The sequence below is a fragment of the Ruegeria sp. CK2 genome, from assembly GCF_056536585.1.
On the sequence record NZ_JBQFPW010000012.1, the window covers coordinates 54,953 to 161,342 of the forward strand.

113 protein-coding genes and 1 tRNA gene (1 of these 114 only partly in view) are annotated in these 106,390 nt (G+C 56.5%); 50 read left to right on the plus strand and 64 right to left on the minus strand.

From position 1 onward, the window contains the following. The 3 genes from rimP to pip all read right to left on the minus strand — a co-directional run. A protein-coding gene (gene rimP, locus ACR0BU_RS17230) for a ribosome maturation factor RimP (protein WP_298936412.1) crosses the window boundary here: on the minus strand, window positions 1-177 show its 5' end (the start). The gene continues 414 nt to the left of window position 1, outside the view; only the first 177 of its 591 coding nucleotides appear in the window; the start codon lies at window positions 175-177; its stop codon lies beyond the left edge, outside the window. Between the two features lie 168 nt (window positions 178-345). Further along, window positions 346-1,167 carry an ABC transporter substrate-binding protein gene (locus tag ACR0BU_RS17235; RefSeq protein ID WP_480738209.1) on the minus strand — a complete coding sequence of 274 codons (822 nt, stop codon included), beginning with the start codon at window positions 1,165-1,167 and terminating at the stop codon, window positions 346-348. After that, window positions 1,164-2,141 (minus strand): prolyl aminopeptidase, encoded by a 978-nt coding sequence (pip, locus tag ACR0BU_RS17240; RefSeq protein WP_480738210.1) that lies wholly within the window; start codon window positions 2,139-2,141, stop codon window positions 1,164-1,166. Before pip ends, ACR0BU_RS17235 begins: the two co-directional genes overlap by 4 nt. A gap of 48 nt (window positions 2,142-2,189) precedes the next feature. On the opposite strand from pip, the gene ubiG reads away from it, so the two are divergent. Together ubiG and ACR0BU_RS17250 are read left to right on the plus strand one after the other, a co-directional pair. Then, window positions 2,190-2,936, plus strand: a complete 747-nt coding sequence (gene ubiG / locus ACR0BU_RS17245) for a bifunctional 2-polyprenyl-6-hydroxyphenol methylase/3-demethylubiquinol 3-O-methyltransferase UbiG (RefSeq protein WP_300071597.1) — start codon at window positions 2,190-2,192, stop codon at window positions 2,934-2,936. Between the two features lie 10 nt (window positions 2,937-2,946). Beyond that, entirely contained in the window at window positions 2,947-3,534 is a 588-nt protein-coding gene (locus ACR0BU_RS17250; protein ID WP_300071595.1) for a hypothetical protein, read from the plus strand. A 192-nt stretch (window positions 3,535-3,726) separates the two neighbouring features. Here the strand turns inward: ACR0BU_RS17250 and ACR0BU_RS17255 are convergent, their stop codons facing one another. The 4 genes from ACR0BU_RS17255 to ACR0BU_RS17270 are packed head-to-tail and all read right to left on the minus strand — an operon-like array spanning window position 3,727 to window position 6,071. Next, entirely contained in the window at window positions 3,727-4,167 is a 441-nt protein-coding gene (locus tag ACR0BU_RS17255; RefSeq protein WP_300071593.1) for a MarR family winged helix-turn-helix transcriptional regulator, read from the minus strand. 14 nt (window positions 4,168-4,181) lie between these two features. Continuing rightward, window positions 4,182-5,012: a carbon-nitrogen hydrolase family protein gene (locus ACR0BU_RS17260; RefSeq protein WP_480738211.1), complete on the minus strand. Its 831-nt coding sequence runs from the start codon at window positions 5,010-5,012 to the stop codon at window positions 4,182-4,184. Next, on the minus strand, window positions 5,012-5,269 hold the full coding sequence (gene grxC, locus ACR0BU_RS17265; RefSeq protein ID WP_300071590.1) for a glutaredoxin 3: 258 nt from the start codon (window positions 5,267-5,269) through the stop codon (window positions 5,012-5,014). Before grxC ends, ACR0BU_RS17260 begins: the two co-directional genes overlap by 1 nt. Window positions 5,270-5,306: 37 nt before the next feature. Continuing rightward, a complete protein-coding gene (locus tag ACR0BU_RS17270) occupies window positions 5,307-6,071 on the minus strand; it encodes a double zinc ribbon domain-containing protein (RefSeq protein WP_480738212.1) in 765 nt (254 codons plus the stop codon). Between ACR0BU_RS17270 and ACR0BU_RS17275 the strand changes: the two genes are divergently transcribed. Both ACR0BU_RS17275 and hemH read left to right on the plus strand, forming a co-directional pair. Next, window positions 6,052-6,882, plus strand: a complete 831-nt coding sequence (locus ACR0BU_RS17275; protein ID WP_298936421.1) for a class I SAM-dependent methyltransferase — start codon at window positions 6,052-6,054, stop codon at window positions 6,880-6,882. The two genes, ACR0BU_RS17270 and ACR0BU_RS17275, sit on opposite strands and share 20 nt — an antisense overlap. A 56-nt stretch (window positions 6,883-6,938) precedes the next feature. Continuing rightward, the gene (gene hemH / locus ACR0BU_RS17280) at window positions 6,939-7,988 is read left to right on the plus strand and encodes a ferrochelatase (protein WP_480738213.1); all 1,050 of its coding nucleotides are present in this window, start codon (window positions 6,939-6,941) and stop codon (window positions 7,986-7,988) included. A gap of 74 nt (window positions 7,989-8,062) precedes the next feature. Here hemH and ACR0BU_RS17285 read toward each other — a convergent pair whose 3' ends face one another. Both ACR0BU_RS17285 and ACR0BU_RS17290 read right to left on the minus strand, forming a co-directional pair. Continuing rightward, complete coding sequence (locus ACR0BU_RS17285) at window positions 8,063-8,245, minus strand: hypothetical protein (protein WP_120631809.1); 183 nt, start codon at window positions 8,243-8,245, stop codon at window positions 8,063-8,065. A 140-nt stretch (window positions 8,246-8,385) separates the two neighbouring features. After that, a complete protein-coding gene (locus ACR0BU_RS17290; RefSeq protein ID WP_298936424.1) occupies window positions 8,386-8,985 on the minus strand; it encodes a L,D-transpeptidase in 600 nt (199 codons plus the stop codon). Between the two features lie 169 nt (window positions 8,986-9,154). On the opposite strand from ACR0BU_RS17290, the gene dalA reads away from it, so the two are divergent. Beyond that, a complete protein-coding gene (gene dalA / locus ACR0BU_RS17295; RefSeq protein ID WP_300071582.1) occupies window positions 9,155-9,670 on the plus strand; it encodes a divisome-associated lipoprotein DalA in 516 nt (171 codons plus the stop codon). Between the two features lie 51 nt (window positions 9,671-9,721). Here dalA and ACR0BU_RS17300 read toward each other — a convergent pair whose 3' ends face one another. The 7 genes from ACR0BU_RS17300 to ACR0BU_RS17330 form a co-directional block, all read right to left on the minus strand. Beyond that, on the minus strand, window positions 9,722-10,186 hold the full coding sequence (locus tag ACR0BU_RS17300) for a PTS sugar transporter subunit IIA (protein ID WP_298936426.1): 465 nt from the start codon (window positions 10,184-10,186) through the stop codon (window positions 9,722-9,724). A 60-nt stretch (window positions 10,187-10,246) separates the two neighbouring features. Beyond that, the gene (hpf, locus tag ACR0BU_RS17305; protein WP_298936427.1) at window positions 10,247-10,810 is read right to left on the minus strand and encodes a ribosome hibernation-promoting factor, HPF/YfiA family; all 564 of its coding nucleotides are present in this window, start codon (window positions 10,808-10,810) and stop codon (window positions 10,247-10,249) included. 252 nt (window positions 10,811-11,062) lie between these two features. Continuing rightward, the gene (gene lptB, locus ACR0BU_RS17310; protein WP_298936428.1) at window positions 11,063-11,821 is read right to left on the minus strand and encodes an LPS export ABC transporter ATP-binding protein; all 759 of its coding nucleotides are present in this window, start codon (window positions 11,819-11,821) and stop codon (window positions 11,063-11,065) included. Continuing rightward, complete coding sequence (locus ACR0BU_RS17315; RefSeq protein ID WP_298936429.1) at window positions 11,821-12,312, minus strand: LptA/OstA family protein; 492 nt, start codon at window positions 12,310-12,312, stop codon at window positions 11,821-11,823. Before ACR0BU_RS17315 ends, lptB begins: the two co-directional genes overlap by 1 nt. Window positions 12,313-12,315: 3 nt before the next feature. Continuing rightward, on the minus strand, window positions 12,316-12,915 hold the full coding sequence (locus tag ACR0BU_RS17320) for an LPS export ABC transporter periplasmic protein LptC (RefSeq protein ID WP_298936430.1): 600 nt from the start codon (window positions 12,913-12,915) through the stop codon (window positions 12,316-12,318). Window positions 12,916-12,926: 11 nt separating this feature from the next. Further along, window positions 12,927-13,895, minus strand: coding sequence for a KpsF/GutQ family sugar-phosphate isomerase (locus tag ACR0BU_RS17325; RefSeq protein WP_298936431.1), 969 nt, complete (start codon window positions 13,893-13,895; stop codon window positions 12,927-12,929). After that, a complete protein-coding gene (locus ACR0BU_RS17330; protein ID WP_298936432.1) occupies window positions 13,892-14,506 on the minus strand; it encodes a ribonuclease D in 615 nt (204 codons plus the stop codon). The genes ACR0BU_RS17325 and ACR0BU_RS17330 overlap by 4 nt, the downstream gene beginning before the upstream one ends. A gap of 131 nt (window positions 14,507-14,637) precedes the next feature. Here ACR0BU_RS17330 and ACR0BU_RS17335 point away from each other — a divergent pair, with 131 nt between their 5' ends. The 8 genes from ACR0BU_RS17335 (at window position 14,638) to ACR0BU_RS17370 (ending at window position 21,709) form a co-directional block, all read left to right on the plus strand. Beyond that, entirely contained in the window at window positions 14,638-14,901 is a 264-nt protein-coding gene (locus tag ACR0BU_RS17335) for a metal-sensing transcriptional repressor (RefSeq protein ID WP_480738214.1), read from the plus strand. A 3-nt stretch (window positions 14,902-14,904) separates the two neighbouring features. Continuing rightward, window positions 14,905-16,125: an MFS transporter gene (locus ACR0BU_RS17340; RefSeq protein ID WP_480738215.1), complete on the plus strand. Its 1,221-nt coding sequence runs from the start codon at window positions 14,905-14,907 to the stop codon at window positions 16,123-16,125. Window positions 16,126-16,176: 51 nt separating this feature from the next. Next, the gene (locus tag ACR0BU_RS17345; RefSeq protein WP_298936435.1) at window positions 16,177-16,605 is read left to right on the plus strand and encodes an Lrp/AsnC family transcriptional regulator; all 429 of its coding nucleotides are present in this window, start codon (window positions 16,177-16,179) and stop codon (window positions 16,603-16,605) included. A gap of 73 nt (window positions 16,606-16,678) precedes the next feature. After that, the gene (locus ACR0BU_RS17350) at window positions 16,679-17,374 is read left to right on the plus strand and encodes a transglycosylase SLT domain-containing protein (protein ID WP_480738216.1); all 696 of its coding nucleotides are present in this window, start codon (window positions 16,679-16,681) and stop codon (window positions 17,372-17,374) included. Between the two features lie 69 nt (window positions 17,375-17,443). Then, window positions 17,444-19,471, plus strand: coding sequence for a flagellar biosynthesis protein FlhA (flhA, locus tag ACR0BU_RS17355; protein ID WP_480738276.1), 2,028 nt, complete (start codon window positions 17,444-17,446; stop codon window positions 19,469-19,471). Further along, window positions 19,468-20,241 carry a flagellar biosynthetic protein FliR gene (locus tag ACR0BU_RS17360; RefSeq protein ID WP_480738217.1) on the plus strand — a complete coding sequence of 258 codons (774 nt, stop codon included), beginning with the start codon at window positions 19,468-19,470 and terminating at the stop codon, window positions 20,239-20,241. Before flhA ends, ACR0BU_RS17360 begins: the two co-directional genes overlap by 4 nt. Next, on the plus strand, window positions 20,238-21,326 hold the full coding sequence (gene flhB, locus ACR0BU_RS17365; protein WP_480738218.1) for a flagellar type III secretion system protein FlhB: 1,089 nt from the start codon (window positions 20,238-20,240) through the stop codon (window positions 21,324-21,326). The genes ACR0BU_RS17360 and flhB overlap by 4 nt, the downstream gene beginning before the upstream one ends. Beyond that, the gene (locus ACR0BU_RS17370) at window positions 21,323-21,709 is read left to right on the plus strand and encodes a hypothetical protein (protein WP_480738219.1); all 387 of its coding nucleotides are present in this window, start codon (window positions 21,323-21,325) and stop codon (window positions 21,707-21,709) included. Before flhB ends, ACR0BU_RS17370 begins: the two co-directional genes overlap by 4 nt. 34 nt (window positions 21,710-21,743) lie before the next feature. Here the strand turns inward: ACR0BU_RS17370 and ACR0BU_RS17375 are convergent, their stop codons facing one another. Genes ACR0BU_RS17375 through ACR0BU_RS17415 form a run of 9 tightly spaced genes read right to left on the minus strand, consistent with a single transcriptional unit; the run spans window position 21,744 to window position 26,299 of the window. Next, window positions 21,744-22,259 carry a flagellar basal body-associated protein FliL gene (locus ACR0BU_RS17375; RefSeq protein ID WP_480738220.1) on the minus strand — a complete coding sequence of 172 codons (516 nt, stop codon included), beginning with the start codon at window positions 22,257-22,259 and terminating at the stop codon, window positions 21,744-21,746. A 9-nt stretch (window positions 22,260-22,268) separates the two neighbouring features. After that, window positions 22,269-23,000, minus strand: a complete 732-nt coding sequence (flgH, locus tag ACR0BU_RS17380) for a flagellar basal body L-ring protein FlgH (protein WP_298936441.1) — start codon at window positions 22,998-23,000, stop codon at window positions 22,269-22,271. Beyond that, window positions 23,000-23,416: a flagellar basal body P-ring formation chaperone FlgA gene (gene flgA, locus ACR0BU_RS17385; RefSeq protein ID WP_480738221.1), complete on the minus strand. Its 417-nt coding sequence runs from the start codon at window positions 23,414-23,416 to the stop codon at window positions 23,000-23,002. The genes flgH and flgA overlap by 1 nt, the downstream gene beginning before the upstream one ends. Further along, window positions 23,416-24,201 carry a flagellar basal-body rod protein FlgG gene (gene flgG / locus ACR0BU_RS17390; RefSeq protein WP_480738222.1) on the minus strand — a complete coding sequence of 262 codons (786 nt, stop codon included), beginning with the start codon at window positions 24,199-24,201 and terminating at the stop codon, window positions 23,416-23,418. Before flgG ends, flgA begins: the two co-directional genes overlap by 1 nt. 20 nt (window positions 24,202-24,221) lie before the next feature. Continuing rightward, window positions 24,222-24,932 carry a flagellar hook-basal body complex protein gene (locus tag ACR0BU_RS17395; RefSeq protein WP_480738223.1) on the minus strand — a complete coding sequence of 237 codons (711 nt, stop codon included), beginning with the start codon at window positions 24,930-24,932 and terminating at the stop codon, window positions 24,222-24,224. After that, entirely contained in the window at window positions 24,932-25,204 is a 273-nt protein-coding gene (locus tag ACR0BU_RS17400; RefSeq protein ID WP_299082292.1) for a flagellar biosynthetic protein FliQ, read from the minus strand. Before ACR0BU_RS17400 ends, ACR0BU_RS17395 begins: the two co-directional genes overlap by 1 nt. A 3-nt stretch (window positions 25,205-25,207) precedes the next feature. Continuing rightward, window positions 25,208-25,498 (minus strand): flagellar hook-basal body complex protein FliE, encoded by a 291-nt coding sequence (fliE, locus tag ACR0BU_RS17405; RefSeq protein ID WP_480738224.1) that lies wholly within the window; start codon window positions 25,496-25,498, stop codon window positions 25,208-25,210. 12 nt (window positions 25,499-25,510) lie between these two features. Beyond that, a complete protein-coding gene (gene flgC, locus ACR0BU_RS17410) occupies window positions 25,511-25,897 on the minus strand; it encodes a flagellar basal body rod protein FlgC (RefSeq protein ID WP_480738225.1) in 387 nt (128 codons plus the stop codon). A 12-nt stretch (window positions 25,898-25,909) separates the two neighbouring features. Then, on the minus strand, window positions 25,910-26,299 hold the full coding sequence (locus ACR0BU_RS17415) for a FlgB family protein (RefSeq protein ID WP_480738277.1): 390 nt from the start codon (window positions 26,297-26,299) through the stop codon (window positions 25,910-25,912). A gap of 105 nt (window positions 26,300-26,404) precedes the next feature. On the opposite strand from ACR0BU_RS17415, the gene ACR0BU_RS17420 reads away from it, so the two are divergent. The 6 genes from ACR0BU_RS17420 (at window position 26,405) to ACR0BU_RS17445 (ending at window position 33,624) form a co-directional block, all read left to right on the plus strand. Beyond that, entirely contained in the window at window positions 26,405-27,724 is a 1,320-nt protein-coding gene (locus ACR0BU_RS17420) for a FliI/YscN family ATPase (protein ID WP_480738278.1), read from the plus strand. A gap of 87 nt (window positions 27,725-27,811) precedes the next feature. After that, window positions 27,812-28,651, plus strand: a complete 840-nt coding sequence (locus tag ACR0BU_RS17425) for a flagellar motor protein MotB (protein WP_480738226.1) — start codon at window positions 27,812-27,814, stop codon at window positions 28,649-28,651. A gap of 91 nt (window positions 28,652-28,742) precedes the next feature. Next, a complete protein-coding gene (locus tag ACR0BU_RS17430; protein ID WP_480738227.1) occupies window positions 28,743-30,038 on the plus strand; it encodes a flagellar hook protein FlgE in 1,296 nt (431 codons plus the stop codon). Between the two features lie 33 nt (window positions 30,039-30,071). Further along, complete coding sequence (gene flgK / locus ACR0BU_RS17435) at window positions 30,072-31,523, plus strand: flagellar hook-associated protein FlgK (protein ID WP_480738228.1); 1,452 nt, start codon at window positions 30,072-30,074, stop codon at window positions 31,521-31,523. A 2-nt stretch (window positions 31,524-31,525) separates the two neighbouring features. Next, window positions 31,526-32,533, plus strand: coding sequence for a flagellin (locus ACR0BU_RS17440; protein ID WP_480738229.1), 1,008 nt, complete (start codon window positions 31,526-31,528; stop codon window positions 32,531-32,533). Then, window positions 32,530-33,624: a flagellar basal body P-ring protein FlgI gene (locus tag ACR0BU_RS17445; RefSeq protein WP_480738230.1), complete on the plus strand. Its 1,095-nt coding sequence runs from the start codon at window positions 32,530-32,532 to the stop codon at window positions 33,622-33,624. Before ACR0BU_RS17440 ends, ACR0BU_RS17445 begins: the two co-directional genes overlap by 4 nt. 55 nt (window positions 33,625-33,679) lie before the next feature. Here the strand turns inward: ACR0BU_RS17445 and ACR0BU_RS17450 are convergent, their stop codons facing one another. The 9 genes from ACR0BU_RS17450 to ACR0BU_RS17490 all read right to left on the minus strand — a co-directional run bounded on the left by ACR0BU_RS17450 (window position 33,680) and on the right by ACR0BU_RS17490 (window position 41,793). After that, a complete protein-coding gene (locus ACR0BU_RS17450) occupies window positions 33,680-34,324 on the minus strand; it encodes a DUF1523 family protein (protein ID WP_480738231.1) in 645 nt (214 codons plus the stop codon). Window positions 34,325-34,334: 10 nt separating this feature from the next. After that, window positions 34,335-34,601: a hypothetical protein gene (locus ACR0BU_RS17455; protein ID WP_300071522.1), complete on the minus strand. Its 267-nt coding sequence runs from the start codon at window positions 34,599-34,601 to the stop codon at window positions 34,335-34,337. Window position 34,602: 1 nt separating this feature from the next. Further along, window positions 34,603-35,940, minus strand: coding sequence for a DUF6638 family protein (locus tag ACR0BU_RS17460; RefSeq protein ID WP_480738232.1), 1,338 nt, complete (start codon window positions 35,938-35,940; stop codon window positions 34,603-34,605). Between the two features lie 16 nt (window positions 35,941-35,956). Beyond that, entirely contained in the window at window positions 35,957-36,241 is a 285-nt protein-coding gene (locus ACR0BU_RS17465; RefSeq protein ID WP_480738233.1) for a hypothetical protein, read from the minus strand. An 84-nt stretch (window positions 36,242-36,325) separates the two neighbouring features. After that, the gene (locus ACR0BU_RS17470; protein ID WP_480738234.1) at window positions 36,326-36,622 is read right to left on the minus strand and encodes a hypothetical protein; all 297 of its coding nucleotides are present in this window, start codon (window positions 36,620-36,622) and stop codon (window positions 36,326-36,328) included. Window positions 36,623-36,934: 312 nt separating this feature from the next. Then, window positions 36,935-38,866 carry an AAA family ATPase gene (locus tag ACR0BU_RS17475; RefSeq protein WP_480738235.1) on the minus strand — a complete coding sequence of 644 codons (1,932 nt, stop codon included), beginning with the start codon at window positions 38,864-38,866 and terminating at the stop codon, window positions 36,935-36,937. Then, window positions 38,863-39,321, minus strand: coding sequence for a hypothetical protein (locus tag ACR0BU_RS17480; RefSeq protein WP_298936462.1), 459 nt, complete (start codon window positions 39,319-39,321; stop codon window positions 38,863-38,865). The genes ACR0BU_RS17475 and ACR0BU_RS17480 overlap by 4 nt, the downstream gene beginning before the upstream one ends. Beyond that, window positions 39,318-40,436 (minus strand): hypothetical protein, encoded by a 1,119-nt coding sequence (locus ACR0BU_RS17485; RefSeq protein WP_298936463.1) that lies wholly within the window; start codon window positions 40,434-40,436, stop codon window positions 39,318-39,320. Before ACR0BU_RS17485 ends, ACR0BU_RS17480 begins: the two co-directional genes overlap by 4 nt. A 277-nt stretch (window positions 40,437-40,713) precedes the next feature. Beyond that, on the minus strand, window positions 40,714-41,793 hold the full coding sequence (locus ACR0BU_RS17490; RefSeq protein ID WP_299082320.1) for a coiled-coil domain-containing protein: 1,080 nt from the start codon (window positions 41,791-41,793) through the stop codon (window positions 40,714-40,716). A 270-nt stretch (window positions 41,794-42,063) separates the two neighbouring features. On the opposite strand from ACR0BU_RS17490, the gene ACR0BU_RS17495 reads away from it, so the two are divergent. From ACR0BU_RS17495 to ACR0BU_RS17505, 3 genes are all read left to right on the plus strand, one after another. Beyond that, window positions 42,064-43,539 carry an NAD-dependent succinate-semialdehyde dehydrogenase gene (locus ACR0BU_RS17495; RefSeq protein ID WP_299888352.1) on the plus strand — a complete coding sequence of 492 codons (1,476 nt, stop codon included), beginning with the start codon at window positions 42,064-42,066 and terminating at the stop codon, window positions 43,537-43,539. Between the two features lie 155 nt (window positions 43,540-43,694). Beyond that, complete coding sequence (locus ACR0BU_RS17500) at window positions 43,695-45,878, plus strand: esterase-like activity of phytase family protein (RefSeq protein ID WP_480738236.1); 2,184 nt, start codon at window positions 43,695-43,697, stop codon at window positions 45,876-45,878. A 196-nt stretch (window positions 45,879-46,074) separates the two neighbouring features. Continuing rightward, entirely contained in the window at window positions 46,075-46,842 is a 768-nt protein-coding gene (locus ACR0BU_RS17505; RefSeq protein ID WP_480738237.1) for a DUF695 domain-containing protein, read from the plus strand. A 155-nt stretch (window positions 46,843-46,997) separates the two neighbouring features. On the opposite strand, the gene ACR0BU_RS17510 is transcribed toward ACR0BU_RS17505, so the two are convergent. The 6 genes from ACR0BU_RS17510 to ACR0BU_RS17535 form a co-directional block, all read right to left on the minus strand. Then, complete coding sequence (locus ACR0BU_RS17510) at window positions 46,998-47,465, minus strand: Hsp20 family protein (RefSeq protein WP_480738238.1); 468 nt, start codon at window positions 47,463-47,465, stop codon at window positions 46,998-47,000. A 124-nt stretch (window positions 47,466-47,589) separates the two neighbouring features. Beyond that, entirely contained in the window at window positions 47,590-48,405 is an 816-nt protein-coding gene (locus ACR0BU_RS17515; protein ID WP_480738239.1) for a trypsin-like serine peptidase, read from the minus strand. Beyond that, window positions 48,402-49,286 carry a trypsin-like serine peptidase gene (locus ACR0BU_RS17520; protein WP_480738240.1) on the minus strand — a complete coding sequence of 295 codons (885 nt, stop codon included), beginning with the start codon at window positions 49,284-49,286 and terminating at the stop codon, window positions 48,402-48,404. Before ACR0BU_RS17520 ends, ACR0BU_RS17515 begins: the two co-directional genes overlap by 4 nt. A 27-nt stretch (window positions 49,287-49,313) precedes the next feature. Next, window positions 49,314-50,636, minus strand: a complete 1,323-nt coding sequence (glcF, locus tag ACR0BU_RS17525; RefSeq protein ID WP_480738241.1) for a glycolate oxidase subunit GlcF — start codon at window positions 50,634-50,636, stop codon at window positions 49,314-49,316. A gap of 4 nt (window positions 50,637-50,640) precedes the next feature. Continuing rightward, a complete protein-coding gene (locus ACR0BU_RS17530; protein WP_480738242.1) occupies window positions 50,641-51,741 on the minus strand; it encodes an FAD-binding protein in 1,101 nt (366 codons plus the stop codon). A 66-nt stretch (window positions 51,742-51,807) separates the two neighbouring features. Next, window positions 51,808-53,256 carry an FAD-linked oxidase C-terminal domain-containing protein gene (locus tag ACR0BU_RS17535; protein ID WP_480738243.1) on the minus strand — a complete coding sequence of 483 codons (1,449 nt, stop codon included), beginning with the start codon at window positions 53,254-53,256 and terminating at the stop codon, window positions 51,808-51,810. 81 nt (window positions 53,257-53,337) lie between these two features. Between ACR0BU_RS17535 and ACR0BU_RS17540 the strand changes: the two genes are divergently transcribed. Both ACR0BU_RS17540 and ACR0BU_RS17545 read left to right on the plus strand, forming a co-directional pair. Beyond that, window positions 53,338-54,048 (plus strand): DUF599 domain-containing protein, encoded by a 711-nt coding sequence (locus tag ACR0BU_RS17540; RefSeq protein WP_480738244.1) that lies wholly within the window; start codon window positions 53,338-53,340, stop codon window positions 54,046-54,048. A 35-nt stretch (window positions 54,049-54,083) separates the two neighbouring features. Further along, window positions 54,084-54,431 (plus strand): hypothetical protein, encoded by a 348-nt coding sequence (locus ACR0BU_RS17545; protein WP_298936530.1) that lies wholly within the window; start codon window positions 54,084-54,086, stop codon window positions 54,429-54,431. Window positions 54,432-54,434: 3 nt separating this feature from the next. On the opposite strand, the gene ACR0BU_RS17550 is transcribed toward ACR0BU_RS17545, so the two are convergent. The 4 genes from ACR0BU_RS17550 to ACR0BU_RS17565 form a co-directional block, all read right to left on the minus strand. Next, on the minus strand, window positions 54,435-54,920 hold the full coding sequence (locus ACR0BU_RS17550) for a flavodoxin family protein (protein WP_299082336.1): 486 nt from the start codon (window positions 54,918-54,920) through the stop codon (window positions 54,435-54,437). A gap of 1 nt (window position 54,921) precedes the next feature. Then, window positions 54,922-55,392 (minus strand): 23S rRNA (pseudouridine(1915)-N(3))-methyltransferase RlmH, encoded by a 471-nt coding sequence (rlmH, locus tag ACR0BU_RS17555; protein WP_298936476.1) that lies wholly within the window; start codon window positions 55,390-55,392, stop codon window positions 54,922-54,924. Window positions 55,393-55,436: 44 nt separating this feature from the next. Then, window positions 55,437-55,799 (minus strand): ribosome silencing factor, encoded by a 363-nt coding sequence (rsfS, locus tag ACR0BU_RS17560; protein WP_480738245.1) that lies wholly within the window; start codon window positions 55,797-55,799, stop codon window positions 55,437-55,439. A gap of 162 nt (window positions 55,800-55,961) precedes the next feature. Beyond that, window positions 55,962-57,323 (minus strand): mechanosensitive ion channel family protein, encoded by a 1,362-nt coding sequence (locus ACR0BU_RS17565; RefSeq protein ID WP_480738246.1) that lies wholly within the window; start codon window positions 57,321-57,323, stop codon window positions 55,962-55,964. A 271-nt stretch (window positions 57,324-57,594) separates the two neighbouring features. On the opposite strand from ACR0BU_RS17565, the gene leuC reads away from it, so the two are divergent. From leuC to ACR0BU_RS17590, 5 genes are all read left to right on the plus strand, one after another. Beyond that, complete coding sequence (gene leuC / locus ACR0BU_RS17570; protein ID WP_480738247.1) at window positions 57,595-58,998, plus strand: 3-isopropylmalate dehydratase large subunit; 1,404 nt, start codon at window positions 57,595-57,597, stop codon at window positions 58,996-58,998. Window positions 58,999-59,035: 37 nt separating this feature from the next. Next, window positions 59,036-59,590 carry an HdeD family acid-resistance protein gene (locus tag ACR0BU_RS17575; RefSeq protein WP_298936480.1) on the plus strand — a complete coding sequence of 185 codons (555 nt, stop codon included), beginning with the start codon at window positions 59,036-59,038 and terminating at the stop codon, window positions 59,588-59,590. A 42-nt stretch (window positions 59,591-59,632) separates the two neighbouring features. Then, window positions 59,633-60,238 (plus strand): 3-isopropylmalate dehydratase small subunit, encoded by a 606-nt coding sequence (gene leuD, locus ACR0BU_RS17580; RefSeq protein WP_299082345.1) that lies wholly within the window; start codon window positions 59,633-59,635, stop codon window positions 60,236-60,238. A gap of 383 nt (window positions 60,239-60,621) precedes the next feature. Further along, window positions 60,622-61,401: a hypothetical protein gene (locus ACR0BU_RS17585; RefSeq protein ID WP_300071468.1), complete on the plus strand. Its 780-nt coding sequence runs from the start codon at window positions 60,622-60,624 to the stop codon at window positions 61,399-61,401. Further along, window positions 61,398-62,426 carry an endonuclease/exonuclease/phosphatase family protein gene (locus ACR0BU_RS17590; protein WP_480738248.1) on the plus strand — a complete coding sequence of 343 codons (1,029 nt, stop codon included), beginning with the start codon at window positions 61,398-61,400 and terminating at the stop codon, window positions 62,424-62,426. The genes ACR0BU_RS17585 and ACR0BU_RS17590 overlap by 4 nt, the downstream gene beginning before the upstream one ends. Window positions 62,427-62,431: 5 nt before the next feature. Here the strand turns inward: ACR0BU_RS17590 and ACR0BU_RS17595 are convergent, their stop codons facing one another. Next, complete coding sequence (locus ACR0BU_RS17595) at window positions 62,432-63,331, minus strand: Rossmann-fold NAD(P)-binding domain-containing protein (protein WP_480738249.1); 900 nt, start codon at window positions 63,329-63,331, stop codon at window positions 62,432-62,434. Between the two features lie 84 nt (window positions 63,332-63,415). Here ACR0BU_RS17595 and ACR0BU_RS17600 point away from each other — a divergent pair, with 84 nt between their 5' ends. Then, window positions 63,416-64,309 (plus strand): LysR family transcriptional regulator, encoded by an 894-nt coding sequence (locus ACR0BU_RS17600; protein WP_299082351.1) that lies wholly within the window; start codon window positions 63,416-63,418, stop codon window positions 64,307-64,309. A 140-nt stretch (window positions 64,310-64,449) separates the two neighbouring features. Continuing rightward, window positions 64,450-65,553, plus strand: coding sequence for a 3-isopropylmalate dehydrogenase (gene leuB, locus ACR0BU_RS17605; RefSeq protein ID WP_480738250.1), 1,104 nt, complete (start codon window positions 64,450-64,452; stop codon window positions 65,551-65,553). A gap of 44 nt (window positions 65,554-65,597) precedes the next feature. Here the strand turns inward: leuB and ACR0BU_RS17610 are convergent, their stop codons facing one another. After that, window positions 65,598-67,787 (minus strand): transglycosylase domain-containing protein, encoded by a 2,190-nt coding sequence (locus ACR0BU_RS17610; RefSeq protein WP_298936487.1) that lies wholly within the window; start codon window positions 67,785-67,787, stop codon window positions 65,598-65,600. A 260-nt stretch (window positions 67,788-68,047) separates the two neighbouring features. Here ACR0BU_RS17610 and ACR0BU_RS17615 point away from each other — a divergent pair, with 260 nt between their 5' ends. Then, window positions 68,048-68,386, plus strand: coding sequence for a P-II family nitrogen regulator (locus ACR0BU_RS17615; RefSeq protein ID WP_298936488.1), 339 nt, complete (start codon window positions 68,048-68,050; stop codon window positions 68,384-68,386). Between the two features lie 33 nt (window positions 68,387-68,419). After that, window positions 68,420-69,745 carry an ammonium transporter gene (locus ACR0BU_RS17620; RefSeq protein ID WP_298936489.1) on the plus strand — a complete coding sequence of 442 codons (1,326 nt, stop codon included), beginning with the start codon at window positions 68,420-68,422 and terminating at the stop codon, window positions 69,743-69,745. A gap of 68 nt (window positions 69,746-69,813) precedes the next feature. Here ACR0BU_RS17620 and ACR0BU_RS17625 read toward each other — a convergent pair whose 3' ends face one another. The 4 genes from ACR0BU_RS17625 to ACR0BU_RS17640 form a co-directional block, all read right to left on the minus strand. Continuing rightward, entirely contained in the window at window positions 69,814-70,998 is a 1,185-nt protein-coding gene (locus tag ACR0BU_RS17625) for an amino acid aminotransferase (protein WP_480738251.1), read from the minus strand. Continuing rightward, window positions 70,998-71,852 (minus strand): 3-mercaptopyruvate sulfurtransferase, encoded by an 855-nt coding sequence (sseA, locus tag ACR0BU_RS17630; RefSeq protein WP_480738252.1) that lies wholly within the window; start codon window positions 71,850-71,852, stop codon window positions 70,998-71,000. The genes ACR0BU_RS17625 and sseA overlap by 1 nt, the downstream gene beginning before the upstream one ends. Before the next feature lie 92 nt (window positions 71,853-71,944). Continuing rightward, a complete protein-coding gene (locus tag ACR0BU_RS17635) occupies window positions 71,945-72,214 on the minus strand; it encodes a CBU_0592 family membrane protein (RefSeq protein WP_480738253.1) in 270 nt (89 codons plus the stop codon). A 40-nt stretch (window positions 72,215-72,254) separates the two neighbouring features. Then, complete coding sequence (locus ACR0BU_RS17640) at window positions 72,255-72,830, minus strand: helix-turn-helix domain-containing protein (protein WP_299082361.1); 576 nt, start codon at window positions 72,828-72,830, stop codon at window positions 72,255-72,257. Between the two features lie 105 nt (window positions 72,831-72,935). Between ACR0BU_RS17640 and ilvD the strand changes: the two genes are divergently transcribed. Together ilvD and ACR0BU_RS17650 are read left to right on the plus strand one after the other, a co-directional pair. After that, window positions 72,936-74,768, plus strand: coding sequence for a dihydroxy-acid dehydratase (gene ilvD / locus ACR0BU_RS17645; protein WP_480738254.1), 1,833 nt, complete (start codon window positions 72,936-72,938; stop codon window positions 74,766-74,768). Window positions 74,769-74,875: 107 nt separating this feature from the next. Then, on the plus strand, window positions 74,876-75,304 hold the full coding sequence (locus tag ACR0BU_RS17650) for a hypothetical protein (protein WP_480738255.1): 429 nt from the start codon (window positions 74,876-74,878) through the stop codon (window positions 75,302-75,304). A 75-nt stretch (window positions 75,305-75,379) separates the two neighbouring features. Here the strand turns inward: ACR0BU_RS17650 and ACR0BU_RS17655 are convergent, their stop codons facing one another. After that, complete coding sequence (locus tag ACR0BU_RS17655; protein WP_480738256.1) at window positions 75,380-76,198, minus strand: sulfotransferase family protein; 819 nt, start codon at window positions 76,196-76,198, stop codon at window positions 75,380-75,382. A 143-nt stretch (window positions 76,199-76,341) separates the two neighbouring features. Here ACR0BU_RS17655 and ACR0BU_RS17660 point away from each other — a divergent pair, with 143 nt between their 5' ends. Beyond that, the gene (locus tag ACR0BU_RS17660; protein ID WP_480738257.1) at window positions 76,342-77,919 is read left to right on the plus strand and encodes a DUF5928 domain-containing protein; all 1,578 of its coding nucleotides are present in this window, start codon (window positions 76,342-76,344) and stop codon (window positions 77,917-77,919) included. Between the two features lie 45 nt (window positions 77,920-77,964). Here ACR0BU_RS17660 and amaB read toward each other — a convergent pair whose 3' ends face one another. The 8 genes from amaB to ACR0BU_RS17700 form a co-directional block, all read right to left on the minus strand. Next, window positions 77,965-79,476 (minus strand): L-piperidine-6-carboxylate dehydrogenase, encoded by a 1,512-nt coding sequence (amaB, locus tag ACR0BU_RS17665; protein ID WP_480738258.1) that lies wholly within the window; start codon window positions 79,474-79,476, stop codon window positions 77,965-77,967. 3 nt (window positions 79,477-79,479) lie between these two features. After that, entirely contained in the window at window positions 79,480-80,586 is a 1,107-nt protein-coding gene (locus tag ACR0BU_RS17670; protein ID WP_480738259.1) for a saccharopine dehydrogenase family protein, read from the minus strand. Between the two features lie 241 nt (window positions 80,587-80,827). Further along, a complete protein-coding gene (locus ACR0BU_RS17675) occupies window positions 80,828-81,823 on the minus strand; it encodes an ABC transporter ATP-binding protein (protein WP_299888419.1) in 996 nt (331 codons plus the stop codon). Window position 81,824: 1 nt separating this feature from the next. Continuing rightward, complete coding sequence (locus tag ACR0BU_RS17680; RefSeq protein ID WP_480738260.1) at window positions 81,825-82,853, minus strand: Gfo/Idh/MocA family protein; 1,029 nt, start codon at window positions 82,851-82,853, stop codon at window positions 81,825-81,827. After that, window positions 82,850-83,689 carry a carbohydrate ABC transporter permease gene (locus ACR0BU_RS17685; RefSeq protein ID WP_120631798.1) on the minus strand — a complete coding sequence of 280 codons (840 nt, stop codon included), beginning with the start codon at window positions 83,687-83,689 and terminating at the stop codon, window positions 82,850-82,852. The genes ACR0BU_RS17680 and ACR0BU_RS17685 overlap by 4 nt, the downstream gene beginning before the upstream one ends. A gap of 10 nt (window positions 83,690-83,699) precedes the next feature. Then, a complete protein-coding gene (locus ACR0BU_RS17690; protein WP_480738261.1) occupies window positions 83,700-84,614 on the minus strand; it encodes a carbohydrate ABC transporter permease in 915 nt (304 codons plus the stop codon). Window positions 84,615-84,681: 67 nt separating this feature from the next. Further along, window positions 84,682-85,932 (minus strand): ABC transporter substrate-binding protein, encoded by a 1,251-nt coding sequence (locus tag ACR0BU_RS17695; protein WP_298936503.1) that lies wholly within the window; start codon window positions 85,930-85,932, stop codon window positions 84,682-84,684. 29 nt (window positions 85,933-85,961) lie between these two features. After that, entirely contained in the window at window positions 85,962-86,843 is an 882-nt protein-coding gene (locus ACR0BU_RS17700) for an N-acetylmuramic acid 6-phosphate etherase (RefSeq protein ID WP_480738262.1), read from the minus strand. Between the two features lie 157 nt (window positions 86,844-87,000). Between ACR0BU_RS17700 and ACR0BU_RS17705 the strand changes: the two genes are divergently transcribed. Genes ACR0BU_RS17705 through nagA form a run of 4 tightly spaced genes read left to right on the plus strand, consistent with a single transcriptional unit; the run spans window position 87,001 to window position 90,843 of the window. Beyond that, a complete protein-coding gene (locus ACR0BU_RS17705; RefSeq protein ID WP_480738263.1) occupies window positions 87,001-87,888 on the plus strand; it encodes a glucosamine kinase nucleotide-binding domain-containing protein in 888 nt (295 codons plus the stop codon). Then, window positions 87,885-88,652: a GntR family transcriptional regulator gene (locus ACR0BU_RS17710; protein WP_298936506.1), complete on the plus strand. Its 768-nt coding sequence runs from the start codon at window positions 87,885-87,887 to the stop codon at window positions 88,650-88,652. Before ACR0BU_RS17705 ends, ACR0BU_RS17710 begins: the two co-directional genes overlap by 4 nt. 8 nt (window positions 88,653-88,660) lie before the next feature. Further along, complete coding sequence (locus ACR0BU_RS17715) at window positions 88,661-89,692, plus strand: SIS domain-containing protein (protein WP_300071415.1); 1,032 nt, start codon at window positions 88,661-88,663, stop codon at window positions 89,690-89,692. Further along, window positions 89,689-90,843 (plus strand): N-acetylglucosamine-6-phosphate deacetylase, encoded by a 1,155-nt coding sequence (nagA, locus tag ACR0BU_RS17720; protein ID WP_480738264.1) that lies wholly within the window; start codon window positions 89,689-89,691, stop codon window positions 90,841-90,843. The genes ACR0BU_RS17715 and nagA overlap by 4 nt, the downstream gene beginning before the upstream one ends. A 32-nt stretch (window positions 90,844-90,875) precedes the next feature. Here the strand turns inward: nagA and ACR0BU_RS17725 are convergent, their stop codons facing one another. Continuing rightward, on the minus strand, window positions 90,876-91,748 hold the full coding sequence (locus tag ACR0BU_RS17725; RefSeq protein ID WP_299082380.1) for a LysR family transcriptional regulator: 873 nt from the start codon (window positions 91,746-91,748) through the stop codon (window positions 90,876-90,878). 102 nt (window positions 91,749-91,850) lie between these two features. On the opposite strand from ACR0BU_RS17725, the gene ACR0BU_RS17730 reads away from it, so the two are divergent. The 7 genes from ACR0BU_RS17730 to ACR0BU_RS17760 all read left to right on the plus strand — a co-directional run bounded on the left by ACR0BU_RS17730 (window position 91,851) and on the right by ACR0BU_RS17760 (window position 98,736). Beyond that, window positions 91,851-93,296: an aldehyde dehydrogenase family protein gene (locus tag ACR0BU_RS17730; protein ID WP_480738265.1), complete on the plus strand. Its 1,446-nt coding sequence runs from the start codon at window positions 91,851-91,853 to the stop codon at window positions 93,294-93,296. Next, window positions 93,296-94,273, plus strand: coding sequence for a membrane dipeptidase (locus ACR0BU_RS17735; RefSeq protein WP_480738266.1), 978 nt, complete (start codon window positions 93,296-93,298; stop codon window positions 94,271-94,273). The genes ACR0BU_RS17730 and ACR0BU_RS17735 overlap by 1 nt, the downstream gene beginning before the upstream one ends. Continuing rightward, window positions 94,270-95,955 carry a hypothetical protein gene (locus ACR0BU_RS17740; RefSeq protein ID WP_480738267.1) on the plus strand — a complete coding sequence of 562 codons (1,686 nt, stop codon included), beginning with the start codon at window positions 94,270-94,272 and terminating at the stop codon, window positions 95,953-95,955. The genes ACR0BU_RS17735 and ACR0BU_RS17740 overlap by 4 nt, the downstream gene beginning before the upstream one ends. Further along, window positions 95,952-96,581 carry a DUF3726 domain-containing protein gene (locus ACR0BU_RS17745; protein WP_480738268.1) on the plus strand — a complete coding sequence of 210 codons (630 nt, stop codon included), beginning with the start codon at window positions 95,952-95,954 and terminating at the stop codon, window positions 96,579-96,581. Before ACR0BU_RS17740 ends, ACR0BU_RS17745 begins: the two co-directional genes overlap by 4 nt. 11 nt (window positions 96,582-96,592) lie before the next feature. Continuing rightward, complete coding sequence (locus ACR0BU_RS17750; protein WP_480738269.1) at window positions 96,593-97,618, plus strand: Ldh family oxidoreductase; 1,026 nt, start codon at window positions 96,593-96,595, stop codon at window positions 97,616-97,618. 106 nt (window positions 97,619-97,724) lie between these two features. Then, window positions 97,725-98,156, plus strand: coding sequence for a hypothetical protein (locus ACR0BU_RS17755; RefSeq protein ID WP_480738270.1), 432 nt, complete (start codon window positions 97,725-97,727; stop codon window positions 98,154-98,156). Between the two features lie 109 nt (window positions 98,157-98,265). After that, window positions 98,266-98,736 (plus strand): Dps family protein, encoded by a 471-nt coding sequence (locus ACR0BU_RS17760; protein WP_299082393.1) that lies wholly within the window; start codon window positions 98,266-98,268, stop codon window positions 98,734-98,736. Window position 98,737: 1 nt separating this feature from the next. On the opposite strand, the gene ACR0BU_RS17765 is transcribed toward ACR0BU_RS17760, so the two are convergent. The 3 genes from ACR0BU_RS17765 to ACR0BU_RS17775 all read right to left on the minus strand — a co-directional run bounded on the left by ACR0BU_RS17765 (window position 98,738) and on the right by ACR0BU_RS17775 (window position 101,321). Beyond that, window positions 98,738-98,992: a DUF1289 domain-containing protein gene (locus tag ACR0BU_RS17765; RefSeq protein WP_298936517.1), complete on the minus strand. Its 255-nt coding sequence runs from the start codon at window positions 98,990-98,992 to the stop codon at window positions 98,738-98,740. A gap of 160 nt (window positions 98,993-99,152) precedes the next feature. After that, the gene (locus ACR0BU_RS17770; protein ID WP_480738271.1) at window positions 99,153-100,730 is read right to left on the minus strand and encodes a GMC oxidoreductase; all 1,578 of its coding nucleotides are present in this window, start codon (window positions 100,728-100,730) and stop codon (window positions 99,153-99,155) included. Window positions 100,731-100,772: 42 nt separating this feature from the next. Beyond that, a complete protein-coding gene (locus tag ACR0BU_RS17775) occupies window positions 100,773-101,321 on the minus strand; it encodes a gluconate 2-dehydrogenase subunit 3 family protein (RefSeq protein WP_299888467.1) in 549 nt (182 codons plus the stop codon). A gap of 239 nt (window positions 101,322-101,560) precedes the next feature. Between ACR0BU_RS17775 and ACR0BU_RS17780 the strand changes: the two genes are divergently transcribed. From ACR0BU_RS17780 to ACR0BU_RS17790, 3 genes are all read left to right on the plus strand, one after another. Further along, complete coding sequence (locus tag ACR0BU_RS17780; RefSeq protein WP_480738272.1) at window positions 101,561-104,572, plus strand: di-heme-cytochrome C peroxidase; 3,012 nt, start codon at window positions 101,561-101,563, stop codon at window positions 104,570-104,572. 142 nt (window positions 104,573-104,714) lie between these two features. Next, window positions 104,715-105,104, plus strand: a complete 390-nt coding sequence (locus ACR0BU_RS17785; protein WP_480738273.1) for a hypothetical protein — start codon at window positions 104,715-104,717, stop codon at window positions 105,102-105,104. Further along, window positions 105,104-106,063 carry a tyrosinase family protein gene (locus ACR0BU_RS17790; protein ID WP_480738274.1) on the plus strand — a complete coding sequence of 320 codons (960 nt, stop codon included), beginning with the start codon at window positions 105,104-105,106 and terminating at the stop codon, window positions 106,061-106,063. Before ACR0BU_RS17785 ends, ACR0BU_RS17790 begins: the two co-directional genes overlap by 1 nt. A 237-nt stretch (window positions 106,064-106,300) precedes the next feature. Here ACR0BU_RS17790 and ACR0BU_RS17795 read toward each other — a convergent pair. Continuing rightward, window positions 106,301-106,377: transfer RNA gene (locus ACR0BU_RS17795), tRNA-Met, on the minus strand. Window positions 106,378-106,390 lie beyond the last annotated feature (13 nt).

A 106,390-nucleotide genomic window follows, 5' to 3' on the forward strand; every position in this document is an offset into this window, starting at 1 on the left:
GCAATCATCCACTTCGATCCCGCCATCAGGCTTATCGGCCATGATCTGCAGGGTGGTCAGCTTACCGCTCATTAAACGGACGCGAACCAACTCATACCCCAGATCCTCGATCACCGGTGTGATGATCTCGGCCAGTCGCCTGTCAATGGCAGCTTTGGCTATCAGGTCGTTTGTCATCTGGTACTCTACCCTTGTTCGGGCACAAAAAAACGGGCGCGCGGCCCGTCGAAATTTCCGGTGGAGCCTCGGACCAGAAGTCCGACACGCCGCTGTTGAAACGCATATACGCAGGACATTCCCAAACTGCAACCCCCCGAGAAAATCGTGATCGCAATTAGGCCGGTTTCAGGCCAACCACCACCGTTCCGCAATACGGCCGTCGTCCAAAGCACCGCGCTGACCGACCTGCCGCGGCAGTCCAACCGATCCGGCAATCGCCAGCGCCATGTCTGATTCGCCGGGATCGAACCGCAGGCCACGCTGACCCAGCAGGCCTTCGTGTGCGGGCAGGGCTGCGACATCCACATAGCCGTCCCGCAATGCTTCGGCGCGGACATGGGCGTCGGGAATGACGATCACCTCGAGCGCATCAAGCCACCCCGCCTGATTGTCTTTGTAATGCTCTGTCACCCTGCGACCAAGAAAGTGCCGCCCGTCCTCGGCCCGTTCTACCAGGTAACACCCCGTACCGTTGGCGGTCTTCAAAGGCGTCACACCCTGACCATCACGGGTGATGACATATCTATTGTCCGCCAACAGGAACGGCAAACCGGGATTGGGGTCGGCCAGTTCCAGTCGCACAACATTGGCGCCCAGAGCTTCGGCTTGCCCGATCTCCTCCAGAACAGCGAGAACGTCCCGAACCTTCAGTTCGGCGCCATCGTGATATTGGACATTTTCGCGCAGATCAAATTGCCAGACACGGGCGTCAGCGTCGGTTTTCCAGCCCGTTGCCAATTCGCCGCGCAAGGTGCCATCCGGGGCAATCTCGGTCAGAGTATCAAACACGGCGCCGCGAACCACCTGATCAAGGCTGTCGTCGCGTGGGACCGCAAGCCGCAATGTTCCGCCTGATTTCGGAGTGTCAGCCAATGACGCCCCGGTCGCGGCCAGAAGCGCAGCAGCAGCACCCGAGGCAAACAAGGCACGGCGGTCAATCCGGGTCATGCCACGCCCTCCGCCACACGGTCCATGATGCGAACCAGTTCGGCGCTAATCCCCGGTTCAGACAGGGCGTGCCCTGCGTTGCGCACCATCTTCAAATCAACATTGGGCCAGCGCTTAGACAGATTCCAAGCCGCCTGGGGCGGGCAGATCATATCATAGCGGCCTTGGACAATGTGGCCCGGAATATGTGCGATCTTGTCCATCTGGTCCAGAATTTGCCCATCCGCCTCAAGAAATCCACTGTTTATGAAATAGTGGTTTTCAAGTCGCGCGAAGGCCCGTGCGTATTCGCCAGGGCTTTCCCCTGTCGTCCCATTGGAATGGATCGAAGCCAGGGCGTTTTCCCAGCTGGACCAGGCGCGTGCGAACAGGATTTCCGTGGCCCGGTCACCTGAAAAGAGACGCTTGTTATAGGCGCCAATTGGGTTCGACAGTTCATCCTCGGACAGGAGAGACGTGAATTTCGACCATTGCTCGGGCCAGAATCTTCCGACGCCGCCGCCGTAGAACCAATCCAGCTCCACCTGGGTCATCAGGAAAACTCCACGCAATACCAACCGGCTCACGCGGTCCGGATGCGCTTGCGCATAGATCAGCGCCAATGTCGCGCCCCAACTTCCGCCAAAGACGATCCATTCTTCAATATCAAGCAAGCTCCGCAGGCGTTCGATATCGGCGACCAGATGCCAGGTCGTGTTGTTCTCCACCGACGCATGGGGACGGGACTTACCGCAACCTCGCTGATCAAACAGAATCACCCGAAAAACGCTGGGGTCGAAATAGCGCCGCATAGCCGGGCTGCATCCACCGCCCGGACCGCCATGCAACACCACGACCGGCACCCCATCTGGATTGCCGCTTTGCTCCATATAAACCTGATGACCGTCGCCCACACTGACCAAACGCTGATCGAACGGGTCGATCGGCGGGTACAGATACTGAACTGCGCGCTTTTGGTCCGGGTACTTGTCCATTATGGGCCTATATAGTCCTTAAGCGTAAAAGAGCATACGGAGACAGGAATGCAAGCGCATCCGAACACGGTGGACCCATCCGAGATCGCAAAATTCGAGGCGATGGCCGCAGAATGGTGGGACCCGCATGGGAAATTCAAACCGCTGCACATGCTGAACCCGTGCCGTTTGGACTATATCACACAGCAAATCGCAGGCGAATTTGACCGTGACCTGAAAGCCCCGAAACCGTTCGAAGGCCTGCACCTGCTGGATATCGGCTGCGGAGGAGGCTTGCTGAGCGAACCCATGGCGCGTCTGGGGGCTGAGGTTGTAGGCGCTGACGCGGCCGAAGGAAACCTGCCTGTCGCTCGCATTCATGCTGAACAGTCGGGGCTGGACATCGACTATCGCCACACCACCGCCGAGGACATGGCCGCCGCAGGCGAACATTTCGATGTGGTGCTGAACATGGAAGTTGTCGAACATGTGACTGACCCGCAAAGCTACCTGACTGCGACGCAGCAGCTATTGAAGCCTGGTGGGTTGCAGGTGTGTTCCACCATCAACCGCAACCCGAAATCCTACGCCATGGCCATTTTCGGGGCCGAAGTCGTCATGCGCTGGCTGCCCCGCGGCACGCACGAATGGAACAAGTTCATCACACCTGATGAGCTGTTCGACCTGCTGCGCCAAGCCGGATTGGATCCCGTGGATCGTAAGGGGTTTGTCTTCAATCCGATCTTATGGAGTTGGTCGATATCGGACCGGGATTTGAGTGTGAATTATGTGACGGCGAGTTTGAAGCCGGAGTGAGGTAGATTTTTTGAGTCGATCTTTAAGTTATGCGCTGTGGCGCGCGGTATTTTCTGGTGCGGCAATTTCCGCTGCTACAATGTTCAATAGCACGCTAGCCACAGCACATGAGAATTCGGGCGTGTTCGTGTACGAACATGAAGGCGTTCCGCTTTCTGGCTATATAAGCGATCCTAAAGTTTCTGAGGCAACTCAGGAAATTGCAGATCGGTACTTGAGCGCTAATTCGAACAAGTATGATCTGGTAAGGGCAATCTATTTTTTTGTCTTCATTGACCCCGAGATAGTTTCGGAAGGCAAATTTGTGAAACCAGTTGGTTTAGACCTGCCGGAGAAAGCGACAACACTATTTGCTTCACACGAACTCTCTAACGATGGATGCAACGTAGGAAAAGTAAGTGCTACTAATGAAGATGTAAAAGGTGAGTATTTGGTATGGCTTATCCATGGCGGTGAGTTCGAGGGCGTGGATGGAATAGAATCCTGTCTTCTATTCGCAGCGGCGGCGGCGGCTGGAGTTGGCTTGCAAGGCAACCCAAAAATGGAGGCCAATGGTTTGCGGCGGCTTCTAGATGCGTTGATCTTAGGTGTAAAATGAATATCCAAAGAGGAGCGTTGAAGCAGGTCATTCTACGAACGTCGGCATTCTTTTGAATACTCAAGAATTTAGGGAGCGGAGCGACCCGTATATTATGGCAGCCTGAGTTTACTTGGCTTTATAGGCGCCACAGGTGTACGAATACGGTCGCAACGGTTTTTGACCTGGCCAAGGGCAACGGTTCGTTGCCCCCTACTCCCCCTCCAACTGCAACCGCAAATCCCGCAGCACGGGCAGAGTGCTGCGGACACGCTCCAACCCCAGCTCTCCGACCACACGGTTGATCAACGGGGCGATCGACGCAATCGCCTGATCGCGCGCGCGGCGGCCGGCGGGGCTTATGGCCACCATTTTGCGGCGGGCATCGTCCCAGTCAGGGCGGATGTGGATGTATCCGGCCCATTCCAGCTTGGCCAAAGTGTTGGTCATGGCACCTCGGGTCACGTGAAATGTATTTGCCAGTTGTGCCGGGCTGCGTTCGTCGCCGACAAAGACCAGATGGTTCAGCACCGAGAAATGCGAGATTTCCATGCCCTTGGGCAAAACGCGGCTCAGCCGGTTCCGCAACAGTTGATCGGCGGTCAGGATCTCGCTGAACAGCGTGACCGCCAGGGCATTGTGTTCGTCAGTCATGGCCCGATTCTGGATCAAGGCCCGTCGAAGGGACGGGTATGTGTCAGAGAGGGCACGCGTCGGCGTGCCTCTGTCACAGAACTATCATCCAAATCGAAAAAGTGAATGCCCGGATCGGTGCCTGCGTCGATCAGCACCTCTCCCCACGGGGCCACAACCATGCTGTGACCGTAAGTCTGACGTGTTTTCCCGCGCGTTTTGGGATGGTCACCCGTCTGGGCGGGCGCAAGGACCCAGCAGCCGTTTTCTATGGCCCGTGCGCGCAGCAACGATTCCCAATGCGCCGCCCCGGTGACCGGCGAAAAGGCGGCCGGAACCGTGATGATCCGCGCACCAGCCTGCGCCAAAGTGGCATGCAGATGCGGGAAACGTATATCGTAACAAATGGTCAGCCCAACTTTGCCAAAATCCGTCTCGGCCACCACCGCCGTTGTACCGGGCCGGTAGTTAGCTGATTCGCAAAAGGTCTCGGTTTCGGTAACCTGCACATCAAACATGTGGATTTTGTCATAGCGTGCCGCGATCTGCCCGTTTGGGTCGATCATAAAGGACCGGTTGGCGAACCGGCCATCCGCATCGTGGGTCTTGATCCCTAGCGACCCGATCAACAACCAGACGCCTAGAGCAGCGGCCTGCTCACGCAGGCCCGCAAGGGAGATGTCATCTTCTTCTTCCTGCAAAACCTCGCGCTGCCGTGTGGTGCTGTTGGAAACACAGTTTGTCACCTCTGGCGTCAGGATGAACTGTGCACCTTGCGCGGCGGCGTCGGCCATCATCGAGCGCACCATCTCAAGATTCTGAACCGGATCGTCAGATGAGGTGAGTTGAAACAGCGCGGTTTTCATCAGGCCGCCAACAGGTTGTCCAGTTTACCCTGCCGCTCCAGATCATACAGATCGTCGCAGCCGCCAACGTGGTCTGCGCCGATGAAAATTTGTGGCACGGTGCGTTTGCCACCCGCGCGTTGTATCATTTCAGGCTTGCGCTTTGGGTGCATCAAGACATCGATTTCCTTGAACTCGACCCCTTTCTGTTTCAGCAGCCGCTTGGCCGCATGACAAAACCCGCATAGCGGCGAGGTATAGATTTCAACCGATTTCATATTCCGTTCCTTCGCGTTTCGCGTAACTTGCCGCGAATTAGGCATCCTTGGCAACGCGCGCCAGTACCAACACGAAAATATGATTCGCCCCCAATGATATGCAAGCCTGTGTACATGCGGCCAGAGTCGCGCCCGAGGTCATCACATCATCGACCAGAAGAACATCCCGCCCGTGCATTCTGTGACGCCGCTTCGGATGTGCAGAAATCGCATTTTTCAATAATCTGGCCCGCTCCGCCGCAGTTTTACCGTCCAGCGCAGGTGTCTTAGCCCGGCGCGTCAGCAGATCCGGGCAGGTTTCCAACCCAACCTCTCGCCCAAGATGTTGGGCCAACAGCGCCGATTGGTTGTACCGTCGTTTGATCAGGCGTGACCAATGCAAGGGAACAGGTGCAATCACCATGCCAGGTCTGAACAGCCCGCGACCGGCCTGTGCCATCCAGCGCGCAGCGGGCCTAGCCAGCTCTGGCCGGTCACCATGTTTCAGCGCAAGGATCAAAGACCGGGCACGTCCCTGATACAACAATGCCGCGCGCCCCTCCCGCCAGGGGCGAGGCGCCTTTAGGCAATCATCACACTCGATTCGGTGGCCGTCTGTACCGCCGGGCAAGGGCATCCCACACCTGTCGCAAACCGTTCCGCCGATAAAGGGCGTATCGCGCCAACACAAAGCGCATAAGCCGAAATCTGATTCGGTCAACTCTCCGCAACTTAAACATCTGGGCGGATAGATTAGTTCGACAGCGGTTTGAACTCGCTGCCAGATGCGATACTTGCGAGCTATGAAACTGCCTGCGTCCACCGCACCCTCTCTGTTTGACCGGTCGGCCCTGACCCTGCGCCGCGCACGTGCGCAGGATGAAGCCCTGTTCCTGCACCGCGCCGCCGTAGACGAAGTGCAGGATCGGCTATCGATGGTTAACAGAACCTTTACGGCACCAGCCATAGTGACGCCTTTCCATCAAATCTGGCAGAGCGTTTTGCCAGACGCGAATATCATTCCGGATGATGAGACATTGGCATTGACCCCCGGCACACATGATTTGGTGATCCATGCCATGGGCTTGCATTGGGCCAACGACCCGGTTGGACAGCTCATCCAATGCAACCGGGCTTTACGTCCTGATGGCTTATTGCTGGTCGTATGTCTGGGCGGAGAAACCCTGCACCAACTGCGCGCCGCACTGGGGCAGGCCGAAATTGCTGTCACGGGTGGGCTTAGCCCTCGCATCGCTCCAATGGCTGAGCTGCGGGATCTGGGATCCCTGCTGCAACGGGCCGGGTTGGCGTTGCCAGTGGCCGATGCAGCCGCGCTGACGGCCGAATACAAGGATCTGTACCATCTGATGCGCGATCTGCGCGCGATGGGCGAAACCAATGTTCTGTCAGATCGCCTAAGAAGGCCCACGAAACGGCAAATCTTTGACCAGGCACAGAAAGCCTATAGCGAACACTTCGCGACGCCAGAAGACCGGCTGCCTGCAACGTTCGAGTTGATCTGCCTGACCGGCTGGTCCCCCGATGAAAGCCAGCCCAAACCCTTGCGCCCTGGGTCTGCCCAGATGCGCCTTGCCGAGGCCCTGAACACAGATGAGGGCAATCTGCCGGATTGACGGCCGGGTTTTTCCCTTTATCTCAGATCAGACCACATAAATTCAGGAAGCCCAATATGTTTGACGCAACCCGCCCCGCACATGCACCCGCCGACCATCCGAAGGTCAAAATGGGGCGCGTTGGGATTCTGCTGGCCAATCTGGGCACTCCGGAGGACTACACCTATTGGCCGATGAGACGTTATCTGAACGAGTTTCTTTCAGACCGCCGTGTGATCGACTACCCGGCGTGGAAATGGCAGCCAATCCTGCAGGGCATCATTCTGACCAAGCGCCCTTTCAGCTCGGGCGAGGCCTACAAATCCATTTGGAATCACGACAAGGGCGAAAGCCCGCTGATGACGATCACCAAGGATCAGACCGCAAAACTCCGCGATGCAATGCAAGAGCGTTACGGCGATCAGGTCATGGTGGATTTCTGCATGCGCTACGGTAACCCAGCCACCAAGTCCAAGGTTCGGCAAATGGTGGCCGAAGGCTGCGACCGCATTCTGTTCTTCCCGCTTTATCCGCATTACGCGGGCGCAACGACGGCAACAGCGAACGACCAGTTCTTTCGCTCGTTGATGGAGGAGGCCTGGCAACCCGCCAGCCGCACCGTTCCAGCATACTATGCGGAACCGAGCTATATTGACGCCCTGGCACAGTCGGTCGAACGCGCCTATGCCACAATGAACACCAAGCCGGATACTTTGGTCTGCTCTTACCACGGCATGCCCGAGCGCTATTTGCAACAGGGCGATCCCTACCACTGCCAATGCGTGAAAACGTCAAGATTGCTGAAGGAGCGGCTGGGATGGTCGGACGACCAGATAATCTCGACCTTCCAATCGCGCTTTGGTCCCGAAGAGTGGTTGAAGCCCTATACGGTGGATCACGTGGCTGAACTGGCGCGTCAGGGAAAAAAGAACATAGCCGTCATCGCACCGGCCTTTTCAGCCGATTGCATTGAAACGCTGGAAGAGATCAACGAAGAGATCAAGGAAAGCTTTGAAGAGGCGGGCGGTGAGACATTTACCTATGTTCCCTGCCTGAACGACGATGCGCCGCATATCAAAGCGCTCAGCACTATCATTGAAAACAACCTAAGTGGTTGGTTGGACTGACGCGCGCTACAGTTATGCGTGAAAAAAGGCGGTGGATTGCTCCACCGCCTTTTTTCCGAATTTCGCTCGTAGAATTAACCGGCTGCAACAGCTGCGGCAACAACGACCAGCAGAATCAGTGGCAGCAGGATGCCCTGCGAAGAACCCTGTGTTTCTTCTACAACAACAGGTGCCTCAACAACCGGCTCTTCCAGGTTGCCAGCAAAAGCGGTCGAAGCAGCAGCCGTCAGAGCAGCGGCGAGAACGAGTTTTTTCATATTAACCTCCAGAATTTGCGCAATTCCAATATCCGGAACCACACACCTAAGACTTACCTCGTGGCTTTTTTCTAATCAGCATTAAAGCTGGAATGCAATTGCAACTTGAGCGGCAAGCGGCTTCGAGCGCGAAAATGTCGTCAAATTAGCAACACTTGCGTGCCGACCTTCGTCATTGAAAACAACTCGGCGATGTCGTCGTTGAACAAGCCGATGCAGCCGTTGGACGACCGACGCCCAATTTTTCGCGTGTCATGGGTTCCGTGGATACGATAATACTTCCAACCTAAGTACAAAGCGTGCGTTCCCAACGGGTTATCGGGACCCGCTGGAATGAAATCCGGCCATTCAGGGTTTCTTTTCTTCATCGACGGCGTCGGAGCCCAAGTTGGGCCTTCGACCTTGCGGATCACACTTGTACGCCCCCGGCGGGTCATTTCTTCGGTCAATGGTACCGATGAAGGGTAAAGTTTGTAGGTTGATTGATCATCTGACCAATAATGCAGCGCACGGGACACGGTATCGACGAGAATGGCACCGTTTCGCGTGTTTGAGAAATAGGGCTGCCACTCGAGCGCACGGAACCCTGAAACGTTGCGACGTACTGCGGGTTCGTCCTCTGGTGCGGGGCGCAAGGGATCGCCGGGGATGTATTGCGCAATCGCCGGGCTTGCCAATGTTGCCGATGCACCAACAATAAATCCACGGCGGGTTGAAAAGGGAATGCGTTTCCTGACCATGAGAAGCGGTCCTTTGCTATCGCGACATCTGAAATTCGGGGCATTCTATGACCAGAATGCTTCAGTCGCAAACCAAACCGGCAGATTCACGCGACATGTGGCCATTGCGCATTTGCTCAGAACTGTAAGGCACGCTATGCCCTGTGACGACACAATAATCAGGTCAAACATGACGCGTATCGTTTCTTTACTATTGATTTGCTTTGTCGCGCTAGCGGCATGTACCAACACCGGAACTTCCACAATTGGCCCAGACGGGCGGCCTTTGCCGACTGTTTACAAGATTCGGGGCAACCCCGAAAAGCTGCAGTTCCGGATGCTTGATTCGGTGAATGCATTGCGGCAGGCACAGGGTCTGCAAGCCGTTCAGCTAAATGCGCAGCTCAACGCAGCTGCAGCAACGCATTCCAAGGACATGGCCCGACAAAACCGGCCCTGGCACTTCGGCTCGGATGGCTCATCACCCCTGGATCGGGCTGCACGGGTTGGATATTTCGGGACGTTTCTGGGCGAGGCAATCTCAGAAACCTATGAAACGGAGACCGAGACGCTGGCTGCATGGATGCAGGAACCTGGTCCGCGTTCTGTCATCATGGACGCCAAAGCTACTCAGATGGGGTTTGCCTGGCACCAAGAAGGCGGCGGCAAGATCTGGTGGACGCTTGAAATGGGAACTGGCGGCTGATCAACGCTGCTTGAAGACGACAAAGCCCCCATTTTCTGGGGGCTTTTTTGTTTACGCCGCTTGCATCGACTGCGCTTCGGTCAAAATAGCATAAAGCTTGGTCGGGTCAGGGTTGGCCCTCAGTTTAGCGCAAACTGACGTGTCGCGCAGCGTCCGCGATACCAAAGCCAGCGCTTTGAGATGATCAACACCAGCCTCTTCCGGGGCAAACAGCGAAAAAGCGATATCAACGGGCTGTCGATCCACCGATCCAAAATCGATGGGTTTTTCCAGCATGACGAACACACCTGATACCGTTTCAATTTCGGACAGGCGCGCATGCGGCAGTGCCACACCATGACCCACACCCGTAGGGCCGAGGCTTTCGCGCTCCAGCAGGCAATCAACAACGGCCTGGGCCTCAAGACCCAGTGTCGCTGATGCGACATCACCTATTTCCTGAAACAACCGCTTCTTACTGGAAGCTGCGGACAATACGCGTACTGCCTCGGGCTTCAGTATGCTCGAAAGCTCCATAATCATGCTCCATGACATTGCCCCTGCATTCGCCGGCGCCTGCCTCGCTATCTTTGCCTGTTACGGATCAATCCAGCCGATGTTTCCGTCGTCCCGACGATACACCACGTTCAATCCGTCCTTGTTCTCATTGCGGAACACCAACACCGGGGCGCCAGCCAGTTCCATTTGCATGACAGCTTCACCAACACTCAGCGATGGGATCTTGGTTTCCATCTCAGCCACGATCATGGGCTGCAGAGATTCTGGTTCGTCAGCCGTCCCTGATTCTTCAGACGCGAGGATATAAGAGGACGCACCAAAGAGTTCAACCGGTTCCGAACGATCCTTGTGATGGTCCTTGAGACGGCGCTTATAGCGGCGCAATTGCTTGTCCATCTTTTCACAGCACCCTTCGAACGCCGCGTAGATTTCTGTTGCATGCGCTTTGGCCTGCGCCGTCAGACCAGTCGATAAATGTACTGTAGTTTCGCATACATACTCATGCGCCGAACGGGAAAAGACAACATTGGCGTCCGTGGGGCGCTGGGCATATTTGCCCACAACCTCACCCAACTCGGTCTGCACATGGGTCTGCAGGGCCGCGCCGATGTCGATCTGTTTTCCGCTGATTTGGTAACGCATGTGGTCTCCTTCACATTTCACACCCATTCTGACGTCACGTTACGAGACGTGATTGTTGTTATCGGGTGGGGGGTAAGGGCATGTCCTGCGGTTGTCTGCGGTCACACCCTTCAAAGAAGGGACATCGTGATCCAGTCTGGAACCGAAGAAATGCCATACACCAATTGAGGCAAGAGACGGTGGAAGAGTCAATCAAAACAGGAATGTATATACGCGATTTCCGCCATGCACCCGGCGCAATTCCGCGCAAGCTTATGATATCCGGAAATTTTCACCCAAATACACGCGGCGGACGTTTTCGTTTTCCACCACTTCCTCTGGCGTTCCAGACATCAGCACCTGACCGTCGTGCAAAATATAAGCGCGATCGACAATCTCCAGCGTTTCCCGGACGTTGTGATCGGTGATCAATACGCCGATTCCGCGCTTCTTGAGATCGGCTACAAGATGACGAATGTCGCCCACACTGATGGGGTCGACCCCCGCAAACGGCTCGTCTAGCAACAGATACTTCGGGTCGGCGGCCAGACAGCGCGCAATCTCAACGCGGCGGCGCTCCCCTCCGGACAGGGCCAGCGCGGGTGCGCGACGCAGATGTTCGATTGAAAAATCCGACAGCAGCTCTTCCAACCGCTCTTTGCGGCGGTGGGCGTGATCGACGGTAATATCCAGAACGGCGGCGATGTTGTCTTCAACGCTCATACCGCGGAAAATCGACATCTCCTGCGGTAGGTAGCCGATACCCATGCGCGCGCGTCGGTACATCGGAAGCGTCGTCACGTTTTGCCCGTCCAGCGTTACGGTGCCCGCTTCGGGAAAGACCAGACCGGCCACTGAGTAGAACGTCGTGGTTTTGCCCGAACCGTTGGGCCCTAAGAGTGCAACCACCTCAGATCGGCCAAGCGTCATCGAGACGTCCCGGATCACGGTTTTCTTGCGGTAGGACTTGCGCAGCTTTTCAATTCTGAGCCCAGGATTACCCTCGGCAACTGACAGACTAGGGGTGGCCATCAGTTGTTACCCTGCTGCAGGATCGTCTTGACCCGCCCAGTCATGGTTGCCATGCCGGTCGTCAAATTTGCGTTCATCTGATCGCCGCTGATTATGCTTGGGCCTTGTGTCAGCAACACATTGCCCTTCATAACGATCACACCTGAATCAATCGTGTATTCAGCCCAGTCACCCTCGGCCGCGTCTGGCGGGCTAACCAGAACTACATTTTCTGTAGCTTCCATTCGATCAATGGCCGAACGGTCTTGGTTATAGATGACCAGAACCCGCTCGGCCGTCAGTCGCATTTCACCCTGAATGACGATGACATTGCCCACGAACTCGGCCGATCCGTCCTCTTGATTCACGTTCAGCGTTTCCGACGTCACTTCGACCGGAAGGCTGGGATCGGTCTTCACAGACCCAAAGGCCAGTTGCGCTTCCTGCGCAGTTGCAGAAACGGCACCCGTTACCAGTAAGAAACACAAAAGGACAAAACGAAAATCGAACACAGGTTATCTTTCTGCTTTTTCAGGCTCATATACCAGCTTAACGCCGTCTGTAAAAAGAATATGGACCGGACCATCCTTTTTTTCAGTTCCGAAAGTCATTCGCCCCGCTGAAAAATTGCCGATCACCCCGGTTCCGTTCACCTGCCCCGGCGTATCGCCACGAATTTCATCCAGCGATGTGTTCAGAAGATCCGTGGTAACCAGGATACCGTCGGTTGTGGTGATGACGACATCCCCGACAAACGTCGCCGTCCCCTGGTCTGGTCGTATCAGGCCTGAATTCGAGTCCAGCGTGATCACGCCTCCGTTCAACAGGCCAAAGCGCCCCCGAAACTCGGACGCAGCGGGAACCGATTCTTCCGAACCTTGGGTTGCCTGGGTCGCTTCGATCTGGACGTCTTCGCCTTTGCGCGTCGTTCCACGGTAGTTTGGCTGCGTAACCACTTGGTCTGCCAGACGGGCATCGATGTCTTTCTGAGCAAATGGAACCGACACATTGGTTTCAATGCTGCGGGACAGAAGGAAGACTGTGGACAGCATGATAATAGCCGCTAGCGGCAACAGAACCTTGAAGAACTGAACCATGCGCGAATATCGGTCCACTGCAGCCTCCCTCAGCCTAAACCGACACGCAGGCAGTCATGGATGTGCAACAAACCCTGCGCCTGGCCTGACGTCTCGGGATCGACCACAAAAAGAGATGTGATTTTTCGGTCGTTCATGATGGCCACTGCTTCTTCGGCCAACGCGCCCGGCGCAATGGTGGTCGGGTTCTGTGTCATGACTTGTTCGGTGGTCTTGTCCAGCAGTCCGTCCATATGACGCCGAAGGTCACCGTCGGTGATAATCCCCATCAGCACGTTTTGTGCATCGGTGACGCCGGCGACACCAAACCCCTTCTGGCTGATCTCGATCAACGCGTCGCTCATCGGGGTGCTTGCCGCTACCAACGGCAGCGCCTGACCAGTGTGCATCAGATCCCGCACGGTGCTAAGCCGGGCCCCCAGCTTACCACCGGGGTGGAACGCGCGAAAATCTTCGGGCTTGAAGTCCCGGTACTTCATTAAAGCAATGGCCAACGCATCCCCCATCGCCAATGTCAGCGTTGTCGAAATCGAAGGCACCATGCCAAACCCGCATGCCTCACCCATCGACGGGATCAACAAATGCACATCTGCCTGTTTCATCAGCGTGCTTTCTGGCTTGCTCGACAATCCGATCAGCGGGATACCGAACCGCCGTGTAAATGCCAGAAGGTTTGCCAGCTCGGGTGCTTCGCCCGAGTTCGAGATGGCAAGCACCACATCCCCCTTGGACACCATGCCCAAATCACCATGGCTGGCTTCGGCAGGGTGTACAAAATACGCAGGCGTTCCGGTACTGGCCAATGTAGCGGCGATCTTGTGTCCGATATGGCCGGATTTGCCTATGCCGCTGATAATGATGCGACCAGGTGCCTGCAGGATCAGCTGCGCCGCTTCGGCGAAATGCTCGTCCAGGCTCTCGGTTAGAATGTCTAGCGCGCGGGCCTCGTCCGTAATGACCTGCCGGGCCGTTCTCAGGAAAGATTCGTTGTCGGTCATGAGTGTGCAAAGATATCCGTTTCGGGCCAACCAGCGAGGTCCAGTTTCGCACGCATAGGCAGGAAATCAAAACAGGCCTGCGCCATCTCGACCCGGCCTTCACGGGCCAGCCGCGCGTTCAGTTCATCCCGCAGGCGATGCAGATACAGCACGTCAGAGGCGGCATAGTCCAGTTGTGCATCGGTCAGGGTTTCAGCCCCCCAATCGCTCATCTGTTGCTGTTTCGAGACATCAACCCCGATCAGCTCCTGACACAGGTTCTTCAGCCCGTGCCGGTCGGTATAGGTCCGGATCAGACGGCTGGCGATTTTGGTGCAATAGACCGGCGCGGCCAAAGCACCAAAGGTATGGTACATCGCGGCAATGTCGAAGCGGCCAAAATGGAAGAGCTTCAACACATCCGGGTTTTCCAGCATGGCACACAGGTTGGGCGCCGCGGTTTGCCCCTTTTCCACCTGAACGATATGACTGTTGCCATCCCCGCCCGACATCTGGATGACGCAAAGGCGATCACGATGAGGGTTAAGCCCCATGGTTTCACAATCGATGGCCACTACTGGGCCCATGTCCAACCCGTCGGGAAGGTCGTTTTTGTACAAATGGTTCGCCACGGATTTGTCCTTTGTGCCGTATTGCCCCGAGATAGGCGGTTTGACCTATAAACTCAACGCCACCCCTTTGACACTGGCCAATCCATGCCTCAGCACTTGCTTTTATCCCTATGGGGGGGATATGGATAGCTATGAAAGACAACCCGCACCAATCGCACCCACAAATCACCGCGCGCCTCAGGCGTGCTCACGGACATTTGGCCAAGGTCATTGCAATGCTCGAAGAGCAGGCCCCCTGTTCCGATATCGCCCAACAGCTGTTTGCGGTCGAAAAAGCGATCGTCAAAGCCAAGCGCGTTTTGATCCATGATCACATCGACCATTGCCTGTCATCAGACCGGGAAAGCAGTGGGCTCGACATCGAGGATTTCAAAACCATAACGAAGTATCTGTAGCTCATGCTAAGCGTCCTGCGGAGCCGGACCTACCGTCACTTGCTGGGGGCCCAAGTCGTTGCCCTTACAGGAACCGGGCTGGCTACAATCGCGCTGGGCCTGTTGGCCTATGATCTGGCCGGGGACGCCGCAGGGATGGTTCTGGGCACCGCTTTGACCATCAAAATGCTGGCTTACGTTGGCATTGCCCCATTGGCCGCCGCCTTTGCCGAGCAACTTGATCGCCGCAAGATGTTGGTTTTTCTGGATCTGGTGCGTGCGGTCGTTGCCTTGTGTTTGCCTTTCGTAACAGAGGTTTGGCAGGTCTACGTCCTCATCTTTGTGCTGCAATCCGCATCTGCCGGATTCACCCCGGCATTTCAGGCCACGATCCCCGATGTCCTTCCGGATAAGCGCGACTATACGCGCGCCTTGTCCCTGTCTCGCCTTGCAGTCGATATGGAAAGTCTGCTGAGCCCGATGCTCGCGGCCGCCCTATTGGTCTTTCTCAGCTTTGAGAGCTTGTTCTGGGGCACAAGCCTAGGGTTCGTCGCGTCGGCGGTTCTTGTTGTATCAGTGGCGCTGCCATCGCCCAAAGCGATCCGGCGAAAGGGGATCTACGACCGGACAACACGCGGCATTCGAATCTACCTCGCGACTCCACGTCTCCGTGGATTACTGGCGCTCAGTTGGTCTGCCGCCGCGCTAAGTGCGATGGTCATTGTCAACACGGTGGTCATTGTCCGCACCGATCTGGGCCTGTCCGAAAGCGCGGTCGCCATCGCTTTGGCAGGGTTCGGCGGCGGTTCGATGATAGCAGCCTTTGCATTGCCGTCCCTGTTGGATCAGTTCGAAGATCGCCGGGTCATGTTGACGGGATCTGCGATTGGGATCGCATCGATGGCAACGGCCGCGTTTCTGTCAGCCATGGCCCCTATCACATTGAGTCTGCTTACCATTCTGTGGGGTCTCGTTGGCTTTGGGTACGCTGTCACCCTGACTCCGTCCGGTCGCCTTCTGACCCGCTCTGCCCCAGCCGAAGATCGCCCGGCCCTGTTTGCCGCGCAGTTCACCCTGTCGCATGCCTGTTGGTTGGTCCTTTATCCGTTGGCGGGTTGGCTGATGACACGATTCGGCGCAACCGTTGCCTTGGCCTGGATGACCAGCGCCGCGATTTTCGGTCTGGTCACAGCAGTGTTGATCTGGCCGCGTTCAGAAAGCCACTCGGCGACACATCAGCCTTGAGCCTTGGCACCGATCTGAAATACACCATTGCGAACCCATGACGGAGACCCCATGGATCAGCTTGACCGCCGCATCATCGCAGCGCTGCAACACAACGCCCGCGAGTCGACTACAAAAATCGCCGCAAAACTGGGCGTGGCACGCACAACTGTGCACGAGCGGATCAGTCGAATGGAAGATCGAGGGGTGATCGCGGGGTACTCGGTTGTTCTGAGCACCCCCGAGGATGCCCCACGCGTACAGGTTGTTGTTTTGCTGGAAGTACAGCAGAAGGAAACTACGCGTATCATCAAACGGCTTGAAGCATATCCCGAAGTCAAACGCTGTTTGTCGATCAATGGTGAATTTGACCTGCTACTATCGGCCGAGGCACCAAGGATCGAAGATCTGGACATTATTGTTGATGAGCTGGCTAAGATTCCGGGCGTGTTGCGCACCAACACCAGCGTTGTGTTCGGCAGGCGAATTGACAGAAAGTGATAGGCCGATAACCGGCTGTAAACCAATGACTGGCTAGCTTGGTCCGGACTGATCAGAATCCCGGACCGGCAGAATGCCAAATCCCAAGTTCCCGTTTTTCCTATTCCTGACGCATGTGTTGATGACACCGGCAGTTTTCGCAATGCCCAACGCCCGCGACGGAATTTGTGATCAAGCCGCCCGGCGGGCGGCTTTGGCCGAAGACGTACCGCTGGATGTTTTGCGTGCCATCGCGCGCGTGGAAACCGGGCGCACCCGCGATGGCCGCCTGGAACCCTGGCCCTGGACCATCAATGTCGAAGGGCAAGGATATTGGTTCACCTCCGAGGTTGAGGCGAAATCCTACGTGTTCGAGATTTTCAAAGCCGGTGTGCGCAGCTTTGACGTCGGATGCTTTCAGATCAACTACCGCTGGCATGGCAAGGCGTTTCGATCCATCGACGCGATGTTTGATCCGGACGAAAACGCCGCCTATGCGGCTGGGTTTTTGAAACAACTACATGTCGAACTGGGGTCCTGGCCTGCCGCAGCTGGCGCATACCATTCCCGCACGCGATCACTGGCCGAAGCGTATCGCGGGCGCTTTCAGACCATTCTGGCGCAGCTTGATGGCACCCAGACAACACAAACCGCTCGGCTATCCCGAGATCCCTTTACCGGTGCCGCCGCCCCATTGATACCGCTTCACACCGAACAACCCCCGCAAGGGGTGCTGGGCTCCCTGGTGCCAGCGGCAGGAACTGCGACCGCCTTCATCGCCTTCAACTAGGAGCTCTGCGTGCCCAAGTTCGACCCCCGATCCCTGTTTTCACCCACGGTTTTGCTGGCGCTGGCGTTGATGACGGTCATCGTGATGATGATCCTGCCGATGCCAGCCTGGGTGCTTGATGTCGGATTGGCGACATCCTTTGCGCTTGCGATCCTGATCTTCACCCTGACGCTGTTCATCGAGCGGCCTTTGGATTTTTCATCATTTCCGACGATCCTGCTGGCATCGCTGATGCTGCGCCTGTCGCTCAATGTCTCGTCCACCAAGCTGATCATCGGGCAAGGTCATACTGGCCCAAGCGCGGCAGGCGACGTGATCGAAGGCTTTGCCAATTTCGTCATGGGCGGCAGCATCTTTCTAGGTCTCGTGGTGTTTGGCGTGTTGCTGATCGTGAACTTCATGGTGATCACCAAAGGCGCGGCGCGCATGGCCGAGGTCGGGGCGCGCTTTGCACTGGACGGGATGCCGGGCAAACAGCTGGCAATTGACAGCGACATGTCGGCAGGGGCCATCGATCACCAACAAGCCAAGGAACGGCGCGAACGGGAACAGCAGGAAACCACCTTCTTTGGCTCGCTTGATGGCGCATCCAAATTCGTCAAGGGTGATGCTGTTGCCGGGTTGCTGATCACTCTGTTGAACCTTGTCATGGGTCTGGTGATGGGTGTGATCGTGCACGGCATGCCGGTTTCATCTGCGTTCGAAACCTACGCAATCCTGACCGTCGGCGATGGGCTGGTCTCGCAGATCCCAGCAGTGATCATCTCAATTGCATCGGCCTTGTTATTGGCCCGGGGCGGCACCCAAGGCGCGACGGACAGCGCGATCTTCTCGCAGCTTGGGCGCCATCCGGCGGCATTGGGGACTGTGGCGATGCTGATGGTTCTATTCGCGCTCGTACCCGGTTTGCCGTTTCTGCCCTTTATTCTGGGGGCGACGGTTTTGGGATACGCAGCCTACCACGTCTACCAAAAGCAAAAAGCAGCAGAGGTCGAGGCTCAGGTTCCCGCGACCGAGACTGACATACCCGTATCTCAGGCCATCGGCGATATTCTGGATCTGGATGACGTACATCTAGAATTCGCACCCGATCTGGTCAGCATGGTCTTGAACCAAGGCACAGGACTGGACGCGCGGATCGCCAATATGCGAACCTACGTGGCCTCCAGCTTTGGGTTGATCCTGCCTGAAATTCGCCTGACCGATCGCGCCGATCTGCCAACCGGCACCTATGTGATCAAAGTGCATGGGGTCGAACAGGCGCGCGGCGTGTTGAACCCCGATCTGGTGTTGGCGCTGGTGCAAGATGGGTTGGAACTACTGCCTGATGGCAATGACGTAACCGAACCTGTCTATGGCGCACCTGCACGCTGGATTCTACCCAAGGATCAGGAAGAAGCCGCGCTGAGCGGGGCCACGATCGTGTCGCCTCCGGAAATACTTGCAACGCATTTGCTGGAGATCATAAAACAGAATTTCTCGCGCTTGCTAACCCTGAAATCCCTGCGCCGCTTGTTATCCGAAATGACCCGGCTCAGCGATCCAGTCCGGGCCGAAGCCAATCGCAAACTGCTGGATGAGTTGGTTCCGGCCAAGGTTCCAATTGACACACTACACGCTGTGTTGCGCCTGCTGCTGGATGAACGGGTCTCCATCCGGAACATGGCACTGATTCTGGAAAGCGTGGCCGAAGCACGGCTGACTACAACTCAACCCGAAGGCATCTGCGAGCTGGTCCGACAAAGGCTTGGTTTTCAACTGGTTGCCGATATGAAACGCGAGGACGGCTCGATCCCCTTGATCCAGCTTGCCCCAGAATGGGAGGACACGTTCGCTACCTACCAAATCGATGCTCCGAATGCGGGGTTGGACGTGGCGCTGCCACCTAACTTGTTCAACAAACTTGCTGACGGCGTGGCCGACAGTGTCACACAGTCCGCCGACCACGGCTTGTTTCCGGCCGTCGTGACATCGACCCGTCGCCGCAGGCTACTTCGTACAATCATGCACGCCCGTGGCATGTCCAACCCGGTACTGTCATTCGAGGAAATCGGGATTGAAGCCCGACCTGCCCTCGTTGGAACGGTGCCCGCGTGATTGCTCTGCCGCCCGAGTTATTACAACAACTGGGAGGTGGGCTATGGCAGCTATTCGCTGTATTTCTACGAGTATCCGCATTGGTTTCACTGCTGCCCGCCTTCGGCGAGCGCAGCATTCCGGTACGCGTCAAGCTTGGCCTCTCCGTAGCGTTTACGTTGATCATTTTGCCCACCATACACCCGCCTGACTTTGCACCTGGCTTTTTGCAGATCGTGCATCTTGTTGGGACCGAAGTCTTGGTCGGGATGGCTCTCGGAATGGGGCTGCGACTATTTGTTTTGGCACTACAGACTGCGGGGTCCATTGCCGCCCAGTCGACCTCTCTCTCGCAGCTTTTGGGCGGGGCAGCGGCTGACCCAGTGCCCGCGATGGGCTATCTTCTGACGCTGGCGGGATTGGCTTTGGCAACCTTGTTAGGCCTGCACATTCAGGCCGCACGGTTCCTGATTAACAGTTACATGCTTTTTCCGATGGGAACCGTTCCAGCCGCACCAGACTTGTCCCAATGGGGCGTTCAGCAGATATCGCACAGCTTCAGTCTCGCCTTCGCCCTTGCCATGCCATTTGTCATAGCCTCACTGATCTACAATCTGGCGCTGGGGGTCATTAACCGGGCAATGCCGCAACTGATGGTAGCTTTCGTCGGTGCGCCTGCGATCACATTCGCAGGTCTATTTCTTCTATTCGCAGGCACCCCTTTGATCCTGTCGGTTTGGGCCGACGACCTGTTCGCGTTCATTAACAATCCAGTTGGCCCAGCAAGATGAGCGCATCGGATGACGACGGCGATAAGCCCTTTGATCCCACGCCGCAAAAGCTGCAAAAAGCACGGGAAAAAGGCGAGGTTGCCAAATCCAGCGACCTTTCGGTCGTCGCGGGATACACAGGTTTGCTGATCGCACTGTTGATGGCCGGCCAATACACGGCAGAACATCTGGGCACCCTGTTTGCCGTATTACTGGATCAATCGGATGAGATTGCGCAATTGGTTTCGACCGGCCCGGTTGACGCTCCGGTCGCTGGGATGCTTAAAAATGCGTTGATCCCGGTGGCATTATTGTTTGCCCTGCCCGCCGCTGCAGTCCTGCTGAGCCTGATTGCGCAGCGCGCCCTGATCTTTGCACCCAGTAAGTTACAACCCAAACTGTCGCGTATATCCATTCCCTCGAACGCCAAAAACAAGTTCGGTCGAGGAGGGTTGTTCGAGTTTGCCAAAAGCTCGGTCAAACTTGTTATCTACAGCATATCGTTGGCTATTTTCCTCAAGGCGAATCTGACCGAAATCCTCTCGGCCAGCGCTGCGCCAGCAAAATCGTCGATTTTGTTGATGATGAACCTGCTGTTTCGCTTCCTGTTCATCGTCATCACTATAGCGCTTGCAATTGGTGTTGTGGACTATCTTTGGCAATATGCCGAGCACATGCGTAAGAATCGTATGTCGCGTAAGGAAATCCAAGACGAAACAAAAGACGCCGAAGGCGATCCGCACGTCAAACAAAGCCGCCGTCAACGCGCGCACGAGATTGCAACCAATCAGATGATGGCCGACGTGCCCGATGCGGATGTGGTGATCGTCAACCCCACCCATTATTCCGTCGCGCTCAGATGGTCACGCGCGATGGGCACTGCACCGGTATGCGTCGCAAAGGGCGTGGATGAAGTTGCCGCAGCCATCCGTTCAGCCGCCGGGCAAGCCGATGTGCCCATTCATTCCGACCCACCCACTGCACGCGCCCTGCACGCGACAGTGGAAATCGGTCACGAAATCGCTGAAGAGCACTATCGTGCGGTGGCCGCGGCAATTCGTTTCGCAGAAACCATGCGGAAGCGTGCAAAGGAACGGATCAGATGAATTACTCCAAACTGTCGGACCTCAGAAGCGTAACGGAGGCAGTATTCCAGAAACAATTTCAAACGCTACGCCCACTTCTAGAGGCGGAAGCCCAAATTCAGCGGCAACTGGCTAGTCTGGGTGTACAAGTCAGTCAGGCGCGTCGGGACGGGCCTCAGGCTGAGGGGTACAAGGTTACAGGGGCCGACATGCTGTGGCAGGGATGGGAGTCGTCTACCCGCCGGCAGTTGAACTTGGACCTTGCTCGACTGAGGGCTCAAAAACGCGAACAACTTGACGCGCTGAAGGCCGCATTTGGGCGCAAAGAAGCAGTTTCCAGTCTGTCCTCAGCCTTACTGAAAGACCATCGACGGGACGTCGCCAAAAAACAGTCGGACTATTAAGAGCGCCAAATGCGCCCTGGATCAGTTGCGACGCTTACGAGTCCTGGCGATTGATGCTCATGATCAGGACCTGAGAAACATTGTCACCCAAATCCTTGCGCGCCACCTCTAGCAAAGCCTTGCGCAAAACGCCCAGATTGCCCGACTCGGTGAACCTACCGTTAAACCCGCCGATATTTGCATGATCAAATATCACTTGCAGAAAAGCGTCCCGCAGTTTTGGTTCGATAGAGTAAAATGCCTCGGTAATGGTAGGGTCGGCTTCCAGACTCAGCGTCATGGTGACCATTGCAGCGATTTTGTCATCCTCGACAACCGGCACCACAAATTGCTTCGTTATCTTAAGGTATTCAAACCCGCCCTCACCGCCCTTTTCAGTGGGTTTCTTGGGCTTAGCTTTCTTGTCTTCAGACCCTTTTGTTTCTTTATCTGCCTCGTTTGCTTCGGGCGCGCCCTCCGGAGCCTTGGCCGGAGCCAGGGCGACTCCGGCGCCAATCCCTACACCAAGCCCGACGGACAAAAAGACAACAGGTACTATCAATTTGATCACGCCCGCACCTCAGAATGGCAAAAGAGAATCAAGGACTTGTTGGCCGTATCGCGGTTGCTGCACGTCTGTGATTTGCCCCCGACCACCATAAGACACGCGAGCCGATGCGATTTTGTCATAGGTGATTTCATTCTTGCGCGAGATGTCTTGCGGACGGACGTATCCGGCGACCAGCAGCTCTCGCAGTTCAAAATTTACCCGCAACTCCTGTGAACCGGAAATTGATAAAACTCCGTTTGGCAACACGTCTAGTACAGTTGCCGCGACCCGCAATGTCAGTTTTTCGTTACGCCTAACCGATCCTCGCCCGGAGCTTGATGCGTCGGACTCGATTGACACGGCTTCATCCAACGACGCACCGTCGGGCAAATACTCCTGCACGCGCTGCGGCAATCCGAACAAGCCGGGCACCTCAAGGCTCTCAGATCCAGCGCGTGATCGGCTTGTTCTGTTCGAGATCTCGGCCTTTTCATCCAGTTCGATGACAACTGTTAGGATGTCCCCCTTCTTGATCGCTCTTTGGTCGCCCAACAAGGATTGCTGCCCACCGCTCCAGAGCGAGGATTTGTCGACCGAGCGCTGAGCTTGGGTGTGCAGGGGTAAACCCGGCCACAGCATCGCAACTTGTTCCGGCGAGTCCTCGTTAGGCGTAAAGCTTGGCGCTTTGCCAAGATGATCCAGCCGACCGCAAGCGGACACTGCTAAGACTGCGAGCAAAATTGGTTTTGACAGTTCAAACATTAGTTTACCTCGATTTGGCCATCGGGCCGGATATGGCCGGTCACGGTCGTTCGGGACGAAAGATTCATCACGCGAATACGGTCACCGACCGCCCCGCGCCCTAGTGCGCGACCTTCAGCGGTGATCGACAAGGGCCGGCGGTTGAACACCAACAGGACCAAATCATTGCGATCAACGATGGCGGGCGGGCCCACGTCGCTGTCCCGAATTGGTCGCCCTGGATACAGGGCCACCCGGGCCTCTTGCCCGATCAAATCCTGAGGGTTCGTAATCGCGCCGGTGGCATTCGTGGCTTTCATGTCGAGATCGGTCGCCGAAATTATCTCTTTCGCACGAATGGTTCGGTTGGATACGACCATTTCGCCATGCGCCGCCACCGGCATTGCCAACGCAAGCGTCAGGTAAAGGAACCGCATCACCGCACCTGCGTTGTTGCGCTCATCATCTGATCAACGGCTGAAATGACCTTGGCGTTCATTTCGTAACCGCGTTGCGCTTCGATCAGTTCGGTCACTTCGCGCACGGCATCAACTGAGCTGTCTTCAAGATATCCCTGCCGCAACGTGCCCAGCCCATCTTCACCCGGAAGGCCCAAAACCGGCGCGCCGGACGCTTCGGTTTCCTTGAACAGGTTGCTGCCGATTGCCTCAAGACCCTTTGCATTCGAAAAACTCGCCAGCGTGAACTCACCCAGCAACTGACCTTCCGGCGCGTCATCAAAATACGCGTAGACTTCGCCAGACGCGTTGATCGAAATGGACCGCGCATCATCGGGTATGGTGATTTCCGGAGCAACGGCAAACCCGTCGGAGGTCACAACAAGCCCGTCAGCAGATCGTTTCAGGCTGCCATCACGCGTGTAAGCGGATTGACCGCTTGGCAGCGCCACTTCCAGATACCCGCGCCCCTCGATGGCGACATCAAGATGACTGCCGGTAGCCGACAGACCTCCCTGGGCCAGCTGTACTGTCACTGCGGCAGGACGAACGCCAAGACCGAGTTGAATGCCAGTTGGCAAAACCGTTCCGTCCGAGGCGTTAACGGCCCCCGCACGGGCCAGTTGCTGGTAATGCAAATCGGCAAATTCAGCACGGCGTGCATTGTACCCAGTGGTGTTCATGTTCGCCAAGTTGTTCGAGATCGTCTCGACCCGCATCTGCTGTGCGGTCATGCCCGTGGCCGCGATTTTCAAAGCTCGCATTTCGAATTCTCCTTAAACTATCAGCGCATCAAAGCCTTCAAAGCACCGCGCACACGTTCGTCTTCGGTTTCCAGAAAGCTCTGACCCAGCTCATAGGCGCGTTGAATTTCAATCAGACGCGTGACCTGATGAATGGCGTTGACGTTTGAGCCTTCGAGAAACCGATGCAAAACAACAGGCTCATCAACGGCTTGCACGTCTCCTTCCGGGCGGAACCGGGTATTGCCTTCGCGCACCAGATCCTTTGGTTCATCGACCCGGTAGACCCCGATCTGGCCCAAAAGCTGACCATTCACGCTGAGTGTCCCATCGCTGCCGATATCAATCGAAGCCGCGTCCGGTGGTATGAAGACCGGAGACCCGTTACTATCCAGAACACGTGATCCATCTGCCGCCACCAGATCGCCTTCGGCATTGGGTGTGAAGCTACCCGCACGCGTCAGGCGGTTGCCTTTTGGCGTTTCGACCATGAAAAACCCGTCGCCCTCGATGGCGAAATCGAACGAACCACCTGTTTCGGTCAAAAAGCCCTGTTGCAGCGATGTATTGCGCGCTTCGGCGCGGCTCATGGACAGGGACGGATTGTTCGGCACATCGCGAATGAACTCTGAAAACACCAATCCTTGCTGGCGGTATCCGGTGGTGTTGGCATTGGCGATATTGTTCGCAACCAACCGCATTTCATTCATCAACCCGGATTGGCGGGACAGGGTGACATAGGCGGTGTCCATCAGCGGCCTCCTGCAATCAGTGGAACAAGTGTCCTGGTGAAAAACGTGACAAGTGTCTGGGTCATGAAGCCCATCGACATCCAGAAAACGATGACGATGGCGATCAGTTTTGGAACGAAGGTCAGGGTCATTTCCTGCACCGATGTCAGGGCCTGAAACAGGCCTACGACAAGGCCCGAAATCAGCGCCACCGCCAGGATCGGAACCGAGGTGATGACCGCAATCCACAAAGCCTGTCGCACGATGTCATAGAAGAGGCCTTCGCTCAGCATCTCTCAGACCGGCATCCGCAAGATTTCCTGGTAAGCTTCGACCACTTTGTTGCGCACAATGACAGCTGTCTCGACGGCCAGTTCGGTATGGGCAAGCGCCTGAACCAAAGCATGCGGATCGGCCTGTCCTGTCATCGCTGTTTCTGCCATTTGCTCGCTGTGTTTCAAGGTTGCCGCAAAATCCTGAAAGGTCGAGCGCATTTCCTGCGCCATACCGCCTTGTTCTGGGTCGGCCTGTGTTGCAGGGCGTGCAAACGCATAGTTCTGCGCAGCTGTCAGAGATCGGATATCCATTCTGGTTTTCCTTTACTTTCGAAGTAGTTCCATCAGGCTTGACGACATCTGCCGCGTCTGGTCGAACATTTTGAGATTGGCCTCATAGCTGCGCTGAGCTTCGCGCGCGTCGGCGATTTCGATCATCAAATCGACATTCGACCCCAGATAATGACCGCTTTCATCGGCCATAGGATGGCCTGGGTCGTGAATGCGGCTTAGATCACGCCGGTCCAATTTGACTTGACCGGTCTGAACCATCGCTTTGCCGTCTTTCTGCACCATTTCAAACGGCACGGTTTTGCGCCGGTACCCCGGTGTGTCTGAATTCGAGATATTCTCGGAAACGTGTCGCAAACGCGCTGCTTGAGCACGCAATGCGCTGGCCGAGGCAGCAAGGGAATGGGAAAAATCGCTCATGTCAGATGCCCTTTACCCGCGACCCAAACTGGTCCGAATGATCCCGATAGACGAACGATAGATGGCTATGGCGCGGTCGTGCTGGCGTTTGACTTCGACCGCCTTCAACATCTCTTCTTCCAGCGAGATGCCGTTGCCATTGGGATCGCTCGACGGGTTGGCCACATGTTCGGCCCATGTCTGCCCCACCTGACCCGCGCCATTCAGATGGCCCTGCCGGGTTGCGGTCATGGCCGTATGCCGATCTGTATTTTCGAATGCTTTTTGAAAGGCTTCGATATCGCGCGGCTGATAGCCGGGTGTATCTGCGTTGGCCATGTTGCGCGATATGACGGCTTGCCGTTGTCCGGCATGGGTTGCCATAGCGTGCGCTGTCTTAAAGACGTTCAGGTCGTAGAACATCGGGGCTTCTCCCTCGATCAATTTCAATCAAGGCTTAACCCCGATTCCTTTAGAAACAGTTTTCAGAACTCAGTTGGAGACCCCACAATGTCCGATTTCGACCCGATGCTTCTGAAATGTGAATTCGACAGGATGACTGCGGTTCGCCATGTCGGGCTCGTCTCAGGCGTTGCGCATGGCGTGATTGAAATCAGCGGTTTGACCAAACAGGCCCGGATCGGTGACTTGCTGACCTTGCAGCGTGACTCCGGCCCCGATCTGGCTGGCGAGGTGCTACATGTCGGCGCCAATCACATCCATATGATGCCCAACTCTGCCCCAGACGGGGTTAGCTTGGGGGATCGGGTATGCCTTGACCCCTCACCCGATTTTGCACCCGGAATGCACTGGTTGGGACGCGTGATTGACCCGTTTGGCAATGCTCTGGACGGCAAGCCATTGTTAAACGGTGGGCAGGACCGGAACATCCAGCAAGCGCCGCCCCCCGCCGTTCGGCGCAAACCTTTGGGCGAGCGTATGGCGACCGGGCTGGCGGTGCTCAACACCATGTTACCCATCGTGCGCGGGCAGCGGATTGGCCTGTTCGCGGGGTCCGGTGTCGGGAAGTCCACGCTTTTAGCGACGTTGGCGCGATCAATGCAGGCAGATGTTGTTGTGGTCGCCTTGATTGGCGAGCGTGGACGCGAAGTGAACGAATTTGTGACCCGCGCATTGGGCCCCGAAACCATGAAACACTCGGTGGTTGTGGCCGCCACGTCAGACCAGTCTGCGCTGGCCCGAAGGCGCTGTGCATGGTCCGCAGTGTCTTTGGCCGAGTACTTGCGTGATCAGGGCATGCACGTGTTGCTGTTGGCAGATTCGGTCACACGCTTTGCCGAAGCGCATCGGGAAATCGCTGTGGCGATGGGCGAATCGCCATCGCTGCGTGGCTTTCCCCCTTCGGTCACTCCGCTAATCGCCAACCTGTGCGAACGCGCCGGGCCCGGAACACAGGATCGAGGTGACATCACAGCCGTATTCAGTGTCTTGGTCGCCGGATCGGATATGGATGAACCCGTCGCGGATATGTTGCGAGGCGTTCTGGACGGGCACATCGTCCTGAGCCGGGACATTGCCGAGCGCGGGCGTTTCCCGGCCATCGACCTCAGCCGCTCTGTGTCGCGCAGCTTGCCTGGCGCGGCCTCAGAAGCCGAAAACCAGACAATCGCGGAAACGCGGAAACTGGTCGGCAGCTACGAGCAATCCGAAGTGATGATCAAAGCCGGGCTCTATTCCGAGGGCGCAGATCCTTTGCTGGATCAAGCCGTGCGCGTGCATGACGAGTTGGATAGCTTCTTTGGCAAAGCGGATGTCGAGGGGGTCGAAAACAGCTTTAGTCATCTCTCGCTGATTCTGCGCCGTGCAACAGCGGGCTTGCCGCGATAACGGGATATCCAGACAGTTTTAAGTGTTAAGGCCACCTTAAGGCCCATGCTGCTACTTCAGTAACTGGGTGATAAAAAGGTAGTGGAGATGGGTGCGCAATCCAATGCGGCGCCAATCATCATCAAGAAGAAGCGTGTATCGGGTGGCGATAGCCATCACGGTGGCGCGTGGAAAGTCGCATATGCGGACTTTGTAACGGCCATGATGGCCTTCTTCATGTTGATGTGGCTGCTGAACGCAACGACCGAAACGCAACGCAAAGGGCTGGCGGATTACTTTTCGCCGACCATTCCGGTCAGCGCTGATTCCGGCGGTGGTGATGGCGCCTTTGGCGGCGACAATATGTTTTCCGAACAAACGCTGGCCATGAATGGCAAAGGTGCGACCAGGCGTAACCCGACCAGATCTCATCAGGCTCGGGGATCGACAGGTGTTGATGCCGCGGGCGGTGGGAAGGACGCGGTGCAGGACTTCACATCGCTTGAGGCTCAGCTGTTGGGTCGTACAGGCGAAAGCGAGATGTCGGACAAAATCCTCAAACACATCGTCACGCGGGTCACGGACGAAGGTCTGGTGGTCGAGCTATTTGATACTGACGATCAGCCCCTTTTCGAATCGGACACCGACACACCTACGCCACTCATGCGTGCGCTGGCGTTGCTGATTGCACGGTCTTCGGATCTGGTGACAAACCCCATCGCAGTCGAAGGTCATGTCAAAGCGTCGCCCGTTGTTCTGGCCCGCAATCCTGCCTGGGATCTTTCCACCGCCCGGGCGCAGATTGTACGTCAGATGCTGCAGGACAAGGGCGTTGTCGTCGAACGCCTGAACCGCGTGACCGGACACGCAGACCGAGAGCTGTTCAGTCAAGATCCAATGACCACCCGCAACAACCGGATCGAGGTCATTTTTCTGCGCGCGCCCTAAAGGATAGAACGCATTTTACCTGTTAGCGCGCTGTTAAGGGGCAGCGCGTTACCTGTTGCATCAAAGATTGACGCAACAGAAGGGCGTGCCAATGACAATTTCCTCTTCGCTGAATGCCGGTGTCGCCGCATTGAAGGCCAACGCAAACAGACTGGCCACGATTTCCGACAACATCGCGAACTCGTCGACATTTGGCTACAAGCGGGTCGAGACGGATTTTCATTCCATGGTCACGTCAGGCCAGGGGGGCAGCTATTCGGCGGGGGGCGTCAGAACAACAAGCCAACGCCTGATCGATCAGCGTGGCTCTCTCGTCACAACCAACAACTCTACCGATCTAGCGGTTCGCGGGCGCGGTATGATTCCGGTGCGCCCCAGTTCGCAGATCGCGGCTGGTTCAAACGAAATGCTGCTGACCACGACGGGGTCGTTCCGCACCAATGAAGAAGGGTACCTGGTAACCGAATCCGGCCTTGTCCTGCTGGGATGGCGCGCCGCTGCGGATGGATCGATCCCCGCCGTTCCGCGGGACACTCCGGCTGCGCTTGAACCCGTGCAGCTCAGCGTGAATCAATTGTCAGGTGCGCCGACCACACGGATGAACTTGCGGATGAACCTGCCGGCAACCGCAACAGATGCCGGCGCGGCCGGTGATACGCAGCCGCTGTCTGTCGAGTATTTTGACAACCTAGGCAAATCAGAAAGCGTAGATATCGAACTGGTTCCGACGGTCCCCGCAACCGGAAGCAGTAACGAATGGACGATGATCATGCGCGATTCGGCATCGGGCGGCGCGACCATCGGTGAATATACGCTGACCTTTACCGATAGCCGAACTGCCGGCGGTACCCTTGCAAGCGTGACTGCGGTGTCAGGTGGCGCGTACGACCCGGCCACCGGCAGTGTCGTCGCCAACGTTGCCGGTGGCCCCATGGAGGTTAACATTGGCACGATTGGTGATGCTGATGGTATTACTCAACTGTCCGATACCTTTGCGCCTGTTTCGATCACCCGCGATGGCTCGGCCGTTGGAACCATGACCAGCGTTCAGGTCGACGAAAACGGCTATGTCTATGCGTTCTACGATACAGGTGTCAGCCGCCGCATGTTTCAGATTCCTCTGGCAGATGTTCCCAATCCAAACGGCCTGACCGCGCTTGACAGTCAAACTTACGCACCATCTCGGGAAAGCGGCACCTTTTTTCTTTGGAACGCAGGCGAAGGCCCGACCGGCGATCTGGTGTCTTTCGCCCGTGAAGAATCAACCACCGATGTCGCGACCGAGCTGACCGCGTTGATTCAGACGCAGCGCGCGTATTCTTCCAGCGCGACGGTGATCAAGACCGTGGATGAGATGCTGCAGGAAACGACAAACATCAAACGTTGAACTGGGTTCTGAAAACAGGAAAGGAGCGGTCTGATGAACATGTCGACGGCGTTGAACAACGCATTGGGCGGGCTAACGGCAGCCAGTCGCGGGGCCGCAGTGGTGTCAGGGAACATCGCCAATGCCCTGACACCGGGCTATGCGCGCCGATCCCTTGAACTGACAACCAGTCCAATTTCGGGCAACGGCGTACGTACTGTTGGGGTGATACGTCATCAGGATCCGGTATTGACCGCCAACCGGCGCGTAACCGATGCAGATCTGGCGCGACAAACGGCAGTTTCAGACTTTCACTCACGGTTCGAAGGGTTGGTTGGATCACCTGAGGATGCCACCTCTCTGGCCGCCCGCTTGTCATCTTTCGACGGAAGCCTGATCACGGCTGCCAGTTTACCCGACTCGGCCGAACGTCTTGATCAGGCCGCAAGAACAGGGCGCGATCTTGCAAACAGTTTGAACACTGCGTCCGAGGGAGTTCGAAAAGCACGTTCGGATGCAGATCGAAAGATCGGAGCGCAGGTCGACAACCTGAACCGTGACCTCAAGAATATCGAAGACCTGAACGCCAGGATTACTGCCGTCCGCAACTCGGGCGGCGATATCGGTGCCTTGCTGGATCAGCGGCAAATCCTGATTGATCAGGTTAACGAATTGGTTCCGGTCAACGCGGTCGCAAGGGCAAATGATCAAGTGTCTCTCTACTCTGACGGCGGCTTGATCCTTTTGGAGGGCAAAGCTGCGGAGTTTTCGTTTTCAACAACCGGCGACACGAAACCGCATATGACCGTCGCAAATGGGCTGTTGTCCGGGCTGGAAATGAATGGCAAACCCGTGCGCATAAGCGGCGACACCGCCCAGATCCGCGGCGGCGCATTGGCAGCCCAATTCACCATACGCGATGACTTGTCGATCGAAGCGCAGAACCAGTTGGACAGCGTTGCCCGCGATCTGGTCGAACGGTTTGAGACACCGGGGTTGGATCCTACAGCGCTTGCTACCGATCCTGGTCTTTTTACCGATGACGGAAATCGGTTTGATGTGGCGTTCCTGCCCGGGCTGGCATCACGTATTTCTCTCAATTCCATTGTTGATCCAGATGCGGGCGGAGATAGTTGGAAGTTGCGGGCCGGATTGGGCGCGGCCGGCCCAGGCGACCCCGGAGATTCCGCGCAATTGCAAGCCTTCGGCGCAATCCTCAGCGAAGCTCGGCCGGTATCTGGATCCGTGCTCGGAACCGGCGATATGCGCGCCGCCGAGGTCACCGAGGCGTTGCTGTCGAAAGCCGGGGCAAATGCCCACGCGGCAGATCAACGCAAAACCTTCGCAAATGGCGCGCGATTACAAATGGCGCAGATCGAGGCAGAGCAAGGCGTGGATACAGATCAGGAATTGCAGCGCCTGATGCAGATCGAACAAACATATGCTGCAAATGCGCGAGTCATCACAGTTGTTGATGAGCTTCTACAAACCCTTCTGAGGTTGTGATCATGAATTTGACTGCCATGGGTGATCTTGCACGTGGACTGACGCTTCGGTCTCGTGCGACGGAAATCAAAACCCAGATTGAAACACTGTCTTACGAAATGTCATCGGGCAAGGTGCAGGACGTCTCTGGGCGGTTGGGCGGTGACTATTCTCAGATCCTCGATCTGGATCGCAACCTTGCCCGGCTCGATGCGTTCAAAATCGCTACATCCGAAGCTGGTCTGTTTACGGATGTCATGCAGCAAAGCCTGACGACATTCGACACTTCGGTTGGAGAAGTCTCCTCATCCCTATTGGCATTCGGTACGGCAAAACACACGGTCACGCATGAGCAAGCCTCGGTCCAGGCCCGCAATGAGCTTGATACAATGATGTCGGCTCTGAATACACGAGTAGGCGGGCGCAGCCTGTATTCCGGAGTGGCGACGGATGTCTCGCCATTGTCATCTACCGACGCACTCCTGACTGCGCTTGAGGCTGAATTGACAGGCCTTACGACTGTTACCGATATACGTGCGGCGGCAGAGAGCTGGTTCAATGATCCTGTCGGATTTGACGCGGTCATCTATCAAGGTTCAGATACGCCGCTAGCACCAATGCAAGTCTCTGAGAACGAGCGTATCTCGATCCCGATTACAGCAACCGACCCAGCGTTCAAGGCAGCGCTGCGGCACACTGCAGTGGCCGCTCTTGTCTCGGACGATGCACTTGATTTGGGTACGGATCAACGCACCATCCTGTTTACGCAATTGGGTGTCGATCTTGCCAATGCAAAAGATGAAACGGTCAAGCTTAGGGCCGAAGTCGGCGCTGCAGAAGCGCGCGTTGAAGAGGCTGCCACCCGCAATTCGGCAGCGCGCACCAGCCTGGAATACAGTCGAAACCAACTGATCGCGGCCGATCCATACGAAACCGCTGCAAAGTTGCAGGCCGTGCAGTTTCAACTGGAAAGCCTGTATTCCGTCACGGTTCGAAATGCGAACCTGTCATTGGTGAATTTCCTGAGATGAAAGTTCTTCTTTTCCTTCTCTTGCTTCTTCCCGGCTTGGCATCCGCTGGCGCGATCCGTTTGAAGGACCTTGTGAACTTCGATGGCGTGCGGGGCAACGATCTTGTCGGGTATGGTTTAGTTGTTGGTCTTAACGGTACTGGTGACGGGCTTCGCAATTCGCCGTTCACCGAAGAAATCATGTCCAACATCCTCGAACGCTTGGGGGTCAACGTCACAGGTGAAGATTTCCGCCCTAAAAACGTGGCGGCAGTGCTGGTGACAGCCAGCTTGCCGCCATTTGCCCGGGTTGGAGGTCAGATTGACGTCACAGTGTCGGCCATTGGCGATTCCAACAGTTTGTTAGGTGGGACGCTGATTATGACACCGCTGAACGCAGCCGACGGTCAGATTTATGCGGTGGCGCAAGGCACAGTCCTGGCTGGTGGTGCGGTCGCCGAAGGCGAAGCAGCATCTGTTGTCCGTGGTGTGCCAACAGCTGGCGTGATCCCATCTGGTGCCCGTGTCGAACGCGAGATTGATTTTGATCTTTCGAGCCTGTCTCAGATGCGACTCGCCCTACGGGAACCCGATTTCACAACCGCCGGTCGGATTGAGACCGCCATAAACCGGGAATTCAACCGCGCGGTCGCAATCATGCGCGATTCCGGAACAGTCGAGCTGAACATTGCAGCCACACAATCCGTTTCAACCGCCCATGCCATCGGGCGTATAGAAAATATCTTGGTTGAGCCCGAGACCAAGGCACGGGTGGTGGTCGATCAACGATCAGGCACCATCGTCATGGGGCAAGAGGTTCGCATATCACTCGTTGCAGTGTCGCAGGGCAACCTGACCCTGACAGTCGAAGAAGCCCCGATCGCCGTCCAGCCTAACCCATTTGCACGGGGCGAAACTGTTGTTGTGCCCAGAACAATCGCAGGTATCGAGGAAGAAGAAGGGACCGGTCTCGCCGAAATACCCGAGGCTGCCACTTTGTCCGAAGTGGTGGCAGGGCTGAATGCCTTGGGTGTTTCCCCGCGCGACATGATCGACATTCTGAAAACAATCAAAGCAGCTGGCGCCTTGCACGCGGAATTCATCGTCAGATGACGGCGGCTTTAAAACCCTAACGGTCATCAATGCTTCGCCGATCACGTCGCCTGGCCTATTTGGACTTCCAGCTGTCTAGCCAACGGCGAAATCTACTGCGTCGCTCTTCAATCGCGTCGCCCGCCGCGTAAAACCCATCTTCCACATTCTCAAGCATCGGATCGATCCGAGCCTGCCTGAACCTGCGCCACCGGACCCAAATGGCCCAGACCAAAGCGGTAAAAACCGTCAGGAAGATGATATTGAACCAGGGGATTAGCCGTACATCCGGCCCATCGACGTGTTTGATGAAAATCGCATTGGGGAATATCGACATGAACTCATTGCGCCACCCATAGTGGGTGATCGCAACCCAATCCGGGTCATCTTTAGTCGATTTTGCGTCATTGGCCTCGGTATACAGATTGGCTGTGTCGAATTTGAAATAGAATGGCCAACCCCAACCGGTGTCTTCGTTGCGATACACAATAGGTTTGCCGTTGGCCCGCACCGCCTGAATGAACTGAACATCCCGATTGGACAAGCTGGCGGATTGGTCTTCGGGTTCTGACCAGAAAATCCGAGTCCAGTCGTTCAGGTCCTGACGTTCCTCATAGGTATTCACGATCCGCACGATGTCGCGCTGCGGCAGCGCGTATTGCAGGATCACGGCAATCGCGCCCCAGAAGATAATAATGAACGCCCATTTCACATAGGCCATGCCGTATTCCTCACATGTAATTCACAATATAGATCAGCGCGCCAATCGCCACCCAAGGTACAACATAGACACCCAGGATCAGTTTGCGACGGAACGAATTGTCATAGACGTGCAACCCGCGCTCGACAAAAGCTCCCTTATTGCCGCTCTTGCCCTTCTCGTCCCACCAGGTTTCAAGCTTCTGACGCCGAACACTGCGCGAATACAGAGACAGCGCAAAATAAGCGATGGTCTGGATGACCAGCAGGATCAAAAACAGGCGTATCGCTCCGAACATATCAACTCTTCCTTACTGAACCCCAGGGGCCAACACGGGCAATCACCGCATCGCTGACCCGGTCTTCGCCGCTCATATCGGGTTCATGGCCAAACAGCGCAGCGCGGGCACCCGATTTGTCCACCTGATACTCGCGCGCGAGGAAGTCGGCAACATAGGCTTTCTTGGTCTCGGGCCATGAACCATAGGTCCGATAGAAAAGTTCCTTGTGGCAGATGAACAACTGACGCGGGTCCATCGGCGCAAGCTCGGCCAGCAGCATGTTCACCAGATCACGGTTTGGGGTGTCTGCGGCGCGCAACGTGTAAAAATAGGCCGGATGATCCGAGGTGATGCGCGGCCAGCGCCCGCCGTCGGTCGCCCAACGCTGCAGCTGCGCCAGCCCATGATAAGCCTCGGGCAAACGATCCGCGTGGTTACGTGCCAGACGCCGCATGTCGCTTCGGTCCAGCCCGGTCAGGTCGACATTGGCTTCCGCCGCAGCATCAATGGTCAGGAAATCCATCTTTTGCTGCAGGATCGCGGCTGCATCAACACCGCGCGCTTTCACAATCGGCTCGACCAGCTCGTTGTAGTCGAGGAACTTTGCGATCTGGTTTCTCTGTGAGGGATCGAATGTGTATTTGATCTTAAGATCATCGGGCTTTTCGCCCATGCAGATCGCCGCCGGGTGGTCCATGTCCGGAAACAAATAGAGCCCGCCAAAATGGGCTGTCCAGAAATTGCGCTGTTCAAACGTCGTATGGCGCAGGCGGACCGGATTGCGTGTGACATCACCGGTTTCCCTAGCGGTTTCGATCATCTTCGCAATCAGCACATCGTCGAACCACGCGTCCTCTTCTGTTTTGAATTGCTCAACCATGCCCGCCAGTTGCTGCGCCTTGCGCAGGGTGCCGCCAGCGGTATCGGCCTCGATCTCGATCTTTTTGATGTTTAGCAAGTCACGCGGCGTGGTGAGTTTGATGACCGAGTTCACCAACTCTCCGGCCACCGCATCTGTGGCGGTCAAGGCAAACAGCTGCGCCTCGTTCATCTCGATGAACTCGCGCAGGATATCACGCGATGTCGAGAATTTGACGTTCAGCAAAGGCGCGCGTTTCTGCTCGGTCGTTAGCAGGATGAACTGCCGGTTGACCCCGTTGGGGTTGAGGTAGAGCTCGTCCTCCAGCTCAATCCCCACCTCCGGCGAATAGCCCGAGATATCGACATGAAAATCCGTCAGCGCCGTGGTCTTGCCCGCCAGATGCTGCAGCGCGCGGTTATACCGCTCGACCAGAGCCGGGCTGGAGATGTGGACGAGATTGCCGAACATCAGACCTTTTTCGATGAGGCGGATCATAGGGTGTCCTCAGTGTTCATGCCCGGATCCCCTTGTAGAACGCGATTACAATTGCCGCGCCAATCGGCACTGAAACCAAAAGCAGTTGAAGCTGAAAATAGAACATTGCCTGCGCTAAGTTCGCTTCCTCGGCTGGTCTTCCGAACAAATCGACGAAAACACTTGTCAGCGTGTAGCTTAAAGCAAGGGCGACAATGATAGCTGAGGCAAAGTAACCGTAGAACGGCATGATCCATTCTTTGCCACTTTCTCGTGCTCGTCTGACCTTACGATAAACCTGCCTTCCGACAAGCGTTGCCATCAAGGCGCCCAGCAAAACCGGTAGACAGATTCCAATGGCTACAAACACGCAATGGCCTCCAAGTCACGTGGCAGTCTCATAAGGTTAAGCTCTCCTAGTGCTGAGGCGAGACACTACTGTGGCCGCCAAGACCAAAAGCGGAAGCGCGAACGCGCGCGCCGTGATTTGCAGGTTGAACCCTATGTAAGACACAACGCTACCCTCAAACAGGATCAACGACTCTTCCAAAGAAGTGCCCTCGAACCCGCTGCCGGCGTTCACGCAAAATTGGGTCAGGAACAGCACCAACACGGCACCGAAAAAGCCAAACACACCCCATCGCAGCGGCAGAATCAGTCCCAAAACAACCGCGAGTCCGGTTATTGCAAGTGTCAGCATCATGTCTTTACGTCCTTTGAGCCACGTCGCACCTTGCCAACCGAAAGCGCCATTTCCAACTCTTTTCGCGCTGCACTTCAAAGCTACACGCGTATCAACTTCAGTTTCTGAGCTTACGAACAAGGGCGACAATCGCTAAGGGCACCAATCCCATCGAACCCAAAAGAAACAAGGAACTGACAAACACCCCCTGAAACGTATCACTTACAAGTCGGCAGTTCTGGGGGCCGGGCAGCCAGCGCCCACAAACGGAACCGGAAACTGCGTATGCCGCCAAGAACACGAGGGCTACGACAACAGACACAATTTTCAATATCACCCCTTCCCCTCCAGATACCGCCGCTTGGCCTCTTCCATCCGACCCATCTCGCGGACGGCATTTTCGATGGCGACCTCGTCGCTCTTGTCGGCATAGCGGAACTCGCTGTCGGCATAGCGGTTGATCTCTTGGGTAACCATGTCCACGGTGATTGGCTGGCGCAGGTCCTCGATCATCGCTTTCTTGGTATCGTAGTCGCGGAACAGGAACAGGTCGGGGTTCTCCATCCATTCATCCGGCAGTTCGAAATCCATCGCGCGGACCTTGACCGCATCGGTGATGTTCTTGATCGCGCGGCCGGTAAAACGCTCATCCGCCTGCTGGATTGCCTTGAGATAGGTGCCCATCTTGGCGATTGTATCCATCCGGCCGATATCGCTGGACACCCGATCATAGACCTGCAGCAGAGCCTCTTCGTGCGGGCGGGAATGGCTTTCGAAACTGGCGGCGACGGCTTTCTTGATCTCCTGCGCTGCATAGGCTTCGTGCTCGCCCAGCGGGATGTCGTGGTTGCGACCCATCAGCAGGTGCAGGATGTCGATGTAGTCCTCGCGCGTTTGCGGCCCATCCACCAGGAACCGCGCGCCCGCCCGCTGACGCAGAGCGTCATCCACATTCTCGGGGTAGTTCGAGAACATGCCAAAGGTGCAATTGCCGCGCACGACGGTGTTGGCGCCCGCAAAGCTCTCCATCAGCACAGCGGTGATTTCCAGTTGACCGGCTGACGACTGCCGGTCGCCGCGTTTGCCCGCCAGTTGGTCGATGTCGTCGATGGTGCCAAAGCCGATGACCGAAGGGTCGATGATCGTGTTGATAAAGGCCTTGGCGTTCTGGCCGGATTTGCCCTGATAGCTGTCGATATTGTCTGTGCTCAGGTTCTGATAGCGGAACGGATAGCCCGCGTTCTGGCAATAGTCGTTGATCAGCCCGGCCATCATCTGGATCAAAGTGGTTTTGCCGGTGCCCGGTTTGCCATCGCCCATGAAGGTGAAGATGAACCCGCCAAGCTCGGCAAACGGGTTCAGGCGGCGGTCGAAGTCATAGGCCATGACCATCTTGGCCAGCTTCATCGCTTGGTATTTGGCGATATGGTTGCCGACAACCTCATTCGGTTTTTTGAACGTCATGGTGAGGGTGGTGGACTTCGCCTTTGAAGCTGGTTCGAACCCCCGGATCGTCAGATCATCAGTCTCTATATGCCATGCGGCGTTCTGGAACGGGGCCAGATGCCCTGCTGACTGCGCGCGCAGCGCGGCCTTGTCCATCAATTGCTCAGCATAGGCGCTGATGGCCGCGATAAGATGGGCGTCATCGGGGGCATGTTTGGCCAGCGTCTGGTCCAACTCCCACAGCGCACCGTGAAGGGCGAGCTGGCCATTATCTGTCAGGACCTCTTCGATTTCACCGATATCGACGGTTGTCTCGCCCAGATGCGAGGACATCAGATAGGCCAGCGCGTTGCCGAAAGTGTGCGCGGTGACCAGAGCGTCAGCCGTCAGCAGTTCCGAGAACTCGGTCTTGCGCGCGGCGGGCAGGTCCCCGGCCAGATTGGCGCGTTTCAGGTCGGCTAGCGGAGTCTGTTCTGCATAAGCCTCGGCCACGGCCAGAGCGATTGCGATGGCACGTCGTATCGCCTGTTGTGTGGTCGCCTGTGGCGGTGAGACCAGAGTATCCCCGTCATCTGACGCTTCGATCCGTTCGACCAGATGTACCCCGTCTTTGCGGGCAGTACGGCGTGTCACCAACCCAGGTGTCGTGGAGCGAAACCGCCGTCCCGTCGTTACGCCCGAAGATCGTTCAACCGTGGCTTCAATGGGTTTGGCAATCCGCGGTGCATGTTCAAAACCGTTCAACAAGGCGGTCGCTGCCGGATAATGCTTGCGAATGTCGTCCTCGCGCAATTCCATCTGATCTGACGTCAAATTCATCTAAAATACTCCCAGCCAAAATCGTCAGAATTTAGATTGCAATGAACTGAAATTTCGCCATCTTCCTTCACGGAGAATTCAGCTTTTCCCCACCCGCACATTGCTCGCAATTGTTCCGTATCGTTTTCATATTGAACCCTGTAACTCGCGGCGCTGTGCGCCAAAAAGTAGTCAACTTCGAAGTCTCCATTTTCTGCCCTGCAGACTTCGACCACGCTGGTGCTCATCGGGTTAACTAGCCTTGATCTCCAAAAGCAGTCGGAAAATGAAGTCGAGTCCGTTTTATTCTGCTGCCCTTCACCTTCTGAAAAGTCTCGCTTTTCTAAGAACATTTCGAACTCAACCGAATTTACTTCGTATTCGAGAGCCTTCGAGATCGCCTCCTCAGCCAGAGGGTTTAACTCAGCGCAGCCAGCAACCAATAAAGCTAGGAATAGTGCCGTTCTCAAGCTCAATACCTCAACACCTGTCCAGCCTTGCTGACCACAAACTTGCGCACATCGGCAAATCCCGGCGGGTTGCGTTCGGCCAGCACCTGAAACGGACGCTGAGGCAATATGATCGACCGCTGGGTGTGGGTCGCCCCGGTCTCGGCCCCCTGCCCGCCGAACGGGTCCAGTGCAAAAACCTCACGCTCGACGGTAGAAAACCACCCGGCGCGCTCTTCGATCACTTCTTCGCTTTGCAGCTCTTCAGTGGTCCAGGCCAGCGCCCAGTCTTCCCCCTGCGGAGATTGCGCGTCCTCAAGCACTTGCCGCAGAGGACCGGATTGTTCGGTATAAGCCGAGGAATACATCGGTCCCACATGAATGCGGCGCAAATGCTTGGGATGGAGGTCGTCGAAATCCTGATCGAACCCTTTGGCGATCGTCACCAGTTTCAAACCGCCCAGCGCCTGCGCCATCAGATGCGCCTGTACTTCGGGCCAGCGACGTTGATCTTTGGGCAAAGCGGTCTTGCCGCTATCCTCAAGCTGCATCAGGTAAATGACCGGCAGGTTGATCTGGCTGTCATAGACCGCCCAATGGATCATGAAATTTCGCCGCTCGCCCTCATTTCCGATCCAGTGACATTCGGGATCGTTGCGGGCCCAGAACAGCTGACCTTTCAGTAATTCCTCGTAATAGAGCCTTTGGGACAGCGCGAATTGCAGCTTGGTGGGGATTTCCTGATCGCCAATGATCGTCCGCACCATGTCGGTTTTCAGATCGTCCTCGGACGGCATATTCGCCAGATGCACCTGCGCCTGCTGCGCGTCATTGGCCATTGTCAGCAACTCGGCCGCCACCGGAAATCCGCTGTCACGCTTGTCCATGGCGAGACTGCCAAAGAACCGCCCCGTATCGCGCCCGACCAGCAGGTATTTCATGCTGAGCGCACGGAAAGTGTAGAGCAGCCCTGAAAGGTAGCGCGACACAATCCGTACCTCTTGTTTCGAGATCGCGCCCTCAGCCTCCATCGTCGCGGCCACGCGCAGAAGGTGGACAGTGATCACCTCGAATTTGCGGAAATAGCGGCGCGAGGCGAAGGTGTCGGTCAGACCGACATGGTCTTGGGTGGGGTCAGTCATTTACGGTTCCCGAACTTATCGAAGAGCCAAGGGCGGCGTTGCCTTTCAGCTTTCTCAAATTCGGAACTGAACACTTTCCCCGAATACAAAAGGATAAAAAGGCAGCCAAACCCGAGAGACAAGTTTATGAATTCAAACAAAAAATCGTATTCACCCAGAAACCGAAGCGAATAATGGAACGCTACGAGCATCATTCCGACTAGACACACGCAAATCGCCATCATTTTGAGGAGCATTACAAGTGCGACTTTGAACACGTCAGGACTCTTTGGCTACGTTACCCACCATACAAATTCTTATCATGCTTCTCCACAATCGAAGCAAACCGGCGGGCAAAGCGTTCATCCGCCTTGGCCTTCTTCTCCAGCACATCGCGGGCGAAGACCATGTGGTCTTCATGTGCCTCAAGCATGTCGGCCATTTTCTGGTTGGTCGCGGTGCCGATTGAGGCCATGGCGGTTTGCGCCTCTTGGTCGGTTTGCACACCGATCTCGTTGATGCGGTGGGCGACGTCCTGCTGCTGCGCGGTTTTCAGCGATTTGGTCAGGGCGTCATATAGTACCACGCGCTGTTGCGTATCTGTCTGAAGCTTATTGATCAGCACCATCTGCGTCGCCGCCTGGTTCTGCAGTGAATCGACCCAGGTCTTTCCCTTTTCGATGTAGCGTTCGAGCGTTTGTGACTTGGCCAACTTGACCTGCTCTTCCTGAACCTTGGCGTTATATTGCTTGTTCAGCTCGGCCAGTTCGGTTTCCAGCTGTGTCCGCGCTGCGGCATCCTGTTCGACGCTGATCTTGTTTTCCAGCGTGATGATTGTCGGATCCATGCCCTGTATTTCAGTGCGCAGCGCCTCCAACTCGGCCACGGTGGCTTCACGATCGTCCAGCGTGCCGGTCAGGTTGTCTTCGACTTTCACGCGCTGTTCTTCCAACACAGATAGCTGTCCCTCCAGCAGCTTCACGATCACATCCGATTTGGCGATCAGATCTTGCAGCTTGTCGTCAATATTGGCGGTGCGCATACGTTCCTGTCGCATCGACTCGGACTTGCCTTTCGAGAAGATGCCAACAAACGACTCCCAGCCAGATTTCGAGCGCATCTCGTCGAAATCCTTGGAAAAAGCGCTGGTGACATCGTCCAGACCCATGATCAGCTCGGCAATGTTGGCGTTCATCACCTCGGTATGGGCATGCACATCCTCAAGCGTCGCGTTTTCGATGTCTATATCCGCCTCGGCGGTTCCGATCTTGGCGCGGGCGGCTTCGATCCGAGATGTCAGACCTTCGATCTGCGACTGCGACTCACGCACCTTTGTCTGAGTCTCTTCAATCAACGCTTCGAATTGCTGGTTCGACATCTTTGCTATCCCTGTTTTTCTTCAATTGCCCAATAAGATAGGAGATGTTAACATGATTTACATCCCCTTGGGCGCACAATTTATTGGGACTTTGGCAAAATCGCAGCGAAAAAGATAGGCAAGACAGGGCAATCCAAAGAAGATTTGGTACGCCGCGCATCGCCTGAATTTTATACGATCTGGATTGATCCGACAGGCGGAGTGGTCCTAGACAAGACCCGCCCCACCTGATTGTGTGCACCCAATTCTTTTCCTGCCGGAGGCCAAGCTATGCTGGACGCAACAACCGATCTGAAATCGATCCTGAAAGACCCCGAATTGCTAGCGACCAAAGCCTATATCGGCGGTCAGTGGGTGGACGGTGACAACGGGAGCTTTCCTGTCACAAACCCGGCACGCGGCGATGTTTTGACCGAGGTTGCCGATCTGAGCCGCGCACAGGTTGCGGGCGCCATTGCCCAGGCCGAAGCCGCTCAGAAAGAATGGGCCAAACTGACCGGGAAAGAGCGCGCAGTGATCCTGCGGCGCTGGTTCGACCTGATGATGGACAGCGCCGAGGATCTGGGGAAAATCCTGACCGCCGAACAGGGCAAACCGTTGGCAGAAGCCGTGGGTGAGATCGGCTATGGCGCCTCTTTCATCGAGTTCTTTGGCGAACAGGCCAAGCGCGTCTACGGAGAAACCATCCCCGGGCATCAGCGCGACAAACGGATCACAGTTTTGAAACAGCCGATTGGTGTTGCGGCCTCGATCACGCCATGGAACTTCCCCAACGCCATGATCACGCGCAAGGCCGCGCCTGCGCTGGCCGCCGGGTGCGCCTTTGTTGCACGCCCATCAGAAGAAACCCCGCTTTCGGCATTGGCACTGGCCGTTCTGGCCGACCGTGCAGGCATTCCAGCAGGCGTGTTCAATGTTGTCCCTTCGGTGAACGCCAGTGAAATCGGTAAGGAATTCTGCGAAAACCCGGGCGTGCGCAAACTGACCTTTACCGGCTCGACCCAAGTGGGGCGGATTCTGCTGCGGCAGGCTGCGGATCAGGTCATGAAGTGCTCGATGGAACTGGGCGGAAATGCACCGTTCATTGTTTTCGATGATGCTGATCTGGATGCGGCCGTCGAGGGCGCAATGATGTGCAAGTTCCGCAACAACGGTCAGACTTGCGTATGCGCCAACCGTATCTACGTACAGGCTGGTGTCTATGACGCTTTCGCCGCCAAGCTGAAAGCAGCGACCGAAGCGCTGTCTGTTGGCGATGGTCTGTCCGAAGGCGTCACAACTGGTCCGCTGATCAACGAAAAGGCGGTCGTCAAAGTTCAGGATCACATCGCGGATGTCACCGCTCATGGTGGTCAGGTTCTGACCGGCGGCCTGCCGCATGATCTGGGCGGCACCTTCTTTCAGCCGACCATCGTCACCGGGGTTACTCAAGATATGAAAGTTGCTCAGGAAGAAACCTTTGGCCCGCTGGCACCGTTGTTCAAGTTTGAAGACGAGGATGATGTAATCGCGATGGCCAACGATACGATCTTTGGCCTGGCCTCTTATTTCTATGCCAAAGATCTGAGCCGCGTTTACAAAGTGGCCGAGGCGCTTGAATACGGTATCGTCGGCGTAAACACTGGCATCATCTCGTCCGAACTGGGTCCGTTCGGCGGCATAAAGCAGTCTGGTCTGGGACGCGAAGGCAGCCATCACGGGATGGAGGATTACCTGGAGATGAAATACATCTGCATGGCGGTCTGATCACAAGCGGCCCTTGTTTTGGGTGCCCGGACGGGGGCCGCGGAATTCATCCCCAGTTTTTCGGCGCTTGTCACAAAAGCGCATTCAAAGCGTCACAAATCTGCAATCAACGACGGCCATCCCACTCTCATCCAAGTGAGAGAGGATACCAACCGATGTCATTGCGCTTTGTTTGCCTGGCATCTGCCCTTGCCCTGACCGCCGGTCAGGCCATGGCAGAGATGAATTTCAACAGAATTGCGTCCTTCCCCGTCGTGAAGAACATGGCCGAAGGCGCGGACACCAACCGCGAAACCTCACCCGAGATCATCGCCGCCACCGTGGATGGCATGACGCTGGTTTACACCGACAGCCCGCTGGGTGCGATCGGCATGATCGATATCACCGACCCGGCCAATCCCGCCCCTGCCGGCGCAATGGATGTGGGTGGTGAACCGACATCCGTTGCGATCGTCGGCACAACTGCGTTTGTCGGGGTCAACACATCCGAAAGCTACACCGCGCCTTCCGGCAAGCTGATCTCGGTCGATGTTTCAAGCAAAGCGGAAACCCGCGCCTGTGATCTGGGTGGCCAACCCGACAGTGTCGCCATTGCGCCTGATGGCAGCTTTGTTGCCGTTGCGATTGAGAACGAGCGCGATGAAGACCTGAATGACGGGATCATCCCGCAGTTGCCCGCCGGGTCTCTGGCACTGGTCCCACTAAAAGACGGCGCCATGGAGTGCGCGGCGATGAAAATGGCCAACCTGACCGGCCTGGCCGAAGTTGCACCCACCGATCCTGAGCCTGAATTCGTGGACATCAACGGCCTAGGTGAAACGGTCATCACCTTGCAAGAAAACAACCACATCGCGGTTGTCGACAAGGATGGCATCGTAATCAACCATTTCTCGGCTGGCAGCGTTGACCTGGAAGGCATTGACGCCACAGACGAACGCGGCGCGCTGATCTTCACCGAAAGCCAGAAGGGACGCCTGCGCGAACCTGATGCGGTCAAATGGATCGACGACAACCACTTCGCCACCGCAAATGAAGGCGACTACAAGGGCGGTTCACGCGGATGGACGATTTTCCGCAAGGACGGCAGCGTCGTTTATGAAAACGGTACCGAGTTCGAAAAGGCCATCATTCAGATCGGCCACTACCCCGACAAACGGTCCGACAGCAAAGGTGTGGAACCCGAAAGCGTAACAGCTGCCACCTTCGGCGACACGCCGATGATCTTTGTCGGAGCAGAACGCGCCTCGGTCGTTGGTGTCTATGATGCCACGGACCCGGCCAGCCCGGTTCTGAAGCAGCTGCTGCCCTCGGGCGTTGGTCCCGAAGGCTATGTGGCGATCCCCGAGCGTAACCTGCTGATCTCGGCCAATGAAAAAGACCTGATCGAAGATGGCGGCCCGCGGGCCCACGTCATGATTTACGAGTATCAGGACGCGCCCGCCACCTATCCGCACCTGACCTCCGAAGGTGCGGATAAGTTGATCGGATGGGGCGCGCTATCCGGTCTGGTCGCGGACGAGGACGGCATGATCTATGCCGTAAATGACAGCTTTTACGGCTTCCAGCCCTCCATCTCCAAGATCGACCCCAGCCAACAGCCCGCCCGCATCGTAGACGTCATCCGCATCCACCGCCAGGACGGCAACGCGGCGCAGAAACTAGATCTGGAAGGCATCACGCTTGACGGTGAAGGCGGATTCTATGTCGCCTCAGAAGGCCGAACAGACCGCGTCATCCCGCACGCGATCTACCACGTCTCGCAGGACGGCTTGATCAAGGACCGCAAGGGCGAGATCGGCCTGCCACAGGAACTGATGGCCGTTGAAAAACGCTTCGGCTTTGAGGGTATCACCAAGGTCGGTGACACCCTGTGGATGGCCGTTCAACGTGAGTGGAAGGACGATCCCGAAAACCACGTCAAGCTGGTCGCCTATAACCTTGAGACCAAGGAATGGGGCGCAGTGCACTATCCAAAAGCCGATCCCGAAACCGGTTGGGTCGGCCTGTCGGAAATCGTGGCCTTTGGTGATCATGTGTACGTCATCGAACGCGACAACCAACACGACCACAGGGCGGTGACTAAAAAGGTCTATCGCATCCCGCTGTCAGAAATGACCCCTGCCCCGCTGGGCGGCGAACTGCCCGTGGTCAGCAAGGAGCTGGTCCGCGACCTGCTGCCCGACCTGACTTCGACGGGTGGCTATGTCTTGGACAAGATCGAAGGTCTCGCCATCCTGTCTTCGGGCGAAGCGTTCGTGATGACCGACAATGACGGAGTCGACGACGCCTCGGGCGAGACGATGTTCTGGTCGATTGGGTCTGTGACGGCGGGTAATTGAACCAAGCAAGCCACCCTGAAACCGGCCCTGTGCACGCAACGCATGGGGCCTTTCTTGTAGGTTTTGCTTTTTCCCAATTGACACAGTTTGTCAGAGTTTCTGATCAGACCTCTGAGCGGCGGGATTGCCTATGGCCAGCTTTGGTTCTTAAATCAAATGGATGGCGCTACCAATGGAATGAAAATACGAGGCAAGAATGTCTGCAGACACACATAAAGAACACTGGGATTTCTATTCTTGTGAAATCGAAGGAAAACCATCTTCGACGATGGTGAACCTCTCCCTCATTGATGCTGCACCGGAACCAAAACTCAACGTGTTTCATTGTATCGAAGTTGAGTTGCATTACCCCAACCCAAACCACGGCATGACAACTGCGGAAGAATACCAAACACTTTCGGACCTCGAAGACCTGATATTCGCAAGTCAGTCCGATCAAATCAAATACGTGGCTCGCCAAACCGGAGATTGCAAACGCAAGTTCTACTTTTATGGCTCATCGGAAACTGCCGCAGAATCAGTTGTCTCTGCGCTTGACAGGTCTTTCCCCGCCTACACGAAAACAACTTTCAACTTCGAAGATGCGGCGTGGCAGACCTATCTTGAGGAGCTATACCCTAACGCAATTGCATTGAATGAAATCAAAAATCGAGCCGTCTACTTTCGGCTGGAAGACGACGGTGATGATTTGAGCATACCGCGCGAGATTGATCACTCAGTCGTTTTTCGTAGCCGTAAGCAGGCGAAAGAGTTTGAGCGTATTGTGACCCAGAAAGGGTTCAAAGTGACGACCACAACGCAGGGCATTCTTAAGAAGTCGTTCGACCTCTTGGTGCAAAGGGTTGACGCTCCACGGAGTCTTGACCCGGTTACATTCGAGTTAGAACAATTGGCCGAAGGCCTTGACGGGTCGTATGATGGCTGGGGCTGCTTCATCCAAAACCAGACTGACGCCGCCACATAGTCACCGTTCAGATTTCAAGTACCAACGTCTCGGAATTACAGTTGAACGACTTCGCTATCTCTCGCCATAAACAACGCCCCGCGTCTGGAGGAACGCGGGGCGCGTGTTGCGACAATCCAAGGGAGGAGAGGATTACCGCGCGATTTTCATAAGCCTTAGTTCACGGCTTTGGCGTCAACGACGTTCTTCTCGATCGCATTGGCCGAAGAAATCTCGATCCGGCGCGGTTTCAGTGCTTCGGGCACTTCCCGCTTCAGGTCGATATTCAGCATGCCGTTCTCATGGCTGGCACCTGTGACACGAACATGATCGGCCAGAGCAAAGCGACGCTCGAATGCGCGGGTCGCGATGCCGCGGTGCAAATAGCTGCGCTCTTTCTCCTCGGTCGATTTCTTACCGGCCACGAGCAGTGAATTCTCTTTCATTTCGACCGACAGGTCATTTTCGGAAAATCCGGCGACTGCTACTGAAATCCGGTAGGTGTCAGCATCGGTTTTTTCGATGTTGTAGGGTGGATAGCTAGGCTGAGCCACGTCATTGGTCAGTACACGGTCCATCATGTCTGCGATCTGGTCGAAACCAATGGTGGCGCGGTGCAGCGGTGCAAAATCAAAACTACGCATGTGTCGTATCCTCATTCTTGAGCGATTTACGAAATAGGCCCTCCGAATGGACGGGCGGTGATTGGTACCGAACCCCATATGTGGCGGCCCGGTACAATTCACATGGGTAGCGATTTGGCCGAGTTCAACCCCCTCCGGAACTGATGAATTTAGCCCCTGAACTGGACTTGTCCGAACCAACCTGCAGCCTGCGGATTGTGGGCTTTGGCTGCGGCGCATCGCGGCGCAAGATCGTTTTGAGATCGGCTACAACTTCCGCCAGCTCCATTCCAAAACCAATTTTCTTGCCACGGTGGAACCCCACCGCCGAGACGACCGACAAAATCTGCCAACGCGGGCCGTTCTTGGCCAGAATGGCCGAGCCTGATGAACCGAAAGTGACATCGCAATCAAAGGTGATCAGACCTTGTCGGCGTTCAAGCATGCGGCAGGACCGCTCGCGCGTGATCGTCTCGGATCGTCCCCGCCCGTACGAGGCGATGCTGATCTCTTTCCCAGACACGCGTCCACTGTACAGAGCAAAGGGATCCGCGACCGAGTAGGGGATCGGTTCTTCCAATCGCATCAATGCGACGTCGACCCGGATGCTGCTAGGCGATAACACGTCATTGGTGCCATAGCCGGGGTGGGATGCAATTTGCACAACCTTGCGGTCCGCCAGGGCCGCCCCATTGCTGAGCCCGGCCCGGAATGTGACCTCGCCCGGCAAATAGGCTTTGCCAGTTTTCTTGTCCAAAGCGCAGTGGGCTGCGGTCAGAACAATATCCTGCGAGATCAATGTACCGGTGCAAAAGGAAACGGTGCCAATGTCCAGTCGGCCAATCGCTTCCCAGCCATACAGATCATCCCGATCGGTCAATTTGCGCTTGCTGCTTTGTGCATATCCGGTGGTCGCGGCCATCAACAGGCAGAGCAAAGAGATTGAAAGACTTCTGATCATGGCCGAATAAACCTCGCGCCGACATTCTTGCCAGTGTCATTTCTGGGCGCGGACAAACCATAGCCGCGACCTGCATCAAGCTCGGCGCGCAGCAATTCCAGCGAGTTTTCGACGGACGTTGCGATCGCCACGCTTTGGCCATCCATGCTGGCCTTGGCTGCCACGACCGACACGATCTGAGGACGTGTTTCAGAGAACGAAAAAACCGGGGCACCGGATGAGCCGAAATTCACGTCACAGGACATCACCAGAATCCCCGAATTGCGGTTCATGACCGAGCAGACCTGCTGAAGAGAGGGCGCCTCGGCCCGGTCCTGCGCATAGGATACGACACCCACGTCTTCACCCCGGGTGGGTTGAACGCCTGTTTCAAACGGAACAACGGATGTACTTCTGATCGGCTGCCAAAGCTCTATCAGCGCAATATCCGCACGAACGCGGTCTTTAGAGGCTATTGCGCTATACTTATAATCTGGATGAACAACCGCCTGACGCGCCGTTCGATATGCCAGTGCACGCCCCAGACGCCAGCCCGCAAGAAACTCGATATCCGCCGGATTGACCCGCTTACCGGTTGCCTTGTCAAACAAGCAATGCGCGGCTGTCAGCACAAGGTCGGGCGATACCAGTGTTCCGGTGCAAAACCCGCCACCCGCGATATCCAAACGCCCCACAGCCATCCAATCCCGTCCGGAATCAGATGTCTCCAGGCTTTTTAGCCCGGAATCCTGCGCCGTGGCCGCGATAGGCAGCACACTGATCGCGATGGCCATGATCCAGTTCCGCACGCGGTTCTCCGGCAAATACCCCGAGGTAAGTGTCTTATGTGCCGCGTTGGGCGAAAATAGGGCGGTGGTGTTGCGCCCAGTTTTCAGGCGCAACTGATGCTGGTCTGCATCAGCAAACTGCTATCGCAGGATTGGCACATTTAGATCGACACCGTCGCCGTGCCTCAGACCGTGTGGTTCAGGGCCGCCAGTGACCCAATCCAGCAGCTCGACCGTATGCACGATCGGGATGCTGGTGCCAGACCCGATCTGCATCATGCATCCAATATTGCCCGCCGCGATGACATCCGGTTTTTTTGCTTCCAGCGTTCGGACCTTGCGCTGTTTCAGCTGCGCCGAAATCTCGGGCTGCATCAGGTTATAGGTCCCCGCACTGCCGCAACACAGATGGCTGTCCGCCGGTTCCACAACAGTGAACCCCGCGCGTTTCAGCAGATCCTTTGGGTAAGTCTTGATCTTCTGGCCATGCTGCAGCGAACAGGCCGCGTGATAGGCAACGGTCAATCCCGTGTCATCCGCAGTTGGCAAATCCAGTTGCATCAGCAATTCGCTGATATCCATCGCGACTGCCGATACTCGCTGCGCATCTTCCGCCAGAACGTCATTGCGGAACATATGCCCGTAATCCTTGACCGTTGTCCCGCAGCCCGAGGTGTTGATGACGATGGCATCCAAGCCGTCACTGTCCATCTCGCGCGTCCAGGACCTAATGTTGGCCGCCGCCGCTGTGTGGCTTTCCCGACTTTTACCCATGTGATGGGTAAGGGCCCCGCAGCATCCCGCCCCCTCGGCCACCACAACTTCGCACCCCAGACGGGTCAAAAGCCGGATCGTGGCATCGTTGATATCCGTGTTCAGTGCCTTTTGTGCGCACCCGGTCATAAGCGCGACGCGTTTTTTGCGTGGACCCTTGGGTGCAAAGCTTTGTGGGTCATCGTTCCGACTGACCGGTGGAATATGCTTGGGCGCCATTTCCAACATTGCGCGCAATCGTGCATCAGGCATCAGGAACCGGAAGGGGCGGCCCAGTTTGGCCCCGATCAAAGCCCACCGAAACCGCATTGGATAAGGCAAGATCTGCGCCAGAATCCATCTTAGTACGCGGTCCGAGAATGGTCGCTTGTAGTTGTCCTCGATATATTCCCGCGCGTGATCGACCAGATGCATGTAATGCACGCCCGACGGACAGGTTGTCATGCACGCCAGACAGGACAGGCATCGGTCGATATGTTTGACGGTTTTCTCATCCGGCACACGCTCATTCTCAAGCATGTCCTTGATCAGATAGATACGCCCCCTTGGGCTATCCAGTTCATCCCCAAGAACCTGATAGGTCGGGCAGGTCGCGGTACAAAACCCGCAATGTACACAGCTTCGCAGGATTTCGTTCGATCGCTGGATCGCTGGATCCTGCAACTGTTTGTCCGAAAAAGTAGTTTGCATCCGCCTACCCCATCAGACCCGGATTGAAGATCCCATTGGGATCGAACCGTTGCCGCAGTCCTTGCGACAACGCAGCAACGCCCGCAGCTTCAGGCTGAAATCGGCCCGAGGCCTGAACCGTTTCGGCATCCGCCCGCACCAGTGACGCGTGACCCTCAAACGCACCCAATCGCGTGCGAACATCCGAGCCTTCAGGAACCAATGCCCAGATCAATCCGCCGCCCCAATCCAACAACAACTTTTCGGCCTCTAACCTTGCCGCGATTTCAGAAGCCGCACCCGGTTTGACCGAGATGCGCCAGACATCACCTTCGACTTCGCTGAACATGCTGACATCGCGCACGGAACGCCAAAGCGTTTCGCCGTCTTCGATCTCTGAAATTTCGCCAAACCCAGCCAATTCGGTTTTCAACCGGTCAACCCGGTACGCAACCGAATCTTCAAAGCCTTCAAGCCGCAACAGCACGTGCCCTGCTGCCGGATCATATGCCGCGCCGCTGACCTCAAACGGGGACTTCAGTGCTGCAGATAGGGTCTGAACAGCCTGATCAACACTCCCAACCTGAACGGCCAACGCGGCAATCGACTCTGATTTCGGCAAAACCTTCAACGACACTTCGGACAGCACTCCCAAGGTCCCCCAGGACCCAGCCATCAATTTGACCAGATCATAGCCAGTGACATTCTTCATCACCCGGCCACCGTTCTTGATGACTTGCCCAAGCCCGTCGACATAACGCACGCCCAACAGATAGTCGCGGCATGCCCCGGCCTGAATGCGGCGCGGACCCGAGACATTCGCGGCAACCACACCACCAATGGTCGGATCGCCGTCCGTCCCCATCAGGCCACGATGATCCATCGGCTCAAACGCCAATTGCTGCCCTTCAGCAGCAAGTACAGCCTCAATCTCAGAAACCGGTGTTCCAGCCTTCGCTACCAACGTTAACGCGCCAGGTTCATACAGTGATACTCCACTCAAACCCGCAATGCTCAGTACTTGTTCGGATCCGATGATACCTCGCGTACCTCCCCCTACTATTCGGACCGGCTGATTGAGATCGGCCACAATATTGGCCAGATCGGCCTCGGTTTCAGGTTTCATGGTGCTTCATCTTTTCAAAAATACTCTGGGGGAGGCGCGCGTAGCGCGGCCGGGGGCATAGCCCCTCTATTCTGCGGCTATAGGCACGGAACGACGCTGCTCGGACACGTCCAGCGGAAACACCTTGGCCGGGTTCAGTAGCCAACGCGGATCGAAGACGTCTTTGACAGCCATCTGCGCCTCAAGATCTTGCGGCGTATATTGATGTGACATCAGATCCCGCTTCTCGATCCCAACGCCATGTTCACCTGTTAGACAGCCGCCAACATCCACACACAGCTTCAGGATTTCAGCACCGAACGCCTCACATTTCTCAAGATCACCGGGTTTGTTGGCATCAAACAGGATCAGCGGGTGCATGTTGCCGTCACCCGCATGAAAAACGTTACCGACCGGCAAGCCGTATTCCTCGCTCATTTCTCCGATCCGGCGCAGCACTTCGGGCAAGGATGAGACCGGGATTGTGCCATCCAGACACATATAGTCATTCATCTGACCCATGGCACCAAAGGCCGATTTACGCCCCAGCCAGATTTTTGCACTTTCCTCAGCCGATTGGCTTTCGCGCAGTTCGACCGGATTGTGGCGTTTAGCAATCTCGATGATTTTCGACAGCTGGTACTCGATCTCGGCGTCCGAACCTTCGACCTCTACGATCAAAAGCGCGGTGCAATCCGGATATCCAGCATGTGCAAAGTTCTCGCACGCCTTGATACACAGCGTATCCATGAATTCGATCGCCACAGGCAAAATGCCGGATTTGATGATGTCGGACACGCACTGCCCCGCCACCTCATTGTCATCAAAGCCCATCAGGACGGGCCGCGCGCCCTCGGGCTTGCGCAGAATACGCAGCGTTGCCTCGGTCACGACGCCCAACTGCCCTTCGGATCCGCAGATCACACCAAGCAGGTCCAGACCGCCTGAATCCAGATGGGCTCCGCCGATCTCGACCACACAGCCATCCATCATGACCATCTTGACGCCCAACAGGTTATTGGTCGTGACCCCGTATTTCAGACAATGCGCCCCGCCCGAATTCATCGCGATGTTACCCGCAATGGCACAGGCCAACTGTGAGGATGGATCAGGAGCGTAGAAGAAGTCTTCTTCTTCGACCGCGCCGGTCACACTCAGATTGGTGCGCCCCGTCTGAACCCGTATGAACCGGTTATCATAATCGGTCTCGAGCACGTCGTTCATCCGCGCAATGCCCAGAATCACGCAATCGGCGGTTGGAAGGGCACCGCCCGCCAATGATGTGCCCGAGCCGCGAGGTACAACCGGCACGCCCTCGTCATGGCAGATGCGCAAGACATCCGAGACTTCCTGCGTGGTGGACGGCAGAACCGCTAGCATTGGCGGGCATCTATACGCTGTCAGCGCGTCGCATTCATACGCCCGTGTTTCCGCCGGATCATAAATGACGGCATCCGCTGGCAAGACCTGCTGCAACCGCGCAAGCACGTTTTGCTTTCGGGCAAGCACATCGGGATTTGGCCGGGGCATTTCCATCGCTGATCCTCCGTTTGGTAAAATAATATTACCAATTTCTCCATCTGGCAAGTTCTGATATCCGGACGTACTGTCGCGGGCATGACCTGGATCGACCGCGCCCTGTTGTTTTCGTCGCTGGACTATGCCGCCGTTTTGTTGCTGATCGGCGCATGGCAATGGATTGGCTGGAAGATCGAACACCCGTCGCCGAACAAGCAATCCGTGTCGATGATGATGGATGACTTTCGCCGCAATTGGATGCGCGAGATGGTCACCCGTCAGCCCAGGATGTTCGACGCGCAGGTCGTCGCGGCGATGCGTCAGGGCAGCACGTTTTTTGCCTCGACAACCATGATCGCCATTGGCGGCGGCCTTGCCTTGCTGGGGAACACCGAACGGTTGGCCGGGGTTGCCAGCGACCTGGCCATTGGCAGCGCGCCAGCCCTGGTATGGGAAATCAAGATACTGGCCGTGATCCTGCTTTTGGCCAACGCGTTCCTGAAATACGTCTGGGCGCATCGGTTGTTCGGGTATTGCGCTGTGTTGATGGCCGCAGTTCCAAATGACCCCGAAGATCCGCAGGCCTATCCCCGTGCCGCACAGGCCGCCGAAATCTGCGTGACCGCCGCCCGCAGCTTCAACCGCGCACTACGCGCGACCTATTTTGCGCTGGCCACCTTGGCCTGGATATTGGGACCCATCGCGCTGATTCTGGGCACCGCTATTACCGTCGGTGTTTTGTACCGGCGGGAATTTGCATCGCATTCCCGGTCAGTTCTTTTGACTCTGCTCCCAAACACCGAGTCGTGATTCCCATGCCATTCACCAAACAGTATGGTCAGCCCATGCGATATTTGATTCTCAGCGCCGTTCTGGCTGCGCCCGCTTTTGCCGACCCGTCGGTTATCGAGAACGTCTCGGCCAGCCAAAGTGGCGAGACATGGCGCTTCGACGTGACGATCAGGCACCCCGACACTGGGTGGGATCACTATGCAGATGGCTGGCGGGTTCTTGACATGAACGGCACGGAGCTGGGCATGCGAGTGCTGCATCACCCGCATGAGAATGAGCAGCCGTTTACCCGATCGCTAAGCGGCGTAGTTATTCCGGAAGGCGTTACGCAGGTTCAAATTCAAGCGCGGTGCAATGTCGACGGCTGGGATACCGAAACGACGCTTGTCATGTTGAACTGAGCTTCAAAAGATCCCAAGGCTAAGACCAGCGGCCATGGCGGCCCCGATCTCGCGACAGGAACTCAGTTGGTTTTCCGGGATGGTCTTTTCGGCCAGAATCGACTCTGGTGATTGAGCGTGGGTGCAGATGATCAATGGCGATTGCACCTCTTTCAAGCGCCAACCAGTTGCGATCCGCGCCATTTGACGGGCTGCGTTTTCGCCATCGGATCCGGCGCATACCATCAGCGCATAGGGTCGCCCTTCGATGCGGCCCAGCACAGGGTAATAGCTCCGGTCAAAGAAGTCCTTCATCACACCTGAAATCGCCGCCAGATTTTCAGGTGCGCAAAAGACATAGCCATCTGCTTTCAAAAGATCATCCGCGCACGCCAGATCGGCGGTTTTCAGAATGGTTTCTGCGTCGTCCCGCGCAGCATCGGCGGCCGCCTCGGCCATTTGCCGACTGCCGCCGGTGCGTGAGTGGTAGACGATCAGAAGCTGCGCCATGTCAGACCCGGTGATACGGCCCGCCAGCAAGTATGGTCGCGGCCCTATAAAGTTGCTCGGCCAGCATCACACGGACCAGCATGTGTGGCCAGACCATCGACCCGAATGAGATCGAAAAATCCGCCTCAGCGCGCAGCGACGGGTCGATGCCGTCCGCACCGCCGATGACCAGGGCCAGATCCTGCCGCCCCGCATCGCGCCAGCCGCCCAATTTCTGCGCGAAATCAGGCGAAGACATCACGCGCCCGCGTTCATCCAGAGTACAGATCACCGCGCCTTTGGGCACCGCTTTGCGCAGCAGCGCCGCTTCGGCACCCATGCCCGCGTTTTTCTTGTCCTCAACCTCAACCACCGACGCAGGCCCAAGGCCCAGCGCGCGGCCGGTCCGGTCAAATCGGGTCAGATAGTCGTCAAGCAGGGTCTTCTCCGGTCCGGCACGCAATCGCCCGACCGCACAAATGCTTATACGCATATTTCTCTCGCCGCCGGCCTGTTAATGCAGGCCGGGATGGCGCCTCAGTTGGCTGAGGCGCTGCCGCCCTGAGGCAGCCACATCTTTTCCAGCTGGTAGAATTCGCGCACTTCGGGGCGGAAGATATGGACGATCACGTCGCCCGTATCGATCAACACCCAGTCGCCGGCATCCTTGCCTTCGACCTTCGAGGTGAAACCGAATTCCTGCTTGATGCGATCCGTCAGCTTTTCCGCCATGGCCGAGACCTGACGGGTCGACCGACCCGAAGCAATCACCATGTGATCCGCAACCGAGGACTTGCCTTGCAGGTTGATCTGCATGACGTCTTCGGCCTTGTCATCGGAAAGTGAGGAAAGGATACGTTCAAGCAGCTTGTCGCTGATTGACTGAGAGTGGGCCATCATTTTGGCCCCATCATCGGCGGGCAAACCCGCCTGAGTATGTAGAGACAGGACATAGTCCTCCTTTGCTGCGCGCCGACAAATCCCCGGCGCAGGGGTACATATAAGGTAACAAGCGGATTGCAACATTTCAATGAAGGGCCGCCGAGGCCCAGACATGACGGATCATTCTTTAGCGAGTTGTTGCCCGTCTGCGTCGTCAGATTCGCCACCAAGCAGCCGAACCTCACGCTGTGGGAAGGGAATCGAAATGTTCTCGGATTGGAAGGCATCCCATAACGCCAGATAGATATTGCCCCGGATATTGGTCAGCCCCTTGGTCGGATCACTAATCCAGAACCGCAGAACATAATCGACGCTGCTATTGCCAAACCCAGTGATGTGGCAGACGGGTTCGTGCTTGCCGCCGCTGAGCACACGGTTGACGGTTTTGACCGACCGAATGGCCGCTGCACGGACCTTGTGGGGATCGTCCCCGTAGCTTGTTCCGAAATCCAGATCCAACCGCACGAAACGGTCCGAATGTGACCAGTTCACAACTTGATTGGTGATTAGGTCTTCGTTCGGGATCAGGTACTCGCGCCCGTCGCGGGTCACGACCGAGACATAGCGCGCGCCCAGCGCATTGATCCAACCAAATGTATCCCCAAGCGAGATCACATCGCCCGGCTTAATCGAGCGGTCCATCAAAATAATGATGCCTGAAATCAGGTTGGACACCACTTTTTGCAGCCCAAAACCAATACCGACACCAATCGCACCGGACAAAAGTGCAATGCCGGTCAGGTCAAAACCAAGCGTTCGGATTGCCGCCATGAAAACGGCTCCAAACAGCAGCACCTGGATGCCTTTGGCCAGCAACACCTGCATGGAAGGTGAGATATCGTCGTTGCTTTTCAGGCCCCGCTCGGCCGCACCGGCCCCGATGCGGGCAAGTGTCAGCAGAACCCCGATCAGCAAAACAGCCTTGAGTATACCTAACGCCGTGATGTTCAGATCACCAATCGAGACGGCCACGCCATCCAGAAAATCAGCGACATCGTCGGTCAGCCCCAACGCGACCAGCGTCGCATAAATCCACATGGACCATTTGAAAATCCGCCTGATCGTCCGATTACGTACCAGTCGGGCCAGTAGCGCAATAACGAGCCACGCCACGGCCAGCGTGGCAAACACCCCGATCAAATAGCTGCGCGACGGCCACGTGACCTGCTGCATTATCAGGTACAGACCCCAGGACAGGATCACGAAATACACCAGCGTTAGGCGGCGCATCAGCTGAACCAGAATACGTAAGCGCCATTTGGGCCAACCTGTACGCGACCGCGCCCACTCCTCCCACCTGCTCTGGGTCATCAGCTTCAGGCAGAAGGCCAGCATCCAAAGAAACACGATGATGATGATTTGATACTGTCGCCAGCCCGGCGTGACGACCAGTTCGATCAGGTTTTGGAATTGCGAAAAAAAGGCAGCCGTCATGTTGGCGTAGAGGTCCGAAATCGAGTCCGGTAGCAGATCCTGGTTCATGCACGTCTCCTGCTAAGCAGCTTGGACAAGGCTGGCGTGCGATGCAACCCAAAGCCATGGGCGCAAGCGGAATAGGGATTGAACCTTGATTGACGCGGAAGCCCGATATATCTGGTGCGCATGAGAGTCTTTTTGGCCCCAGCTCCGACGTTGCAAGACCGCACGCGCCTGCGTGAACGGTTCTTTGGGGCCGCCCGCACGATTCTGGCCCGCCTATAGGCGGCACCCAGCCACTCGCCAGCTATTTCTCATTATCTACGGGAGAGGACCGATGTCCCCCAAAACACTCTATGACAAGATCTGGAATTCCCATGTCGCGCACGAAGCCGATGATGGAACCTGTTTGCTGTATATCGACCGCCATCTGGTGCACGAAGTCACCAGCCCGCAAGCCTTCGAAGGGCTGCGTATGGCCGGTCGACCAGTCCGTGCGCCGGAGAAAACCATCGCCGTACCGGATCACAACGTACCAACCACGCCGGACCGCGTGAATGGGATCGAAAACCCGGAATCACGCATTCAGGTCGAAGCGCTGGACAAGAACGCCAAGGACTTCGGTATTCACTACTATCCGGTGCATGACGTCCGCCAGGGCATTGTTCACATCGTCGGTCCTGAACAGGGTTGGACTTTGCCGGGTATGACCGTTGTCTGCGGCGACAGCCACACCGCCACCCACGGCGCGTTTGGCGCGCTGGCGCATGGTATCGGGACGTCCGAAGTTGAACACGTTCTGGCCACGCAGACCCTGATCCAGAAAAAATCAAAGAACATGAAGGTCGAGGTCACCGGAAAATTGCAGCCCGGTGTGACCGCAAAAGACATTACTTTGGCCGTGATCGGTGAAACCGGCACTGCTGGTGGTACGGGCTATGTCATCGAATATTGCGGTGAAGCGATCCGTGATCTGTCGATGGAAGGCCGCATGACTGTCTGCAACATGGCCATTGAAGGCGGCGCCCGTGCGGGTTTGATTGCCCCGGATGAAACCACGTTCGAATACGTCAAAGGCCGCCCACACGCACCGAAAGGGGCTCAGTGGGAAGCCGCATTGAACTGGTGGAAAACGCTCTTCACTGACGAAGACGCGCATTTCGACAAGGTCATCACCCTGCGCGGTGAAGACATCGCGCCCGTCGTCACCTGGGGCACCAGCCCCGAGGATGTTCTGCCAATCACCGCAACTGTGCCGAGCCCCGATGACTTCGAAGGCGGCAAAGTCGAAGCGGCCCGTCGTTCAATCGAATATATGGGCCTGACAGCCGGCCAAAAACTCAGCGATGTGGAAATCGACACGGTCTTTATCGGGTCTTGCACCAACGGTCGGATCGAAGACCTGCGCGCCGCAGCCGAGATTCTGAAGGGTAAAAAGGTGAAAGAGGGCTTGCGTGCAATGATTGTACCGGGGTCTGGCCTAGTTCGGGCGCAGGCCGAAGAAGAAGGTCTTGCCGAGATCTTCAAAGAGGCCGGGTTCGAATGGCGCCTGGCCGGATGCTCGATGTGTCTCGCAATGAACCCTGATCAATTGCAACCGGGTGAGCGCTGTGCCGCAACCTCGAACCGCAACTTCGAAGGTCGTCAAGGACGCGGCGGACGTACCCACCTGCTGAGCCCCGCAATGGCCGCCGCCGCGGCAATCACAGGACGGCTGACAGATGTCCGAGAGTTGATGTAAGCTGCCCACATAAATCAACTTATAAGGGATTGAGGACATGAGTGATTGGGTCAAATGGCTGCTGCTGGGGCTTTTATCGATTGCCTTTGGCGTATTCGTGCTCGGCGCACCTGTTGTGGCGTCTGTTGCCGTAACAGTGGTGACGGGTGTGCTGTTGCTGATCTGCGGCGCGCTGCAGGTTGTTGGCGGGTTCACGGTTGAAGGAACCGGCAACAAGATCCTGTCTCTTGTCATGGGTGTGGTCATGCTGTTTTTGGGTTGGTCATTTCTTGATCATCCCCTGCAGGGCACGCTGACACTTGCGACCGTCTGCCTGATCCTGTTCTTGGCAGGTGGGATCGCTCGGGTCTTTTTATCCTTTCAGATGCGTGGAACACAGTTTTTCTGGCCCACGCTGATATCGGGCATCCTGTCGATCATCCTCGCCGGCATCATCTGGTCTTATGCCGCTGCAGAGCCAGGCGTGCTTTTGCAACTGCTGGGAATTCTGCTGGGCATCGAGATGCTGTTCAATGGGTTTGGATTGGTCTTCATGGCGTTCTTCGTCAAGAACGCACCCAAAACCGATACAACTGACGCGAAAGAAGCTTAAACGCGGGGCACGGGCGCGGCCCTCTCCCGCAGGAGTGTGAACATGGAAAAGTTTGACAAAGTCCACGGGGTGGCCGCCCCAATGCCATTGATCAATATCGATACCGATATGATCATTCCGAAGGTGCACCTGAAAACCATCAAGCGGTCGGGCCTCGGCGTCGTGCTGTTTGACGAAATGCGCTATCACGATCATGGCGGCGAGAATGAAGAGTTCGTTCTGAACAAGCCCGCCTATCGCAACACCGAGATTCTGGTGGCTGGTGACAATTTCGGCTGCGGCTCATCGCGTGAACACGCGCCTTGGGCCATAAAGGATTTCGGCATCAAGGTTGTGATCTCGACCAGCTTCGCCGACATCTTCTTCAACAATTGCTTCAAGAACGGCATCCTGCCGATCGTGGTTGAAGAGGAACACCACGCTGTTTTGATGGATGACGCTCATAAGGGTGAAAACGCTCGTATGACCGTGCATCTCGAGGATCAGCAGATCACCACTTCGGATGGCATCGTGATCGAATTTGATATCGACCCCCATCGCAAGCATTGCCTGATCCATGGTCTGGACGATATCGGGCTGACGATGGAAAAAGATCACCACATCGACAAATTCGAAGATCACGCAAGCCAGGCCCGCCCCTGGGTCTGATTCTTGGGGACGAATCTGTGGACACTCAACCTAACGGGGACGCCAAGGCGACCCCGTTCGCATTTTAGGGGTTAAACCTGATACACCCACAACATGTAGTGGGTCGAATCTTTTACACGTCGAATTTACGACAGCAATGATGCAAAGCCGCACCACTTTCGCCATCATTTTGCCCGAAATCGGGTGTCTTCTGCGCCATGGCTTGAGCGAAATGTCGCTTATCGCCAATGTGTCGTTAGACAGGCAACCGCCAGGAAAAAATCGGCGGAGACAAGTTGGAATGTAAGTCGGCAGAGATCGGCTACTCCGGTTTGAAAAAAGGGTTCGGAATTGTGATTGCGCGCACATCAGGGGCGGCGATACGTGGAATATTGGTGGCACTCATGGTGCTTACTCCCGCGTTATACCTCCCAGTATCATCGACGAACGGGACCGAGATCGTGGTCTTTCTCGCGATACTCGCGTTTATCTTGACATTTGCTGAATACAACTCTGCCTTTCCCAGTTTCATTGAGTTTCGTGATGCGCCGCCGGTGAACCGGTTGCGATTCGTTGGCCTGATGTCGATGGTCACTTTTCTAACGCTGATCTGTAAGAACACTTACGCCCCGACAGAGCTGACAACATTCTTCTATTCAATGGGTCTGTCCGTCGCCAACGTTGTCGACTTCCCGTATTCGCCGGTTCGTCTGATCGTGTTGATGGTTCCCGCTGACGCAAGTCTGCCATTGATTGAACTGGTTCGCGTCACTGCCAGTGTTGCCTATGTTGCCGCCTTGGTGACGATCGCCAGCTTTGCGTATGCCGTCAAACTTAAGGGGTGGCCCACGGGCAATGGCGCGTTCAACGTGTGGACCAATTTACCGCTGTTTGACCCAACCAAAGGTGGGGATGTTGTGGCTCGGCTACAGCGCGATGGACGTTTGAATATCTGCATCGGTGTCTTGCTTCCTTTTCTTATCCCTGCCGCGATTGAAATGCTGACAAACTTCGCCAACCCGATCTCGCTGAGCAATCCTCAGACCTTGATCTGGACGCTAAGCGCTTGGGCCTTTTTGCCCGCCAGCATGATCATGCGGGGAATGGCGACACTGCGCATCGCAGGTTTGATCGTCGAAAAACGCCGCGCCTATTCCACGAACGAGACAACTCAGGCTGCATGATCCGCGCCCTTGTTCTGTGTTTGCTGCCCTTTGCGGTGCATGCAGATGTGATACGTGTTGCCACCTTCAATACCGAACTCAGCCGAAAAGGTCCGGGGCTTCTGCTGCGTGACGTTCAACGCAACGATCCTCAGGTCCAGGCCGTTGTCGCAGTACTGGTGGCAATGCAGCCCGACATTGTGGCCTTACAAGGCATCGACTGGGACATGGATGGCCTCGCCCTGACCGCTTTGTCCCGCAAACTGCGTGAATCGGGACTGGATTTTCCCTACCACTTTGCCGCCCAGCCCAATTCCGGTTTGGACTCTGGCCTTGATCTGGATGGGGATGGTCGCACGCAGGGTCCCGGAGATTCGCATGGCTGGGGTTTGTTTACCGGTCACGGCGGCTTGGCCGTGCTGTCAAAGCACGAAATTCTGCGGTCTGAAATCCAGGATTATTCCAAGGTCTTGTGGCGTGACCTGCCCGGAGCCGAATTACCAGCAGTTGATGGCGAACCCTTCCCTTCGGATCAGGCTCAGGCCGCGCAGCGCCTGTCGTCGACCGGGCACTGGGTGGTGCCTGTTGCTACACCGATCGGCCACATCAGTCTGATGACCTTTCACGCCAGCCCGCCAGTGTTTGACGGGCCGGAAGACCGCAACGGGCTACGCAACCGGGATGAGATTCGACTTTGGTCATTGCTGATGGATGGTGATCTTGGCCCCGTGCTGACGAACCGCTTCGTGATCGCAGGGGATGCCAATCTGGACCCGGATCAGGGCGATGGGCGCAGACACGCAATCCGGTCGCTTCTGGCCAATCCACACCTGCAAGACCCGCAGCAAAAGGATGCGACCGGCGCGTTGGCAACGGTTGACTGGAAAGCCGCCGGAAAGATGCGTGTCGACTACGTCTTGCCGTCGGCAGACCTAAGAGTCGTAGATGCTGGTGTCTATTGGCCTGCTCCGGATAGCGACCTGGGGGGTGCGGCCCAAAGCGCCAGCCGTCATCGTCTGGTCTGGGTGGACGTGGCAGTACCCTAGACCGCTCAAACGGCCACTGCTTTGGTCGCGCGCGAAGGCTCTGACAGAGACGCGGGAATTGCGGATCGCAAGACATCGTCCAACCCGGTCTGCTGAACCTCTCCCAACAGCTCGGCCATCAGGCTACCATCCAACCGATGGGGCACATCCCATAGATATCGCATCTCAAGCAAGTGCGGGGCCAGTCGCCAGAGTAGTTTAGCAAGGTGAAGGGGCCACCAGCTCATCTGTTTGATCGTCACGGTCTGGGCGGTCACCCGTGACAATGCCGTGGCAATCTCTGTTCCTGTCAGAGTGTGCCCGGCGAAGGGGACGTCACAGAACCGAGGCAGCCTATCGCGCATCTCAGCCAACGCAGCGGCTGTTCGCGCCAGATCAGGGAGGTAAGCCCAGGCATGAGGAATGCTTGGATCGCCAGGATAAACCAACCGACCACGCGATAAGTGTTTTATCATGACCTGATCAAACCAGTTGCCCGAGGCGCAGGTATCGATGAAATCCCCTGCTCGCAGGACAATCGTCCGCACGGATGAACTGCGATAGGTTTCTTCCATTTCTATTCGGATACGACCCAGCGGGTTTGTCGCCAGATGCGGTGTGTCACCCGACCAAGGGCTCGGCGTATTGGCGCCAAACACATAGACATTCCCCGGAACAATGACGGTTGCACCGGTTTCCGAGGCCACGTTGATCACCTGCCGATGGAGTTTCGGTACAAGACGCGCCCAGTCCGGATAGGGCGGGTTCCAGGCATTGACGATGACATCCGCCCCTGTCGCTGCCTCTTCCAGCAAGTCGGTCTTACGATCAAAATTGCGCACGACCCAACCCGCATTGCCAAAAGCCAAAGCGGCGTTGCGGCCAAAGCGACCTGATGCACCCAAAATTAGAACGGTCTGTGTCATGGCATTCTCCTGTCAGCAGCCAATGTAGTCATTCAGTTCAACTAAGGAATTGCCGGCCGGTGTAGATTGTGTATTCATTTTTGAATGGACAGAACCTTAACACATGCGGACTGGTCCCTGATTCAGAGCTTTCTGGCCGTTGCCGAAACCGGATCACTGTCTGCCGCGGCGCGGCAGCTGGAACGCAGCCAGCCAACACTGGGCCGACAGGTCCAAACGCTTGAGGCTGAGTTGGGCGTGTCCCTGTTCGACCGACACGCACGCGGGCTGAAGCTCAGCGAGGTTGGATCCCAGCTTTTGCCGATGGCACAACAGATGCACAGCGCCATGAGCGCGTTCAGTATGACCGCAGCAGGGCAGTCGCAGCAATTGGAAGGCTCCGTTCGGATCACCGCATCTGTCTTTGCCTCACACCATCTTTTGCCGTCGATTCTGGCGGACATACGTCGGCAGGAACCGGCGATTCAGCTCGAGCTTGTGGCGACCGATGCGAGCGAGAACCTACTGTATCGCGAGGCTGATATCGCTGTGCGCATGTACCGCCCTGAGCAGATGGACATCGTGTCCCGTTACATTGGTGACGTGCCGCTTTGCTTTTGCGCGGCCAAATCCTATCTGGATCGGGCGGGCCGGCCCGAAACCCCCGAAGATCTTTTCCGTCACGATCTGGTTGGATTTGACGCCAACAAGCAGATCATCGACAAAATGCGAGAAAAGGGATGGCCAGCCAGTCGCGACAGTTTTGCCACCCGCTGCGATCTGCAAAGCGCTTATTGGGAGCTTATCCGGGCGGGCTGCGGCATTGGTTTCGGCCAGGTTCAGGTTGCCCAAGCAGATCCCAAAGTGGAAGTCGTGCGCCTGGATGTTGAGATTCCCATTTTGCCGGTCTGGTTGGCCGCGCCGCAGGCCATGCGTCAGACCCCGCGCATCCGCCGGGTCTGGGATCTTTTAGCAGAAGGGCTAAAAGCAAGCCTGTAGGCATTTTTGCAAAACTGATGCCGTGCGCCAGCCAAACCGTGGCCAACCTGCGCTTTCGGTGTGAATCGGCTGGATCGTCTCATTGACCCGATGCGGCACAGACGCTAGGGCCATTGCGACGAAACGCAAGGAGACCCTTCATGTCCAACCCCTCGCTCCTCATCCTGCCCGGAGATGGAATTGGCCCCGAAGTCATGGCCGAAGTGCGCAAGATCATCGACTGGTTCGGTGCCAATCGCGACCTACAGTTTGATGTCAGCGAGGACCTTGTGGGCGGTGCGGCCTATGACGCTCATGGTGCTCCGTTGTCGGACGAAACAATGGCAAAAGCGCAGGAAGCGGATGCTGTTCTGTTGGGGGCCGTTGGAGGCCCTAAATACGATGATCTGGATTTCAGCTTGAAACCAGAACGCGGCCTGCTGCGTTTGCGCAAGGAAATGGACCTGTATTCGAATCTGCGCCCGGCGCAATGCTTTGACGCGCTGGCCGATTTCTCATCTTTGAAAAAGGACATTGTCGCAGGTCTCGATATCATGATCGTGCGCGAGCTGACGTCAGGTGTCTATTTCGGCGAGCCGCGTGGTATCTTCGAGGAAGGCAACGAACGCGTGGGGATCAACACGCAGCGTTACACTGAATCCGAAATCGAACGCGCCGCGCGCTCGGCCTTTGAACTGGCGATGCGCCGGAACAAGAAACTGTGTTCGATGGAAAAGGCCAACGTGATGGAATCCGGCATCCTGTGGCGTGAGGTCGTAACTCGTGTTGCTGCGGATTATCCCGAAGTTGAACTGTCGCACATGTATGCCGACAACGGCGCCATGCAGCTGGTCCGGGCGCCCAAGCAATTCGATGTGATCCTGACTGATAACCTGTTCGGTGACATCCTGTCGGATTGCGCAGCTATGCTGACCGGTAGCCTGGGCATGCTGCCTTCTGCCAGCCTCGGCGCGCCGATGGCCAATGGTCGGCCTAAGGCGATGTATGAACCGGTCCACGGGTCTGCGCCCGATATCACGGGACAAGGCAAGGCCAACCCAATCGCGTGTATCCTCAGCTTTGCGATGGCATTGCGCTACAGCTTCGACCAAGGCGCTGAAGCGGATCGTCTGGAAGGCGCGGTAGAGAAGGTTCTGGCCGACGGCGTGCGCACTGGCGATCTGCTGGCCGATGAAGGGGTCGAGCCGGTTTCGACCACGGAAATGGGCGCTGCCATCATCGTAGCGCTGGACGAAAGCCTGTAAGTGGTGTTGGGAGGTGCAGCGCACCTCCCAACCCTTCGTGGAATTTAGTTCCCGCCGAATATGTCCTTCAACAGATTGTCGACGGCCTTGGCAAACCCGCCACCCTGTTTGCGGCGCGGCTGGCTGGGTTGTTGCACCTGGACCGGCGGAGCGGGTGCCAGCATCGGCAGCGGTGTCGGGGTCATGCCTTCGGTCACACGCAACATGGTTTCCCGCCAGATTTCCGCAGGCAAACCACCTCCAGTCACACCTGACAGCGGCGTGTTGTCGTCATATCCCATCCACACACCAGTGACATAGTCGGCCGTAAACCCGATGAACCAGGCATCGCGCGCAGCCTGAGTGGTGCCGGTTTTACCCGCGACTTGCCAGCCGGGCAGTTTGGCCCGCCCGCCGGTCCCCTGAGACACGACGCGTTCCATCATCCAGGTCAGCTGCTTTGCGGCTTCATCGCGGATCACCCGCTCGCCGATTCCGGTTGTCGTCACCATGACCGGCTTGTCATCCCCCAACAGCTTAAGCTCGGTCAAACCGTAGGGCTCCACGGCCGAACCCCCGTTCAGGATACCGGCATAGGCCCCCGTCATCTCGATCAGCGTGCTTTCGGATGCGCCCAGCGCCAAAGCGAGCCCTTGCGCGAGATCGCTGGTGATTCCGAACTGGCTGGCCACGGTACGGACGTTTTCCAGCCCCGAAATCTCGGCCACTTTAACAGCCGGAATGTTAAGTGAGTTCTTCAGCGCATCGGCCAAACTGACCCGGCCATAATACTTCTTTGTGTAGTTCTCAGGGCACCATTGACCGGACCCGGCAATGTTCCAACATGTGGGTTCATCCATCACAGTATCCAGCGGGGAGTATCCCAGTTCCAGCGCCGTTGCATAGACAAAGGGCTTGAAGGACGACCCGGTCTGCCGCAGCGCCTGCGTGGCACGGTTGAATGCGCCAGACACACGCGTCTTGCGACCGCCGACCATCCCGCGCACCGCGCCATCGGCTGACATCACAACAATCGCGGCCTGTGCTTTCGATCCTTCGCGCACCTTTTCCTGAAAGATGTACTTCAACGCCTCTTCCGCAGACTTCTGAATACGCTGATCCAGAGTAGTGCGGATCACCACATCCTCGGTCGTATTTCGCGTAAAGAACTCTGGTCCGCTGGCCATCACCCAGTCTGCAAAATAGCCCCCGGCACGCGCTGCGGCAGCTTCGGACAATTGCGCCGGCCTGCTACGGGCTTCACTTGCCTGAGCGCCCGATAGATAACCCTGAGTTTCCATCAGGCCCACAACAAGCCGCGCGCGGTCCTGGGATCGCTGCAGGTCGTTTGTGGGCGCATAACGCGTCGGTGCCACCAGCAGACCAGCAAGCATCGAAGCCTCGGCTGGTGAAACTTCGGCGGCAGATTTGCCAAAGTAGCGCTGGCTCGCAGCTTCGAACCCGCGCGCGCCTGCACCCAGGAAGGCGCGGTTCAGATAGATTGTCAGAATCTCATCCTTGGAGTACTTGACCTCCATCGCCATTGCGTAAATGGCTTCTTTGCCTTTGCGCCACAGCGACCCTTGCCGACAATCGGATTCATACGCGGCCTCGGACTCCCACTGGTCAGGTTCATAGGGCACGCCAAGACACAATAGTTTCGCCGTCTGCTGCGTGATGGTCGAGCCGCCATGGCCAGACAACGGCCCACGCCCTTCGCTAAGGTTGATGCGCACAGCGCTGGCCACGCCACGTGGGCTGATCCCGAAATGACGGTAGAATCGTTTGTCCTCGGTCGCGACGACGGCGTTCTTCAGGTGGGGTGAGACGGTATCCGCCGTGATTACCCCACCGAACTGGTCTCCGCGCCACGCAAAGACCTTGCCGTCGCGGTCCAGCAGCGTCACCGATCCTCGCGCACGTCCGTCCAAAAGCGCGTCGACATCCGGCAATGTGGTATAGACGATACCCACCGCCAATGCGACCAACATGCCGACAATAGCTCCGACACGCCATGTCAGACCCCAGATCAACCGCCATATCCAACGGAAAAGACGGCGAAAGATGCCACCGCCGTTGCCGCCGGACATTCTCCGTGTTTTTTTCCGTGCGGTCTTGCGCGTTGTTGCCTTGCGTGCGGTGGCCTTCTTGCCCGCTGGCTTCGCAGCGCGCTTGGTCGCCGTGGGCTTGCGCCTCTTCGACGGGTATCTTTTATCCGCGACCAATGTCGATTTACGACGTCTGGACTCAGTCATGCTCAAACTCTGCCCGATTATGCTTTTGGGCCACCTTACCCCGGTACTCTGGGTATGTAGAGGTCAGAAATTCCGGAATTTCTCCTTCTCATTGATGCTTAATTTTTAATCTACTTGCGCAATTTGTGCAAAAAATGTGCAACTTTGCGTCATTTAACGGCGCTTTTACGTCCAGTGACCGTTCCCTACGGCGGTCTCTCGCGCTCTTTTTCTGCAGGTGCAAACAAACCGGTCCCGCCGGGGAAGCAGAGGGGAAAGACGTGAAACTGATTATTGCGACAATCAAGCCGTTCAAGCTGGAGGAGGTGCGTGAAGCACTGACCACGGCCGGGGTGCGCGGCATGATGGTGACCGAAATCAAGGGCTTCGGCTCGCAATCCGGTCACACGGAAATTTACCGTGGGGCCGAATATGCCGTGAATTTCGTGCCCAAGATCAAACTGGAAATCGTGGTTCCTGCCACCATGGCCGACCAGATCGTCGAGACCATCACCAAAACCGCCAAAACCGGCAAGATCGGTGACGGCAAGATTTTTGTCCTCGATGTCGAGCAGGCGCTGCGCGTGCGGACCGGGGAAACCAACGAGGAAGCGCTGTAGGCGCCCTTACTCCACATCATTCGAGGACTGACAATGAACCTGATGAAATCTCTCATCCCTGCCGCCGCGATCGTCGTGCTGCCGCAGATGGGTCTTGCGCAAGAGGACGCCGCAACCGGCGAAGCTGCGCTGCATACACAATACATCTTCACCACCTTGCTGTTCTTGATGGCGGGCTTTCTGGTGTTTTTTATGGCCGCTGGTTTTGCCATGCTCGAAGGCGGGCTGGTGCGGTCGAAAAACGTTGCCATGCAGATGATCAAGAACGTGGCGCTGTTTTCCTTTGCCGCAATCATGTACTGGCTGATCGGCTTCAACCTGATGTACCCTGGCGACGGCTGGACCATAGCGGGTTGGGTTGGCCCGTTCTTCTCAACCACAGTTCTGGATCCCGTGGGAGTCCCCGCGGCCGAAGCGGCGCTGGATTATGCGTCGGTTGGCTCGGACTTCTTCTTCCAGCTGGTGTTTGTGGCCGCAACCGCCTCGATCGTTTCGGGTGCCGTGGCGGAACGGATCAAACTGTGGCCTTTCCTGATCTTCGTGATCGTGCTGACCGGTGTGCTTTACCCGATCTCTGGGTCCTGGCAGTGGGGCGGCGGCTGGTTGTCTGAAGCAGGCTTCTCTGACTTTGCTGGCTCAACTGTTGTGCACTCGGTCGGTGGCTGGGCGGCTCTGGCGGGCTGTCTCATCCTTGGCCCGCGTATCGGCAAATATAAGGACGGCAAAGTCCACCCGATGCCCGGTTCAAACCTGGCGCTAGCCACCTTGGGGACATTCATCCTGTGGCTGGGCTGGTTCGGCTTCAATGGCGGCTCGCAGCTGGCGATGGGCACCGTGGGTGACGTATCTGACGTATCGCGCATCTTTGCTAACACCAACATGGCCGCTGCGGCGGGCGCTGTTGCCGCCCTGATCATGACACAGGTTCTGTACAAAAAGCCTGATCTGACCATGGTTCTGAACGGCGCGCTTGCTGGTCTCGTCTCAATCACTGCCGAGCCTCTGGCACCGACCCTGTTCGGCGCGCTTTGGATCGGTGCAGTCGGCGGTATCATCGTTGTCTTCGCGGTTCCCATGCTGGACAAGTTCAAGATCGACGACGTGGTCGGTGCCATCCCGGTTCACCTGTTCGCAGGCATTTGGGGCACCATCGCCGTGATCTTCTACGGTGAGGCCAGCCTGATCACTCAACTGACCGGTATCGTGGCCTACGGCATCTTCACTTTCGTCGCCGCCTTGATCCTATGGTCCATCCTGAAGGCCACCATGGGCATCCGCGTCAGCGAAGAGGACGAGATCAATGGCCTCGACATGGCCGAACTGGGTATGGAAGCCTATCCAGAGTTCTCCAAAGGCTAGACCTTGATCCAAAAGACACGAAAACCCGGGCGCTTGCGTCCGGGTTTTCTTGTTCTAAATCGTGTTCGTTAGACGCCGACGTCGACAATCGCTTTGGCCAAGATCGGCACAGTTGTGGCGTTCAGGCCTGCGATGTTCAGCCGGCTGTCACCAACCATATAGATACCGTGATCGCCCCGCAGTTGCTCAACCAGGTCCGGGGCAGCGCCGAGGCGCGAGAACATACCGCGATGCTGGGCGATAAACCCGAAGCGATCTGAACCGCTGTGGCGCTGCAACTCATCGGCCAGTTGTTGACGCAGGTCCAACATCGACAGACGGACCTCTTCCAGCTCTGCTTCCCAGTCCGCGCGAAGTTCCGGGTCTGTCAGGATCGTCGTTACAACTCTTGCCCCGTGATCCGGTGGGAAGGAGTAGTTCTGGCGGTTCAGGAAGGCCAGCGTCGACTGGTTCAGCGCCGTTTGCGCCGCATCATCGCTGATCGCCATCAGTAGGCCAGTGCGCTCACGATAAACGCCGAAGTTCTTCGAGCAGGACGCCGCGATCAGGCATCGTTTGACGGACGAGGCCACCAGACGGGTCGCCTGCGCGTCTTCCTCAAGGCCGTCGCCAAAGCCCTGATAGGCGATGTCGATCATCGCCACGAGACCGAGCTCATTGATGATGTTCACGACGTCTTGCCACTGGACCATGTTCAGGTTGGCCCCGGTCGGGTTGTGGCAGCAGCCATGCAACAGGACGACGTCGCCAGCATTGGCAGTTTTCAGGTCCTCGATCATACCGTCGAAATCGACGCCACGGGTCTCGTCGTCAAAATAGCGGTAAGGAACGGCTTCCACGCCCAGATAGTTCAGGATCGACAGGTGGTTGGGCCAAGTTGGGTTCGATACGAAGACGCGGGCCTCAGGGTTGGCCATGCGGATCATCTCGAACGCCTGACGGCAGGCACCGGTGCCACCCGGAGTCGCAACGGCGGCAATATTGGCGCGCGGGACGGATGCACCAAGGATCAGATCAATCATCGCATCGGCATAGGCCGGATCACCGGCCAGGCCGGTGTAAGCTTTGCTCTCCTGCTCCTCCAGAATGCGCTTTTCAGCTGCTTTCACCGCGCGCATCACCGGGGTGATACCTTCAGCATTCTTGTAGACGCCGACACCCAGATCGATCTTTTGATCGCGCGGGTCCTCGCGGTACATTTGCATCAGCGCTAGAATCTTGTCGGCAGGTTGCGGTTTGAGATGTTCGAACATCAGTTCTCTCCGGTTGCGACGGGCAGGGTCGGGAAGGCACCCCATTCAGCCCAGGAGCCGTCATAAAGCGAGTGATCTTTCTTGCCCATGCGCTCAAGCGCAAGGCTAAGGATCGCGGCTGTCACGCCCGACCCGCAGGATGTGATCGCCGGTTTCGACAGATCGACGCCTGCGGCCTCGAAAATGGCGCGGCACTCCTCGGGTGATTTCATCGTGTGGTTTCTGTTCAGCAATGCACCGAAAGGCACGTTGCGAGAGCCAGGGATGCGTCCCGACCGCAACCCTTCGCGCGGTTCGGGGTCTGTACCCGTGAACCGGCCCGCCGCGCGCGCGTCTATGATTTCGTGGTCGCCTAGCTTGGCAGCGGCAGAGACTTGCGTGACATCGCGCACAAGTTGATTTTGCACCCGCACGGTCATGTGGCGGTCGCGGATAACAGGCGGCAGATCCTCGATTTCACGCCCTTCGGCCTGCCATTTTGGCAAGCCCCCATCCAGAACGGCAATGTTTTCTTGTCCCATCAGACGGAACAACCACCAGACGCGCGCTGCAGACATAAGACCGGCACCGTCATAGACCACCACCTGATGGCCGTCGCCCACGCCCATAGCGCGAAGACGCGACATGAACTTTTCGACCGGCGGCGCCATATGTGGCAAATCTGATCGCTGATCAGAGATGTCATCGATGTCAAAAAACCGAGCGCCCGGGATGTGGCCCGCATCATATTCGGATTTGGCGTCACGCCCCTGTTGCGGCAGGTACCACGACCCATCCAGAATCCGCAGATCCGGGTCCTTCATATGAGCGGCCAGCCATTCGGTAGACACCAGGGTTTTCGGATCGTCCAGCATCAATGCCTCCCCAAAACGTGCAGGAGTTTCCCTATACTTGGCGGGATGCGTATTCAAGACTGGATGGAGGATGTTAGCGCTGTTTCACGTCTTCATCGCGCGCGGCGCAGCCTGATATGCTGAATAACTCCGATAAAGCTGATTGCGATCCAGAAACTTTCGATCAGCATCGAGGCCAGATTGAAGTTCTGCAGCAGCGAATAAACGATCAGAATTGACCCCAGGAGGTTGATCACCGGAAAGGCCAGATCATCGGAGTTCATCATGCGCATCTGCGTTGCGAAATAAGCCCCGACCACAACCAGTGCGCCAAACGACCCGAGGGCATCGGCCCAAGTCAGCGTGTCCAAAAAAGCAGCCATCAATAGCCCTCATTATCAATTCAGCGGGTGGAAACTTGGTTCAGGTAACCGGCTCTGACGCAGCTGTTTGCCCATAGTGATGCATATTCAGAAACATCGCTCCTGTTTGCCCTGCGCGATACCCGTGTGGGACATCCGCCGAGAACCGCAGACCCTGCCCCGCGTGCAGCGAAACCCATTCATCGTCGCGCAAAACGTCAAGGGCCCCATCAAGGACAAATACCTCTTCGGTAACTCCGGCAGCATGGGCTGGCGATTCGTGGCATTGGTTTGGAGTCAGGGAAACGTGAAAGGTCTCTGCCCCCAAAACCGGGTCAAACGGAAACACGATCTTTACTTCGATGCTGCCTGGAAAAGTCACCGTTCGAAACATGTTCGCATCCGATGAGTCACGCAAAACAGACGTTCCGATCAGCGCACTGAGAGGCAGCTGAAACCCTTTGGCAATCTTCCACAAGGTGGCAATCGTCGGGCTTGATTCGCCGCGTTCGATCTGGCCCAGCATTGCTTTGCTGACCCCGGTCAATTCCGAAGCTTTTGACAAGCTCAGCCCCGAGGCTGCCCGCACATCCCTCAGTTTTAGCGTGATTTCGCCAGTTTCAGCCAATGTTTCCATGCCAGTGCCCTGCGATTTCCCTTGTACGTTATAACGCACATATGATACGTGCGCTATAACATACGCACCCAGATACCGCAGGTAGGGCAAAAGGGAAACAGCATCATGCCAATGTACCGATCCAGAACCTCCACTCATGGCCGCAACATGGCCGGTGCCCGTGGCCTGTGGCGCGCCACCGGCATGACCGATGGCGATTTTGGCAAACCGATCATCGCCATCGTCAACTCTTTCACTCAGTTTGTGCCCGGCCACGTGCACCTGAAAGATCTGGGTCAGATGGTCGCGCGCGAAGTCGAGGCCGCAGGTGGTGTCGCCAAAGAATTCAACACCATCGCCGTGGATGACGGCATCGCCATGGGTCACGACGGGATGCTCTATTCGCTGCCTTCCCGCGAGGTGATCGCCGACAGTGTGGAGTATATGGTCAATGCCCATTGCGCCGATGCGATGGTCTGCATCTCGAACTGCGACAAGATCACCCCCGGCATGTTGATGGCCGCGATGCGGCTCAACATTCCGGCGATCTTTGTTTCGGGCGGCCCGATGGAGGCGGGCAAGATCGACATCGCCGATCTGGACGCTAAGAAGATCGACCTGGTGGACGCGATGGTTGCTGCTGCAGACGACAGGTTCACGGACGAACAGGTCAAACATATCGAAGAAAACGCGTGCCCTACCTGCGGGTCATGTTCAGGCATGTTCACTGCCAACTCGATGAACTGTTTGGCCGAGGCGCTTGGTCTGGCCCTGCCGGGCAACGGCTCGACCCTTGCCACCCATGCCGACCGGAAAGAGCTGTTTCTGGAAGCCGGGCGCAGAATCGTCGAGATCACCAAGCGCCACTATGATCTGGATGAGAAAGGCTTCTTGCCGCGTGAGATCGCCACGTTTAAGGCGTTTGAGAACGCCATGAGTTTGGATATCGCGATGGGCGGGTCGACCAATACGGTCCTGCATCTGTTGGCCATCGCGTATGAAGGCAATGTCGATTTCACAATGACCGACATGGACCGGCTTAGCCGAAAAGTGCCATGCCTGTGCAAGGTCGCGCCCAATACCGAGAATGTGCATATGGAAGATGTCCACCGTGCGGGCGGCATCTTCTCGATCCTTGGAGAGTTGAGCCGTGCGGGGTTGTTTCACGATGATTGCAGCACGGTCCACTCGCCCACGATGGCCGAGGCCATTGCCAATTGGGACATCAAGGTCGCCAACAACCCAAGGGCTCAGGATCTGTTCAAAGCGGCACCAGGTGGCGTCCGCACCACGCAGGCGTTTAGCCAATCCAACCGTTACAAAGAGCTGGATACAGATCGCGAAGGCGGTGTGATCCGATCCAAAGAACATGCCTTTAGCCAAGATGGCGGTCTTGCAGTTCTGTTCGGTAACATCGCCCGCGACGGGTGCATCGTAAAAACGGCTGGTGTCGACGAGAACATTCTGAAGTTCACCGGATCGGCCTATGTTTGTGAAAGTCAGGATCAAGCCGTCAGCGATATTCTGACGGGTAAGGTCAAAGAAGGGGATGTTGTCGTCATCCGCTACGAGGGGCCGCGCGGCGGACCGGGGATGCAGGAGATGTTGTACCCGACCTCATATCTGAAATCCAAAGGCCTCGGCAAAGCCTGCGCCTTGCTGACCGACGGACGGTTTTCGGGCGGCACGTCAGGCCTTTCAATTGGTCATGTTTCGCCCGAAGCCGCCGAAGGTGGCGAGATCGGCCTCGTGCAAACCGGCGACAAGATCGAAATCGATATTCCTAACCGAACAATCCATCTTGCGGTGTCTGATGAAGACCTCGCAGAGCGCCGCAAATCTCAAGACGAAAAAGGTTGGGTTCCTGCGGCACCGCGCAAGCGCAAGGTCTCTACTGCGCTGAAAGCCTATGCCAAACTGACCACCAGCGCAGCGAAAGGCGCGGTGCGTCAGGTTTGAGTTAGAAACCGCTCAACAAAAAACGGTCTGCCTATCCGGTGGGCCGTTTTTGTTCTGCTGTGCGGACTAGATTGCCCTTAGAACTCTAAGTTTGCTAAGTTCAACCGATGAGAAAAATTTTACAAGTCTTCGGGTCAAATTCCGATTACTCGAGAGGAAGCTGGGCGCTAGCTCTTCCCAAAAACTGTTCGCTATTGGACGAGAACGACGATTTTGTAGGTTTCGTGACGGATGATGGTTTCGGAGTGTTGCAATTATCAAGTTACATCAAAGATGACGTAGTATCTGACAGTGATCTAATTGAATTTTCAGAAAAAATGGGGCTGCAGCCCTACAAACTGAAAGCGACTGTTCAGGGCGATTATACAGGCTTTTCCATTGAAACAACCAACAATGACACGTGGTGGAGATCTTGGTGCCTGAGATGCAATTCCACAATGATATTTGCGACATACAACTGTGAAATTGACGACAGGGGCGTTGAAGATCGGTTGGTCGAAGAGTTGCTTTCGAGTTTGACTTACAAGCGACAATAGGGTCTCGAAGCAGACACTCACGTGCAAATCATGTTCTAAGCAGATGCATCTCTGCCCGAAGGCACCCATTGCCCATCAATCGCCCAGTTTGGCGTGTACCTCATCCAGATCTATCTCACCGATGGGCATCTTGTTACCAGGATTCTCGAAATCGTATTTGAACAGCTCGAAATCCTGCTTATAGATTTCATAGACCAGATGCATCGACAGGTCGTCGAAATAGTCCTCGACCGGATGGGCACGTTTGGGCCCGTGCCCTTCGGATTCGTTGAACCGTGGGATCTCGGACAATGTCACCGGATGCGCGGTTTCGACATGGTCCAGAACACCCTGCATGCCGTCATTGAATTTCTCGGTCCAGAAGATCCTGTCATATTGCCCGCCATTCACGATGAAGGTCGAGACGTGGCCCGACATGGCAGACCAGTGAATGTCCGGATCCATGGGCCTACGCCACCGGATCGTGTCGCGCGCAAACAGCAAAAATCGGCGGAAGCTGGCAATTTGGTCAAACTCACCTTTTCCGTCGTCACCGCCGACTTCAATCCCATAGTTGTAGATCAGCGTCGGAACCAGATTGCCCCGGTATCTTTTACCGTTGCGCTGGATGCCACAGATCTTGTCGAAAAATGAACTAAGGATTCGTGTGTACGGGTTGCGCACACAGGTGAAAGAAAACGACGCGTGATTACGGACATTCGTGGAGATCAAGCCCTGGCTTTGATCAAACGCCCATTTGTGCATACCACCTTTGGCATCATGAATATCGCCGTCAAAAAAATGACCATGATCCGAAAAATACATGATCTGACCAATGGTCGAGCAAGCACATTTTGGCACCACACGGTATACCATGCTCTCGCTCTCGGTCATCCAGGTGCCGGGAAAACCCATCTGCTGCGCCTCCTATACTGGCCGGGCCTAAATTGGACGTGCCAGCATTTGAGACCAAAGAACCAAAAATATTCTGTTTATTCAATCGTTCATCCTCAGTATCACGGTTGGAAACGGGCAGAAACGGAAATTGCGTAAACCTCATGGCAAAGATTGCCTATATTTTGCTTTGTCACAAAGACCCTGATGCGATCATCGCACAGGCAGAGCAGCTGACTGCCGTCGGGGACTGCATGGTGATTCACTTCGATGCCCGCGCCAATGCGGCGGACTATGATCGCATCCGCGCTGCACTGAAGGACAATCCAAACGTCACATTCGCCAGCAAACGCATCAAATGCGGCTGGGGAGAATGGTCGCTGGTTCAAGCCACGCTAAACGCCCTGCAGGCTGCTGTTGACGCTTTTCCCCGTGCCACGCATTTCTACATGCTTTCAGGCGATTGCATGGCGATCAAGACCGCTGAGTACGCGCATCAGTTCCTCGACGAGAACGACTTGGATTTTATCGAAAGCCATGACTTCTTTGAGAGCAACTGGATCAAGACCGGTATGAAAGAAGACCGTCTGATCTATCGCCACTACTTTAACGAACGCACGCAAAGCGGGCTGTTCTACGCGTCTTTCGAGATGCAGAAACGGTTCGGCCTGACCCGGGACATCCCAAAAGACATCCAGATGATGATCGGCAGCCAATGGTGGTGCCTGCGCCGCAGAACCATCGAAATGATTCTGGATTTCCTGAACCAGCGCCGCGATGTGATCCGGTTCTTCTCGACCACCTGGATCCCGGACGAGACGTTTTTTCAAACTCTCGTTCGGCACCTGATCCCAAAGGGCGAGATCGAAAACCGCACACTTACCTTCTTGATGTTCTCAGACTACGGAATGCCCGTCACGTTCTACAACGACCACTACGACATGCTGTTGGGTCAGGATTATCTATTTGCCCGCAAAATCAGCCCCGAGGCGCATGAGTTGAAAGACCGGCTGGGCGCATTATACGCCAGCGAAGGCGTTGATTTTCCGATCTCGAACGAGGGCCGCAACCTGCATGCTTTCCTGACAGGGCGGGGGCGTGTCGGCCGCAGGTTTGGCCAGCGGTTCTGGGAAACGGAAAACACGCTGGGACCAGAGCGTGAGTTGTTCCTGGTTGTGTGCAAAAAGTGGCACGTGGCCAAACGGTTGGTGGATCAGATTGCATCAGAAACAGACATCCCGTGTGTCGAATATCTGTTCAACGAACAAGACACCCCGCTGCCAGATCTTGGGGGGATCGAAACGACATTGACGAAGCGGTCCAGACACCGGCGGTCTGTGGTTCGCATGTTATTCGAAGGGTTTGGGGCGGACCGGCTGGTTTTGTGCCTGGACCCTGCCAATCTGGACATCATCCGCGATTTTTGCCGTGACAAGGCCAAAACGCGTGTGCTGGAGATCGAATGCGAATACTCGGACGAGTATCTGATCGGCCATGCCCGACGCGTTGGGTTGGCAGGTGAGAACAGCCCGTCAGAAACCGTATCACGCCTGTTACCCACACTTCACAATGATCTGGCGTATGAATCTGAACAGATCCGCAATGCCGAGTTTGACGGCTACTTGCGCATTCGCGAGACATCGGACCGAACTGAGAACGAAGCAGTTATCGCCAAGTTTCTGGGGATTGGAGCCGAAAAAGCCCAGGCGGTGATGCGGCTGGACTATCTGTTTTCAGACTGATCACAAAGTATCCGGCGGCGCGGGTCAGCACCGCCGGAAACATCTTCAGATATCGAATTTGACGCCCTGCGCCAGCGGCAATTCGGCCGAATAGTTCACCGTGTTTGTCTGACGACGCATATAGGCCTTCCAAGCATCTGATCCGCTTTCACGCCCGCCGCCGGTTTCTTTCTCACCGCCAAACGCACCACCGATTTCGGCACCCGACGGGCCGATATTGACGTTGGCAATACCGCAATCCGATCCAGCGGCTGTCAGGAATTGTTCGGCCTCACGCATGTTCAACGTAAACACACAAGAGGACAGACCCTGCGGCACGTCATTCTGAATTTCCAGCGCCTCATCAAAATCGTCATAGCCCATGACATATAGGATCGGGGCAAACGTTTCAGACTTCACGGTCGCGGATTGGCCGGGCATTTCGACAATCGCCGGCTCCATGTATACGCCAGCAGGTACTCCGTCGGTCACGCGATTGCCGCCGAACACCGACCCGCCTTCGGCTTCGGCGGACTTCAGCGCTGCAGTCATTGCAGCCCCCGACGCCTCATCCACCAGCGGCCCGACCAGAATGCCTTCTGCCAGCGGATCGCCAATTGGCAGGCCAGCATAGGCCTTTTTCAGACGCGCGACCAATTCGTCCTTGATCGAGTTGTGAGCAATCAGCCGGCGCAATGTGGTACAACGCTGTCCTGCGGTGCCAACGGCCGAGAACACGATTGCGCGCACCGCCATTTCCAGATCGGCAGACGGGCCGACGATCATGGCGTTGTTGCCGCCCAGTTCCAAAATGCATTTGCCAAACCGCTGCGCCACAATCGGGGCAACTGCGCGGCCCATACGGGTGGAACCGGTGGCGGAAACGACTGGTACGTCCTCGCTGGCCACCAATGCCTCGCCGAGCGCCGCACCACCAATCAGCGTTTGCAACAGACCTTCGGGTGCGTCGCCAAATCGGGCCAATGCGCGTTCGAAAATCTTCTGACAGGCCATCGCGGTCAGCGGTGTTTTCTCGGACGGCTTCCAGATCACTGGATCACCACACACCAAAGCCAAAGCCGCGTTCCAGGACCAGACCGCAACCGGGAAGTTGAAGGCCGAGATTACGCCGACCGGACCCGCAGGATGCCATGTTTCCATCATCCGATGGCCTGGGCGTTCTGATGAGATGGTCAGACCATAAAGCTGGCGTGACAGGCCCACGGCAAAGTCACAGATGTCAATCATCTCCTGCACTTCACCCAAACCTTCGGAAGTGATCTTACCCGCTTCCCAGCTGACCAGTGCACCCAGATCGTCCCTGGCCGCGCGCAGTTCTTCGCCCAGCAGTCGGATCAGTTCGCCCCTGCGCGGGGCTGGAACCGTACGCCACGCTTTGAAGGCCGCCTTGGAGCGGGCAAATACCGCATCCATGTCGCTGACCGGAGTTTCATGCACCTCGGCCAGCAGACCACCGTCGATGGGCGAGGTCACCGGCAATGTGCCACCGGTCAGTTCTGCCGTGGTCATATCCAGTTTTGCAAAGATGGTTTCTGCTGTCATTACAACGTCTTTCATGTCTCAAGCCGCCTTGTTTTGTTGGGTCACATCGCCGGCGCGATACAGCCGGCCAAACTCGGTGTTCAGAAAATCGGAAAGCGTCACTTGCTCCTGCCGGATAAATCCAGTGGACGGCAATGCGCCTGTACGCATCAAATCGACCACGCCCAGCACACCTGCTGCGGTGGTGACCTGAATCGCGCTCCAGACCTGTCCGTTGATGGCGCGTGCAAAGGATTTATTGATCAGCGATTTCTCTCGCAGCTCACCGTTGATCAGGCCTTTGGCGGTGCAATATACCAGCACCACATCCTGATCCGTGCGTGGCAGGGCGGACTCGAAAATCTCTTTCAAAAGGTCGCGACGATTTTCGAGACCAAGATCCTTGAGCAACAGCTTCAGGATATCACAATGCCCCGGATACCGGATCGAGCGATAGGATACAGCACGTGCCTTTCCGTCCAGCGTTTCGGGCAAGGTGCCCAGACCACCTGAGGTATTGAAACACTCGTATTCTACGCCGTCATGACCCAGAACTTCGTAATCCTCCAGTGGTGCGGTCTTGACCAGTTTGCCATTCACAATGGCATCGCAGGGATTGCAGTATTCATTGATCAACCCATCGGTTGACCAGGTCAGATTGTATTTCAACGCGTTGGTCGGATAGAGAGGCAGCGCCCCCACCCGCATATGCAGGCTGTCGATTTCATCGAACTCCGCCGCAAGCGACGCACCTGAAATCCCTACAAAGCCCGGCGCCAACCCGCATTGCGGCATAAAGGCTGTTTCACTGTCATCAGCAAGCACGCGGACAGCGTTTGTAGCAGCCACATCCTCGGTCAAATCAAAGTAATGCGCACCTGCATCCTTGGCGGCCTTTGCGATTGTTGGGGTCAGAAAAAAAGGTGCGGCAGAAATCACCGCGTCAAATCCGGTCAGGCCTTGGGCCAGCCCGTCCGCGTCTTTGGCGTCGATCTGCTTCGTGGCGACGCCCAATTTGGCAATCTCGCCCAGCGCTTTCAGATCATGATCTGCGACAGTGACGCTGTAATTTCCTGAGCCTTTTAGCAACGTGGCAATCATCTGCCCGATTTTGCCAGCCCCGACGACGCATACATTCCAGGACATTGCGTGCCTCCTCTTGGTGTTTCCTAAGAGAATGAAGCAGCAAGCGTCCGTTTCAGAGGGTCAATCTTGACGAAATCAACTGTCAATCCGCCTAAATGACGGAAATATTGACGAATTGACTGCGCCCGTTATTCGAGCAGGCTCCAGATGGAATTGGTTCAGTCATCCGAAGTGCCCTGGGTGTATTGGACTAGATGCACCCAAGGCTTTCTATTCTTCTCGATTTAACGCAGGGCTTGGCTCAAAGCCTTTTCCCGTCCTCGCCAAAGGACAGAACTTTGGCCTGATCAAAGCTGATACCAACCTCCGCGCCGGGCAACACGTCGTGCTGGCCAAAGGCGCGGACTGTAAAGGGCTTGTCTGTGCCAATATTGATCATCGCATTTGTGTCCGCGCCCAGCTTTTCAACATGGATCACAGTCCCGTTTAGCTGCCCGGTCTGACCAAGCTGAGCGTATTCCGGGCGAATGCCAATAAACGTCCCTGTGTTGCCGCCAATCATATCAGCGGGCACAAAATTCATCGCGGGCGATCCAATGAATTCGGCGACAAACCGATTGGCTGGGTCGTTGTACAACTCCATCGGGCTGCCGATTTGTTCGACCCGGCCATCCCGCAGGACAACGATCTTGTCGGCAAGTGTCATCGCTTCGGTCTGATCGTGGGTCACGTAGATCATGCTGGCATCCAGCTGACGGTGAAGATTGGCAATCTCGACCCTTGTATTCAGGCGCAGCGCCGCGTCGAGGTTGGATAATGGCTCGTCAAACAGGAACAGTTTGGGGTTGCGCACAATTGCGCGCCCGATGGCAACCCGCTGACGCTGTCCGCCGGACAGCTCGGCCGGGCGACGGTCCAGATAGGGTTCCAGCGACAGCATCCGGCTCGCCTCGGCGATCCGCCGCTCGATCTCATCTTTGGGATGGCCCGCCTGTTTCAGGCCCAACACCATGTTGCCCCGCACGGTCAGATGCGGATACAGCGCGTAGGATTGGAACACCATGGCGATCCCGCGCTTGGCGGGTGGCACGTCATTGACCTGCTGGCCGTCGATTTCAACTGTGCCCGAGGTGGCGTCTTCCAGCCCGGCAATCACCCTGAGAAGGGTTGATTTACCGCACCCCGAAGGGCCGACAAACACAACGAATTCGTTTTCCTCGACAGTCAGATCGATGTTCTTCAGAACGTCCACCTTTCCAAAGGACTTGCACACATTGCTCAGCGTCAGGGCGGTCACGTCATGTCTCCTTCAGGTTGACCGGCTGGCCGGTTCGTATACTTTCGTCGGCGGCAAGGCAGATGCGCAGCGATTGCACTGCGTCGCTCATATGGCGGGTCAGATCGATGTCCTCAGCAATCGCCTGCAGCATGTAGGCTTGCTCGGCATCGCACAGCTGTTGATGACCCGGTTCGCCGTCCATTTCGATCAGGGTGTCTCCGTCAGGTCGATGGATCAGAATGCCACCAACTTTGGTGTGGCCGTCCACATCATCTGAGTCACCCTTGTTGCCTTCGGTGATCGACACGGCACCGTTGGGTGAGACGATGTCTTTCACGAAGAACGCCGTTTCAGACATCATCGGGCCCCATCCGGCCTCGTACCAACCCACCGAACCATCTTCGAAGACAACCTGAAACTGGCCGTAATTATACATATCCGGCGCTATTTCATCAGACAGGCGCAGGCCCATTCCGTTTACACGTATGGGCAGCGCATCTGTTATTTGGCACATCACATCGACATAGTGGACGCCACAGTCGACGATGGGGGACGTGGTCTGCATCAGCGCCTTGTGAGTTTCCCATGTCGGGCCAGTCGACTGCTGATTCAGGTTCAGGCGAAAGACATATGGCCCGCCCAGATCGCGCGCCTCGGAAATCAACCGCATCCAGGACGGGTGGTGGCGCAGAATGTACCCAACGACCAGCTTACGATTGGTCTCAACTGCTTTGGCAACAACACGACGAGCATCCTCAACCGTCGTTGCCAGCGGCTTTTCGACAAACACATGCGCGCCAGCCTCCATCGCCGCGCAGACATAGTTAGCGTGGCTGTCCGAATAGGTCGCAATCACCGCGAGATCGGGTTTGGTCTCAGCCAGTGCAGTGTGGAAATCAGTGTAGACCGGATAGCCTTGCAGATCAGTGTGAGTTACCTCACCTGATCGATTCACCAACCCAGCAATTTCTGCGTCGGAATGGTGATGATGGGCCAGCGCGTGGCTAAGACCCATATTGCCCAAACCTGCGATCAAAACGCGGATCATTTGACCGCCCCTGACGTGATGCCGCGGATCAGTTGCCGCGAGAAGATCACGTAGAGAACCATGACCGGCAGGATCGCCATGCTTAGCGCAGACAGAACAGCGTTCCAGTCCGTGACGAACTGTCCGATGAAGACCTGACTGCCCAGTGTCAGCGTCTTGGTTTCTTCTGCCGGGGCCAGGATCAGCGGGAACCACAAGTCGTTCCAGATCGGGATCATGTTGAACACAGCGACGGTCGCCATGGCTGGACGGACCAGCGGCAGGACCAGCCGGAAGAAGATGGTATATTCGCTCAGCCCATCAATGCGGCCTGCGTTTTTCAGATCGTCGCTGACCTGGCGCATGAACTCAGACAGGATGAATACGGCCAGCGGCAGACCTTGCGCGGTATAAACAAGGATCAGGGCCATCAGCGAGTTCACAAGCCCCGTTGCCACCATCATGTCAAGGATCGCCACCGTGCCGATACGGATCGGGATCATGATGCCCAGCGCCAGATAGAGGCCCATCAAAGTATTGCCCTTGAACCGATACTCGCTAAGCGCAAAGGCCGCCATCGCGCCGAACAAAAGGATGAAGAACAACGACGCCACCGTGACGATCATCGAGTTCTGGAAGTACAGGAAGAAATCCCCCTGTTTCATCACCGTCTGGTAGCCAATCATCGAAAACGTGTCGGCATCAGGCAAAGCCAGCGGCTCGCGAAAGATCGCCTTACGGGATTTGAAGCTGTTGATAACGATCACAAAGACCGGGAAAAGCGCGATCAATGTGTACAGGATCAGCGCGCCGTGCATCGCGGCAATGTTGAACGGGTTTCTGCGGGCTTTGTTCATGGTCATTCCCTCAGAATTGATAGCGGCGGATACGGGTCTGGATCAGGAACAAATACATGCAGACCCCTGCCAGGATGATGAAGAACATGCCCGTCGCGATGGCCGACCCCATATGAGGATCCCCCAGTTGCAGCTGGAACCCGAAGAAGGTGCGATACATGAAGGTACCCAAAATATCGGTCGAGAAATCCGGCCCCGCCAGCGCGCCCTGTGCGGCATAGATCAAGTCAAACGCGTTGAAATTGCCAACAAATGTCAGGATCGAAATGATGCCGATCGATGGCAGGATCAGCGGCAATTTGATCTTCCAGAACGCGGCTAACCCGGTGATGCCTTCGACCTCGGCCGCCTCCAGAATTTCTTCTGGGATCGACAGAAGGGCGGCATAGATCAGCATCATCGGGATGCCGACGAATTGCCAAACCGAGACCAGCGCCAGCGTGGTCAGAGCGTATTCTTCCTTGCCCAACCACGGTGCATACAGGGATTTCAACCCGATCGCGGACAGCATGTCTGGCGCGATCCCCCAGATTGGCGACAGGATCAGTTTCCAGGCAAAGCCAACGATCACAAATGACAGGATTGTCGGGATAAAGATGGCGGACCGGTAGAAGGCTGCAAATCGCAAACGTGGGTGCGAAAGCATTGCAGCCAAAACGATCCCAATGGGGTTTTGAACCAGCATGTGGATGAAGAAGAACCAGAAATTGTTCCCCAAGGCATTCCAGAACGCGTCAGACCAAAGCGGATCCCCAAACAGAGTGCGAAAGTTGTCCAGCCCGACAAACACACGGGACTGATCGATCTCGGTATACAGCGCCAGACGCAATGTATTGAAAAGCGGAACGACCATGACGGCCGAGTAGACGAGCACTGCGGGCGCAAGAAAAACCACGATGTGCCATTTGATGCGGCTGCTGCCCATAACGTGCCTCTACGGTTCGGAGTGGTTCCGGCCTTCGGGCCGGAACCGGTTTCAAGTGAGTGGTGGATTATTGATGGGGCGCGTACCAGGTGGCCAAGCCATCCTGCAGCCGCTTGCCTGCATCCTCTGGGCTTTCTTCACCTTTGATCACCTGAACCGAGGCGTTCCACGTTTCGTTTTCAAGGTTCGGCGTTCCGCGCGACAGGATTTGATAGGTCGAACGGATGGTCGACCCACACTCACCGCGCCAGCTGACGAATTCCTGAGCCAGCGGGTCCTCCATGGCCACATCGAAGTTCGAAAGCGAGAAGAAGCCCGGCAGCGCGTTTGCATAGATCGTTGCAAACTCTTCTGATCCAACCCAATCAAGGAAGGTCCGGGCAGCCTCGGCGTTGGGGGAGGCGGCATTCATGCCAATGGCAATATCCGTGTGGTCCGAGATATAGCAATCGTCGCCTGCATTCGGAACCGGCGGCTTGAAGGCGCCCATTTCGAAATCAGCCAGATTGTTGAAACCGCTGATTTCCCAACTGCCCGCCGGATAAACGGCCGCGCGACCCAGTGTGAACAGGTTCTGACTGTCGGGATAAGTCTGTGCCTCATACCCGTCGCCCAGATACTCACCCCATTTGGCCAACTGGCGATACGGCGCCACCCAGGCCTCATCCGTCAGCTTCTGCGAGCCGTCGATCAAAGCCAGACGGCCCTCTTCGCCTTTCCAGTAGTTCGGGCCGACGTTGTTATAGCCCATCGTCGCGGCTTCCCACTGGTCATTGGTACCCATGGCCATCGGAATATAGTTACCGTCTTCCTTGATCTTGCCCAACACTTCAAAGAATTCCGCCTCGGTTGTCGGAACAGACAGCCCCAATTCGGCAAAGGCGTCTTTGTTGTAGATGAAGCCATGGATCACAGACGCCATAGGAACACAGAACGTGGCGGAGCCATCATCTGACTGCCAGGCGGATTTTGCGACGTCCGAGAAATTGGCCATACCGCCCAGATCGGACAGGTCAGCCAGATGGCCAGCATCATAAAGACCCAAAGATGTATCGAATGGGCGACATGTGATCAGATCACCGGCCGAGCCTGCATCCAGCTTGGCATTCAGTGCCGCATTGTATTCTGCCGGGGCAGATGGTGAGAATTTGATCTTGATATCCGGGTTCTGCGCTTCAAACGCCGGAATGATCTTCTCCTGCCAAAGCGCCAGGTCATCATTGCGCCAGCTTTCGATGGTCAGCACCGTTTCGGCCTGTGCCGCACCGGCCAAGGCCGATGACGCCAGCAAAATTACAGTTAGCGATGTTTTTCTCATGGTCTTCTCTCCCTAGTGTTTGTTGTCATTCACAATTGCTCAAGCGCGGGACGCAAATGCCCGCCGGATTGGGCCAACATCTGATCCGCTTGCGTTACAGTGGTTGCGCCGGCCGCCAACAAGATGGCCGGCTTCAAGTTCCCTGCGGCCTTATGTAATGCCAGGCGCGCCTCGGCATCTGAAACGCCGGCGATCTTCTTGATTATCCCCTCTGCGCGTTGGCGCAGTTTGCGATTATCCGCGACAACATTCACCATCATGCCGTCGTGAACATGACCCAGCCGAATGCCCATCAGCGTCGACATCATGTTCAACGCCACCTTTTGTGCGGTGGCCGCCCCCATCCGAGTGGAGCCTGCGATCAATTCTGGCGGCGTGTTCAGGAAAATCGCGCAATCCGCGTGCTCGAATAAGGGAGCGTCATTGTTGTTAGCTATGCAGATAATCTTGGCGCCAGCACTGCGGGCGTGACGCACAAAATCAAGCGGAAAAGGTGTGGAACCGCTGGCGGATATGGCAATAACCGCATCCCCCGACCGTACCCCTGCCGACGCCACCTTGGCTGCATCGACATCATCTTCTGTATGACCCGGCATTTCGGCCCCAGTCGGAATTCCGCCAGCCATGGAAATTGAGATGAACTCGGGTGACAGGCCGTAAGTGCCGGGCAATTCCGCACCATCGGCAAGACCCATCAACCCTGAAGATCCAGCAGCAACATAGTGTATGCGTCCACCGTTCTTGATCGCGTTCGAAAGAAGTGCCGCGCCCTGCGACAGCCCCGCCAGACACCCGTCCAAACCGTTCAATGCAGCCTTTTGCCCATCAAGCAAGCAGGCGAGCACGTCGGCATCGGAACGCAAATCCAATCCCTTAGTTCCCTCACCTAGCATTTCAGTTTGCGGCAGCATATGATTCCCCCTTGGTATGCCATATAATACCTATACAATACCTTTTGTCTACACCGGCCTTTGAATTTTCCCTATTTCAGCCGATTTTTTGAGATTTTCCGGATAATTTTTTGCAAAGGTCTTTTTTTCAACCGAAAGGTATTGTAAAGGTATCTATATGACTGAGTCCTTCCCATATCTCATTGCAGTTGATGGTGGCGGCACGCGCTGCCGATTTGCCATGACCGCACCCGCGGGCCTGCTACGGGTGACTCTGGGCAGCGCCAATGTGTTCTCGAATCGCGATTCAGCGATCCACACATTGAACGCAGGTTTGAGCGAGCTGATGGAACAGGCAGCTCTGCCTCAGTCAGCTTTGGCCAACATTCCTGTCTATGCGGGCCTTGCCGGCGTCACGGACGCACAGGCGGCATCGGAAGTTGCAAACCAGCTGCCTTCGCGGGTTGTCGAAGTCGAGGATGATCGCAGATCGGCAGTCGTTGGCGCGCTGAGATCAAAGAACGGTTGTCTGATGGGTGTCGGGACCGGATCGTTTCTGGCCCGCCAGGTAGACGGTCAGATCAGTTTCATTGGCGGCTATGGCCCTGTGATTGGGGATGAAGCGTCAGGCCACTGGCTTGGCAAACAGCTTTTGCGATCTGTGCTGCTCGCCATGGATGGCATTCGACCCCACAGCCCGTTGACGCAAGACATCAGCGCTCGATTCAACGATGACCCCGCGAAAATTGTTGCGTTCTCAGGTGCTGCACGCCAGGCAGAAGTTGCGGATTTTGCACCCGATATCGTTTCCGCTGCCAAAGCAGGAGATCCGGCGGGGCAGGAGCTTATGCAGAAAGGCGCTGACTATTTGGCGGGGGGCTTACGTGCGCTTGGCTATTCCAGCGGAGATCCAATCTGCGCCATTGGCGGCGTTGCGGCCTGCTATCAGGATTACTTGCCAGCCGAGATGGCTGCGGCGCTGACCGAGCCGGAGGGAACTGCCATTGACGGAGCCCTGCAACTGGCGCGCCGGTTGGCAAAACGCGCAAAGGTGGGTGCTGAATGACCGCGGATACAATCGAAGACTTTCTGAAGTCCGATGACTGGATGCAGGACGCTGCCGGGCCCCGATACGTGCGTCTGCGCAAGCGGATTGAAGAGAGCATCGAAACGGGCCTTCTGGGCGAAAGTGCGCCGCTGCCCGCGGAACGAGAGATCGCCACTCTGACAGGCTTGTCCCGGGTAACGGTTCGCCGGGCAATGCAGGATCTCGTCGACCGGGGCATCATTGTCCAACGCCAAGGATCCGGCAGTTTCGTTTCAGACGGAACGCCAAAGGTGGAACAATCTCTGTCCCGGCTGACATCCTTCACCGAAGACATGACCCGGCGGGGCCTGAATTCATCCAGCGAATGGCTGGAGCGTGGCGTTCACACCCCGTCACCGGAAGAAGTGATGGCACTTGCGCTGTCGTCGGGCGAAGCTGTCGCTCGGATATCCCGTTTGCGACGCGCCAACGACCGGCCAATGGCAATCGAACGCGCCTCATTGCCGATTGATATCTTGCCGAAACCGCAACTTGTCGACTCGTCGCTTTACGAAGTTCTAGGGCGTGACGGAAATCGGCCCGTTCGGGCATTGCAAAGAATTTCTGCAATCAATCTTGAAAGCGAGGATTCTGCACTTCTGGGTGTCGAGCCGGGTGCAGCCGGGCTGCGCATCGTACGCACCTCATATCTGGCCAACCGCCGGGTTGTCGAATTCACGCGCTCTATCTACCGCGGCGATGCCTATGATTTTGTGGCAGAGCTGCGTTTGGCCAATAGCTAGGACAAAACATGCAACATCTGATCACCCGCATGCGCCGGGAAATCGACGAAATACCTGCGGCCGTTGACCGGTTGCTGACACATGGGCAGGCCGATATCGCGGCTGTCGCCGATGTCGCGCGAGACCTTGACCCGACCTTCATCGTGACAGTTGCGCGCGGCTCGTCCGATCATGTCTGTACTTATCTGAAATACGCATCCGAAATTGTCCTGGGCGTTCCAGTTGCCTCGGTAGGCCCTTCCATCGGGTCGGTCTATGATTCCGTCTTGAAGTTGCAAAACGGGCTTTGTCTGTCTGTATCTCAGTCAGGAAAAAGCCCAGATATTCTGGCGATGGCCCGCAACGCAGGACGCGATGGCGCCATGACCGTTGCGCTGACCAACGATGCTCAGTCTCCGCTGGCAAAGGCCAGCACATATCCAATCGATATTCAGGCAGGCCCCGAACTGAGCGTCGCGGCAACCAAGACCTTTGTCACCTCGGCGGTTGCCGGTCTCTGGCTCCTGGCCGAATGGAGCAAGGACGCGGCTCTGTTGTCTGCGATCCGGGCTTTGCCACAGCAACTGGACGCCGCCACCAAAATCAGCTGGCCGGAAGTGCGGGCTGCAATTGGTGAAAACTCATCGCTGTTCACCTTGGGGCGAGGGCAGGCTTTGGCCGTTTCGAATGAGGCTGCGTTGAAGTTCAAGGAAACCTGCCAGCTGCATGCCGAAAGCTATTCGTCAGCCGAGGTTTTGCATGGGCCGGTGTCGATCGTACAAGACGGCTTTCCGGTTCTGGGTTTTGCTGCCGCCGATGCCGCGGAAATGCCTCTGTCAGAGGTCGCCGACGCGATCAGCGCCAAAGGCGCGCAAGTGTTTGCGACGACAGACAAGGTAAAGCAGGCGGTCAGAGTGGATCATGTCCGCACAGATCATGCCCTGACGGATCCCCTAAGCCTGATTGTGTCGTTCTATTCCATGGTCGAAGCTTTTGCAGCTTCTCGGGGAATCGACCCAGACGCGCCGCGCCATCTTAAGAAGGTCACCGAAACGGTATGAGCAGCGCGCTTCAAGCCATCACCGGAGCCGAGGTTTTGACGCCAGACGGCATAGTGCTTGACCATGCGGTTTTGCAGCGCGACGGCCGAATTGAAGCCGTCGTGCCGGTTTCTGATCTTGGGCCTGACGTCCAGACAACAACGGTTGATGGCGGCTTGCTCGCACCCGGATTTGTCGACCTTCAGGTCAATGGCGGCGGTGGCTTGATGTTGAACAATGCCCCCGAGGTCGAGACGTTGCGTGTGATGGCAGCCGCCCACGCCCGAATTGGCGCAACTTCGATCCTGCCCACATTAATCACCGATACGCCCGAGGTAACGCGGCGCGCAGTAGCGGCTGCAATTGCCGCAATAGCAGAAGGTATTCCCGGTATACTGGGCCTGCATCTGGAAGGGCCTCATCTATCCGTATCACGCAAGGGCGCGCATGACGCCGCGCTGATACGTCCGATGGAGCAGTCAGATCTGGAAATACTTTTGGAAACTGCGACACTGCTGCCGGTTCTGAAAGTCACCGTTGCCCCTGAAGGTGTATCAAATGCCCAAATAATGGCGATGGCTGACGCGGGCATCCTGGTGTCGTTAGGTCACACTGATGCCAGCTATGACGCCTGTAAGGCAGCCGCGAACGCCGGCGCGCGCTGTGTCACGCATCTGTTCAATGCACAAAGCCAGATGGGAAACCGCGAACCCGGAACCGTAGGGGCGGCCCTTGCATTGGGCGATTTATCCGCCGGTTTGATAGCGGACGCCATCCATGTGCATCCGGCCTCGATGAAAACCGCGCTTGGCGCAAAACAGGGGCCGGGCTGTGTGTTTCTGGTCAGCGACGCGATGGCAACCGCTGGATCAGATATCGAAAGTTTCACGCTGAATGGGCGGGAAATTCACCGCAGCGGTGATCGGTTGACGCTTGCAGACGGAACGTTGGCCGGTGCCCATCTTGAGCTGTTGGATGCGGCACAAAGCATTTCGGAATTGTCCGGTGTGGCACTGGCCAAGGCGTTGGAGATGGCCAGCCGCCTGCCCGCCGACCTGATCGGTCAGAATCAGATTGGTCGGATTTGCCCAGATGCTGCGGCCGATATCTTGCACATTGGCAGCGCAGGACGGCTAGAGAGCGTTTGGCAGGGTGGTCGCAAGCTCAGTTAGCCCCAATTCTGAAGCGGCAGTCGAGGCACGCATTACTCAAACGTCTGGGACAAAATGAACGAGCTGCAAGCCTCGGTCAGATCCCTGAAACGCGCCCTTTCGCGTATATAGAGATAGACCTGACGTTTATCGGGCAGGTCCGCAAAAGGTCTGAAGGCCGTCGAATCCGGAATGACCTGCGCGACGGTCTGCGGCAACACGGTCGCCCATTGGCCGGTCCGCACCATCGTGATCAGTGAATGCGTGTTGTGTATGGCTATTTCCGAGCTTTCAAGCACGTCCTTGAAATCAGGAGATTGGATAAAATCACATAATGCGTTTCGCACAAACCTAGTGGCCAACAGATCCGAGATTTTTGGTGGCTCGGCACGCGTTATCAGCGGGTGATCCGACGCAGCGACCAGACCAAAGCGATCTTCAAACAAGGGGACCGTTCTGACCCCATTCAGCGGGTGTTCGCCAGATGCTATTCCGATATCCGCCTTGTCCCCGGCGATGGCGTCCAGAACCTGCTGGGTGTCTGCATCGCGCAGCTCGATCTTCAGGCCGGGGAATCGCGTTGTCATGTGGTCAAGCAGGGCTGGAAACACTAAAGCCCCAACCGAGGGAACAGATACAACGCGGATCAGCCCGTGTTCCGCTTTGGCCGCAGCCTCGATGCTCTGCACCGTCTGATCAAATTCCCGCACCTGTTTAAGCGCCAGATCAAACACTTGCTTGCCCATCGGGGAAAGGGCGTTCTTTCTTTCGCCCTCAAACAGTTTTTTGCCCAGATGATCTTCCAACTGTTTCAAAGTCATAGAGACCGCAGATTGCGTACGGCCTAGCCGGTCTGCAGCTTCGCCAAGGTTACCGGTCTGGGCGACCGTACAGAAGCAGCGCAGCATCTCGACCTTGATCGCCATATTTCAAACTTTCTTAACTTACTTAAAGTTATTTGAGTTTGACTGATGAGACCTACAAAATCCATCCTATCCCAAATTGAAATTGCGAATTTGGGGTCTGACGTGACAAAACTGAACCTTATTGCCGGCGAATGGCTGACTGGCGAAAGCGAAATTGAAAACCGGAACCCTTCGGATCTGAGCGATCTGGTCGGCATGTTCGCGCAAGCCAGCGCAGATCAACTCGACGCGACACTGGATCAAGCACGCACCGCACAGGCCGAGTGGGAGGCGTATGGCCCCGAACGCAAGCAGGCCGTTCTGATGAATATCGGTAGTGAGTTGATGTCGCGCGCCGAGGAGCTCGGCACCCTTCTGGCCCGCGAAGAAGGCAAACCCAAGGCCGAAGGCAAAGGCGAAGTTTATCGCGCCGGTCAGTTCTTCACCTATTACGCCGCCGAGTGCCTGCGCCAGATCGGTGAGAATGCCGACAGCGTGCGCCCCGGAGTTGAGATCGATGTGCGCCGCGAAGCGGTGGGTGTGGTGGCGATCATCAGCCCGTGGAACTTCCCGACCGCGACCGCGTCGTGGAAAATCGCGCCGGCACTTTGCTATGGCAACGCGGTGGTCTGGAAACCCGCCAACATCACCCCGGCCTCGGCTGTGGCTCTGACCGAGATCATCGAACGTCAGGACATCCCTAAAGGTCTGTTCAGCCTCGTTATGGGTTCGGGCCGGTCCATAGGTCAGCGTCTCGTCGAAAGCCCAGAGGTCAATGCCATCTCGTTCACCGGTTCGGTTCCTGTTGGTAAAGGCATTGCGTCCGCCGCCATCCAGAATCTGACCAAGGTTCAGATGGAAATGGGGTCGAAAAACGCGCTGGCCGTGATGGACGACGCCGATCTTGATCTGGCTGTGACTCTGGCGCTTGGCGGTGCCTTCGGCGGCACCGGTCAGAAATGCACGGCGTCTTCACGGCTGGTCGTGCACGCGGGCATCCATGACGCCTTTGTAGAAAAACTGGTTGCCGGTGCTCAGGCCATGAAAGTCGGCCACGCGTTGGAAGAGGGCACGCAGTTGGGTCCCGTTGTCAGCCAACAGCAGCTGAGCGAAAACCTCGCCTATGTTGATCTGGGCAAATCCGAGGGTGCAGAACTGGCGTGCGGCGGTCAGCGCCTGGATATGCCCCATGACGGCTTCTACATGTCGCCCGGCGTGTTCCTGAACACCACCAACGACATGCGCATCAACCGCGAAGAGATGTTTGCACCCCTGACCAGCGTCATCAACGTCGGCAGCTATGACGAGGCGCTGAGCGTCGTCAACGCCACCAATTTCGGGCTGACCTCGGGCATCGTGACCCAAAACCTGGCCCGTGCCACCCACTTCCGCCGCAATGCGCGGACCGGCGTGGTGACCGTCAATCTGCCCACCGCAGGCACCGATTATCATGTACCCTTCGGCGGACGCGGCGACAGCTCGTACGGTCCGCGCGAACAGGGTAAAGCAGCCGCTGAGTTCTACACCACAGTCAAAACCGCTTATATCAGTGCCGGAACCCCAGTCTGATGCGGATCGACGGGCTGCAATATGTGAACTGGTCGGAGAAGGTTTTCCGCCAACTGCGCGAAGGCGGCGTGGATGCCATCCACGTCACCATCTCGTATCACGAGAACTTTCGTGAAACGGTTCTGAACTTTGAAAAATGGAATCGCTGGTTCGAGCAGTATCCGGACCTGATCATGAAGGGTCAGTGGGCCAGTGACATTGATGTAGCCTGCGAAACCGGACGAACGGCCGTATTCTTCGGATTTCAGAATCCCTCGCCAATTGAAGACGACATTGGCCTGGTTGAAATCCTGCACACGCTGGGTGCGCGGTTCATGCAGCTGACCTATAACAACCAATCCCTGCTGGCGACCGGGTGTTACGAGGCCGAAGACACCGGCATCACCCGCATGGGCAAGCAGGTCATCAAAGAGATGAACCGTGTTGGTCTTGTCGTCGACATGAGCCATTCGGCGGACCGCTCGACCATCGAAGCCGCCGAACTGTCCGAGCGTCCCATCGCCATCACCCACGCCAATCCATACGAATGGTCCCCCGCCCTGCGCAACAAGCGCGACGAGGTCATCCGTGCGGTGACGGAAAAAGGTGGGATGCTGGGCTTTTCGGTCTACCCTCATCACCTGAAGGACAAATCCGCCTGCACGTTGGAGAGCTTCTGTGAAATGATCGCCCGCACGGCAGACAAATATGGCGCTCAGAATCTGGGGATTGGCACCGATCTGTGTCAGGACCAACCCGACAGCGTGGTCGAATGGATGCGGGTCGGGCGTTGGACCAAGGAAATCGACTATGGCGAAGGCTCGGCCAGCGCGCCTGGCTTCCCGCCGATGCCGAACTGGTTCAAGGACAACCGCGATTTCGGCAACATCGAATCCGGCCTGCGCAAGGTCGGCATGAGTGAGGATGAAGTTGCCGGTATCATGGGCGGCAACTGGTACCGGTTCTTTGCAGAAAACTTTGGACCTATGAACGTATGACAGATTCGCGCTCTCATATCGCTCGCCGGGATCCGGCCACCGTGATGCGCCTGTCGCGGCTGGGATCGCTGCATCAGTGCAGGCTTAGCTTCATGCGGCAACTGACACGACGCATGGCGAATGAGGGGTGGACGTTTTCCAGACCGGTTTTCAACATCGATGATGCGGGCGTTGGCCACGCTGTCTACTCCGCGCACGGACCGGAGCGCACCTATTCCTTGTTGGCGTTTGCCCATGACCTGCCACCCGAACAACGCTCGGATCGGGTGATCGCCGAAGCCTGGGATGCCACGTTCACCCTGTTTGACGGGGTCCCGACAAACGAAGATATCGACAGGCTGTCGCAAAACGTACCGTTGCAAGAGGCCGGACGCGTTAGCGAAAGCGAGCTGTCCCTATCCCGCGCAAACCGGTCCGTTCGATTGTGGGCGCATGTTGTGGACCGGCTCGCAACAGGGCAGCAACCCGATCTGGAACAGATCTACAAGGTCGGCTACCTGATGCGGACAACTGCGGTATACGGATCCGGCAAGTTTGGTGCCGCAGATCGCGAAAAGACGGGAAACCGTCCAGAAACCAACGCGCCCTTCCAGACCGAAATGCTATCGGTCTATCTGACCCGCACATTTGTGCGTGATCTGGTGCAGCATATGGCGCAGGTCAAAGGCGGCGAAGCCACAGCCAAGCTGGATCCGGGCATTGCCCGCTGGCTGGGGATTGGCAATTCAACCGGCCTGGGCATGGCGCCTTTCATCGTCAACCATCCGATCCTGTTCAACAACTGGATCATGGTGCGAGAAGAGGCCATCTCGCGTGTTCGTTCAATCAAAACCGCTTCGGCAGAGGAAGACAGAGCGTTTCGGGAGATCTTTGAACGCAGCAAATTGTCGATGTCGTGGTGGTGCTCGGAACATCCGGTTCAGATCAAAAAGCTTGCTGCATTGAACGCAGATCTGTCCTCCATTTCAACTTATCTGAGCCAGGAAAAATTGCAGCGCGACTACCCTTGGGACCGTTTGGTTCGCTGGTCGGAAACAGCGTTGAGCCAAGAAGGACAGGAACTGGTCGCCTCGCTGATCCTGGAACCTTACGGGGATCTGGTGGATGGGCTTTCGTCTTGCATGGCCGACAGCAACTCTGGCGCGCATGTGATTAACGGCGCGATGCCCGTCACCGAGGTTCGTTCGCTTTTTGACCAGAGTTTCGGATGGGCAATGGATCTGGACTGGACCGCACCCGAAAACTGCGCCCGGGCCTGGTACGTGTCCGAAGAAAAACTGGAACCCCGGCTGGGCGAACGGTTCAAAGAGCCTATTGCCGAGTATGAACAACCCTTGGCCCCAGCGCGGGACGCAGTACGCGCTCAAAAGGCGCTTGCAGAATGGGACGGCGAAGCCCTGATTGCAGAATTCCTGCTGCGGCACCCCGAACATCGTCACGCGGTGCGCCGTGCACAGATGGCCACCGTGGCACCTTATGGTGAGATTCACGACAACACGATCAGCGCTGACGTCCTGCCCATAGATATGCTGAGGGCAAAGCTGTCCTTCTTTGGTGCAACGCATTTTGATCCACGCTCGGACCGCTGGGTGCGGATTTGTATGTATTCCGGCGCGCCCTACCCAGAGGATCTGATCCGCGAAAACGCCGATCTGTGGGTGTATCCCGAGGTTCAGAAATGAGCTTTTCACTGAACGAGGTAGAAGCCACGGCAAAGCGCGCGGCCCGGGGTGCCGGATATGCTTGGGGTATCGCAGAAGAAGCTGGAAAAGCGACGCGGTGGCTGTGCGCCCAAGGGCTGGATGGGCCGGCCGAACTGGCCAAGCTTTTGGACATGGGCTTCGCCGGATCATTGGACCAGCACATGCCACAAGACCTGACCGCAGATTGGGTGGGTGAAAAGGACCTGTGCCCCGTGACCTGTGGCGCGGCCCTATCTGACTACGCCAAAAAGTGGCAGGCTGACCCGCTGCATCTACAGCGTGTTGCTCTGCCGCTTTTGCTGCTTCCTTTTGTTGCCAATGCAGTGAAGCGTCAGAAAGCGGTCGCCACGATCACACTCGACGGCATCAATGCTGTGACAGATGGCACGCGGCTTTCCTGTCCTGATGCTAACGCGCACCGGGCCGACAGCGTGACTGTAAGCACTGGTGGCACGTTGGAAACGACAAGGCCAAGACAGACGCGCGCTACCCCTGATCCGGCCAGTTGGGATGTTCTCACCAACTTTGCCTTCCGGACCTACGCCCCCGCAACCGAGCAATCCCGGCTTTTGGGCGCAGGGGCCGGTCTGTCGGATAATGACTGAAGGATACTCTCATGACTGAATACAAAACGCTCTCACTGGCTGACATCGAAGAGCTGTCCTTCAATGCCCTTGTCGCTGCAGGAACCAGTGAAGAGAATGCGCGCCCGCTGGCTGTTGCAACGGCCGCAACCGAGGCTGACGGCATCGCCAGCCACGGCTTGGCCTACATCCCGATCTATTGCGAGCACGTTCAATGTGGCAAAGTTGACGGCCGGGCCAATCCATCGCTTGAAACACCACGCCCCGGCGTTGTCAGAGTCGATGCGGCCACCGGATTTGCCCATGCGGCGATCGATCTAGGGTTCGAAACTCTGATCCCGGCAGCGCGGACACAAGGTATCGCGGCTTTGACGATCAACAACAGCTACAATTGCGGGGTGTTGGGCTACCACACCTATCGTCTGGCTCAGGCCGGTTTGGTTGGGCTTGGATTTACCAACGCGCCAGCATCAATCGCCCCGTCCGGCGGATCGCGCCCAGTCGTTGGTACCAATCCGTTTTCCATCGCAGCCCCGGGCACCGATGGACAGCCCGCCCTGCTGATCGACCAAAGCGCCAGCACCATTGCCAAAAGTGAGGTGATGAAACATGCCCGCGAAGGCAAGGCGATCCCAATCGGTTGGGCACTTGACTCGGACGGCAACCCCACAACCGACCCCAGCGTTGGCTTGAAAGGCAGCATGGCGCCTTCGGGTGGTTACAAAGGTGTTGGCGTCGCCCTGTTGACCGAGGTGATGGCAGCGGCATTAACCGGAGCAACACTTGGAATGCACGCCTCGCCGTTTTCGGGAACGGCCGGAGGGCCCCCCAAAACAGGACAATTCTTCATCGCAATTGATCCCGCCACAACGTCAAACGGCCTGTTCTCAACAGCGATCTCGGATCTAGTTGACGCGATTCGGTTCCAGGACGGTGCGCATTTGCCAGGTGACGGACGCCGGGCGAACCGGTTGTCTGCCCGCAAAGACGGCGTTTCGGTCAACACCGCAACCCTTGCCAAAATCGAAGCGGTTCTGAAACCTGGTTCGGGGTCTTGACGCAAGAATCTGAGAGCGCGGCTTGTATCCGTTAAACCCAAGCACTATTGTCAGGTATTGAAAATGGCTGCTATGGTGCCATTGAAGTCTCGAGCAATCCCAGACCATGATTCAGGCAATCAGTTTCAGACAAGCGGATGCACCGTGTGCCCCCTCATCACCTCGGATGACGGGCCGATCTTTGCGGATCATAAATCACCTTCGGCTGGTTGCGCTGGAATGCCGATCTGCGTCGCGGGTCGATCTGGATCATGCCTGCGCCTTGCTGCTGGCAGATCCCGCGGATGCACAGATGCGTCATGCAGAAACACTGATGCGTGGGTTCCGTCAGGCGGTTTGCAAACGGCCGGTATTTTATCGCCCGGGCACTGCTGATCTGTCCTTTGATGAGGCCTGGCTAGGGCGCTTGTTCGAGGCGATCGAACAAGAGGACAAGGACAGTTTCCGATTCTTGATCCAGTCCCGGGTTCCACGCTGGACGCAGAGAAATCTAGCCTTCCTGATACGTTCGATTTCCGAGCAGTTTCATAAGTTTTAGAATTATTCTAAAAAGTTCTTGGAATATCTCTGTGATCCTCTAAATATGGGTCAGGACGCTGTTTTTTTGCCGAAGCAGCATGACAACCAGCAGAACCAAGGTGATTTTTATGACTCAGACAGCTATTGACCTGACCACAGATTCCCGTGCCGCAATCGCCGACGCATTGAACCAATCAGTGGCAGAGACCGCAGTGACCACCATGTTGGCGCAGAATTTTCACTGGAACGTAACAGGCATGGCCTTTGGGCCCCTGCATGAGCTGTTCCAGAATATCTATGAAGACCATTTCACCGCGCAAGATGATTTGGCCGAACGTATCAAAGCACTGGATGCGCACGCCGAAGGTACGTTGGCCGGAATGCTGAAACGGTCGAAAGTCACCGAGCACGACGGCACTGCATCAGACAAAGAGATGATCAAGGCCATGCTGGACGCGCAGGAAACGCTGGCATCGACACTGGCTGGCTGTGGCGAGCTTGCGGCCGGGCACGGCGACACATTAACCGAGGATTTGTGCATCAGCCGCGGTCAGACCCACGAGAAGTTCGCATGGTTCCTGCGCTCTCACCTGCGCTAAATTAGGCGGCCAGGGTAAATTTGACCTTGGCTTTCTTCTTCTTCAGTTTTTTCAGATAGGCCGGTCCCCAATGGGTGTACCGGCCCATTTTTTCCTGCTGACAGATCAACATCTGAACAAAAGCTTCCTGCTGATCAGAACGCTTGATCGACTTGAACAGCTTTTTTTGGCTTTTCGACATAGAGCATCCGATGCAATGGCCCTCGCGACGGAATTTGCAAACGTCGATACAGGGCGACGGGACTTTCTTACTCATGGATGAAACTCGCTGAAAAAACCGCCAGAGTAGCGGCTCGGCTGCTGACTTGGTCTGTCTAATGACCAAAATAGGTAGCTTTGTCGAGATAGCCAATCCATGTGGAGAAAGACCAGAACTATTACCTCCCATGCGGCCAGTCTCGGCGCCATTGACCTGGTCAGCGCAATAGCGATGATTTGTTGGTGCGAATGTAGTCCACCGTCCGAAAGACCAGCGCCGCCAATGTCGCTGTCGGATTAATCGCACCGGGCGTAGGGAATAGGCTAGCACCTGCCACAAACAGATTGTCGACTTCGTGAACCTGCCCAAAGGAATTGGTGACCGAAGCGGATGGGTCGTCTCCCATGATCGTTCCACCCAACATATGCATCGGGCTCCGGGCGCCTGCCCAGGCCTCACTTGTTCCGGCGGCCTTGAAAATCCGCAGTCCTTCAGCTTTTGCCAATGTCACTCTGGCAGCATTTGCCTGAGGAAGCGAGTTGGTGACAAGCGCTTGCGGCAACCCGAAACGGTCACGACTCGATGGGTCGAGAGCAATATGGTTTTCCGGGATGCTGTCTTCTTCACACAGAACTGTCATATTGCCGTAATGCGCACTGGCTTTCTGCATGTAGGCATCCAAAGCGTCGCCAAACAATTCGGGTTTTGCCAGTGCCGTTCCAAGCAGATCGTTTGGTTTTGCAGCTTGACCGACGAGCCACGCCCGACTGCCAAATGCTCCGTCTTCTGGCTGCTTGTTTTCATACCCCTCCAGACATAGTGTGTTGGCCCCCGAAACGCCCAAATGCGGCTCGGTTTCCTGAGGGAACAACCCGTGGATCGTTGTCAGAGCATGGGAGGTAAAATACTGTCCCAACGTTCCGCTGCCATTGCCCAGCCCATCTGGGTGCTTGTCATTGGATGACAGCAGCAAGAGCCGGGCATTCCAAATTGTATGGCAGGCAGAAATCACGACTTTGGAGGGTTGAAAATTTTCCTGACCGAGCTCGTCAAGATAGGTAACTCCGGTCGCCAAAGATCCGGACGGGTCGGTTTCAATGCGTACTACATAGGCGTTATGGCGCAACTCAACACCCGCTTTCTTGGCGCGCGGCCACTGCAGCACAAGCGGGTTTGCCAATGCTCCAATCGGGCATCCCGAATCGCACCAGCCGTCGAGAAGGCAACCAGCCCGCCCATCGAAGGGAGTGCTGTTGATCGCAAGTGTGTTGGACGTCAGCTTCAATCCTTCCGTCTCAAATCCTTTCTTGATGGCTGACGATTGCCTTGAGATGGGAATAGCGGGCATCGGATAAGGAGCACCTGCCGGAGCATGGGGATCGGCGTCCCCTGACACGCCGAAGTAGGTCTGCGCATGGTCATACCAAGGTCGCAGATCCTCGTAGCTGATGGGCCAGTCCAGACTGCGCCCATACAATGAATGGACCCAAAAATCATCCGGGTGCAAACGGTACCAGTTCGCGTACCAATGCAAACCAGCGCCGCCCGTCCCCCATCCCATTGCGAAATTTGCTGCGCCGACCAAATCGCCCGTTTCGCGGACTTCCGACCCCGCCCACCGAAGGCGCCGCGACCAGATTTGCGAACTGATCATATCCGAAAGCTTACGCTCGGGCCCGGCCTCCAGAACCAGTACATTGAACCCTGCCTCACCCAGTTCGGCCGCCATTGTGCTGCCAGCGATACCAGACCCTGCAATGACAACATCAACCAATTCATGTGAGATTTTCTTCATCGGCCCCCTGTCATTTGGATCGTGCCTTTCGCAAGCGTCATATTACCAGGGCTGCGGAGGCGGGATGTGAGCCAGATAAGGTATTCCGATCTCTGCAAATCCAGCTTTTGTTCCATAAACAACGTCAACCGCGTCACTTCGTGAGATGAAGTAGAAGAAATTCGGATCGGGATCTGTCCAGATCTCCATTTCCGAGGCCACGCCTGCGGCAATCATATCTTTCTGCTGGTCAAGAGACAGTTTCACAAATGGCAGGTCAAAGCGGTGATGACTCTCTGCATCAATTCCGGCAATGCCCTTACGATAGAACCCTGCCATGTCGCTCGCATCAAGATATCTTAACAGCAGAAGAGACTCTGCTTGATGCCCTGCAAGGTTCTGATCAACAAACCGCGCCACTCCAGCCACGTCTGCTCCTGAAACAATGGTCTTACACCAAGCGGCAAGGGTCTCGGCTTCGCTTATCTTCAGATACTGATAGTTGGCTTGTTCGATGTTGGTTGCCTCACCACTAAAAGACGGGCGGTGCAAAACAGCACTGGCCCAGAGTGTGGTTGGGATCATGCGGGTCACAAAGCGTCGACGCTTCATCCTTCGACCTGTGTTAGTCATTCTCCTGTGTATGCTGCCATTTTCGCAGCAGCAAAGCCTTTGTCAAATAATGTTCTGAACACAGCCGGGAGCAGCTGGCGCTGTGAGCCCGTCAACTGGCAATGCCGGTTTGGTTAGTCGTCCTGGGCCGCCAAGCAGATTTTCTGACCGATTGACGTCTATTTGTGCTACAGTCAAAGGATATTTTTTTACGATATTGATTTTTTAGGGGGACGAAAATGGGCCGCATTTTCCTTACTATTTTTGTGTTTTTTTCAGGAATCGCCGCCGCCGGCGATTTCTCCCAAAACGATGTGTCTATTCTTCTCGAAGCGCCGATAAGAGCAGATGATCCCCGAGTTATTCTGCCCGAGGCTGCTTTTCCAACCAATCTCGCAGCAATCGCGGGTGCCGTCATTTCGAATGTCAACGCGATGCCCACTGCGGTTGAAACCATCGATTCCAGTATTTTTACAGATCGCCGGGATCAGCTGCATGTGGCCTCGATACGGATCGACCCGGGCGCACCAGGTTTGCACGCGGCGTTCCGCCCGTTTGGGCGCAATCTGCAGATCCGGTTGGTGGTGCAACCGGTCGATTTCAACTCGGGCGGCGCGCCCATCAGGGATGAAGCGGTGCATCTGGTCTACACGTTTGGGGCGGATGCGTCCAACGCTCCTCCGGTTTGCCCTTTCCGGATTTTACCGGATCAGACGGATATCGATGATTTTCAGGCCGCCATAGATGACCTTGCCGCCATCCGTGATGAATTGGCCGGGATGGGTGTGGTCACTGCCGAGACGCCCTTGGGCGTGCATCCCGCATTCGACACTCCGGCAGCGGCAGAGGTGCTGACGGCGCGTCTCAGCAGTTTTGTGGAAACGCATCTGGGCGCTAATCGACTATCGGCGGTCTCAGTAGCTGGATTGCCACCCGGCGCGCCCGAGCCTTGGGTTTTTCTGGCGCTACAACGCGCAGGAAATGGTTTCACGCCGGTGCCAAGCCCGGCCGTTGCCCAACCGGATGATGTGACCGCATCTAAAAACTTCCAACAGATGCTCAGCTTTCTGGATGACCCGGAAAACGGCGGGGTCGTTCCGCCCGGACTGACGCGGAATCACCTGCCGGTGGATTGCCTGGCAAATTTCGTGCTGCCGGTTTTTGGGCTTCCCCAGCCAGACGCCGACGACGGAGTATCCACCAGCACGCTGTTTGGGTCCGGCGACAACACGCCGCAAAACGCCGCTGAGATTTCGGCTGTCATCGCCGATCCTGCTGTGTCGCATTTCTTCAATACAGATTGTGTTAGCTGCCACACGGAAACCCGTCGTGAGTTGGACGCTGCAGCTGACCCTACCGCCGTTGCCACACGTATTGCCGCCGAAGAACAGATGGCGCAGGATGACCTGCCGCGCAGTCCGGACGGGATGGGCGACCGATTTGATCGTTGGAACATTCGTGCCTTTGGGTGGTTCCCCGGATTTCCGGCGACGGACGGTCGGGCTCATGCCACTGTGGTACGCCGAACCGCACGCGAAACCGCCGAGGTTGTGGCATGCCTGAACGAAGGAGACTGGACCAACCTGGATCAACCCTGTCTGGCAGAAGATCATACACAGTTTTTAGATCAGGGCTGGTCAGATGGCATCCGCAGGCAGTACTACCACACCAGTCAGGGGGGCAAAATCATGCCTCTCAGCTGGTTTCTGGCACTAGAGACCAGCGATGGGACAGAGCGGTTTGCGACGCCTGCAAATCTGGCTCGCTATGGTCTGTTGCCGTCGCCTGTTGATGCGCGCAACCCCCATGGGCTGCCTGTCGGGTTTGCCGCGACCGAATCCGAGAGCGGCCCGCATGTCAGCCTGAATTGTGCGTCATGTCATTCCGCAGATGTGATCATCGAGGGTGAAGCTTTTCGGATTGATGGTGCGCCCGCCAGTTTTGATTTCGACCATTTCGCGGCGGAACTGGCGAAAGCCGTGCGAGAGACCGGGCAGTTGGATGTCACTGATCCAACAGATCCCAAACCGTCCGAGCGGTTGAAGATATTCATGCAAAACCTTGCCCTGACAGATCCCGCTGCACTAGGTGATCCGGAAGAATTCGTTCCACAGTTTCTAGGTTTTGCCTCGGACTTCTCGGGGCAGATGGCGCAGCGCAGTCCGCTGCACCCTTCAGGTCCCGGCCGGGTGGATGCGCTCACCCAGATCGTCAACGCGGTGGCAGTCAAAGACCTTGGTGTGATGGAAAACCTGGCAACACCACGCGCGCCCACCAGCTATCCGCCCTTGTGGATGGCTGACCAGTTGGAATTCGTACAGTGGAACCTTGCAGTCGCGGACCCGTTCTCGCGCAATCTGGGTCAAGCTTTGGGTGTGTTTGGAAGCGTCGATTTCACACCGGAAAAGCAGTTTGAATCGTCTGCAGATAAGGCTGCATTAGAACTGTATGAAACATGGATCAAAGATCTGACCGCTCCGAAGTGGCCAGAAGATTTGCTAGGCCCGATCGACACTGGTTTGGCTGAACGGGGTCGCGATCTCTTTGCGGCGAATTGCGAGGAATGCCACAACGCGCCACCATATCGTATGAGCGACCCGAGCGAGAACCTACGCGGAGATCAGTTTATAGAGGTTGGCGCAATTCCGGTTCAAGCTGCGGGTACCGATAGTGAGTACACGCGGGCTTTCACTCAGCGTTGGGCCAAAAGCGGTTCGCTGCAAAACCCAACAGAACCGGGTGGGTTGAAACCCGTCGTGCCCTCCGTACGCCTTCTGCAAGTCGTCGTGAGGGAAGTTGTCCAAAAAGCACTTGGCAGTCAGGCAGCTGCGAAAATGCGTCTGCGGCCGAATGCTCACCCCGATTGTGCATTGCGAAATGCGCAGATTGGAACGGCTGAGCCTTGTGGGTATGCGCCACCCTTCCAAGGGGCTGCGTTGAAAGCCAGCCCACTGGTCGGTGTCTGGGCCACCGGGCCGTATCTGCACAACGGCTCGGTTAGGACGGTCTATCAGGTGATCTCACCCCCGGGTGAGCGTGAACCGGTGTTCTTTGTGGGCGACCGCACACTGGATACCGAACGTCTTGGGTTTGTCAGTACAGAACAGGACAACGCCTTCCGCTTTGACACGTCGGTGACCGGAAATGGCAATGGCGGTCATATGTTCTGGGACACGCCCTTCACCCATGACGAAAAGATGGCAATCATTGAGTATCTCAAAGACCCAGATCGTTTTCCGATTGATAGGTGATCTGAGGGCCGACCCCTAACCGTCGGAAACGAAGTCCAAGCTAGTTTCCGGCGTCTCAATTTCGTTTGGAAGCCGCGGGTATCTGAGCCGTTGAACCCGCGTCCAAGCAGGTCAGCGCAGTAGCAGTAAAGGAGGTGTCGTGATGACCGATAAGCATATGCAACATGAAGACCGGCCAGAGGTAGACCTGGGCACTCTTCACCTTCCCACCGGGTACACACAGGATACTGGCCATCATGGGCATCAGAAGTCCTTTACGTCGACAAGAACCGCGCTTCACCGCGGCCAGAAAATCAAAATCCGAACAACATATCGCATCGAAATCGACGGTGAGCCCCTGACCTTACACACCATGGTTCTGGATGACGGGACCGTGCATTGCCATGGCCTGCCAAACTATTCTTTCCCGTCTGCAATCGATCTTGCACGGTCCATTATCGATGCCTCGCGCCTGGCGCCAATGGAACGCAACGAACTTGGAATGGGGCATGACGACCATGATGGTCACGCAGATCATGGGGGGCACAGCTAATGGCCGGCACCAGAGAAAACATCCTTGTCAGCGAAACCGTGCGCGATCAATTCCTCCAGGGCATGCTTGCGCTGGACCAACCCAACTCGGGGATCTTTGCCCGGGACATTGCCGCTTTCCTAAGGAACAATAATCTACCGCTTGATATTGTTGGCACAGACCAAGAGCTTTCGATCTACGATCTCTTTGTTTTCTGGCATGTTCTGGCCATGTCGATCCAATTGTCGGTCGGCAACGCCGCCCATAGCGGGCCGATCTTTCTGCCTTGGCATCGGATGTATCTCATTCGCCTTGAACAAAACCTGCAGCAGGTTCTTGGCGACCCCGATTTTGGTCTGCCTTACTGGGATTGGGCCGCGGACGGAGAGCTGCCTGTTGCAGATCAATGGCGCACAGACCTGTGGTCGCCTGACTATATTGGCGAGGCCAGAGGCGCCGTCCGGTCCGGACCTATCGCCGCTATGCGCGTGCGGCTTGTTCAGGATGCTAGAACCGGGCGGCTTGTCTCGACCACCCCGCGGCCCATTCAGCGTGCGGGGGGGCTTGATCAGCGGGTCAGAACCCTGCCAACCGAGGCGCATGTCGAGACCGCGCTTGCCCAACCGACCTATGATCGGTCCCCCTGGAACCAAAGCGTCATCAGTCATCGCAACGTGCTTGAGGGATGGTTTCAGGGGCCACAGCTGCACAACCGTGTTCATGTCTGGATTGGCGGTGATATGGGACCTGGCACGTCACCCAATGATCCGGCGTTTTTCCTCAACCACTGCAACGTGGACCGTATCTGGGAGATGTGGATGGACCGCAATGGCCGCGATTATCAACCAGGGCGCAATCGCGGCCCGCAGGGCCATAGGATCGATAGCACGATGGTTTCAATTATCGGACAGGCCCTCAGCCCGGAACAGGTTTTGGATCCGTCCGTTTGGTACGCTTATGACCACCAGCTTATTGCTTAGTCCGGCGGAGTGTTACGGAACACACCAAAACTACGATACCTGGAACAGTATCCTGTCCAAGCTGGCCGCCGGCGCGTTGTAAGATATTTCTTCTCAACAGGCGGGTAATCTCTGTTGTGGCTCTGCCACAGAGCTTTTCCGCACCGTTTGCTTCCACAGTGCTTCCAGTTGTGTTGGCGGAACGCAAAAAGTCTCGCGAGTTGCGAGGCTAAGTGTTTGATATCCGGTTTTAAAGATTGGTTGCGGGAGTAGGATTTGAACCTACGACCTTCAGGTTATGAGCCTGACGAGCTACCGGGCTGCTCCATCCCGCGACAGTTGGCGTTG

Excerpts from the sequence above, each read along its gene's own strand:
- ilvD (WP_480738254.1), top strand. The coding sequence starts at position 72,936 with ATGCCAATGTACCGATCCAGAACCTCCACTCATGGCCGCAACATGGCC.
- ACR0BU_RS17550 (WP_299082336.1), bottom strand. The coding sequence starts at position 54,920 with ATGGCGCAGCTTCTGATCGTCTACCACTCACGCACCGGCGGCAGTCGG.
- ACR0BU_RS17760 (WP_299082393.1), top strand. The coding sequence starts at position 98,266 with ATGACTCAGACAGCTATTGACCTGACCACAGATTCCCGTGCCGCAATC.
- flgC (WP_480738225.1), bottom strand. The coding sequence starts at position 25,897 with ATGAGCGATTTTTCCCATTCCCTTGCTGCCTCGGCCAGCGCATTGCGT.
- flgG (WP_480738222.1), bottom strand. The coding sequence starts at position 24,201 with ATGCGAGCTTTGAAAATCGCGGCCACGGGCATGACCGCACAGCAGATG.
- ACR0BU_RS17530 (WP_480738242.1), bottom strand. The coding sequence starts at position 51,741 with ATGAAACCTGAAACCGAGGCCGATCTGGCCAATATTGTGGCCGATCTC.
- nagA (WP_480738264.1), top strand. The coding sequence starts at position 89,689 with ATGAGCAGCGCGCTTCAAGCCATCACCGGAGCCGAGGTTTTGACGCCA.
- flgK (WP_480738228.1), top strand. The coding sequence starts at position 30,072 with ATGAACATGTCGACGGCGTTGAACAACGCATTGGGCGGGCTAACGGCA.
- ACR0BU_RS17400 (WP_299082292.1), bottom strand. The coding sequence starts at position 25,204 with ATGCTGAGCGAAGGCCTCTTCTATGACATCGTGCGACAGGCTTTGTGG.
- ACR0BU_RS17650 (WP_480738255.1), top strand. The coding sequence starts at position 74,876 with ATGAGAAAAATTTTACAAGTCTTCGGGTCAAATTCCGATTACTCGAGA.
- ACR0BU_RS17350 (WP_480738216.1), top strand. The coding sequence starts at position 16,679 with ATGCCAAATCCCAAGTTCCCGTTTTTCCTATTCCTGACGCATGTGTTG.
- ACR0BU_RS17575 (WP_298936480.1), top strand. The coding sequence starts at position 59,036 with ATGAGTGATTGGGTCAAATGGCTGCTGCTGGGGCTTTTATCGATTGCC.
- ACR0BU_RS17640 (WP_299082361.1), bottom strand. The coding sequence starts at position 72,830 with ATGGAAACATTGGCTGAAACTGGCGAAATCACGCTAAAACTGAGGGAT.
- ACR0BU_RS17600 (WP_299082351.1), top strand. The coding sequence starts at position 63,416 with ATGGACAGAACCTTAACACATGCGGACTGGTCCCTGATTCAGAGCTTT.
- ACR0BU_RS17515 (WP_480738239.1), bottom strand. The coding sequence starts at position 48,405 with ATGATCAGAAGTCTTTCAATCTCTTTGCTCTGCCTGTTGATGGCCGCG.
- ACR0BU_RS17745 (WP_480738268.1), top strand. The coding sequence starts at position 95,952 with ATGAGCTTTTCACTGAACGAGGTAGAAGCCACGGCAAAGCGCGCGGCC.
- ACR0BU_RS17475 (WP_480738235.1), bottom strand. The coding sequence starts at position 38,866 with ATGAATTTGACGTCAGATCAGATGGAATTGCGCGAGGACGACATTCGC.
- ACR0BU_RS17610 (WP_298936487.1), bottom strand. The coding sequence starts at position 67,787 with ATGACTGAGTCCAGACGTCGTAAATCGACATTGGTCGCGGATAAAAGA.
- ACR0BU_RS17495 (WP_299888352.1), top strand. The coding sequence starts at position 42,064 with ATGCTGGACGCAACAACCGATCTGAAATCGATCCTGAAAGACCCCGAA.
- ACR0BU_RS17755 (WP_480738270.1), top strand. The coding sequence starts at position 97,725 with ATGATTCAGGCAATCAGTTTCAGACAAGCGGATGCACCGTGTGCCCCC.
- grxC (WP_300071590.1), bottom strand. The coding sequence starts at position 5,269 with ATGAAATCGGTTGAAATCTATACCTCGCCGCTATGCGGGTTTTGTCAT.
- ACR0BU_RS17565 (WP_480738246.1), bottom strand. The coding sequence starts at position 57,323 with ATGAACCAGGATCTGCTACCGGACTCGATTTCGGACCTCTACGCCAAC.
- hemH (WP_480738213.1), top strand. The coding sequence starts at position 6,939 with ATGTTTGACGCAACCCGCCCCGCACATGCACCCGCCGACCATCCGAAG.
- ACR0BU_RS17685 (WP_120631798.1), bottom strand. The coding sequence starts at position 83,689 with ATGAACAAAGCCCGCAGAAACCCGTTCAACATTGCCGCGATGCACGGC.
- ACR0BU_RS17425 (WP_480738226.1), top strand. The coding sequence starts at position 27,812 with ATGGGTGCGCAATCCAATGCGGCGCCAATCATCATCAAGAAGAAGCGT.
- ACR0BU_RS17775 (WP_299888467.1), bottom strand. The coding sequence starts at position 101,321 with ATGAAGCGTCGACGCTTTGTGACCCGCATGATCCCAACCACACTCTGG.
- ACR0BU_RS17465 (WP_480738233.1), bottom strand. The coding sequence starts at position 36,241 with ATGGCAACGCTTGTCGGAAGGCAGGTTTATCGTAAGGTCAGACGAGCA.
- ACR0BU_RS17695 (WP_298936503.1), bottom strand. The coding sequence starts at position 85,932 with ATGAGAAAAACATCGCTAACTGTAATTTTGCTGGCGTCATCGGCCTTG.
- ubiG (WP_300071597.1), top strand. The coding sequence starts at position 2,190 with ATGCAAGCGCATCCGAACACGGTGGACCCATCCGAGATCGCAAAATTC.
- ACR0BU_RS17450 (WP_480738231.1), bottom strand. The coding sequence starts at position 34,324 with ATGGCCTATGTGAAATGGGCGTTCATTATTATCTTCTGGGGCGCGATT.
- ACR0BU_RS17415 (WP_480738277.1), bottom strand. The coding sequence starts at position 26,299 with ATGTTCTACGACCTGAACGTCTTTAAGACAGCGCACGCTATGGCAACC.
- ACR0BU_RS17660 (WP_480738257.1), top strand. The coding sequence starts at position 76,342 with ATGGCAAAGATTGCCTATATTTTGCTTTGTCACAAAGACCCTGATGCG.
- ACR0BU_RS17430 (WP_480738227.1), top strand. The coding sequence starts at position 28,743 with ATGACAATTTCCTCTTCGCTGAATGCCGGTGTCGCCGCATTGAAGGCC.
- ACR0BU_RS17680 (WP_480738260.1), bottom strand. The coding sequence starts at position 82,853 with ATGATCCGCGTTTTGATCGCAGGTTTGGGCAATATGGGTCTTAGCCAC.
- lptB (WP_298936428.1), bottom strand. The coding sequence starts at position 11,821 with ATGGCCACCCCTAGTCTGTCAGTTGCCGAGGGTAATCCTGGGCTCAGA.
- ACR0BU_RS17540 (WP_480738244.1), top strand. The coding sequence starts at position 53,338 with ATGACCTGGATCGACCGCGCCCTGTTGTTTTCGTCGCTGGACTATGCC.
- ACR0BU_RS17635 (WP_480738253.1), bottom strand. The coding sequence starts at position 72,214 with ATGGCTGCTTTTTTGGACACGCTGACTTGGGCCGATGCCCTCGGGTCG.
- ACR0BU_RS17335 (WP_480738214.1), top strand. The coding sequence starts at position 14,638 with ATGAAAGACAACCCGCACCAATCGCACCCACAAATCACCGCGCGCCTC.
- ACR0BU_RS17290 (WP_298936424.1), bottom strand. The coding sequence starts at position 8,985 with ATGGTCAGGAAACGCATTCCCTTTTCAACCCGCCGTGGATTTATTGTT.
- ACR0BU_RS17655 (WP_480738256.1), bottom strand. The coding sequence starts at position 76,198 with ATGGGTTTTCCCGGCACCTGGATGACCGAGAGCGAGAGCATGGTATAC.
- leuC (WP_480738247.1), top strand. The coding sequence starts at position 57,595 with ATGTCCCCCAAAACACTCTATGACAAGATCTGGAATTCCCATGTCGCG.
- fliE (WP_480738224.1), bottom strand. The coding sequence starts at position 25,498 with ATGGATATCCGATCTCTGACAGCTGCGCAGAACTATGCGTTTGCACGC.
- ACR0BU_RS17780 (WP_480738272.1), top strand. The coding sequence starts at position 101,561 with ATGGGCCGCATTTTCCTTACTATTTTTGTGTTTTTTTCAGGAATCGCC.
- ACR0BU_RS17460 (WP_480738232.1), bottom strand. The coding sequence starts at position 35,940 with ATGATCCGCCTCATCGAAAAAGGTCTGATGTTCGGCAATCTCGTCCAC.
- ACR0BU_RS17590 (WP_480738248.1), top strand. The coding sequence starts at position 61,398 with ATGATCCGCGCCCTTGTTCTGTGTTTGCTGCCCTTTGCGGTGCATGCA.
- ACR0BU_RS17500 (WP_480738236.1), top strand. The coding sequence starts at position 43,695 with ATGTCATTGCGCTTTGTTTGCCTGGCATCTGCCCTTGCCCTGACCGCC.
- ACR0BU_RS17620 (WP_298936489.1), top strand. The coding sequence starts at position 68,420 with ATGAACCTGATGAAATCTCTCATCCCTGCCGCCGCGATCGTCGTGCTG.
- sseA (WP_480738252.1), bottom strand. The coding sequence starts at position 71,852 with ATGCTGGACGATCCGAAAACCCTGGTGTCTACCGAATGGCTGGCCGCT.
- ACR0BU_RS17370 (WP_480738219.1), top strand. The coding sequence starts at position 21,323 with ATGAATTACTCCAAACTGTCGGACCTCAGAAGCGTAACGGAGGCAGTA.
- ACR0BU_RS17710 (WP_298936506.1), top strand. The coding sequence starts at position 87,885 with ATGACCGCGGATACAATCGAAGACTTTCTGAAGTCCGATGACTGGATG.
- ACR0BU_RS17785 (WP_480738273.1), top strand. The coding sequence starts at position 104,715 with ATGACCGATAAGCATATGCAACATGAAGACCGGCCAGAGGTAGACCTG.
- ACR0BU_RS17235 (WP_480738209.1), bottom strand. The coding sequence starts at position 1,167 with ATGACCCGGATTGACCGCCGTGCCTTGTTTGCCTCGGGTGCTGCTGCT.
- ACR0BU_RS17510 (WP_480738238.1), bottom strand. The coding sequence starts at position 47,465 with ATGCGTAGTTTTGATTTTGCACCGCTGCACCGCGCCACCATTGGTTTC.
- ACR0BU_RS17340 (WP_480738215.1), top strand. The coding sequence starts at position 14,905 with ATGCTAAGCGTCCTGCGGAGCCGGACCTACCGTCACTTGCTGGGGGCC.
- ACR0BU_RS17470 (WP_480738234.1), bottom strand. The coding sequence starts at position 36,622 with ATGATGCTGACACTTGCAATAACCGGACTCGCGGTTGTTTTGGGACTG.
- ACR0BU_RS17535 (WP_480738243.1), bottom strand. The coding sequence starts at position 53,256 with ATGGAAATGCCCCGGCCAAATCCCGATGTGCTTGCCCGAAAGCAAAAC.
- ACR0BU_RS17750 (WP_480738269.1), top strand. The coding sequence starts at position 96,593 with ATGACTGAATACAAAACGCTCTCACTGGCTGACATCGAAGAGCTGTCC.
- ACR0BU_RS17705 (WP_480738263.1), top strand. The coding sequence starts at position 87,001 with ATGACTGAGTCCTTCCCATATCTCATTGCAGTTGATGGTGGCGGCACG.
- flgA (WP_480738221.1), bottom strand. The coding sequence starts at position 23,416 with ATGCGGTTCCTTTACCTGACGCTTGCGTTGGCAATGCCGGTGGCGGCG.
- pip (WP_480738210.1), bottom strand. The coding sequence starts at position 2,141 with ATGGACAAGTACCCGGACCAAAAGCGCGCAGTTCAGTATCTGTACCCG.
- ACR0BU_RS17395 (WP_480738223.1), bottom strand. The coding sequence starts at position 24,932 with ATGGACACCGCCTATGTCACCCTGTCCCGCCAATCCGGGTTGATGAAT.
- ACR0BU_RS17625 (WP_480738251.1), bottom strand. The coding sequence starts at position 70,998 with ATGTTCGAACATCTCAAACCGCAACCTGCCGACAAGATTCTAGCGCTG.
- dalA (WP_300071582.1), top strand. The coding sequence starts at position 9,155 with ATGACGCGTATCGTTTCTTTACTATTGATTTGCTTTGTCGCGCTAGCG.
- ACR0BU_RS17765 (WP_298936517.1), bottom strand. The coding sequence starts at position 98,992 with ATGAGTAAGAAAGTCCCGTCGCCCTGTATCGACGTTTGCAAATTCCGT.
- ACR0BU_RS17275 (WP_298936421.1), top strand. The coding sequence starts at position 6,052 with ATGAAACTGCCTGCGTCCACCGCACCCTCTCTGTTTGACCGGTCGGCC.
- ACR0BU_RS17670 (WP_480738259.1), bottom strand. The coding sequence starts at position 80,586 with ATGTCCTGGAATGTATGCGTCGTCGGGGCTGGCAAAATCGGGCAGATG.
- ACR0BU_RS17490 (WP_299082320.1), bottom strand. The coding sequence starts at position 41,793 with ATGTCGAACCAGCAATTCGAAGCGTTGATTGAAGAGACTCAGACAAAG.
- rlmH (WP_298936476.1), bottom strand. The coding sequence starts at position 55,392 with ATGCGTATAAGCATTTGTGCGGTCGGGCGATTGCGTGCCGGACCGGAG.
- ACR0BU_RS17455 (WP_300071522.1), bottom strand. The coding sequence starts at position 34,601 with ATGTTCGGAGCGATACGCCTGTTTTTGATCCTGCTGGTCATCCAGACC.
- ACR0BU_RS17445 (WP_480738230.1), top strand. The coding sequence starts at position 32,530 with ATGAAAGTTCTTCTTTTCCTTCTCTTGCTTCTTCCCGGCTTGGCATCC.
- ACR0BU_RS17735 (WP_480738266.1), top strand. The coding sequence starts at position 93,296 with ATGCGGATCGACGGGCTGCAATATGTGAACTGGTCGGAGAAGGTTTTC.
- ACR0BU_RS17715 (WP_300071415.1), top strand. The coding sequence starts at position 88,661 with ATGCAACATCTGATCACCCGCATGCGCCGGGAAATCGACGAAATACCT.
- hpf (WP_298936427.1), bottom strand. The coding sequence starts at position 10,810 with ATGCGTTACCAAATCAGCGGAAAACAGATCGACATCGGCGCGGCCCTG.
- ACR0BU_RS17255 (WP_300071593.1), bottom strand. The coding sequence starts at position 4,167 with ATGACTGACGAACACAATGCCCTGGCGGTCACGCTGTTCAGCGAGATC.
- ACR0BU_RS17690 (WP_480738261.1), bottom strand. The coding sequence starts at position 84,614 with ATGGGCAGCAGCCGCATCAAATGGCACATCGTGGTTTTTCTTGCGCCC.
- flhB (WP_480738218.1), top strand. The coding sequence starts at position 20,238 with ATGAGCGCATCGGATGACGACGGCGATAAGCCCTTTGATCCCACGCCG.
- ACR0BU_RS17420 (WP_480738278.1), top strand. The coding sequence starts at position 26,405 with ATGCTTCTGAAATGTGAATTCGACAGGATGACTGCGGTTCGCCATGTC.
- ACR0BU_RS17505 (WP_480738237.1), top strand. The coding sequence starts at position 46,075 with ATGTCTGCAGACACACATAAAGAACACTGGGATTTCTATTCTTGTGAA.
- ACR0BU_RS17300 (WP_298936426.1), bottom strand. The coding sequence starts at position 10,186 with ATGGAGCTTTCGAGCATACTGAAGCCCGAGGCAGTACGCGTATTGTCC.
- ACR0BU_RS17485 (WP_298936463.1), bottom strand. The coding sequence starts at position 40,436 with ATGACTGACCCCACCCAAGACCATGTCGGTCTGACCGACACCTTCGCC.
- ACR0BU_RS17740 (WP_480738267.1), top strand. The coding sequence starts at position 94,270 with ATGACAGATTCGCGCTCTCATATCGCTCGCCGGGATCCGGCCACCGTG.
- ACR0BU_RS17790 (WP_480738274.1), top strand. The coding sequence starts at position 105,104 with ATGGCCGGCACCAGAGAAAACATCCTTGTCAGCGAAACCGTGCGCGAT.
- ACR0BU_RS17595 (WP_480738249.1), bottom strand. The coding sequence starts at position 63,331 with ATGACACAGACCGTTCTAATTTTGGGTGCATCAGGTCGCTTTGGCCGC.
- flhA (WP_480738276.1), top strand. The coding sequence starts at position 17,444 with ATGACGGTCATCGTGATGATGATCCTGCCGATGCCAGCCTGGGTGCTT.
- ACR0BU_RS17285 (WP_120631809.1), bottom strand. The coding sequence starts at position 8,245 with ATGAAAAAACTCGTTCTCGCCGCTGCTCTGACGGCTGCTGCTTCGACC.
- ACR0BU_RS17345 (WP_298936435.1), top strand. The coding sequence starts at position 16,177 with ATGGATCAGCTTGACCGCCGCATCATCGCAGCGCTGCAACACAACGCC.
- ACR0BU_RS17545 (WP_298936530.1), top strand. The coding sequence starts at position 54,084 with ATGCGATATTTGATTCTCAGCGCCGTTCTGGCTGCGCCCGCTTTTGCC.
- flgH (WP_298936441.1), bottom strand. The coding sequence starts at position 23,000 with ATGTTTGAACTGTCAAAACCAATTTTGCTCGCAGTCTTAGCAGTGTCC.
- ACR0BU_RS17700 (WP_480738262.1), bottom strand. The coding sequence starts at position 86,843 with ATGCTGCCGCAAACTGAAATGCTAGGTGAGGGAACTAAGGGATTGGAT.
- glcF (WP_480738241.1), bottom strand. The coding sequence starts at position 50,636 with ATGCAAACTACTTTTTCGGACAAACAGTTGCAGGATCCAGCGATCCAG.
- leuD (WP_299082345.1), top strand. The coding sequence starts at position 59,633 with ATGGAAAAGTTTGACAAAGTCCACGGGGTGGCCGCCCCAATGCCATTG.
- ACR0BU_RS17725 (WP_299082380.1), bottom strand. The coding sequence starts at position 91,748 with ATGGCGATCAAGGTCGAGATGCTGCGCTGCTTCTGTACGGTCGCCCAG.
- ACR0BU_RS17770 (WP_480738271.1), bottom strand. The coding sequence starts at position 100,730 with ATGAAGAAAATCTCACATGAATTGGTTGATGTTGTCATTGCAGGGTCT.
- leuB (WP_480738250.1), top strand. The coding sequence starts at position 64,450 with ATGTCCAACCCCTCGCTCCTCATCCTGCCCGGAGATGGAATTGGCCCC.
- ACR0BU_RS17325 (WP_298936431.1), bottom strand. The coding sequence starts at position 13,895 with ATGACCGACAACGAATCTTTCCTGAGAACGGCCCGGCAGGTCATTACG.
- ACR0BU_RS17260 (WP_480738211.1), bottom strand. The coding sequence starts at position 5,012 with ATGAAAACCGCGCTGTTTCAACTCACCTCATCTGACGATCCGGTTCAG.
- amaB (WP_480738258.1), bottom strand. The coding sequence starts at position 79,476 with ATGAAAGACGTTGTAATGACAGCAGAAACCATCTTTGCAAAACTGGAT.
- ACR0BU_RS17440 (WP_480738229.1), top strand. The coding sequence starts at position 31,526 with ATGAATTTGACTGCCATGGGTGATCTTGCACGTGGACTGACGCTTCGG.
- rsfS (WP_480738245.1), bottom strand. The coding sequence starts at position 55,799 with ATGATGGCCCACTCTCAGTCAATCAGCGACAAGCTGCTTGAACGTATC.
- ACR0BU_RS17585 (WP_300071468.1), top strand. The coding sequence starts at position 60,622 with ATGGTGCTTACTCCCGCGTTATACCTCCCAGTATCATCGACGAACGGG.